Genomic DNA, 113,015 nt, shown 5'->3' on the forward strand with positions numbered 1-113,015 from the left:
GTCTTGTCGGAGTGGGTGTCGGTGATGTCGTCGACGAACTTCGCCGTCATGAGCGATTCGAGCAGCCCGACAATCGCCATCGTGATCGCGTACGGGGCGATGATCGACAGGGTGTGCAGGTCGAACGGGACGTCGGGGACGAGGAACGCGGGCAGCGACGACGGTAACTCGCCCTCGTCGCCGACGTTCGGAACGTCGAGCGCGAACACGATCGTCGTCGCGGTCAGCAGCACGATGGCGATCAGCGGAGCCGGAACCACGGTCTGCACACGCGGCAGGAGCACCATGATCGCGATCCCGATCGCGACCATCGGATAGACGAGCCACGGCACGTCGACCAGGTGTGTGAGCTGGGCGATGAAGATGAGGATGGCCAAGGCGTTGACGAACCCCACCATGACGCTGCGGGGAACGAACCGCATGAGCTTGGCGGCACCCAGGAGGCTCAGGACGATCTGGAACGCGCCGGCGAGAATGACCGTCGGGATCAGGTAGTCGACGCCGTACTCGCGCACCAGCGGCGCAATGACCAGGGCGACAGCGCCCGTTGCCGCGGAGATCATCGCGGTGCGGCCGCCCACGATTGCGATGGTGACGGCCATGGTGAACGACGCGAACAATCCGACCCGGGGATCGACACCGGCGATGATCGAGAACGAGATCGCTTCGGGGATGAGCGCGAGGGCCACCACCAGACCGGCCAGCACCTCGGTTCGGAGGCGGGTGGGCGATCGAAGAGCAGCGCGGCTGGACGTCACATCGGTAGGCACGTGATGCCACCCTACTCTCGGGTGAGAGGAGAGTTGGTATCCAGCGACCGGCCTCACAGCGGAGGGAGGATGATCGAATCATGGGACAGCAACTGAAGTTGGGTTACAAGGCATCGGCCGAGCAGTTCGGGCCGCGCGAGCTCGTCGAACTCGGCGTGCTCGCCGAAGCGGCAGGAATGGATTCCGCGACGGTCAGCGATCACTTCCAGCCGTGGCGACACGAGGGCGGACACGCACCGTTCTCGCTCGCGTGGATGACCGCCGTCGGCGAGCGCACCACGACCCTGCAGCTCGGAACGTCGGTCATGACACCGACATTCCGCTACAACCCGGCCGTTGTGGCGCAGGCCTTCGCGACCATGGCGTGCCTGTACCCGAATCGCATCTTCCTCGGCGTCGGCACCGGAGAGGCCCTCAACGAGATCGCCACCGGGTTCGAGGGTGAATGGCCCGACTTCAAGGAACGATTCGCCCGTCTGCGCGAATCGGTGAAGCTCATGCGCGAGCTGTGGCTAGGCGATCGTGTCGACTTCGAGGGCGAGTACTACAAGACCAAGGGTGCGTCGATCTACGACGTGCCCGACGGCGGCGTCCCCGTCTACATCGCGGCCGGCGGCCCGATGGTGGCGCGCTACGCGGGTCGCTATGGCGACGGCTTCATCTGCACGTCCGGCAAGGGCATGGAGCTCTACACCGACAAGCTGGTACCCGCCGTGGCCGAGGGCGCCGAGAAGATGGACCGCCCGGTCGGCGACATCGACCACATGATCGAGATCAAGATTTCGTACGACACCGATCCTGATGCCGCACTGGAGAACACGCGCTTCTGGGCGCCGCTGTCGCTCACCCCCGAGCAGAAGCACTCCATCGACGATCCGATCGAGATGGAGAAGGCTGCCGACGAACTGCCCATCGAGCAGGTGGCGAAGCGGTGGATCGTGGCGTCCGATCCGGACGAGGCGGTGGAGAAGGTCAAGCCGTACGTCGACGCGGGGCTCAATCACCTGGTCTTCCACGCGCCGGGGCACGACCAGCGCCGCTTCCTCGATCTTTTCAAGGCCGATCTGGAGCCGCGACTGCGTAAGTTGGCGTAACCTCCGCCCCCATGGACCGGTATGCGCTGCGGGACAAGACGGCTTCACTCGACCCGGAAACGGACTACGAGGAGATCAGTCGCATCCTCGCGACGCAAGAGTTTCCCTGGGACATCAACCAGGCCTTGAGCTTCGCGTTGTTCCGGACGTATGCGGTGCCGTCGATCGGCGCGCTGCTTTTCGCGACGGGTGAATTCACCGAGCGAGTCCAGAAGCGATACGACGACACCGGGCTGATTCTCGACGCCATCCTCGAGCACGGGCTCACGAGCGATCGTGGTCGCAGTGCGGTTCGACGGATGAACAACATGCACGGCTCGTACGACATCCCGAACAGCGACATGCTGTACGTGTTGTCGACGTTCGTGGTGATGCCGGTGCGGTGGATCGAGCAGTACGGGTGGCGTTCTCTGACCGCACACGAGATCACCGCGACGACGAACTACTACCGCAAGATGGGTGCCCTCATGGGCATCAAGGACATTCCGTCGACGGTGGACGACTTCGCGGACTTCATGGATTCGTACGAGGCCGAGCATTTCGCATACGACGCCGGGGCCCGTGCGGTTGCCGACTCGACGCTCGCCCTGCTGTGCACGTTTCCGCCGAACGACAAGGCACCGAAACGGGCCATCGAAGTGTTCTCTCGATCGCTGATGGACGACGCTCTGCTCGACGCGTTTCGCTATCGCCGTCCGAATCGGGTGGTGCGCTTTCTTTCACGTAGGGCGTTGACACTGCGGGGAAAGGTGGTGCGGTTCATGCCCGTTCGTGCGACTCCGATGTTCGCTCGCGAGCTTCCAAACTTCCGGTCGTATCCCGGTGGCTACGAAGTCGAAGATCTCGGGACGTTCCCGCGAGACAACGCCCGGCCTCCGGCCTTCCCTGGCAACGGCTGTCCCGCCAAGCACCATGACAGCAAGGAAACCGGCACACCCCCGAGTGCGCCGGTTTCCGCTCGTGTCACAGTGACGTGAAAAGAACCCTTACTTGAAGGTGTCCTTGATGTTCTCGCCGACCTTCTTCACGCCGGCAGAACCCTGATCCTTCTTACCTTCGGCTTCGAGGTCCTTGTTGTCGGTGGCGTCACCGATGACCTCTTTGGCCTTGCCGATCGCATCTTCGGCAGCATTCTTGGCCTTGTCGACGAAGCTCATGATGTCTCCTTCTCGAACGTCTTTGGCTTACAGGAGTTGAGTCGGAGGCGGTCGGTCGAAGCGCACGCCAAATGTGCGTGATGTGGGTCACAGACAGGTAGTTGCCACGTCTGCGCTGGTCAGAAGACCGGCCGGAGGAGAATTATCAGGCGTCCTTCGACGACGACTCGCCCGTATCCAGGTGCCCGACGATGCCGCGAGCTTTCTCGGCCAAGTCGTCGCGTCCCTTCTTCTTGGCGTCGGACTCCATCTTTCTGGCGCCCTGCAGGATCCGCTCGAGATCGCTGCTGCTCACTTCATCGTTGGCGTTTGTCACGGTGTTCTCACTTTCTGGCATGAATCCAGTGTAACGCCGGACACACTTTGCATGCCCGTTCTCACGATTCGTCTCCGCGGCCGAGGGATGCGAGCAGGTTGGCGGTCCTCATGGCTCGATGTCGGCCACCTGGCTCAGGATGCGGTGCAGTTCAGCCGCGTCGGCCGGGTCGAGGCGTCGCAGAGCGTCGGGTACCGGGTCGTCGATGCGCGCGGCACGGTCCAACACCGCGAGACCGGCGTCGGTGATCGTCACCTGCTTGCGCCGACGGTTCCCTTCGTCGACCGTCCGTACGACGTACCCGAGCTTCTCCAGGTGATTCACGCACACGGTGGCAGCGGGGGCGTCCATCGCCGCGGCGGTGGCCAGGTCACCTACCGTCAGGGGTCCGCCGCGCAGGCGCTTGAGCACGCGTATCCGGCTGAAGGGCATGTCGACTTCCTCGGCCACTCGACGTCGCCACGTGTCACGGTTCTCGAACACGAGTGAAACCAGTACGCGCCAAGCGGATTCGATCGGTTCAGCCACGGGCGAGGTCCGGTTCGCCGAAGGTGCGCGCCACGTCGTCGGCGGTCCGGCGAGCCCACGGCCGCGCCACGACGAAGCCGAGAACCGCGACGACGACGCCGACTCCGGCGACACCCCACCACACCGTGTGCGTCGAGACGGCGAAGCTCGCATCGAGCCCCGCGGCTGCGCCGGCTCCGGTCAGGCTGCCGCACAGCGCAACTCCGATGCTCACGCCGATCTGCCGACTGGTCGATGCCACGGCCGACGCAGCGCCGGCGCGGTCACGTGGCATCCCGCCCACCGCAGCGTTGGTGATCGGTGCGTTGACGAGTCCGAACCCGCAACCGAACAGCGCGAACATGACCATGAGCACTGCGATCGGAGTAGCGGCGTCGAGCGTGGTCAGCCAGAGTCCGCCGCCGGCAATCAGAATTCCGGCGACGACCATCGATGGGCGAGCGCCCCATCTGGCGACCATGCGTCCCGACAGGGGCGAGCAGATCATCGTGGCGGCGGCCAGTGGGAGGAACGACGCGCCCGTGTCGATGGCGCTCAGTCCGCGCACCTCCTGCAAATAGAGCGACATCAGAAAGAGGAACGCTCCCCACCCCGCGTAGGCGAAGACGGCGACGACGGTCGCCGACGAGAAGGGAACGCTGCGGAAGAAGCGGAGGTCGATGAAGGGATCCGCACGGTGGTGCTCGTACTCCACGAAGCCGACGAACGACGCGACGGTGACAGCGAACACCGCAAGGGTGATCGGTGACGTCCACCCGTGTGCCGGCCCCTCGATCAGGCCGTAGACCAGTGACGCAAGCATGAGCACGCCCAGAACTTGACCGATCGGGTCGAAGCGCCGCACCACCGGGGAACGCGATTCGGGGACGAAGACGGCCGACAGAACGACGGCGGCAATGCACACGGGGATGTTGATCCAGAACACGCTGCGCCATCCGGACACTTCGATGAGGAGACCGCCCAGAATCGGGCCGAGGGCCATCGAGATGCCGACGACGGCTCCCCACATCCCGATGGCGCGGGCGCGTTCGGCCTTACCGGTGAAGACCTGGGTGATGATCGACATGGCGACGGGGTTGAGCATCGATCCGCCGACGGCCTGGATCGCGCGAGCCGCGATCAGGACCCCTGCTGTGGGGGCCAGGCTGCAGAGCAGCGATCCGACCGCGAAGCCGACCAGTCCGATCTGGAAGAGCCGCCGCCGTCCGAACCGGTCCGCGGTGCTGCCGGACAGCAGGAGCAGGCTGGCAAGCACCAGGGTGTAGACGTCGATCGTCCACTGCAGCTGCGAGACGGACGCACCCAGCTCGGAGCGGATGGACGGCAGCGCGACGTTGACGATGGTGGCGTCCATCGACACGATCAGCAGGCTCAGGCAGCAGGTGGCCAGGATGATCGTCTTGCGGCGCTGATCGGGTTCGGTCGCAGCAACAGTTGTAAGCACACAACTATTACTACGCCTCATCATCGACGTTGCCTACCCGTGTGGTCGGGATCACCTCGAAACGCCGTGGCAGTCCGGTGGAACGTGCAGGCTCGACTCATGACAACCGGACTTCTCCTCATCGACATCCAGAACGACTACTTTCCCGGTGGAGCGTTTCCCCTGGTCGGACCCGAAGCCGCCGCCGCGGCTGCCGCGAAAGTCCTCGAGAAGCAGCGTGCGTCGGGTGCGCCGATCGTGCACATGCAGCACGTGTGGGACGGTTCCGACGCCACGTTCATGCGGCCCGGCACCGCCGGAATCGAGATCAACGACGCCGTGACCCCGGCCGACGGCGAGCCCGTGGTGCAGAAGAACTACCCGAACTCCTTCCGCGACACCGGACTGCACGAACAGCTGCAGTCGCTCGGCGTCGACTCCCTCGTCGTGGTGGGCATGATGAGCAGCATGTGCGTCGACGCGACGGTGCGCGCCGCGGACGACCTGGGGTACCCGGTGACCGTCGTGCACGACGCGTGCGCGGCGCCCGACCTCGAGTTCGACGGAACCTCCGTCCCGGGCGCCCAGGTGCACTCCGCTGTGATGGGTGCACTGGGAAGCATGATCGCGACCGTGACGTCGTCCGAGGAGCTACTCGCGCAGTCCTGAGCGGACGACCTACCTCTAGGCTGACTTCCATGGTCGCTGCGCCCGCCGAAACGCCCGAAACGCACACCCTGTCGAGCATCTACATCGCCTCGCCCGAGGGCGACACCGGCAAGTCGACCATCGCTCTCGGGTTGTTGCAGATGCTGTGCGCGACCACGGCGCGGGTCGGCGTCTTCCGGCCCATCGCCCGCTCGACGTCCGAGCCCGACTACATCCTCGAGCTCATGATCGACCACACGACGGCCGACCTGAGCTACGAACAGTCCCTCGGCGTCACCTACGAGGAGGTGCACGCCGACCAGGATGCTGCCCTCGCCGAGATCGTCCGCCGCTATCACGAGGTGGCGGACCAGTGCGATTCCGTGGTCATCGTCGGCAGCGACTACACCGACGTGGGAAGTCCCAGCGAGCTCGGTTTCAACGCCCGGATCGCGGTGAACCTCGGTGCTCCGGTGTTGCTGGCGCTGCGCGGATCCGAACGCACCCCCAAGGAGATCGCGCACCTCGCCGAGCTCTGCGCATCGGAATTGGCAACGCACCGTGCACATCTCGTGGCCGTGATCACGAACCGATGCGACCCCGACCAACTGGACGACGTCATCGAAGCTCTGAAGGTGGTCGACGTTCCCGCGTGGAGCTTGCCCGAGGTACCGCTGCTCGTGGCACCGACCATGGCAGAGTTGCTCGAGTCCATCGGCGGGCAGCTCTACAGCGGGGATCCCGAACTGCTGCAACGCGAAGCACTGCACGTGATGGTCGGGGGAATGACGGCCGAGCACATTCTCGAGCGGTTGTGGGAGGGTGTCGCGGTGATCGCGCCCGCCGACCGATCGGACGTGCTGCTGGCGCTGGTCAACGCCCACGAGGCCGACGGGTTTCCCTCTCTCGCCGGCATCATCATGAACGGTGGTCTCGAGCCGCATCCCATGATGGCCAAGCTGATCACGGGCCTCGAACCTCGATTGCCGATTCTCACAACGACACTCGGCACGTACGAGACGGCGAGCGCCGCCGCCCGCACGCGCGGCCGGGTTGCGGTGGGCTCCCAGCGCAAAGTCGACACCGCCATGTCGCTCATGGAGCAACGCGTCGACGGCCGGACCCTGGTCGAGCGCCTGAACATCACGATGCCGTCCGTCGTCACGCCGCAGATGTTCGAGTACCAACTGCTCGCCCGAGCGCGTGCCGACCGCAAACACATCGTGCTCCCCGAGGGATCGGACGATCGAATTCTTCGCGCCGCCGGACGTCTGCTGCAGCGCCAGGTCACCGACCTCACCATTCTGGGAGCCGAGGGAGCGATCCGCCGCCGGGCGTCGGAACTGGGTGTCGACCTCGACGACGCGACCATCCTCGACCCGTCGTCGTCGGACTACGCCGAGGAGTTCGCCGCCGACTACACCGAACTCCGGAAACACAAGGGTATGACGCTGGACCGTGCCCGCGAGGTGATGACGGACATCTCGTACTTCGGAACGATGATGGTGCACAAGGGACTTGCCGACGGCATGGTGTCCGGCGCGGCCCACACGACAGCACACACCATCCGGCCCTCGTTCGAGATCATCAAGACAGAGGACGGAGTATCGACGGTCTCGTCGATCTTCCTGATGTGCCTCGCCGACAAGGTGCTGGCCTACGGAGACTGCGCCGTGGTGCCCGACCCGACATCGGAACAGTTGGCCGACATCGCGATCTCGTCAGCGCAGACGGCGCAGCAGTTCGGTATCGAACCGCGAGTGGCCATGCTGTCCTACTCCACCGGAGATTCGGGCACGGGCGCGGACGTCGACAAGGTCCGCACCGCAACGTCTCTCGTGCGCGAGCGCCGTCCGGATCTTCTGGTCGAGGGTCCGATCCAGTACGACGCAGCGATCGACCCGTCCGTCGCGAAGTCCAAGCTCCCCGACTCCGACGTCGCGGGCCGGGCAACCGTGTACATCTTCCCCGACCTGAACACCGGCAACAACACGTACAAGGCGGTGCAGCGCAGCGCCGGCGCGGTCGCGGTCGGTCCTGTGCTGCAGGGTCTGCGCAAGCCCGTCAACGATCTCTCGCGCGGAGCGCTGGTGCAGGACATCGTCAACACCGTTGCCATCACGGCCATTCAGGCCCAGTCGAAGTAAGGCGGGACAGTGTCCGTACTGGTGATCAACTCCGGTTCGTCCTCCGTGAAGTTCCAACTGGTGGACCCGTCCGACGGGCGCAGCATCGCGAGCGGTCTGGTCGAGCGCATCGGCGAGTCCAGCGGACATGTCGCGCTCACGTACGAGGGGGAGACCACCGAGAACTCGGCGCCTTTTCCCGATCACGGTGCGGGATTACGGTCCGCGTTCGAGATGATGAAGGAACGCGGTATCGATCTCTCCGATGCCGGTGTGACCGCAGTGGGTCACCGCGTGGTGCACGGCGGTGAAGTGTTCTCCGAACCGACCTTGATCGACGACGACGTGTGCCGCAAGATCGATCAGCTCAGTTCGCTTGCGCCGCTGCACAACCCGCCCAACCTGCAGGGCATCGAGGTGGCGCGTCGGGAATTGCCGGATATTCCGCAGGTCGCGGTGTTCGACACCGCGTTCTTCCACGCACTCCCGGCTGCCGCCGCCACGTACGCAATCGACTCCGATGTCGCGGCGGCACACGGGGTTCGCCGGTACGGGTTCCACGGAACGTCGCACGAGTACGTGTCCGGGCGGGTCGCGGAGTTCCTGGACCGAGACCCGACGTCACTGAACCAGATCGTGTTGCACCTCGGCAACGGCGCGTCGGCGTCGGCCGTGCGCGGTGGGGCGGCCGTCGACACGTCGATGGGTTTGACCCCACTGGAAGGTCTGGTCATGGGCACCCGAAGCGGTGACATCGATCCCGGTGTGATCATGCACCTACGCCGTAGCGCGGACATGAGCGTGGACGAGATCGACGAGTTGCTCAATCGGCGATCGGGCATCAAGGGTCTCAGTGGTGTGAACGACTTCCGTGAACTGCGGACCAAGATCGAGTCGGGCGACGACGCGGCGCGGTTGGCGTACGACGTCTACATTCACCGTCTCCGGAAGTACCTCGGCGCGTACATGATCGCCCTCGGTCGCGTCGACGTCATCACCTTCACCGCCGGCGTCGGCGAGAACGATCTGAACGTCCGAGCGGATACGCTCGCAGGTCTGGAGATGTACGGCATCGTGGTCGATCCCGAGCGGAATGCGGTGCGCAGCAAGGATGCGCGGGCTATCTCACCCGACGGCAGCCCGGTGACCGTGCTGGTGGTGCCGACGAACGAGGAGTTGGCGATCGCCAGGGCGGCGGCGAGGTTGGTGGGTTAGAAGAACGACCGCGGCCGCACCGCGTTCGCCAGGTCCACCAGCGCGTATCGGTGACGGCGAGTCTTGGCGGTGCGGGCCAACGAACGCAGCGCCGACTCGACTCCGCGGCGGAGGCCGTCGCGGGTGAAGGGCGTGCCGAGCAGCGTGCGATTTTCCTCGGGTGTGTGACCGGCTTCCATCCATTCGAGCGCGGTGCCGAGAACGCGGGTACGAAGTTGTAGCGCTCGACTCTCTTGTGGTGGAAGCGTTTCCACCCGTCGCGCGGCTTCGTACAACGCCGCCTCGTCGACGTCCGCCGCGTCGCCCGAGAGGAGTGACAGCACACTCGTCATGCGTGCCATCGAGTAGTGACGGGACGTCGCCTGTACCTGGTCGAGGGTGACGATCGCGTCGAAGAGCGCCCCACCTTCGCAGAGGCGGCGCGCCAAACCGAAACCGGCACTGACGACGGTGCGGTCGGTCCGCCACACCGCCTCGTAGAACTCCTCCGCACGGTCCTGCCATACCGACTTCTGCTCGTCGCCGGAGTTCTTCTCCTGCGCAACGAGTTCGGCTGTTGCGGCCAAGGCCAGTTTCGGAGCGATCTCACCCGGCATCGCCGACAGCACGTAGTCGAACCTGTCCCACGCCTGCTCGTATCGGCCGCGGAGGAGACACGTCAACCCTCGGTGCCAGTCGACGCGCCAGTTCCCCTCGACCGAGGCGAGCCGATCGAGAACAGACTGTGCTGCTTCGCCTTCGGACAGATCGAGGTACGCACGCGCTTCGGTGAGCACCGACTCGACGGAACTGCTCCCCACCACCCTGTCCATACCGTTCTCGCGGGCCAGTCGCAGCGACTCCAGCGTCTGTTCCGGCTCGCTGTGCATGGCGGCGGCGATCACCGGCGCACTCGGGTCGGACGTGTCGATGAGCGGAATCGGCAGCGCGGCCACGACGTCTCGTGGATCGAGACGTTCGGTGCGGTAGATGCCGTCGACGTAGACGTCGGTGGTGGCCACCTTCTCGTCCGTGCCGAACGTGGTGCGCTGTGGGCTGAACACGGCCGACAGTGCGTGGTGCGGTTCACCGGTGTTCTGCGCCAGAATTCCCCGCAGCACACCGCTCAGCTGACTGGCCGCTTGGTCGGCGGAGACGAAGCGGGCGTTCGGGTCCGGGTTCGTCGCGCGGAGCAGGAGTCGTCGGTAGTACTGATACTCGTCCAGCAGCGGGGCGTCCTCGGGCAACCCATCGAGGTAGCGCCCGTTCTCGGACTTCATGTCGAGGGTGAGTACCGCCAGAGTGCGTCCCACCGTGTAGATGTCGGACGACACCGTCGGCCCGGTCCGCACGATCTCCGGCGCCTGATATCCCGCGGTGCCGTACAGGTACCCGTAGTCCTCGATGGCCGTGACCGCGCCGAGGTCGATCAGCTTGATCTGATCCTCGCTGACCATGACGTTCTCCGGCTTGAGGTCGTTGTACGCCAATCCGATCGAGTGCAGGTAGGAGAGCGCCGGCATCACCTCGATCAGGTATGCGATGGCCTCCTCGACCGGCATCTTCGTCTGCGATCCCGTGGTCGTCATGATCTGACGCAGCGTCCGACCGCCGACGTACTCCATGACGATGTACCCGGTCTGGGATCCGTCGTCGCGGGGATGCTCGACGAAGTTGTAGATCTTGACGATTCCGGGATGGGTGACCTCGGCGAGGAACTGTCGCTCGGACACCGCGACGGCGTGCGCTTCGGCGTTCCCGAAGTGCAAGAGCCCCTTCAGAACCACCCAGCGGTCGGAGACGTTGCGGTCGATGGCGAGGTAGATCCAGCCGAGCCCGCCGTGCGCGATGCACCCCTGAACCTCGTACTGCCCGGCAACCATCTCACCCGGTTCGAGCAGTGGCGAGAAGTCGAAGTGCGTTCCGCAGCGGGCACATTCACCGGCAGGTGTTGCTGGTCTGCCGTCGATGCTCCGACCCACCGGAGCGTTGCATTTCCAGCAGAACCTCTTGCTCTCCGGTACCCGGGGGTCGGCCATCACCGCGGTCGACGGATCCACGACTTCGATGCGGGGGATGGCGACGAGGCCACCGCCGAGGCGGCGACGCATTCCCGTCGTGCGATTGCGCGCCGAGCGGGACCGGCGCGAGGGACGCGAAGAAGGATCGCGCAGAACCGCTTTGGTGCCCTCCGGTTCCTCGTCGTCGAAGTTCGGCGGGGTTGCGCGCAACGACGCAACGGTGGCGTCGTCCGGTTCGGGACGCACCGCAGCGCGCGTCGCTTGGTCGTCCACCGCCTGATCGTCTCCGGTCTCGGTCACGGCGCTACTCGCTGTACGTGGGGTAGGGGGGACCGGGAGATCGGCCGAGGACGGACAGCCAGCGGTCGTAGATGTCGTTCCACGTACCGTCCGAACGAATGCGTTCGAGTGTTCCGTTCACGAAGCGAACGAGGTCGTCGTGACCTTTGGTGATCCCGATTCCGTACGGTTCGGCGCCGAGGCTGCCGCCGACGATCTCGAGGTACGGATCCTGGGCAGCCAGGCCGCCGAGGATGGAGTCGTCGGTGCTGACCGCGTCGACCTCGCGCTGTTGGAGCACCACCAGGCAATCGGCCCAACTGGGAACGCTGATGATCTGCGCCGGTGGTTGCAGCACCTGGATGCGGGACTGCGAGGTGGTACCGCTCGCGACGCAGACCTTCTTGCCGCCGAGGTCTCCGGCGCTCGAGATGCCGGACCCTTTCACGGCAAGAATCCGCTGATCGGCCTGATAGTAGACGGTGGAGAACGTGACCTGTTGCCGTCGTTGGCAATTGATCGTCATGGTCTTGACCACGACATCGACGTCGGCGTTCACCAGTGCGCTGGTGCGAGCGAGGGACGACAGGATGCGGAACTCCACCCGGTTGGGGTCTCCGAACAGATCGCGTGCCACCTCGCGGGCGATGTCGACGTCGAAACCCTCCACGTCACCGGTGAGCGGATCACGGAAGCTGAACAGGTTGCTTCCCGTGTCGAGCCCCACGATCAGACGCCCGCGAGCTCGGATGGCGTCGACGTTGGGGGTGATCGGGGGCGGGGTGCCGGGGGGCACGGTGAGGCGCGGACGCAGGCTCGCTACCGGGTTCCCGCAGTCCACCGGATGTGGCTCGGGCGCAACGACATCGGTGACGGTCGAGGTTCCGTCCGGCAGCGGTGCGGGCTGCGTCGTCGACTCGGGGCTGGTGGGGACGGGTGTGACCTCGGCGCAGCCGGCCAGGGCAAGGACGGTGGCGAACAGCGCGATCTGTTTTCTCACAAGTACTCCCGCAGTCGCACACCGAGGCCACCGGCGACGGCGAGAAGAGAACTCCCCGCGAGAACCGAGATGCCCACGGCCAACCCGTCGAGAACGCTCGCGCCGCGAGCAATGTTGCTTCGCAACTCTTCTCGCGCCACGTCGATTTCCCGGACCAGCTCGTCTTCGAGATCGGCGAAGATATCCGCCGAGTCGCCGTCGTTGGTTCCGGTGGCGATGGCGACCGCCGTTGCGAAGTCGCCCACCGCGAGCGACGCGTTCATGCGCTCGTGCGACTTCGTCCACTGGTCGACCAGCGCCAGGGATGCATCGATACGGGTGTTGTCGAGCGAGCTGTCCTGCTGCAGGCTGTAGAGAACGCCGTTCAGGCTTTGGATGGCGGCAGTGAAGGACTGGTCGTAATCGTTCACTCCACCGCGCCGCGCCATACCGATGGTCTCGTCGGTTCGTGCCTGCTGGGCGAGGATTCGACCGCTGGTGAGTCGATCGACGGGTTCGGCGCCACGCATGAGTGCACGGTTGGTCGAGGTCGACGAGACGAGTCCGACGACGAGCATCCACACGAACAGCACCACCATCGCGACACTGCCCAGTGCGAGTCCGGGATTGAGGGTGCGGCGTGTTCTCCGCGACACGAACCGTTGCGCCGCAACGAGAACGACGATCGAGAACACCACCAGGACGAGAGACAGCCATGGTGGACGGTCGAACTGCTCCTGCGCCGCTCGGACGTCGTCGGATTTGGTGCTGTGCAACTCCTCGGCCCACGGAAGAATCGACGTCTGCATCAGGGTCGACGCCTCGGCGAGGTACGCGGCGCCCACGGGGTTGCCGACCCGGTTGTTGCTGCGGGCCGTCTCGATGATCCCGGCGTAGAGGGGCAGGCTCGACGAGATCTTCGCGAGGGTCGTCTGAGAGGTGGAGTCGTCGGCGTCGAGGCCCGTCGACGCACGCACCACCTCGCCCGCGGCGGAGCTGATGGCCTGTGTGTAACGGTCACGGACCGCGGCCGGCTCGAGACCACCGGACAGGAATGCGGTCGCCGCAGCGGCATCGGCGACCGACAGCTGCCCGTACAGGTTCTGCGCGGCGTCGGAGAGTGGTTCGGTGCGGGACAGAACGGTGTCGAGTGTGTTCTGCCTGTCGGCGACGGCGAACGTGGTGACGACGGCGGTGGTGATCAGCGTCGCGGCGACGAGGATGCCGACGACGATCAGCTTGATCGGAGTGGAATGCAGGATCTCCGACCGTTCGGAACGAGTGGATGCTGCCCGCGGAAGCGCGAGCCCACTCGTCTGCACGTACACCTCGCACCCTTTCGTTTTCAGCGCCCGGTTTCTGAGCATAAAGCCAAGAGGACGAGCCCGTCCGGGTTGGCGAATCCTCCTTCACCAAGATCGGTCGCGGTCCGCCGAGCGTTAGTCTGAGAGGACGGAATGCGACGGCAAGGATGTGGGGGAATTCGGGTGCAAGGCGACGGGGACGGCTGGGTGTTCGGAGCCGACGGCACCAGACACTGGGGTCGAAACGGTGCCGCCGGCCTGCTGTTGCGCGCGCCCGACCAGGAGCAACGGTCCATGGTCCTGCTTCAGCACCGCGCTGCCTGGTCGCATCAGGGCGGAACGTGGGCGCTGCCCGGCGGAGCCATGGACAGCCACGAGTCGCCCGTCGACGCCGCCGTGCGCGAGGCCGGCGAGGAAGCAGGTATCCGCGAGTCGCAGGTGGCGGTCCGAGCAGAGCGGGTGACTGCGACTGCCGACAGCGGATGGTCGTACACGACCGTCGTCGCCGACGCCGACCACGCACTGTCCACCGTTCCGAACGGAGAAAGCACCGAGTTGCGGTGGGTCGCCGAAGCCGACGTCGACTCGCTTCCCCTGCATCCGGCGTTCGCCGTCAGTTGGCCGACGCTGCGAGCGCCGGCCGTCGACGTCGTTCTCGACACGGCGAACCTGCTCGGCGCGGTCGGTACGAAGTCCGGGGAGTCGGCGTGGTGGCGAGACCGACCCGGCGCGACGACCGCGCTTCTCTCGGAGTTGGCCGCATCGCTTCCGCGCACCCTGGAACTGCCGTCGGGCGGGTTCGGCTGGGTCTCTCGAATCGTCGCCGTGCTCGAAGGTGACGCCGCCACCGCCGTGTCGGACCACCCCGCGGTGGTGACGGTCGTCGCGCCGCCGGGCGGTGACGACACGGTGGTCGAGTTGGCGTCGCAAGCGGTCGGTCCCACCCTCGTGGTCACCGCCGACAAGGGCTTGCGCGGACGGCTTCCCCACGGAGTCGACGCGGTAGGACCGTCGGCGCTGGGTCGTTAGATCGCGGGCAACGCGTCTTTCAGCTCGCGTGCGGCTGCCTGCGGATCGCGCGCTGCGGTGATGGCTCGCACCACGCAGATGCGCGTCGCGCCGGCGGCCAGGGTCTCGCCCACGTTCTCTGCGTTCACCCCACCGATCACGAACCACGGCCGGGTGGGCAGAGAGTCCGCCACTTCGTGCACCGTCTCGAGACCGGCCGCGGTCTTGCCGGGTTTCGTCGGGGTGGCCCAGACCGGACCCGACGCGAAGTAGTCGACGCCGTCCTCGATGTCGGCCAGCGCCGCTTGCGCGCGGGTGGCCGTCGACCGCCCGATCACGACGTCCGGGCCGACGATCTGCCGGGCGTAGTGCACCGGCAGGTCGCCCTGCCCGAGATGCAGTACATCGGCTCCCGACGCCAGCGCGAGATCGGCGCGGTCGTTCACCGCGAGGAGCGCGCCGTGGCGACGGCACGCGGCGGAGAGGACGGCAAGAGCCGCCAGCTCCTCCTTGGCCTCGATCGGGCCGAACTCACGCTCACCGGCCGAACCCTTGTCGCGCAGTTGCACGATGTCCACCCCGCCGCTCAGGGCCTTCTCGATGAAAATCGCAAGGTCGCCGAGTTCCCGACGCGCGTCGGTGCACAGGTAGAGCTGCGCCGAATTCAGTCTTTCCCGCGGGGAGGTCATGGGCAGCACGGTAGTCTCACGGGTGTAACAGTTCCAGCACGGGAGCCCTGATGATCGCAGGGCTGAGAGTGAGCCGCGGACGGCTCTGACCGTAACCACCTGATCCGGATAATGCCGGCGCAGGGAGATAGAGGGCGTGAGCATGAAGTCGGTGACGGTCGTCGGCGCCGGTGTGATCGGATTGTCGATCGCTTGGCGCGCAGCCCGGTCCGGATGGGCAGTCCGCATTGCCGATCCCGCGATCGGGCGCGGCGCGTCCCACGTGGCCGGCGGGATGCTCGCCCCGCTGTCCGAAGGGTGGCCGGGTGAAGACGGTCCGCTCGAGTTCGGGGCAGAATCGCTGCGGCGGTGGCCCACGTTCGTGTCGGATCTCGGTGCCGACGGTCTGATCACCGCTCGCGGCGCTCTCACGGTCGCCTTCGATGCGGCCGACGCCGAGGACCTGCGCACCGTCGCCGAATTCGTGACCGCCCGCGGCCACGAGATGGAGATCGTGTCGCGCCGGGACGTCAAATCGCTGGAACCGGCTGTGTCGCACAATGTTCGGCTGGGCCTGCTTGCGCCCGCCGAACTCGCGGTCGACAACCGGCGGGTGGTGGCTGCACTGATGACCGCTGCGGTGTCCGCCGGGGTCGACCTGACCGAGGATCGGGTCGACGACGTGTCCGCGCTCGGCTCGGATCAGGTGGTGCTGGCCGCAGGATGGGCAACCGCTCGCCTGTGCCCGTCGGTGCCGGTGCGTCCCGTGAAGGGCGAAATACTGCGGCTGCGTGCACGTTCCGGGTCGCCGGCCGGTCCGACTCGTACGGTTCGGGCCTCGGTGAACGGACGTTCGGTGTACCTCGTTCCCCGCGTCGACGGATTGGTCGTCGGTGCAACGCAATACGAGCACGGAGACGACACCACCGTGACCGTCGGCGGCGTGCGCGACCTGCTCGCCGACGCCGAACGCGTGTTCCCCGGGGTTGCGGACTACGAATTCTCTGAGGCCGCAGCCGGTTTGCGTCCGATGAGCCCCGACAACGTGCCGCTCATCGGACGCGTCGACGCACGAACTGTCGTGGCGACCGGCCACGGCCGCAACGGCATGCTCCTCGCTCCGCTCACCGCCGATGCCGTACTCGCTGAACTGGACGGTTCGGCGTTACCCGAAGCCACATCAGCATCACTGGAAAGGTTTTCATCATGATCGGAGTCACCGTCAACGGCGAGGACCACGAGTTCACGCCGGGCACTACGGTGCGGCAGATGCTCGTGTCCCTCGCACTGCCCGAGCGGGGGATCGCGGTGGCCGTCGACGGCACCGTGTTCACGAAGACCCGCTGGGACGACGAACTCGGACGCGGCTGGCGCATCGACGTGCTCACGGCGGTGCAGGGTGGATGACTCCTTCGAGATCGCGGACCGCACCTTCTCGTCCCGTCTGGTCATGGGTACCGGCGGTGCGGCCAATCTGTCGGTGCTCGAGGAAGCGCTGATCGCGTCCGGTACCGAGCTGACCACCGTCGCCCTTCGACGGGTCGACGCGTCGGGTGGAACCGGTGTGCTGGACTTGCTGAGACGGCTGGGTATTGCGCTGCTGCCCAACACCGCCGGCTGCCGCGGCGCGGCGGAAGCGGTGTTGACCGCACGCCTGGCCCGAGAGGCGCTGGAGACGAACTGGATCAAGCTCGAGGTCGTCGCGGACGAACGCACTCTTCTTCCTGATGCCATCGAACTAGTCTCTGCCGCAGAAGATCTCGTGGACGACGGCTTCGTGGTGCTCCCGTACACGACGGACGACCCCATACTGGCCCGGCGCCTCGAGGACGTCGGGTGCGCGGCCGTGATGCCCCTCGGGTCGCCGATCGGCACCGGCCTCGGTATCGCCAACCCGCACAACATCGAAATGATCACTGCGGCAGCCGGAGTGCCGGTGATCCTCGACGCCGGCATCGGCACCGCCAGCGACGCGGCGACGGCCATGGAGCTCGGCTGCTCGGCGGTGCTGCTCGCGACGGCGGTGACGCGGGCGAAGAATCCGGCGCTCATGGCGTCGGCCATGGCCTCGGCCGTCGTGGCGGGGAGGCAGGCGTCGTTGGCCGGGCGGATCCCGAAGCGGTTCTGGGCGCAGGCGTCGTCGCCGGATGTGGAGTAGCAGGGGTCTCAGGGTCAACCTCATCCTTTCGGATGATCGCAGTCGAGACCCGGGGTGGATGTGATCGCGCCCGATCACGACCATGCTTGGCGGCATGATCGAAGTGACATCACTGACCAAGCAGTTCGGTGACAAGAAGGCGGTCGACAACCTGTCCTTCACGGTGAAGCCCGGAATCGTCACGGGCTTCCTCGGACCGAACGGCGCCGGCAAATCGACGACGATGCGCATGATCCTCGGCCTGGACACCCCCACCTCGGGATCCGCGCTGATCGAGGGCAAGCCCTACCGTGAGCTGAAGCAGCCGCTGCGCTCGGTGGGCGCTCTGCTCGACGCGAAGTGGGTGCATCCCAATCGGTCCGCACGCGCACATCTGCAGTGGATGGCAGCGTCGAACGGACTCCCGAAATCCCGTGTCGACGAAGTGTTGCGACTGGTGGGCCTGTCGGACGTGGCGAAGCAGAAGGCCGGCGGATTCTCCCTCGGCATGTCCCAGCGCCTCGGACTTGCGGGCGCTCTGCTGGGCGACCCGAAAGTGCTGCTGTTCGACGAACCGGTCAACGGACTGGACCCCGAGGGCATCGTCTGGATTCGAAAGTTCATGCACAAGTTGGCATCCGAAGGCCGGACCGTCCTGGTGTCGAGTCACCTTCTCTCCGAGATGGCCTTGACTGCCGAGCATCTGGTGGTGATCGGTCGCGGCAGGTTGATCTCGGATTCGTCCGTCGACCAGTTCGTCGATCAGGCTTCGGAAGCATCGGTACGCGTACGCAGCCCGCAGCTCGACGCACTACGCAGCGCGCTCACGTCGTCCGGACTGACCGTGCGGGAACCGAGCCGCGTCGACGAGGTGCAGCCTGCCCTCGTGGTGGTGAACTCGACCACCGAAGCAATCGGTGACATCGCCGGGAGGAACGGAATCGTGTTGCACGAGTTGTCGTCTCATCACGGTTCCCTCGAGGAAGCGTTCATGAAACTGACCGGTGACGATGTCCAGTACCACGGCGAAGGCGCCAACGACGTGATGGGAGGTGCGCTGCGATGAGTGTTCTTGCCGCCGAGCGGATCAAGATAACGACCACCAAATCCCCGTGGTGGTGCTCTGCCATCGTCATCGTGCTGGGACTCGGGCTGGCCGCGGTGATCGGTCTGACGTCGAAGAGCTCCGTCAGTTCGTACACCGACTCCGTCGCCGAAGGCAACGACCCCGGATTCCAGCCTTTCCTGCCCACTGCATCCGACGCCCTCGGAGGCGTCACCGGCTTCGGGATTCTCGTCCTGATGATCCTCGCAGCCCTGGCAGTGACGAGCGAGTACCGCTTCGGCATCATCCGAACGACGTTCCAGGCCATGCCGAATCGAGCCGGCGTGCTGGTGGCGAAGGCCGGCCTGATCGGGGTGTTCGCCGCGGTCCTGAGCTTCGTGCTGGCACTCGGTGCGTTCTACATCGCGAAGGCAACCGCCGGTTCGGACGCCGGCGCCGCGCTGGTACTCGACGGACCGGACGGATGGCGCCCGATCTACAGCGTGCCGATCTACGCCTTCCTCTGCATGTTCCTCGCAGTGGGTGTCGGGGCGTTGGTCCGGCAGTCGGCAGCAGCGATCGCGCTGCTCCTGCTGTGGCCGCTGCTGATCGAGAACCTGTTCAACTTGTTCGGCAGCATCGGCCGCGACATCATGCCGTATCTACCGTTCCTCAACGCGAATAACTTCCTCGGTACCCCTGGCGGTGTCGACTTCCACTGGGGCCCATGGGCGAGCCTGGCGTACTTCGCAGTCTGGGTTGCCGTCATCTTCGGCGCCTCCATCGTGGTGGTGAACAAGCGCGACGCCTAGATCCTGTGACACCGAAATGCCCGCACCGAACAGGTGCGGGCATTTTGTCGTCTTCGCCCGGTAGATGTCGGTCCCGTTGGTTAGGGTCGGGCCATGAAAATGACGAAGCTGATGTCCGTGGTGGGGGTCCTGGCGTTGGCCGTCGCGTGTTCGTCCTCCGAAGAGGAACCCGCGGCGGATGTCACCGGGGCAAGCCTCGCGCAGTCCGTGTCCGCCGATGCGGTCGTCGGCCACCTTCAGCAGCTCAGCGACATCGCGGCGGCGCACGACGGTAATCGCGCAGCAGGAACCGCCGGTTACGACGCGAGCGTCGACTACGTCTCGAACGCATTGAAGGAGGCCGGATTCGACGTCGAGACACCAGAATTCGAGTTCGACTCCTTCGACGTCACCACGCAGACTCTCCGCTTCGGCGATCGCGACCTCGTGGTGAACGCACTGAGCTACTCACCGGCAACGCCCGCGGGCGGAATCACGGCTCGTGTGGTCGGCGCTCCCGCGGACGACACACCCGGTTGCGAAGCCACGGACTACGACGGGCTCGATGTCACGGGCGCGGTCGTCGTCGTCACCCGTGGGGTATGCCCGTTCGCCCAGAAGCAGCAGATCGCAACCGACCGCGGTGCCGTCGCGGTTCTCGTCGCGAACAACGAGGACGGCCCGCTGGACTCGGCAACGCTCGGGTCCAAGGAGGACGCGAAGATCCCGACGGGTGGAATCAGTCGCGACGACGGCGCTGCTCTGCTCGCCGCACCGAGCCAGGTCACGCTGGTCATCGACTCCACGACCACGACGACGACGAGCCGAAACGTGATCGCGCAGACCAAGACCGGGTCCACCGAGAACATCGTCATGGCGGGCGCGCACCTGGATAGCGTCCCCGAGGGTCCGGGTATCAACGACAACGGCACCGGCACGGCGTCGGTGTTGGAATCTGCGCTGCAACTGGGTTCCGAGCCTCAGGTCACCAACGCGGTTCGGTTCGCGTTCTGGGGCGCAGAGGAATTGGGCCTCGTCGGATCCACCAAGTACGTCGAGAGTCTCGACGACGCAGGCAAGAAGGCCATCGCGCTCTACATGAACTTCGACATGGTCGGATCGAACAACGCCGGCTATCTCGTGTACGACGGTGACGACTCGGACAAGGTGGGATCGCCTGCCGGTCCTACCGGTTCGGATGCAATCGAGCGCGTGTTCTCCGGCCAACTGTTGCTCGAAGGCGAGGCGCCGGACGGAACGGACTTCGACGGTCGCTCCGATTACGGGCCGTTCATCGAGGTCGGGATTCCGGCGGGCGGAGTGTTCACCGGCGCGGACGAGGAGAAGACCGAGGCGCAGGCGGCCAAGTGGGGCGGCGAGGCGGGCAAGACCTTCGATCCGAATTACCACACGGTCGACGACACCTTGGCCAACGTCGATCGCGATGCGCTCGCGGTCAACGCGAAGGCGGTCGCGTACGGGATCGGGAACTACGCGCAGTCCATCGAGGGACCGAACGGTGTACCTGCGTTCGCGGACCGCGACTCGGTGAGGGCTCCCAAGTAGAAGGGTTGGTGTAACTCGGGATAACAGACGTCGGTCGGCCGTGGCTACACTCGGCACCGTGATCGGCGGAGCGAAGGACTCGTTGGGGCGGGTCGCCCACTGGGCTCGCGGTGTCGACCGCTCGCCGCGTGTCATCGAAGCGGCGCGCAGGGTGCGCAACGCGCTGCCCGGTGACCCCACGTTCGGTGACCCGCTGTCGACGGCGGGACCGGGCGCACCGCGGATGGTCGCCCGCGTCACCGATCGGCTGCAGAACGACTCGCCCGGCGCGGCTCGGGAAGTCGGCCTCGGGGCATTGCAGGTGTGGCAATCGGTCCTGGAACGAGCCGGTCGAGGCCGCGGCGAGCGCGACGTCACCATCGTGTTCACCGATCTGGTCGGCTTCTCCACGTGGTCGCTGGCGGCGGGTGACGCAGACACCCTCGTGCTTCTTCGCAGGGTGGCCCGCGCAATCGAAACTCCGATGCAGGATCACGGTGGGCGCATCGTGAAGCGTCTCGGGGACGGTGTGATGGTCGTGTTCACCCGCGCCGATCAGGCCGTTGCCGCCGTGCGCGACGCCAAGAACGCTCTCGACCTCGTCGAGCTCGGTGGCTACCAACCCCGCATGCGGGTGGGTATTCACACCGGGTGCCCCCGCGCGGTCGGAGCCGACTGGCTCGGCGTCGACGTCACCGTCGCGGCGCGGGTGATGCAGACCGGAGCGGACGGCAACGTCATGATGTCCAATGCCACGCTGGCGGCCCTCTCGCCCGACGCGCTGACCGACCTCGGCCTGACGGTCAAGCCCTACCGGCGGGGTATGTTCGCGCCCAAGCTGACCGGCGTCCCGGACGACCTACGCATCTTCCGCATCGTGGAGGCGCCAGAGCGGTGACACGGGGCCGTGACCGGCTCCGAGGTCGTACGACGCCGCGAGGGACTTCGTGACCCATTCCTTGCCGAACGCGACCGCATCCGGAACCGTCCACCCGTGGGCGAGGGCGGATACGATCGCCGATCCGAGGGTGTCGCCGCCACCGTGGTCGTTGGACGTGTGAATGCGTGGGCTGGTGAATTCGAGGAACTCGGATCCGTCGAAGAGGATGTCGGTGCTCGACGTCGACGTCCGCAGGTGGCCACCCTTGACCAACGCATACTGAGCACCCATCGCGTGCAGGGCCTCGGCGGCGGTGCGCGCGGTGGCGTCGTCGACCACGTCGATACCGGTCAGCAGACTGACCTCGTCGAGGTTCGGCGTGACGATGGTGGCCATCGGAATCAACGTGGTGCGCAGTGCGTCGAGTGCACTCTCGTGCAGGAGCGGATCACCGTGCATGGACGCGCTGACGGGGTCCACGAGCAGCGGTATCCGGCGGTCTCGTCCGATCCCCAGTTCGTTGCACACCGACGCCACCGACTCGATGATCTCCGTCGATGCGAGCATGCCGGTCTTGGCCGCTCCGATGCCGATGTCGGTGACCACCGCACGCACCTGGCCGGCAACGATCTCCGGCGGAATTTCGTGAAAAGCGCTGACGCCCACCGTGTTCTGAACTGTTACGGCGGCAACCGCCACGCACGCATGCACGCCGCACATCGCGAAGGTTCGGCTGTCTGCCTGGATCCCGGCGCCGCCACCGGAATCGGTTCCGGCGATGGTCAGGACACGAATCGGCGTCTGTCCGTCGGGTGTCAGTGGGAGTTGCGTCACGTCCCAGAACATACCTTCGTGATCACCGCACACACCCAAGCGGCATCGTTGGTGGTGCGCACGAACTTCCTTCTAACCGAGCGAGGTCGGGCAGACCTGTGAGATAGTGGTGTGCGTCACATTCAAGCACATACGGTAAGGCCACAAGTCGGTCGTGCCATTTCACTCAGGGAGGCGGTGACAAGCATGCTGTCGGACGCACCGGTCACAGATGTGACCAACAATTCGGATCAGAACCGATTCGAGCTTCGCCTCAACGGTGATCTCGTGGGCATTGTGGGGTATTTCGAGGTAGAGGCCAAGGGGCGCGGACGACGCGCACCCGTGGTCAGCTTCATGCACGCGGTCATCACCGAGGACTTCGGCCATCGTGGTCTGGCGGGTTTGATGGTGCGCAGCTCCCTGGATCGGGCGCGCGAGTACGGGTGGAGGGTTCGCCCTGTCTGCACCTATGTGCAGCGGTTCGTGGCGGAGAATCCCGAGTACCGGGACGTGCTCGAGCAGGTCCAGTAGGTCGCGACTCGGCCACGAAACGGCCAAGAGTTCACAACAACAGTCTCATCTGTCACACGCGCAACGGAGCGCGGTGGTGAACTTTCACAATGGATCATTCTCTGACGCACCGGGCAGGCCGGAGGTCGGCCGCTGGGATTGACGCCATCGGTGTCGTCGTCGACAATCCCGACCATTCCCGGTTCGACCTGTGGGTCGACGACCATTTGGTGGGCATCCTCGCGTACCGCATCGAGGAGAGCGCGTCGATGACCCTTCTGCACACCGTGGTGAAAGAGGACTTCGGCGACCACGGGTGGGCGGCCGTACTCGTGCGCGGGGCTCTCGACGGGTTGCGGGAGTCCGAGGTGCAGATGACTCCCGTGTGCACCTACGTCAAGCGGTTCCTCGGCCAGAACACCGAGTATCTCGACCTGATCGCGAGGCCGGATCAGGACAGTTCGACCACGACAGGTGCGTGATCGCTGGCGCCCTTGCCCTTGCGTTCCTCACGGTCGATCGACGCACCCGTGACGCGCTTCTGCACTGCGGGTGAGGCCAGGACGAAATCGATGCGCAAGCCCTGCTTCTTCGGGAACCGCAGCTGCGTGTAGTCCCAGTAGGTGTAGACGCGGGGTCCCGGCGTGAACGGGCGCACCACGTCGGCGAACCCGGCGTCCACGATCGCGCGGAACCGAGCGCGCTCCGGCTCGGACGTATGTGTCTTGCCTTCGAACAACTCGGGATCCCAGACGTCGTCGTCGGTGGGCGCCACATTCCAGTCACCGACGAGCACCACCTGCGCGTCGGGGTCCGCCGTCAGCCAGGATTCCGCGTCGTCGCGCAGGGTGTCGAGCCACGCCAGCTTGTAGTCGTAGTGCGGATCGCCGAGTGCCCGGCCGTTCGGGACGTACAGGCTCCACACTCGCACTCCGCCGCAGGTGGCAGCGATGGCACGCGCCTCCACGACGGGATCGGTCTCGGTGTCCTTCCCGAAGGCCGGCTGATTCTCGAACGCCACCTGGACGTTCTCGAGTCCGACCCGCGACACGATGGCCACACCGTTCCACTGGCTCACTCCTACGTGCGCGACCTCGTACCCGATCTCCGCAAAGCGTTCGTACGGAAACTGCGAGTCCTTGCACTTGGTCTCCTGGATCGCGAGGACGTCGACGTCACTGCGGTCGAGCCACGAGACGATGCGGTCGACGCGAGAGCGGACGGAGTTCACGTTCCAGGTAGCGATACGCACGGGTGTGAACCCTAACCGAGCGGCACGACGTACCTGTACCGGTGATGGTCGACGAAACCCAGTCCGCGGTACATGGTCACCGCAGCCTCGTTGGACGATTCGACCTGGAGGTAGGCGTGTGTTGCGCCACGCTCACGTCCCCATTCGACGGCGGCCGCGCACACGAGCGTCCCGAGGCCGCGCCGCCGGTGGGCCGCGGCCACCTCGACGGCCGTCAGACCTACCCAGCGGCGGCCGTCGGGCGCGGTCGTGACGGCTGCGCGGGTGACCGCCAATGTGGTTGTGGTTTCGCCCAATCGGATGAAACCGACCGTTCCCTGGCGCACTGCCTGCAGCACCGGAAGGCCGGTGTCGGGTACCGGTTCGCCGTGGTAGTGGTACGCACCGAGCCACTGTTCGTCGGGGGAGACACCGACGTCGACCGGAGGACTCTGCGGCGGAACGAAATCGGTGACGTCGGCCGCCATCACCAGGACGTCCGGCCCTGCTTGCCACCCTGCCGGAACCGTGCCGAGTCGATCGGGCAGCAGGAGTCGAGGTTCGAGCCCGCGGGCGCCGTACCAGGCTCGGATGGTCTCGAGGGATCGGTCGCCGGCCTCCGGGCTCAGGGGCGTTGCCGAGTTGGCGCGACCGGTGAAACCGTTGCCCGCCTTCAGGATCCACCCGTCGATCCACTCCTGCTCGAGGCCCGGCCACCCGTCGGCCGCCGCGTGTTCGAGCGCGCGGATCTCCGACGTTCGGATCGGTCGCGTCGTGAGTTCTTTCAGCGCGACGACCTGATCGCGGGTGACCTGCACGCGCTCACCGCGTTCGGAGACCACGACCACGACGTCGTCGTCTCGATCGAGGATTCCGATGACGTCGGTCATCGGGTGACTTGCTCCGGCCGGCAGGCGGTACCTCAGAACGACCCGTGAACCGGGGCTAGTCGTCATGTCCGAAGGGATCGTCGACGGTTCCGGGGGTCCAGCTCAGGCCGGGGACACCCCATCCCATCTTCTTGATCGCCTTCTTCGCTGCGCGGGCATTGCGGCCGACGAGAACGTCGACGTAGAGAAAGCCGTCGAGGTGACCGACTTCGTGCTGCAGCATGCGGGCGAAGAACCCGGTGCCCTCGACCTCGACGGGTTCGCCGTGCTCGTCGGTACCGGTCACCTTGGCCCAGTCTGCGCGGCCGGTGGGGTACTGCTCGCCCGGCACGGACAGGCAACCCTCGTCGTCGTCCTCGGGGTCCGGCATCGTCTCGGGGATCGCGGACGTGGTCAGCACCGGATTGACCACGGCGCCTCGGCGGCGACGAACCTTGCCCTCGGCGTCGTGGTCCGGGCAGTCGTAGACGAACAGCCGCAACGATTCGCCGACTTGATTCGCGGCCAATCCGACACCGTTGGCGAGGTCGAGGGTTTCGTACATGTTCGCGACGAGTTCTGCGAGTTCTGCCGGACTCTTGGACACTGTGGCGGTCGGTGTGTGCAGAACCGGATCGCCGATGATCCGAATCGGGAGAATTGCCATGGTCGACAAGGATACTGGCGCGGATACCGGCGCGACTCGCCGCTGCCGACAACAGGCGCGCATGGTCTCGCCGCGTGGTTGAATGCTCCTGAACAACAGTGATGTAATTCGATGTGCGGGAAAGCCGGAGTCCTGCCGGCGGTCTTGGGTTCCGCCGGGGGATGCGACGCACCGGGGTGACCGGGCGCGAGCAATGGCAGGGCCTATGGCGATTGAGGAGCGAGATGGACAGCGCAGCAGCGCACAGTCGCGGCCAGTCCGGCGGTGCCGACAGGGCCGCGGGCGAGCAAGGGGACGACGGTCTGACCCGTCGTGAACACGACATTCTTTCCTTCGAGCGACAGTGGTGGAAGTACGCCGGCGCCAAGGAAGAAGCGATCAAGGAACTGTTCGACATGTCGGCCACCCGGTACTACCAGGTGTTGAATGCGCTCGTGGATCGACCGGAGTCGTTGGCTGCGGACCCGATGCTCGTCAAGCGACTGCGTCGGTTGCGTGCCAGTCGCCAGAAGGCCCGGGCCGCACGGCGCCTGGGCTTCGAGGTCTGACCGGCTCGCGGTCCGAGGAGGCGCTCTCGTCTAGGGTCGAACCCGTGACCCAGCCTGCACCCGACTCGTCCGGGCCGCCCCTGCGCGCGCTCGCGATGGTCCTCATCTCGCTGGCCATCGTGTTCGCCACTCTCGGCTTCTTCTCCCTGACCGGCGCGGGAACCGACGAGGCCCCCGCTGCTGCGAGCGTTGCCACGACTTCCGCAGCGACGGCCGCCTCCGCGGCACCTGGCACCTCCGCTGCCGCGGCCGCGCCCACCACGTCTGCGTCGGCCACGACCAGCGGATCGTCCTCCGCACCGTCCATCCGGGTACTGAACAACAGCAACGTCGGCGGCCTTGCGGCCACCACGGCGAGCACTCTCGAAGCGGCCGGATTCACGATCGCCGAGACCGGCAACTACAGCGACGGCACCATCCCGACCACCACCGTCTACTACGACGAGTCATCGTCTCAGGAGCGCACCGAGGCCCAGCGCATCGCCACCACGCTCGGTGTGAGTGCCGAGCCGCGGTTCGCCGGCATCGCCGACTCGACACCCGGCATCATCGTGATCGTCACCCAGTAACCGGGCGTACCACCACGCGCTGGTTATGATTTGCCCGAATACCCTTACGAAAAATTACTGTGCGCCCGAACACCCCAGGAGAAAAGCTGATGGCCCGCTGGCAGCAACGTCCGATCCGTTTCGCGGCACCACTGATGGCGGTCGCCGCATTCGGTCTCGTGGCGTGCAGCGCCGGTGAGGAAGCCAGCGACGTGCAGGGCACCACGCCGCCGGTCTTCACGGGCTCGGCGAACCCGAGTGCGTCCGCGGAGGGCGGCGAGGGCGGCGGTTCGGGCGAAACCCTCGTCGGCGAGCTCGACTCGCCGTCGGGTGAATCGGTGGGCTCGGTGACCTTCACCGACGAGGGCGACTTCCTCCAGGTGTCGGTCCAGGCCGAGAACCTCACGCCCGGATTCCACGGGTTCCACATCCACCAGGTCGGTGTGTGCGAACCGAATTCGGTGGCCCCCGCCGGCGGCGCTCCCGGTGACTTCCTCTCCTCCGGTGGCCATCTCCAGGTCGGCGGACGTACCGAGCACCCCGCCAGCGGTGACCTCACCTCGCTGCAGGTGCGCGAAGACGGAACTGCCGAACTCACGACGACGACGGACACGGTCACCCTCGAGGATCTGCGCAAGGGTGTGTCGGTGATCGTGCACGCCGGCCCGGACAACTTCGCCAACATCCCCACTCGATACACCCTTCCCGACGGTGCGCCGGTTCCCGACGAGACCACTCTGATGACCGGCGACGCGGGCGGCCGAGTTGCGTGCGCCGTTCTGAAGTAGCCTCCGCAGTCCCCTTCGCCTCGTCGCCCCGCCCGACCATCGGCGTGGAGTGGGAAATTGCGTTGGTGGACAAGACGACTCGTGACCTGTCCAACACCGCGGCCGAGGTCATGGAACGAGTCGGCGACACTCCTCGCGTCACGAAGGAGTTGCTGCGCAACACCGTCGAGCTCGTCACCGGGGTGTGCGACACCGTCGCCGAGGCGATGGACGACCTCAGTGGATCCCTGGACATGGTCCGGCGTGCGGCCGAGCCCCTGAACGTCGATCTCTTCTGCGCCGGAACACATCCCTTCGCCGAATGGTCGTCGCAACAGCTGACGAAGGCTCCGAGTTACGACGAGCTCATCGAACGCACGCAGTGGTGGGGCCGCCAGATGTTGATCTTCGGCGTCCACGTACACGTCGGCATCAGATCGGCCGAACGCGTGTTCCCGATTCTCAATTCCATTCTGCTGCAGTACCCGCACCTACTGGCCCTGTCCGCGTCGTCCCCGATATGGGCCGGGTCCGACACCGGGTACGCCAGCAATCGGGCGCTCATGTTCCAACAGCTCCCGACGGCCGGGCTGCCGTTCCAGTTCGACGAATGGTCACAGTTCGAAGGATTCGTGCACGATCAGCTCAAGACCGGCGTGATCGATCAGCTCGGCGGAATGCACTGGGACATCAGGCCGGTGCCGCGCCTCGGCACCATCGAGATCCGGGTGTGCGACGGGGTGTCCACCAAGCGTGAGCTCGGCGCCCTCGTCGCCCTGATTCACTGCCTGGTCGTTCACCTCGACGAGCGCCTCGACGCGGGTGAGACTCTCCCGACGATCCCTCCGTGGCACGTGCAGGAAAACAAGTGGCGCGCAGCCCGTTACGGGCTCGACGCTGAGATCATTCTCGACGCCGACAGCAACGAGCGACTCATGACCGACGACCTGTCCGATCTGCTGGAGAAACTGACGCCGGTCGCGGTACGGCTCGGGTGTGCCGACGAATTGGCTGCGGTGGCGGACATTCCGCGACGGGGCGCGTCGTATCAGCGGCAGCGCCAGGTTGTCGCGTCGGGTGGTGATCTACGGGACGTCGTGGATTCGCTGATCGCCGAGCTAGACACCTGACACCTGCCTTACTTTTTCTCGTCCTTCTCCATCTCGTTGATCGCGAACAATCCGTCGCGACCTCGCTGCTCGCGGTAGGCAACCCGGCCGACCGCGTGAGCGATGACCGGTGCCGTCAACACCGTGAACATGCCGACGAGCACCAGCATCCAGATGTCGACGTTTCCCCGCAGGCTGATGATGGCTCCGATCAGAACCGACAACAGGCCCACCACTTGAGGTTTGCTGGCCGCGTGCATCCGCGAGAGTGTGTCGGGGAAACGGACGACGCCGATCGCGGCGGTGAAGGCCAGGATCGCCCCGACGAGGATGAAGAACCCCGAGACGATGTCGAGTACCAGGTTCATCGGTCCTCCTTGGCGACACCGTCGCCGAGTTCGATATCGGCGACGCGGAATCGGGCGACGCTGACCGAGCCGACGAAGCCGACCAGAGACAGTGCCACGATGGCCGGGACCAGCGTCGTGTCACGGCTGTAGACCGCCCAGGTCGCGATGCCGCAGGCGGCGAGTGCGATCAGAGTGTCGACCGCGACCAGGCGGTCGAGGGTGTTGGGTCCGGCCAGCAGGCGGTAGGAGGTGATCACTGCCGCAACCAGCAACAGCACACCGGCAATGACGAGAACCGTTGTCATTCGGGCGAACTCCCCTCGTACTCGTCGCGGTGCCAGGGTGCCGGCTTCCAGTCCGACGGCCGTTCGAACGACTCGATGAAGTACTGCTCGTACTTGCCGATGATGCGCCGGAACTGCTCGACCGACTTCTCGGTGCCCACGTCGAGAACATGGACGTAGAGCAGGCGGCGGCGCTTGTCGATCTCGAGCACCATGGTTCCGGGCACCAGATTCAGTGCGTCGATCAGCAGCGTGAGCACCAGATCGGACTGGATGGACACCCGGTGTCTGAGCACGCCCGTGATCGGCGGCGGGCCGGGACGTAGTGCGGCCCAGGCGACCTGGGCGCTGGAGATCACCGAGTAGTACAGGACGACGGCGATTAGCTTGACCACGGCGCGCAGGTGGACACGCCCTTCGACGTCGACACGCGGGAGCGGCAGCGCCACCATGACCACGGCGCCGACGGCGAGTCCGCCGAGGATGTTCGCGGCACTGACGTTGCCCCACAACAGCACCCACACGAAGGTCAGCCACAACAGGACGAAGAGCCGCAGTACGCGAGTTCGGTTCAGCAACGTCATCGTCCCGCCTCCACTGGGTCGTCGGTGGTGCCGAGCACCGCGGTGATGTACACCAATCGATCCTGCAGGTCCTCCGCCGCGCGGTCGCTGATCCCGATGAACCGCCCCGCGAAGACCGTCAGCGCGAGGCCGACGCCCACCAGCGCGATCGTCGGCACCAGCATCGCCACGGGCATGCGGCCCACGCTCTCTCGCGTCGCGAAGTCGATGTCGGACGAATCGTCCAGCAGCGCAGAGGGAGTGGCGTCGGACAGGTCACCGTCGGGCGCGTCGGCGCGGGGGCGCCAGAACGCCTTGGTCCAGACGCGGGCCACCACGTACAGAGTGAGCAGCGACGTCAACGTGCCGCCACCGACCAGAATCCACGCGAGAGCGCTGCCCTGCGCAGCGCCGGCCTGCAGAAGAGCAACCTTGCCGATGAACCCCGAGAACGGCGGAATACCACCGAGATTGAGGGCGGGGATCAGGAAGATCACACCCAGCAGCGGACTCGCCGCAGCGAGCCCGCCGAGTCGCCGCAGCGAGGACGAGCCCGCCTGACGCTCGATCAGTCCGACGACGAGGAAGAGCGTCGTCTGCACGATGATGTGGTGCGCAACGTAGTACACCGAACCGGACAGGCCGGACTTGGTCGACAACGCGACGCCGAAGATCATGTACCCGATGTGACTGACGAGCGTGAACGACAGCAGGCGTTTGATGTCGCTCTGCGCGATGGCACCGAAGATGCCCACGATCATCGTCAGCAGACCACAGATCAACAGCACGTTGTCGAGCTGGCCACCGGGGAACAGCAGGGTATGCGCCCGAATGACGGCGTAAACGCCCACCTTGGTCAGCAGGCCCGCGAACACCGCGGTGACCGGGGCCGGAGCCGTCGGGTACGAGTCGGGGAGCCAGGCCGACAGCGGGAACACCGCAGCCTTGATGCCGAACGCCACCAACAGGACCGCGAAGATGGCCAGCCGGGTGCCCTCGGGGACGGTGTCCATACGCAGCGCCATCTGCGCGAGGTTGAGCGTGCCCGTCGCTGCGTACGCGAAGCCGATGCCCGCCAGGAAGATGAGCGACGACACCATCGACACCATCACGTAGGACACACCCGCGCGCACTCGATCGGCGCTGGCGCCGAGGGTCAACAACACGAACGACGCGGCCAGCAGCACTTCGAATCCGACGTACAGGTTGAAGAGGTCACCGGCCAGGAATGCGTTGCAGATACCGGCCGTCAGGGCGAGGTAGGTCGGCAGGAAGATCGACACGGGCTGGTCGTCGCTGCCGTCTCGAATGCCCTGACCGACCGCGTACACCATGACCGCCAGCAGCACGATCGTCGACACCACGAGCATCAAGGCGGACAGGCGATCGACCACGAGGGTGATGCCGACGGGTGATTCCCAACCACCGACCTGCACGGCCGTGGTCCCGTCGCGGTCCGCCAGGAAGAGCAGTATCCCCGAGATGGCGACGACGGCGATCAGAGCCGAGAGCGCGAGGAGTCGTTGGGCGCGGGGACGCCGGCCGACGACGAGGCACGCTGCCGCGGCGAGCAGCGGAAGCAGGACGGGAAGCGGCGTCAGGACGCCGGTCAACGAGGAGGACAGGGTCATGACTCGGACCTCGACTCGGCGCCCGACGTGCTGTCATCGTCGTCGAAGTCGTCGTCGTCGAAATCCCCGTCGTGCAGGTCGACGTAGCACTCCAGGTCCTCGATGTTCTCCAGTTTTTCGAGTGGAATGGGGTTCCCGTCCTTGTCGAACGCGTCGCCGCCGAAGCTGGGTTCGCCCGTGACCGGGTCGTCCGACCGGTCGTGATCGGGTGCGTCGGCAGGAGTGCGTCGCTGTGAGATCTTCTTGTCCTCGGGGTCGTCCTCGAGGGTGTCCGCGACATTGATCGTGTACGAGCGGTAGGCGAGCGCCAGCACGAAGGCCGCGATACCCATCGTGATCACGATTGCGGTCAGGATCATGGCCTGGGCCAGGGGATCCGCGTCGCTCTGCGCGGTGTCGGACGTGCGTCCGAAGATGGGCGGAGATCCCGCGGTTCCACCGGCGGTGAGCAGCAGCAGATTGATTCCGTTGCCGACGAGCATCAAGCCCAACAACATTCGGGTGATGCTGCGTTCGATGAGGAGGTACACCCCGACCGAGACGAGAGCACCGACGACGACGAGGAGAGCGAGGTTGGCGGTCACTGCTGCTTCACCTCCACCTGTGCGTCGAGTCGGGCACCGAGACTTCGCAGCACGTCCAGAACCAGTCCGATCACGATGAGGTAGACGCCGACGTCGAAGAACAACGCGGTCACGAGCTTGATGTCACCGAGAACCGGAAGCGTCACCTCGAAGGTTGCCGACGACAGGACCGGCGCGCCGAGGAACAACGACGCCAACGCGGTACCGCCGGCGAAGAACAACCCGAGTCCGAGGATCTTGCCGGCGTCGATCGGGACGGTCTCGCCGATCTCGTATCGACCCCCGGCCAGGTAGCGGAGCACGAGGGCGAGCCCGGCGGTGAGGCCGCCGGCGAAACCGCCGCCCGGCGCATTGTGGCCGCTGAAGAAGAAGTAGACGGACAGCACCATCATCGTGGGGAAGATCAGCCGAGTGGTGACCTCGAGGACGAGGATGCGTTGGCGCGGGTCGAGCAGTTCGCTTCCGCTGAGCCAGGTGATCTCGTCGGCCGCCTGCTCGGAGTCCATGGCGCCCGGTGCGTCGGACACCTTGGGAGCGCTGCCGAACCGCCGGTTACGGAACACCAGCGAAGCGACGCCGGTGGCTGCGACGAGCAGCACCGAGATCTCGCCGAGGGTGTCCCAGGCGCGAATGTCGACCAGGAGAACGTTGACCGTGTTCCGGCCGTCACCGAAGTAGTAGGCGAGATCGGGAAGCAGCTCGGCGATGGGCCGCGAGTTGCGGGCATTCATGGCGTACCCACCCAGCACGGCGACGGTGGTACCGACGGCGAGCGCGAGCAGGATGCGAGGGCCCTTGTGCCCGATCGACTTTCGTTCGTCGACCTCGGCGGGGAGCTTGCGCAGGACGAGGACGAAGACCACGAGGGTCAGGGTCTCGACGAGGAACTGGGTGAGCGCGAGGTCCGGCGCACCGTGCAAAGCGAAGATGACGCCGCAGCCGTAGCCGGTGATGCCCATGAGAACGACGGCCGCGAGACGGTTGCGCATGACGGTGGTGCCGAGCGCGGCGGCGATCATCACCGCACCGACGACGAGCTGGATCGGCGTGTCCCACAGGCGAAGTTCGATGCCGGTGCGGGTGAAGGTGGCCAGCACGATCACCGGGAACAGGACGGTGGTGACCAGGATGGTGGCCTGGGTGAGAGGCAACGAACCGCGCTGCGTGGTGCCGGTCAGACGAAGCGAGATCATGTCCATCGACCGCAGGACACCGTCGTAGATGCGGTCGGCGTTGCCCAACGGGGGCTTGGCGAAACGCAAGCGCGCCACTCTGCGGTGGGCGAGGTAGACGGCGAGACCGCCGACGATCACCACCACCGTCAGCGCGAGCGGGACGTTGAATCCGTGCCACAGGGCGAGGTGGTACTCCTCCTCGTTCCCCAGCGGCAGCGTCTTGGTGTACGGCGAGAGGATCGGGTCGACCCAGTGCGCGCCCAGCCCGGCGACCGCGCCGAGGACGGCGAGGAACAGCGGCGGGAACAGGAACAGCGGACCGGGAGCGTGCATCTTCGCCACGGCCGGACTCGGTGCACGGAGCTGCTTGCGCCCGAACGCACCCCACACGAAACGAACGCTGTAGGCGAGCGTGAGGATCGAGCCGACCACCATCGCGGCCAGCACCACGAGGGCCACCGTCGGGTTCAGGACATCGGTGTGCAGGACGGATTCGAACGCAGTTTCCTTGCCGACGAAGCCGATGAACGGCGGCAGGCCCGCCATGCTCGCTGCCGCCAGGGCTGCGATGGCCCCGAGTAGTGGCGCCTTCTTCCCGAGGTGGGCGAGCTTGCGGATGTCCCGCGTCCCGGTCGAGTGATCGATGACGCCGACGACCATGAACAGGGTGGCCTTGAAGAAGCCGTGAGCGATGACCATCGTGAGGCCGGCGAGCATCGCAGTCTGCGACCCGAGTCCGACCAGCGCGATCAGGAATCCGAGCTGACTCACCGTGCCGAACGCGAGGACCAGTTTCAGGTCGTGGACGCGGAGTGCACGCCACCCGCCGAGGAGCATCGACCCCAACCCGAGCGTCAGGACGGTCACCCGCCACGGGGCCGAATCGGCGAACCCCGGTGCCAGCCGGGCGACGAGGTAGATGCCGGCTTTCACCATGGCCGCGGCGTGCAGGTATCCGCTGACCGGAGTCGGCGCAGCCATGGCGCCCGGCAGCCAGAAGTGCATCGGCACGATGGCGGACTTGCTGAGCGCACCGATCAGAATCAGGACTATTGCGACGCCGGCGAGCCACCCGTCCGGCGGGTTCGCCACTAGGTCGGAGAGGTTGTAACTGCCGCCGACCTGACCCAGCACGATCATGCCGACGAGCATCGCGAGACCGCCGGCGGTGGTGACGAGCAACGCCTGCGTCGCGGCCCGACGGCTCGACGCGCGCTCCGCGTAGTGGCCGACGAGCAGGAACGACAGCACCGTCGTCAGTTCCCAGAAGATGTAGAGGATCAGCATGTTGTCGCTGGTCACCAGGCCGAACATGGCACCGGAGAACGCGACCATCTCGGCGGCGAAGATGCCGAGCCGGGGTTCGTCGTTCTCGAAATAACGGGTGCAGTAGACCAGGATCAGCGCGCCCACGCCGAGGACAAGGGTCGACATGACCGCCGACAACGAGTCGAACCGCATGTCGAAGTTCATCGACAGGCCGGGGGCCCACTCGATCTGCAGGCGCTGTTCGGTGTTCCAGTTCGCGAAGACCCAGACCAGACTCGCCAGGGGAACCGCGGCGAGCACGAAGAACGAGTTACGGCCGAATCGGTGGATCAGCGCAGGGGCCAACAGCGCCGCAACGAGGTGGGCAATGAGAATTACAAGCAACAGGCACTCCGTCGTGAATTGTGGGCGGCGGGGTGTCTTGAATCGAAGACCTCCTCATACTACTGTGCCGCGCTACCGTGTTCCGCGATGAGCGTGATTATTCGTACGGCGGCACTCGCGTATGTGAACGAAGGGCGACTGCTGCAGGCGCGGTCCGACGTCGCGCCGGGGTCGATGTCGGTCTTCCGCCGGTTGCAGCGAGACGGCATCATTTCCTGACATGCGCTTCGACAACGCCACGCTCGACGGGATCATCGCCGGCCTCATCACCTTCACGTTCCGCGCGTGGGACCGGCCCCGCGTACTCGTCGGCACCCAGCTGCGCACGCGCCGCGGAGTCGTCGAGGTGACCTCTGTCGACAAGGTCGGACGAGTATCGCGAGCCGATGCACTGGCGGCCGGCTTTGCTTCACTGACCGACTTGAAAGAATTCCTCGCGAAGAAGGGCGGCGACACCTATCGCATCGGCCTGGTCTTCGCGGGCGAGGATCACCGCATCGCGCTGCGCGAATCGACGGACGTCGGCGGTCTGGACGAGGCCTTGAGTCACAAGCCGTGGGCCATGGACATCCTCTACGCCATCGACGCTCAGCCGGCGGTGCTGTCGACGATCATCGCCGATCAGTTCGGGTGGGAGCGTGCGCCCTTCAAGCGTCGGGTGCGTCAGCTCAAGGAGTTGGGGCTGACGGAATCGTTGGAGGTCGGGTATCGGATCAGTCCGCGAGGAAAGGCGTACTTGGCGTCGAAGGCCTGACGGTCGAGACGATCTACCGTCACAGCGCTTCTGGCATCGGTGCAGGCTTCGGGCGCGACATGGCGATTCGCAGAGCGCAGTACGCGACGACGGCGAACATCAGCCACTCGCCGAACCTGTCCGCTGTACTGAAGGTGTCTCGGGTGTAGCCGAGTATCGACGTGCTGTCGTCGAACAGTTCTGCCAACGACGCACCCACCAACTCCGTGTTGCTCGGCAGCATCGCCGCCGTTGCGAACACCCCCGCCATTCCCGGTATCGCGACGGCGAGGGCTCGCACCGAGTCGTCACCGTTGCCGGCGTCCGCAGGGATGGTCAACGAGCCGATGAGCAGCGTCGCGCCGAACCCGGTGAGGACCACTGCGGCGACGGACTCGACCTCGGATCGAACGAGAGCGGAGACGAGTGGGGACGCGGCGAGCAGACCCAGACCCAGCCACGGCATCGTTCGCCGGCGTACCCGCCACGCGAGAGCCGCGGCCAGCACCAGAGCCCCGATGCCGCCGAAGAACGGGATGAACTGCGGAAGCTGTTGCGCAGCACGCAAAGACGACCACACCGACACGGACGACGCGGTCACGGCGACGGCAGCGAGGGGCAACCGGGCGTCGTGATGATCCCACCGCTTACTCACCACGTCGACCGTCACCACGAAGGCCGCGACACACACGGCTGCGACCACCCACAGCCCGTAGCCACCGTCCGGAATGCGGCGGACGATCACGGCTGCAACGACGCGGCCCACCACGGCGACGATCGCTGCGTACATCACCATGCGGAGGGCGACCGATCGGTCCGGGCCGGGAGGGGCGTCCTGCGATTGCGGCGGCTCCACGGTGCACGCGACTGCGGTCACGACCACGGCGACCAGCAGCCACCACGCCGCTTCACCGAAGACGCTGGAGCTGTAGGGGAACGACGGAGCGTACTGGTTGGACAACCCGTCGACGACGCCCTGCGTCGCGGACAGCAGGTAACCTCCGCTCACGCCGCCGGCGAGAGCAACCCATCCCGGTCTGGACCGCCGTACCGCGTAGGCCGCAGTGCCGACGAGAACGCCTGCAGCACAGCACTTCAGGATGTGCAGGAACGTGAGGACGTCGACGCTCGCAGCGTCCGGGACGGTGACCTTGACGAAGGTGACGAGGATCGCGGTGATCGTGATGACGACCCAGAGCGGACGCGGGCTGGTCGAAGAGAACCAGGACCAGAGCGCGTAGCTGAGGACGACGACGAATGCTCCGACACTCGTGGCGGTTGCCTGCGCCGTCAACCATCCGGCGGTGTCGTCGAGGGAGGCGTTGAACACCCAGCCGTCGCTGCGCGGACTGGCGAAGACGAAACCGCCCAGTACGCCCGTGAGGACAGCCGTGACGACGAGCAGTGCCGGGCGGACGTGCTGGAAACGTGACATCACAGTGGAATCTATCGGTCGATTCCGTGAATGGGGAATTGTTCTCCTACTGGGCGTGGTTGCATCGGGACATGACGACTCTCAGCTCGAAAGCAACGACGCTGCTCGAACTCCACCAGCCGGGCAACCCGGTCATCCTCCCCACCGTGTGGGACGCATGGTCCGCCAACCTGGCCGTGTCCGCCGGATTCACGGCTCTGACCGTGGGCAGCCACCCGGTGTCGGACTCGATCGGCAAGCCCGACAACGAAGGCATCACCTTCGACGAGCTTCTCGCCCGCATCGTCCAGATCACCAGCGCGGTCGACGTCCCGATCTCCGTCGACATCGAGTCCGGATACGGCGAGGATCCGAAGCGGCTGATCGACGGTCTGATCGAGGCCGGTGCAGTCGGCCTCAACATCGAGGACACCGTTCACGGCGAGGGTGGACGTCTGCGCGAAGCTCAGGAACATGCCGACTTCGTCGGCGCATTGCGTGCGGCTTCGGACGCCACCGACGTCCACGTGGTGATCAATGCCCGCACCGACCTCTTCGTGAAGCAGATCGGTGACGAGAACGACCGCGTCGACCGTGCCATCGACCGGCTGAAGCTGGCCGCCACGGCCGGAGCCGATGTGCTCTACCCCGTCGGTTTCCACAGCGACGCCGATCAGAAGCGTCTGACGTCGGAACTTCCCAAGCCGGTCAACGCCATCGGTCACGCGAAGAACAGCGAGAAGGCTTCGTTCGGACCGCTCGGTGTGGCACGCGTCAGCTTCGGCCCGACGTGGCAGATGGTGCTCGGCGAGTACGCGAACGACGTTCTGGGTCGCTGGAAGTAACTCACACTCACCGGTTCTCCGCGTACATCCGCAACGCCTCCACCTGAACCGGGTCGAGGGACGGGCGTACAGCGAGCCTCGCAGCGTCGACGTCGGCGGCCGATACGGTCGCCGCGTCGACGCTGCGCCGCATTGCGGCCAGAGCGGCTTCGCGGAGCACCGCGGAACAGTCGGCCGCCGAATATCCGTCGAGTTCGTCCGCGAGGGCGTCCAGGTCGACCTCCGGCGCGAGCGGGATGGATTTCGACGAGGTAGCGAGAATTGCCCTGCGCGCCTGAGCATCCGGCGGCGGGACGAACACCAGCTTCTCCAGTCGGCCGGGCCGCAATAGCGCCGGGTCGATGAGCTCGGGGCGGTTGGTTGCGCCGAGCACCACCACGTTGCGCAGTGGTTCCACCCCGTCGAGTTCGGTCAGCAGCGCGGCGACCACCCGATCGGACACCCCCGAATCCGAGCTCTGTCCGCGACGCGGCGCCAGCGCGTCCACTTCGTCGAGGAAGATCAGTGACGGCGCCGAGTTGCGCGCGCGTTCGAACAGTTCGCGCACCGCTTTCTCGGACGCACCGACCCACTTGTCCATCAGCTCGGCACCTTTGACGGCATGCACGCTGAGTTGACCCGAGCTGGCGAGGGCGCGGACGACGAACGTCTTGCCGCAACCCGGAGGTCCGTAGAGCAGTACGCCGCGCGGGGGGTCGACACCGAGTCGTGCGAACGAGTCCGGGTGTCGCAGTGGCCACAGCACCGCTTCGGTGAGAGCCTGCTTGGTCTCGACCATGTCGCCGACGTCGTCGAGAGTCAGACTGCCCACCGCGAGTTCCTCTGTGCCCGAACGGGACAGCGGTCGAACGACGTCCAGCGCTCCGACCAGATCGTCCTGGGTGAGTTCGGGTTCGGCCTTGTCCCTGCTCGCCCGCGACGCTGCCCGCAATGCCGCCTCCCGGCACAGCGCTGCGAGGTCGGCAACCACGAAACCCGGTGTTCGCGAAGCGATGTCGGCCAACACGAGGTCGGACTTCGGAACCTTCCGGAGCAGCACGTCGAGCAGGGCGGCCCGGATAGTGCCGTCGGGCAACGGAAGTGACAGCTCACGGTCGCAGATATCCGGCGAGCGCAGCCGCGCGTCGGTCGAATCCGGGTGCGCCGTCGTACAGATCAGCGCCGTTCCGGCAACGTTCACGATCTCACGCAAATGCTCGAGTATCAGCGCCGCAACGGGTTCCGGTGTCGATGGCAGCAGGGCGTCGACGTCGGTGATCAGTAGGACACCACCGCTGCGGACACGGTCGACGGCGGCGGCCACCGCGGACTGTCGACCTTCGGCGGCGAGCGACCCCACCGTCGGACCGTCGAGTTCGATCACCACCCGTTCGGCACTCACGGCGCGTGCCATCGTGGCCTTGCCCACTCCGCCGGGTCCGGTGATCAGGACGCCCAGTCTCGGTGTGGCACCCAGGGTTCGCAACAATTCCGGCTGGTCGAGGGCGAGGTCGAGCCACTCGTGCAGCTTGGACGCCTGCGCCCGCGAGCCGATGAGGTCGTCGACTGGGATACGCGGCGCCGCGGACACCGTCGGTGCAGCCGACCCGGCTTCAGCAGGACGGTCGGCTATGTCCATCGCAGCAAAGCCTTGGTCCATCGCAGCGAAGCCTTGAAGGCCCACGACCGAGCCGACCCATCCGACCCCCGAATTGGGTTGCACACTCACCGGGCCGCCCGATGGCGTCACCGCGGTGACGGTGAGCAACTCGGTGGTCCAGGTGACTCCGAAGGCGCGCGACAGGCTTTGGCTCGTGGCGCTGGTACTGGTCCCCGGTCCGAGGTCGCGAGGCAGAAGCGATACCGTGTCGCCGACCGTCAACACTTTGCCCAACAGCGCTTCTCGCAGAGTCGAGGGGGTGATCGACGAGCTGGCCAATGTCGATCCGGACACCGTCACGGTCTTGGCCCCGTAGACGGTCACCGGCGACACCACCACCGACGCGTTCTCTTTCAGCCCCACGTTGGAGAGGGTCACGTCGTCGAGCAACGCTGTACCGGTGGGTGTTCCGTCGGGAGCGAGCGCGACGACGGCGGCGGTGCGGCGTGCGCCGACGAGCGCGACAGCGTCCCATTCGCGGAGGCCGAGGGCAGCGAGCACCTCGGCGTGGATCCGCACGACACCTCGGCGGGCGTCGGCGGCGGATGTGGTGAGGCGAATGGTCAGCGCCAGTTGTGCTCGCAGGTCGGACCCCGGTCGGTCGTGATTGGTTGTCACCCACCCCAGACTAGCCGCGATAAAGTGCGGACATGCCCCACGCACTCGTCGTCTTCCACGAACGCGACCACGGTCTCGGAGTCCGGAACATCGGCTCGATCGCCCCTGCCCTGCGCGAGCGTGGATACGAGGTCGAGGCGGTGACCTTCGAATCCGACGGGTCCACGCCCTCGCTGGACGGCGTGGACGTCGTGGTGCTCATGGGGTCACCGGACGCGGCGTACGACGACACGCTGCCGTGGCTCGCCGCCGAGATCGAGTTCGTCGAACAGGCTGTTGCGCATGAGATTCCGACCCTCGGCGTGTGTTTCGGTGGTCAGCTGCTCGCGCGTGCGCTCGGCGGAAGTGTGCGCCGAGCGGACCAGGAGGAGATCGGGTTCGTCACCGTAGAGTCCGACGACCCCGCGCTCATCGCACCCGGCCCGTGGATGCAGTTTCACTACGACACGTTCACCATCCCTCCCGGTGCGACGTCCATCGCCCGGACGGCAGCGGCAGAGCAGGCCTTCGTCCACGGGCGGCACCTCGGCATCCAGTTCCATCCGGAGATCGACGCGGACGTGTTCGAATCGTGGGCGCAGGGATGGGAACGACGCGGAGAGCGGGAGCAGGTCGAGGCGGAGGTCGACGTGCCGGCCCTCACCGCCGACGTCGCTGCACGGGAAGCGCAGTCACGGATCGCATGTGGGCAGCTGGTGGATGCGTTCCTGAAGCTCTAGCGCGGGCGGCGGAGACCGAGACGCGCCGACGACGCTCGTCGTCCCGCGGGCTGACGCCGCCGGGTGGCGCGGCGGACCGCTCGGCGCTCGGCGGGCTTGGATTCCCATGCCTCCGGCCGCGCAGCGACCCAACGCTGGGACCGCACCGCGAACGGAATGTGGATCAGGTACACGACGATGAGGATCATCACCAGGACGAACGGGTAGGTGATGAGCAGGGCGGCGCCGAGTGCCACGAGCACCAGGAGGCCGGCTGCGAGCCGAGGCGGCACGGACACCGTCTTGAGCGCGAGCGTCGGAATGCGGCTGACGATCAGGCCGGCAGTCAGAACCATCCACACGGCGACGACGTAGAACGAGTCCCACCACCCGTCGCCCCACTGTTGATCGGCCGCCAACGGGAAGAGCGCCACCAGTGCGCCCGCCGGAGCCGGTACGCCGGTGAAGTATTCACCGGCGAAGGGTGGCCGGCTGTCGTCGTCGAGCAGGGTGTTGAAACGTGCCAGCCGCAACACGATGCTGACCGCGTAGACGAGCGCGATGACCCACCCGCCGCTGCTGCCTTCGAGGAGGGTCACGTAGAGCACGAGGGCGGGCGCGACACCGAAGGAGATGGCGTCGGCGAGAGAATCCAGCTCGGCTCCCATCTTGCTCGTCGCGTCGAGCAGGCGGGCGATGCGACCGTCGAGCGAGTCGAGGACCGCGGCAGCGCCGACCATCGCCAACGACAGCCCGGGGTTCCCGTCGAGCGCGAACTTGACCGCCGACAGACCGGCGCAGAGGGCCATGATGGTGACAGCGCTCGGGAGCAGCCGGACCGGTCGGCTGCGCTCTGGCCGATTTCGTTCGGATGCAGTGACGGCGGGTTTGCTCACACCGAATGCTTTCTCGGAAGCTCGGCCAAGACCGTTTCGGCGCCCACCGCCCGTTGACCGACGGTCACGAGAAGTGTTGTGCTCGGCGGGAAGTAGGTGTCGACGCGTGATCCGAAGCGAATCAAGCCGTAGGTGTCTCCGATGGGCAGAGTGTCGCCGGCCTTCGCGTGGCAGACGATGCGGCGGGCGATCAGGCCGGCGATCTGCACGACCGCGATGTCGTGGCCGTCCGGGGTGCGAAGGTGCATGCTGTTGCGCTCGTTGACCTCGCTGGCGTCGGCCAGGTCGGCGGACAGGAACTGCCCGGACCGGTGTACGACGGACTGCACGGCGGCGGTGACGGGGCTGCGCTGAACGTGCACGTCGAGGATGGACAGGAAGATACTCACCCGCGGCACGGGCTCGGCGCCCAGGTCGAGCTCCGCGGGCGGGACGGCGGTGTCGACGAGTGCCACGGTGCCGTCCGCGGGAGCGACGACCACTCCGGCGCGGTTCGGTGGGACCCGCGGTGGGTGGCGGAAGAAGGTGCCGATCGCGGCGGCCGTCACCAGTCCGGTGCGGCGAACGAGCGGGTGCTTACGACCGAGCGCGGCCAGCACCAGCGGCGGCGCGACGAAGCGGATTCCCTCGGGATGCAGCGGTGGAACCGAGCTTCGGACGAGGTCCACGACGTGACCGATGCCGGTGCTCGGAGGCGTGCCATTCGGTTCGGGTCGGCGCGCCACGATCTCCTCTTACTCTCGACTGCGTGCCCCGGACACAGAAAACGGGGCCTCCGTCACTTTACGTGAGAGGCCCCGTGTTCCGGATGGTGAGTGGGATCAGACCCGACTGCGACCCGTCACTGCCTTGACGATGAACAGCAGGATGATCGCACCGACGAGGCAGGTGATGAAGCTGAAGATCAGCCCGCCGCCCTGGACGTCGACACCGAGCACGCGCAGGAGGAATCCGCCGAGTAGTCCGCCCACGATTCCCACCACGATGTTCAAGATGATGCCCTGCTGAGCATCGGTCTTCATGATCTTGCTGCCGATCCAGCCAGCCAATCCGCCGATGATGATCCAGCCGATGATTCCTAGACCCAACATGTGAACCCTGCTTCCGACTCGTTGCAGGCTCGTGTTTCGAGCCGCGCAGTGAGTTTTACCCCGGCGTTTGCCGTTTCAACCGAAAAACGGTCACAAATAGATGTCACTTCGGAGTCACAACAAGAACTTCGTCTTCGTTGTCTCCGTTGTCGGTCGTCACAAGCAGAGAACCGTCGGGCTGCGCCGACACGGTTCGGATTCGACCGTGAGTTCCGCTGAGCGCGTCTATCTTCGCCTCGTTCGTCACCGTCTTCCCGTCGTCGGAGATCTGCAGAAGCAGCACCTCCATGTCCTTCTGGACGCCGACGGCGAGAGCTCCGTTCCACGAACCCCAGGCCGCGCCGGTGAGGAAGGATCCACTTGCTGTGGCGACGGTGGCTGGACCGGAACTCCACGTTGCCGCGAGAGCTCCCGGGACGCGCTCGGGGTCGGTCATCGCGACGGATTCGTCGTACCCGTTGCCGTTGCGGTCCGGCCGGTATCCGTAGTTGGCGCCGGACTCTAGGAGGTTGACCTCGTCGTCACGCGACGTTCCCTGCTCGACGGAGAAGACCTGGTCGCTTCCGGGCCGGGCCGCGAGTCCCTGAACGTTGCGGTGGCCGAGCGTGAAGATGGGGCTGGTCGGATCGGGGTTGTCGGCGGGCGGCTGTCCGGTCACCGCATCGACCCGAAGCACTTTGCCCCCCAACGAGTTCCGATCCTGTGGGACGGACGCCTGCGCGGAGTCTCCCGTTCCGATCAGGAGTGTTCCGTCGTCACGGGGAAGAATGCGACAGCCGCCGTGGCGGCCGGACGTCACCGGAAATCCGTCGACGACCGTGCGCACGGGCGTGAGCGAGGACCAGTCGGGTGCCGCCGTCCACGACTGGACGCGGATGTCCGTCGTGGACGAGTCTTCGAACCCCTGGCAGGTGTAGAGCGTGCGAGTCGACGCGAAGTCGGTGGCGAGGGCGATTCCCATCAGACCCGTTTCGCTGCCCGCGAAGAAGTCCGTCATGTCGGCGGCCACCGTCCGCTGCTGACCGTCGGCCCCGATCGCGACGAACCTGCCCGACCGCTCGCCCGTGAGGATGGTGCCGTCGGGTGCCCGCACGACGTCCCACGGGTGATCGAGACCGGACGCAAGGACGGTCACGTCGACGTCCGGCGGTGGTCCGGCCGCAGGTTGGGTCGCTGGTGAGTCGGCAGCGGCGGACTCGGACGAGGTGGAAGGGGCGGCGGTGCTCGAGACCGGACCCGCATCGGCGCTGCTCCCCCCGGACGAGCACGCGGTCGTGAGGGCGAGGGCACCGGCGGTCACGGCAAGGAACAGGCGTCGGCCTGTCGGGTGTATGCGGGTCATGCCTCCACGGTACGAGTCCGTTCTGCCGCATTCTTGATCTTGCGGAGCGTCGCGTTCATTCCGGCGACGAGTTCGTCGTCGAACTCGTCGATGCCGCCGAGCACGCGGGCGACGAGGAAGTTCGAGAGTCCGCTCGTTCCGCCGGGGGCTTCGCGGCGCTCGGTCACCCGCGTTCCGGTCGGAATCTCTTCGAGCGTGTACGACCAGACGGTGTGGTTCTCGACCACTCGAAACGCCAGCGCCGTGTTCTCCTCGAACCGCAGGATCTTGCTCGACGTGGGCCAGAACAGTGGCCCACGCTGGTTGAGGTTGATCGTGCGGGCGCCGACCTTCACGTCACCGCCGAGCACCTTCATCACCCGGCACTGCGGGCTCCACTCGCTCATGCGCTTCAGATCGGACACGACGGTCCACACCGCGGCGGGGGAGGCGTCGACGTCGATGGTTGCCGAGAGGGACTTGGACAAGAGTGACCTCCGAAAGGTAAGTGTGAACGGAGGGTACAGGTGCTTTTCGTCGGGAAGGTGTTACTCGCCCGGAAGGGAGACGTCGAGGACGTTCACGTCGACGTCGCCCGCGGTCAGCGTCGTTCCCAGGGCGGTGTTGACGGAGTCGGCCGCGAGACGGGCAACCGTGCGCGCCAATTCCTGGATGTCGACGCCGTACTCGGCCGTCAGTCCGATCGACACCCCGGTGCACGCGTGGCCGTCGATGCGAAGGTCGACGGACGTGACGGAGCAACCGGGAATGTCGACGCCGCGGACGACTTCGAGACGAACGACGATGTCGCTGACGCGCAGGGTGTCGCCGTTCTCGGCTGTCGGGAACTGAGCATCGAGGGGCCAGGACCGGCGCGTGGTGTCGCGGACGCTGGTCAGAATGCGGCTGCTCAGTTCGAGCCAGCTCGGCTGCTCCTCGTCGCGAAGTTCACGTGCGGCGCGGTCGAGGACCTCGTCCAACTGCTGCGACTGATTCACTGCCATGTCGCCATCCTCTCTCTCAGCGCGGTGCGCGCTCTGTTCAGTTGGCCGCGGACGGCGCCGGGCGACATCTTCAGGATCTGACCGATCTCCACCTGCGACAGTCCCTCGACCTCGCGAAGCAACCAGCAGGCGCGTTGGCGCTCCGGCAGGGTGGCGAGAGCCTCGCGCAGGGCCGACAAAAATTCCGAACCCGACAGCTGCGCCTCGGGGCCGGAGGACGCGTCGGCGACCACCGTCTCGAAGATCCAGTCCTCGGTGGGTTTCGGAATTCGGCGCCGACGCGCGTCGATCGATTTGTGGGCGGTGATGCCGAACAGCCACGTGCGTAGCTTGGCGTCGGACCTGAAGTCGTCCAAGCCTTTCCAGGCGGCGACGAACGCGTCCTGCACCGCTTCCTCTGCCGCGCCGGGGTCCGACAACATGTTCAGCGCGTAGCGGTACATCGCCGGGCCGTGCTTGCGCACGATGTCGTCGAACGCACCCCGATCGCCGAGTGTCGCGGACCGAACGAGATCGTCGTCGGTCCTGTTCGCCGCGATCGCAGGGTTCACGGTGTGAGCCACGTCACGGTAACGTGCGCTTTCAGGACTCCGCCGCGACTCAATGAGCGAACAACCACACGAACGGAAGGATCGACTTCGATGACCACAGCATCAAGTGTCGCTGACAAGGGTGACACGTCCACGGGCGCATCCAAGGATCTGGTTGGAAAGCTCGTCGCATCGGACGGTCGCACGACGATCGCCGATGTGGTCGTCTCCAAGATCGCCGGGATCGCGACCCGCGAGGTTCAGGGCGTCCACGACGTCGGCGGCGGCGCAACCCGCGCGATCGGCGCACTGCGCGAACGCATTCCGGGCGCACGCGTCAACCACTCGCAGGGCGTCTCCGTCGAGGTCGGCGAGCGTCAGGCAGCAGTGGACATCGACATCGTCGCCGACTACGGCGTCTCGATCGCGGATCTGGCGTCCGGCATTCGCCGTAACGTCATCGCCGCCGTGGAGCGCATGACCGGCCTCGAAGTGACCGAGGTGAACATCACGGTGCACGACGTCTACCTCTTCGAGGAAGAGTCCGACGATCGCAGCACCGAAGAAGTCACCTCGCGAGTGCAGTGACCGAGCCCGTCGATCCCGTCGACACCATCGCCGAAGCCGTCACGGCCGTCGATGGTGTCGCGGGCTTGCACGGAGGAATGTTCGGTGAAGTCGGGACCTACCTCCCCGGTAGGAGAGTCGCAGGAATCACGACGCGGGCGAACGTCACCGAGGTGCACGTGACACTCGACTTCGGCAGCGACATCCGCACCGTCGCCGACCGAGTTCGTCGAGCGGTCTCCTCGATCGTCGACGGACAGGTCGACGTCGTGGTCGAGGATGTCGTGCCGAGATGACCGCCAACGTCCGGATGACCGCAGCATGACCATGGACGACACGAGCGGCGAGTACAGAGCCGCTCGACGCGCGGCCATCCGGGCGCACCACCCGGACGTCGGCGGCGACCAAGTTTCGCTACAGCGTGCCTTGGACGCCATCGACAACCGATATGCACGACGAGAACCCGCACCGACCGTGGTGCGGGTTGCTCGGCTTTCGGCCCGTCGGCAAGCATGGGCCGGATTTCGAAAAGCAGCTCGCCGCATGCCTTCTCGCCGCAAGTATTTCGATCTGTAACTTCACGCGTCAACCACCATCGATCGGAGCATCATGAGTTCATCCACCGTCGGCCTGTTGGCAGGCCTGCTGATCGCCGTTGCCGCCGCGGCAGGGGGCTTCACCGGATTCCTCATCGCGCTGATCCTCGGCGCCGCCGGGTTCGCCCTGGGTGCGTACCGCGACGGCGAGCTCGACCTCGACTCTCTGCTGAGAGGCCGCGGCCGTGGCTGATGCGCCCGCCGCTGGGCCGGAGGCGGAGCCCTCCGAAACGCTCGCCGAGCCCGGTGAACGAGGTCGGTTGACCGTCAAGGATCGCGTCGTCGAACGCATCGCCACGCAGGCGATGCGCACCACGGATGGTGTGGCGACGGGCAGTTCGGGCCTGGCGCGTCGAAACGTGTCACGAGTGCGCGTGTCCAACAACGATTCTCACGTCCGGGCACAGGCCGAGATCGGTATCCGCTGGCCGCGGTCGGCCGCCGAGGTCGCCGCCGATGCGCACGAGAACATCACCCGACATCTCGCCGACGCAGGTGTGGAAACGGAATCGATCGACGTTCGCGTCACGAGTGTTCAGGAAGCCGGCGCGTCCGAACTCCCCGAGACATCAACGGCAGCAGACGAACTGAAGGCGGCACTTCTCCCTCGTGCCCGCCCGGCCGCTGCGCCCGTCGCGTTCGTTCTCTCTCTCGTACTCGTCGCGCTCGGCGTCGTCGCGGTGCGAGACGCCTTGGTCTACGCGAACGCGATCACCGGCCAGGCGTGGTCCGGCTGGGTCGCCGACCACGTCGACGGGACCACCGTCGCGACGTGGATGCTCGCGGCCGGTATCGCCGTGGCGGTCGTCGGTCTCCTGATCGTGATCGCGGCACTCAAGCCCCGCGCCAAGCGGTACCGCCCGGCTGCATCGCCGGACACCTGGGTCCTGAAGGACGACGTTCGCAAGGTCGTCAGGACTGCCGTCACGGAGGTGCCCGGTGTCGAGACGGCACGGGTGAAGGTGAAGAAGCGGAGCGCCAAGGTCCGCGTCGTCGGAATCGGTGGTGACACCCTGCGGTCGTCGGTCGAAGAGGCCGCGACCCGTCGCGTCGGCGTTCTCGAGGGATCGCCGTCGGTGAACGTCTCCGTCAAGAACCCGTCGGCCAAGCGGAAGGCAGCCAAGTGAAGCGCGGTGCGATCGTTCTCGACCGATTCCTGACCTTGCTGATCGGCCTCGTGCTGATCGCGCTGGGCGTCGGGGCAGCGGCGTGGCAGCTGGACCGGCTGCCCTTCACCCTCGACTCGCTGAATCTGAGCGGCTACACCGACCTCACCGAGCAGGGCTGGTGGCCGTGGGCGCTCGGCGCGGGAGGCGTCGTCGTGGTGCTGCTCGGGCTGGCCCTCCTGGTCAAGCAGTTTCCGGCCCGCCGCGCACCCGTGGTCTCGCTCGCCCTTCCCGACGGCAAGCCCGGTTCGCTGTTGTTCGACGTCGACGCGGTGGCGGCGCGAGCGGCCGACGAAGCGTCCGAGATCGACGGAGTCAAGAGCGCTCGCTCGCGGACGGCCACCGAGAAGGGCCTTCGCGTGGTCACTCTGCTGGTCACCATCAACGCGAACGCGGACGTCCCGGTCGTCTTCGAGCGCCTTTCGGAGGTGCGTGCCGGCGTCGCCAAAGTTGTCGAAGGCACGCCGTTGGCCGTGCGGGTGCTGGTGTCCGCTTCCTGATCCCGTCCTGTGCGGACGGGGTTCAGGACCCTCCGCCGAGCAAGAACAGGATCGCGAGGAGGGCCGGGACCGCTTGCACCGACGCCCCACGGATCAGTCGGCGATCGGTGACCGCGAGCAACGTTCCCGCGGCGAGCATCGAGCCGGTGCCGAAGTAGATCAGCGTCGAACCCACGGTATGACTGCCCGACGCGTGAACGACCACCCCCGCTGCCGTGCCGATCGCGAGAAACAGGTTGTAGAAGCCCTGGTTGAACGCCCACTGCTTGACGGTCTGCGCGTCCTCGGCTTTGACGCCGAAGGTTTTCATCCCGGCAGGCTTGGTGATGAGGAACGCTTCCAGCACGAAGATGTAGACGTGGACGAGCGCCGCGAGCGCGGCGAAGACGAGGCCGATGGTGGTCACGATCCTGCTTTCATCGTCTCGACGACCTTCTCGATTCGGCGAGTCCTGGTGGCTTCGGTCTTGGCCCCGTCGACGGACAGCACGTGCGCGCGCTGGTTCGAGTACGACAGCGAGTCGAAGGCGGGTCTGATTCCGTTGTCCGCTAACGCCGTTGCGAGATCGTCCGGAACCGCTACAGTGCGCACCGCGTCGTCCAGGACGATGTCGACCTCGACCGCTTGTCCCGCTTCGACACCGGCTGCGCTCCGATGCTCGGCGCTCAGCGGGACGATGAACTGCCCCTTGTAGAACACCAGTGTGCTCGCGTAGGTATGCCCTGCGACGGTGACGGACACCGGGAATCGCTTCTTGCCGGACAGCGATGTCACGACACTCTCGGGCACGGGTAATCCTGTCGCGTTCTTTCCGCCGAGTTCCACGGTCGTCGAGAATCTCACCTGGCAGACCATACCCCGCTCTTGACTCAAGAACGGAATACGCGTTCACTCTTTGGTGTGGCGTACCGCAGAACTCCCGCAGTGCAGGATCGGCTGGCGGCCTCGCGCGCTCGAATAGTCGATGCCGCAGCATCTTTGGTGTCCGAACACGGGTACGCAGGCTGTTCGATCTCCGCGGTGGCCGCCCGTGCGGACATGGGAACCGGGACGGTCTACCGACATTTCGCGAGCAAGGGCGAGCTGTTCGCCGAGGTCTTTCGGATCGCGTGTACGCGCGAGGTCGACGCGGTGCGCGCTGCACACACCGATGAGTCGGCCGAATCCGTCGTCGCCTCCATGTTGGTGTTCGCACACCGGGCCCTCCGCGCGCCCACCATGGCGTATGCGTTGCTGGTCGAACCCGTGGACCCGCTGGTCGAGGCCGAACGTCTCGCGTTCCGCCGCGCCTTCCGTGATTCGCTCGCGGAGTCGATAGACGTTGCCATCGACGCGGGGTCGATCCCGAAGCAGGACAGCGCCGTCACAGCGGCATGCATCGTCGGAGCGATCGCCGAGGCGTTGGTGATGCCGTTGGCGCATCACGTGTCGAGCGATGCGGTGACCGACTCGCTTGCCACGTTCGTTCGAAGAGCCATCGGTATCAAGCAGGAGATGTCATGACCGCCACGCACGAAGTCACCAATCAGGTTCCGCCGCTTGTCGATTACGACGCCGCGGACTACCCGCCCGTCCTCGAGGCCCTGGCCCGCGACGGTGCGCAGGACGGTCTCGACGAGCTGCACCGCGTCGGCGCGCTCGCGGGCGGAGCCGAAGCACAGAAGTGGGGCGATCTGGCCGAGGCGCATCCGCCGGAGTTGCACACCCATGACAGATACGGCAACCGGGTCGACGAGGTGGAGTACGACCCCGCGTATCACCGATTGATGAGTACCGCAGTCGAATTGGGCCTGCACGGCGCACCGTGGATCGATCCGAACCCGCACGCGCATCTCCTGCGCGCAGCGAAGATGGCGGTGTGGGGTCAGACCGACGCCGGCCACGGGTGCCCCATCTCGATGACGTACGCGGTGGTGCCGGCGCTGCGCCACAACCCGAAACTTGCTGCCGCGTACGAGCCGGCGCTCACCTCCCGCGTCTACGACCCGCAACTGGCCGTTCCGGAGACCAAACTCGGACTGATCGCCGGGATGTCGATGACGGAGAAGCAGGGCGGGTCAGACGTTCGGGCCGGAACGACACGGGCCGTTCCGCAATCGGACGGCAGCTACCGCGTGACCGGACACAAGTGGTTCACGTCCGCGCCGATGTCGGACGTGTTCCTGGTGCTCGCGCAGGCGCCCGGGGGATTGTCGTGCTTCTTCCTTCCGCGCGTGCTTCCCGACGGTTCCCGCAACTCGATGTTCTTGCAGCGCCTGAAGAACAAGCTGGGAAACCACTCCAACGCGAGCAGCGAGGTCGAGTACGACGACGCCGTCGCCTGGTTGGTCGGCGAGGAGGGGCGCGGCGTCCGCACCATCATCGAGATGGTGAACATGACGCGGCTCGATTGCACCATCGCCTCCGCGTCCGGCATGCGCGTCGGCACCGCCAACGCGATCCACCACGCCGTGCATCGCAGCGCGTTCGGCAAGCACCTCGTGAACCAGCCGTTGATGCGCAACGTCCTTGCGGACCTCGCCGTCGAAGCGGAGGCATCCACCACCGCGGCGCTCTGGCTGGCGTCCCTCACCGATCGCGCGTCGAACGGTGACGAGCACGCGCAGAGTCTGCGCCGGGTATCGCTCGCGGTGAGCAAGTACTTCGTATGCAAGCGGGCGCCCATGCATGCCGCGGAAGCTCTCGAATGCCTCGGCGGGAACGGGTATGTCGAGGACTCGCGAATGCCGCGCCTCTACAGAGAGGCACCGCTGATGTCGGTCTGGGAGGGGTCGGGCAACGTGGCGGCACTGGACACGCTGCGCGCCATGGCGAAGGCGCCCGAGTCGTTGCAGGTCTTCTTCGACGAACTCGACTCCGCCGCAGGTCACGACCACCGACTCGATGCTGCGGTGGCGTCCCTGAAGGACGGATTCACGGACTTCTCGACCGTCGAACACCGAGCCCGCCGACTCGTCGGCGAGATGGCGTTGGCGCTGCAGGGCGCGTTGCTGGTGCGCACCGGACACCCGGCGGTGGCCGATGCGTTCTGCGCGAGCCGGCTCGGCGGCGACTGGGGAAGTGTGTTCGGAACGTTGCCCACGGGCGTCGACACCGCAGCGATCATCGACCGCTCCACCCCGAAAACGAATGCCTGAAACTGTGGAGGTTCACAGAATATCGCTTCTACCTGCGTAAATACCCGTCAGTGGCGTAGCTTTGTCGACACGGTCACGGTGACCTGTGTACCTCCTGTCGGGGAGCGAAGATGTTCGGTGTCAATACAGGTCAGCTCGCGCTCGTACGCGCGATCTTCAGCGACGAATTCGCCACGGACGGCGTCGATTACGACGCGCTGATCGACATCGCGCAAGGCGACATCACCGATTGGATCGCCGACCTGCACCACACGGGCCTGTTCACATCCACGGAGTTGGACGCGATGACCTGCCTGTGGCGCCGCGACCCCGCCGCCCTCGCCTCGATTCTTCTCGGCAGTGCGGACGACCGCGCTGCCCGGCGCGGCGAGCTGGCCCTGGCCGGTGGCCGCTAGCGGTTCTTCGCCGGACGGTTCGACGCCGCCCGCTTGGCTTCGCGATCCGCCTTGATGCGGGCATTGTCCTTCTGAACCTCGATGTAGCTGGCGCGCTCGCGCACCAGCCATTCCGGCGGATCGGCGTCGAGTTCTGCGATCTGGTCCTCGGTCATCGCGTCGGAGACGCCGCCTCGCGCGAGTCCGGCGTTGGACACGCCCAGCTTCTGTGCGACCACATCGCGAGGAAACGGTCCGGTACGGCGCAGTTCCTCGAGCCACGACGGGGGAGTCTCGCGCAGCGCGTCGACCTCGGCGCGCGTGATCGGTGAATTCTGGAACTCCTCGGGCGTCGCGGGAAGATAGATCCCGAGCTTGTTCGCCGCGGTCAGAGGCTTCATCGTCTGCGATTTCTTGTCCGGACTCACGCGCTCACCCTAACGTGCCGTCCCCGTGACCTACGCTGAGCGCGTGACCGCCGAGCCCCCCACAGACGCGGAACGCATGCGCTGGTTCGTCGCAGTCGCCGAGGAACTCAGCTTCTCGCGGGCGGCCAAATCTCTGAACGTTGCTCGTCAACGCCTCAGCGCCGCGGTCATCGAACTGTCGAACGACGCCGGTGAGCCGCTCTTCGTCCCCGGCGACGGCCCGACCGAGCTCACCGACGCCGGACGCGAACTGTTGCAGCGCGCCAGACTCGCCGTGGCGGACGACGACCTGCGCCGCGCCGAGGCGGCGGCCGCCGCTCCCGAAGTACCCACTCTGCGCGTCGGATTCGTACCCGGGGTGACGGTGACGAAGTGGACCCGCATCTGGGCGGACCGATTCCCCGACATCGCCCTGGACGCACTGGTCGTCGAGGCCGACGAGCAGGAAGCCGCGCTCCGCGAGGCCCGCGTCGACGTGTGTTTCGTCCGGACGCCCGTCGATCGCGAGGGCCTCAGTGTCGTGTCGCTCTATACCGAGCTGCCGGTGGTCGTGGTGCCGAAGGATCATCCGGTCTCCCTCTTCGCCGACGTCACGCTCGACGATCTCGCCGGCGAACAGATCCAGGACACGACCGAAGCCGTCCCGACGATGCTCGAGATGGTCGCCGCCGGAGTCGGCCCGGTGATCCTGCCGCACTCGTTGGCCCGCCTCCACAGTCGTCGCGACCTGGTCTTCCGCACCGTCACCGACGCCCCGCCGACGCAGATCGCCCTGGCCTGGCGTCACGACGGAACAACCGAGGTCATCGAGGAGTTCCTAGGAGTAGTCAGGGGACGGTCGCCGCGCAGTTCCCGCTCGCCGCGCACCGCAACCCAAGCCGCACCGAAGGCGCGCAAGGCTCCCCCGGTGTCCAAGGAGACCAAGCCCAAGAAGAAACCGGCCCCGAAATCTCGTCGGGGCCGCCGGTAGGAAAGGCTCAGCCATGTCGGATAGAAGCGTGTCGGATCGAAGCTCGTCGGAACGCACCGTGGCACCCAACGGCGTCATCGCCGTCCAACCTCTGAACAAGCGCCTGCGCGTCACGTTCGCCGGGCAGGACGTCGTCGACACCACCGGAGCGATCCATCTTCTCGAGAAGGGCCACCGGCCCACGTATTACATCCCGCTCGCCGACGTGCGCAGCGAGTACCTCGAAGAGACGGACACGTCGACGGTCTGCCCACGCAAAGGCACTGCACGTTACTGGAGTCTCGTTGTGGGACAACAGCGTTCGGATGACGCGCTGTGGAGCTACCCCAACCACTACGACGACGCGCTGGACCTGTCCGACTACGTGTCCTTCTACTGGGACCGCGTCGACGAGTGGTTCGAGGACGAGGCTCCGATCACCGAGCCGTCGACCCCTGCAGGGTCGGCGCTCTAGGTTCATAATCGTGTCTGTCGAGAGGGACTTGTGACACAACCTGCGCAACAGAGCAAACCTGCGATTCTCACCGTCGACGACGACCCGGGAGTCTCACGAGCAGTGGCGCGCGACCTCCGCAAGCGCTACGGCGAGAAGTATCGGATCATTCGGGCGGAATCGGGCGCATCGGCCATCGACGCACTCAAGCAGATGAAGTTGCGTGGGGACGCGGTCGCCGTGATCCTCGCGGACTACCGGATGCCGGCGATGAGCGGAATCGAGTTCCTGGAGAAGGCCATCGATCTGTATCCGATGGCTCGGCGCATTCTCCTGACGGCGTACGCGGACACCGATGCGGCGATCGAGGCCATCAATGTGGTCGACCTCGATCACTACCTCCTCAAGCCGTGGGATCCACCGGAGGAAAAGCTGTACCCGGTGGTCGACTCACTGCTCGACGTGTGGGCCACATCGGATTTCCGCCCTGCGGAAGAAACGAAGATCATCGGTCACCGGTGGGCGTCTCGCTCGTCGGACATGCGCGAGTTCCTGGCGCGCAACCAGCTCGCCTACCGGTGGTACATGTCGGACGAACCCGAGGGACAGCGGTTGCTGTCGGCGGCGGGACTCGACGGCAGCCGGTTGCCGGTCGTGGTGTGCGCCGACGGTCAGTGTCTCGTCGAACCGAGCGACGCCGAGCTCGGCACCCATCTCGGGCTCAACACGTCGCCGTCGGAGAAGTTCTACGACCTCGTCGTCGTGGGCGGCGGACCGGCCGGTCTCGGCGCCGCCGTCTACGGTGCGTCCGAAGGTCTACGCACCGCGTTGATCGAACGGACGGCGACCGGCGGCCAAGCAGGTCAAAGTTCACGCATCGAGAACTACCTCGGGTTTCCCGACGGCGTCTCGGGGTCGCAGCTCGCCGACCGGGCGCGGCGTCAAGCCACTCGCTTCGGCGCCGAACTCATCACCACGAAGGACGTGGTCGCACTCGAGGTCAACGGATCGGCCCGCACGGTGCGATTCGCGGACGGCGACTCCGTCGACGCGCACACCGTGATCCTCGCGACGGGTGTGTCGTACCGTCGGCACCCGGCCGCGGGAATCGACGATTTCTCCGGCCGCGGGGTGTTCTACGGATCGGCAGTGACCGAGGCGCCGCGGTGCACCGATCAGGACGTCTACATCGTCGGCGGTGCCAACTCGGCCGGTCAAGCCGCGATGTTCCTCGCGCGCGGCGCCAAGTCCGTCACCATCGTGGTGCGCGCACCGTCGTTGGAAGCCTCGATGTCGTACTACCTGATCCAGCAGATCGAGAACAACCCGCGAATCTCCGTGCGCACCTGCAGCGAGGTGATCGGGGTATCGGGCGACGATCACCTCGAGTCGATCGTGCTGCGTAACAACGCGACCGAGACCGAAGAAACTGTCGACGCCGGATTCCTCTTCCTGTTCATCGGCGCGGCCCCCCGGACCGACTGGCTCGACGGCGTCGTCGTGCGAGACGAGCACGGGTTCGTCGTCTCCGGCCCGGATCTGACCGTCGACGGACAGCGGCCCGCCGGGTGGAACCTCGATCGACAGCCGCACCACCTCGAGACCAGCGTCCCCGGCATCTTCGCGGCGGGTGACGTGCGCTCGGACTCAGCCAAGCGCGTCGCGTCGGCCGTCGGTGAAGGCGCCATGGCCGTCATGCTCGTGCACCGCTATCTGACGTCTTCGTGAGAAGGAACAGCTCATGACCGAGCTTGCTTGTAGCCCACAGGAATTGAAGACACTCTTCCTGTTCGAAAGCCTCACCGACCACCAGCTCGAGCAGCTGTGCGAGAACGGCCACGTCGAGATGATCGAACCGGGCCCGGTGTACTCCGAATCAGACCTGGCCACGTGCTTCTACGTGCTGATCGAGGGGGAGTTGGTGCTGTCCAAGCTCTCCGGGGGCGACGAGGTCGAAATCAACCGGACCTCGCAGCGCGGCGTCTACTCCGGTGCGTGGCAGGCCTACCTCGGCGACCGCGCGCCGCAGAACTACCAGGGCTCGATGCGCGTGACACGGCCGTCGAAGTTCTTCGTGCTGGACGCGGAGAAGTTCGGTCCGCTGGTACGCGAATGGTTCCCGATGGCCGTACACCTGCTCGAAGGACTGTTCTTCGGAAACCAGAACAGCAAGCAGGTGCTCGACCAGCGTGAGAGGTTGCTCGCCCTCGGCTCGCTGTCCGCAGGGCTGACCCACGAGCTGAACAACCCGGCCGCGGCCGCAGTACGAGCCACGGTGTCGCTGCGGGACCGGGTGTCCCACATGCGGCACAAGCTGGGGATGATCGCGTCGGGCGTCTACTCGCCCGAGACCATGGCCACGCTGGTTCGGCTCCAGGAGGAAGCCGCCGACCTGGTGGCGAAGGCGCCGGATCTGTCGCCGATGGAGGCGTCGGACCGCGAGGACGAACTGGGTGACTGGTTCGAAGCGCGCGGAATCTCCGGCGGCTGGGACCTCGCGGCGACGTTCGTGCAAGCCGGGATGGACGTGCCGTGGCTCGAACGCGTGGTGGCGAGCGTGGACAACGACGACACCGTCGAAGGCGCCATTCGGTGGCTGAACTACACGGTCGAGACCGAGTTGCTCATGAACGAGATCGCGGACTCCACGACCCGCGTCTCGACGCTGGTGAACGCCGCCAAGCAGTACTCGCAGATGGACCGTGCGCCGTACCAGCGCGTCGACCTCCGTGGGCTGCTCAAGAGCACCCTGGTGATGCTCGGTCGCAAGATCGGCGACGACGTGACGGTGGTCAAGGAATTCGACCCGACGCTCCCGTTGGTCCCCTGCTACGCCGCCGAGTTGAACCAGGTCTGGACCAACCTCATCGTGAACGCGGTGCAGGCGATGGACGGTCACGGAACTCTGACCATCCGCACGCGCCGCGAGCGCGACCAGGCCGTCATCGAGATCTGCGACACCGGACCCGGGGTCCCGGAGAACATTCGGTCACGGATCTTCGAACCCTTCTTCACGACGAAGGCAGTCGGCGAGGGAACCGGTCTGGGGCTGGACATCTCCTGGCGCATCGTGGTGAAAAAGCACAAAGGTGACCTGAGGGTCGAATCGGAACCGGGAAACACCCGTTTTCAGGTCCGAATTCCCCTCGATCCAGAGCCGGGAACCGATGTCCCGGTCGCCGAAGGTTTCGACGACCCCGTAATCGAAGGGAAATAGCAACTCATGGCCGACATAGAGGGAATCGACGTGTCCGTGGCGCCCAGCGGTCCGGGGTGCGTCGAGTGCGACAGCAGCGGCGGCTGGTGGTTCCACCTCCGGCGCTGCGCCCAGTGCGGTCACATCGGGTGTTGTGACTCCTCACCCTCGCAGCACGCGAGCGCCCACGCAGCCGGCACCGGGCACCCGATCGTGCGCAGCTACGAACCGGGCGAGGAGTGGTTCTACAGCTACACCACCGAAGAGATGTACTACGGACCGGAACTTCCTGCGCCGCAACATCATCCGTTGGAACAGACCACGCCGGGTCCCGCGGACAGGGTTCCCCGGAACTGGCAGTCGCTCATTCACTGACCGAACGGCTTCGACAGGGTACTGTGCCGGGTGCGGCTCGCCGCATTCCACGCACCATCTCTTCCCAGGAGCCATCTGTGCCCACCCGTTTCCTTTCTTCCATCTCTCGCAAGACAATCCGCCTGGCTTCGATGGTGACGATCAGCGTCGGCCTCGTGGTCGGCGGCGCCGCACTCGGTTCCGGGGTTGCCTCGGCTGCGCCCGTCACGTGTTCATCTCCCCCGTCCGCCAACGACATTCGCGTCAACGGCGTGGCGAGCTGCGGCGCGCAGGCCACCGGAGTCGGCGTCGCCAATGCCACCGCGTCGGAGAGCGGCACCGCGGTCAGCGTGGCCGACGCCGGCGGGCAGTCCACGGCGTACGCCACCGGATTCGGCACCGCGCTCAGTTCGGTGATCGGGCAGGGAACCGCGTACGCCATCTCGATCGGCGGCGGTATCACGCAGTCCCAGGCCGTCGACGGAAACACCACTGTCGCCATTGCCGGATTCGGCGGCGGCGCCACCGCGGTGGCAGCGGGTGTGAATTGCGAAGGCGTCAACTCCTTCGCATTCAACGCACGCACGGGAATGGCGTGCATCGCAGGAAGCTGACGCTCACGGTGTTCTAGCCTCTGGGCATGGGTGACTCCGTTCTCGCAATTGCGTGCGCGCTCGCCGCTGCACTGTGTATTGCAGTCGGAACCGTCGTTCGGCAACGATCGGCGTCCGAGGTCGGCGACCACGAGGTCGGCGCCCTCGGGCCCATCACCACGCTCGTGCGCAAGCCCTCGTGGTGGGTCGGCACGATCGTCGGATTCGGCGGGTATGCGTTTCAGGCCGCGGCTCTCGGCCTCGGATCGCTCCTGCTGGTTCAACCATTGTTGGTGCTGTCCTTGCTGTTCGCGCTGCCACTCGGCGCGCGATTCTCGGGACGACCCGTGCGCGGAATCGACTGGCTGTGGGCGGCAGCGCTCACGGTGTCCATTGCCATCCTCGTGGTGGTCGGCGACCCCCGGCCCGGTGTCGAACGAGCCGAGACCAAGCACTGGATCGTCATCTGCCTCGTCGGCCTGCCCTTCGTCGCACTCTGCCTGTGGGGTTCGCGCCACGGCAGCCGCAACCGCCGGGCGCTGTTGCTCGGGCTCGCCGGCGGTGCACTCTTCGGCGTCGCCGCCGTGCTGACCAAGGGTGTGGTGCACCTCGCCGGACGCGGAATCGTCCCCGTGATCGGCTCGTTCGAGCTTTACGCCCTCATCGTGGTCGCCGTCGTGGCCATCGCCATCCAGCAGTCCGCCTTCCAGGTCGGGGCTCTGCAGGCGTCGCTGCCCGCGACCACCGTGATGGAACCACTGGTGGCCTCCATGCTCGGGTTCGTGGTGCTCGGGGAGTACCTGCATGCGGACCGTGCGGTGTCGGCCGTTCTAGTCGCAGCTTTGGCGGCGATGATCGCAGCAGCGGTGGCCTTGGCGCGGGGGGCGGGTTCGCACGAGGCCGACTCGGTGTCCGCCTGACTCGTCCGGCACCCACGCCCGACCGCCACTACTCTGCTTGCATGAGTTCGATCGCGGGGGTGCTGTTCGACATCGACGGCGTGCTCGTCACCAGCTGGAAGCCCATTCCCGGTGCGGCCGAGACCGTCAAACTCCTGCGTGGACACGACATCGCGTGTGCATTTCTCACGAACACGACCTCCAAGACGCGCGAACAGATTGCCGAGTCGCTCGGAGTGTCCGGCATCGAAGTTCACGCCGACGAGATCGTCACGGCCGCCACGCTGACCGCCGATCATCTGCATTCGAAGTACCCCGGCGCACGATGCGTCCTACTGAGCAGTGGCGAGATCACGGCAGACCTCCCCGGTATCGATGTGGTCGAGGAGGACCCCGATGTCGTCGTGCTGGGCGGCGCGGGACCCGAGTTCACGCACGAAGCGCTCAGCAAGGTCTACGACTGGATGTGCCAGGGGGTTCCCGTCGTCGCCATGCATCGGTCCCTCATGTGGTCGACCGCCGGCGGACTGCGTATCGACACCGGCATGTACCTCACCGGGATGGAGTCGGCGTCCGGGAAGTCCGCGACGGCCGTCGGGAAGCCTGCTCCACTGGGGTTTCGGACGTCGGCCGAACGCATGGGCGTCGACCCCGACTACGTCGTCATGGTGGGTGACGACCTGGACAACGACGTCCTCGCGGCGCAGGTCGTGGGGATGCGCGGTGTCCTGGTCAGGACCGGAAAGTTCCGGCAGGAACGCCTCGACCGTCAGGGCCGCGACCAGTACGCCATGCAGCCCAACCACGTGATCGACTCCGTGGCCGATCTACCGGCGGTGCTGGGGCTGTGATTGGAGCCTGAGGAACGACCGACAGGACAAGCCGTTACCTTGCACTCTCGGGTGTCGAGTGCTAGAAATTGAAGTTGGCACTCGCGAACCGTGAGTGCCAGGTCGGGACGGTGAGATCAGGGATCCATCGACACCCCTGCTCGTCCGTCGCGGGCACCGAATCCGGCCGGTATGTGTCACCCCAATCCGGAGGATCACTTCGCAATGGCCAAGATCATCGCGTTCGACGAAGAGGCACGCCGTGGCCTCGAGCGAGGCCTCAATGCCCTCGCCGACGCAGTCAAGGTGACGTTGGGCCCCAAGGGTCGCAACGTCGTACTCGAAAAGAAGTGGGGCGCCCCCACGATCACCAACGATGGTGTGTCCATCGCCAAGGAGATCGAGCTGGACGACCCCTACGAGAAGATCGGCGCAGAGCTGGTCAAAGAGGTTGCCAAGAAGACCGACGACGTCGCAGGTGACGGAACCACCACCGCGACCGTTCTCGCTCAGGCACTCGTTCGTGAAGGCCTGCGCAACGTCGCAGCCGGCGCGAACCCGCTCGGCCTCAAGCGCGGCATCGAGAAGGCCGTCGAGGCCGTCACCGCGTCGCTGCTCGCTTCCGCCAAGGAGATCGACACCAAGGAGCAGATCGCTGCTACCGCTGGTATCTCCGCGGGCGACCCCTCCATCGGCGAGCTCATCGCCGAAGCAATGGACAAGGTCGGCAAGGAAGGCGTCATCACGGTCGAGGAGTCCAACACCTTCGGCCTGCAGCTCGAGCTCACCGAGGGCATGCGCTTCGACAAGGGCTACATCTCGGGTTACTTCGTGACCGACGCCGAGCGTCAGGAAGCCGTCCTCGAAGACGCGTACATCCTGCTCGTCAGCTCGAAGGTCTCGACCGTCAAGGACCTGCTTCCCTTGCTGGAGAAGGTTATTCAGTCGGGTAAGCCGCTCGTCATCATCGCCGAGGACGTCGAGGGCGAAGCTCTCTCCACCCTCGTTGTGAACAAGATCCGTGGCACCTTCAAGTCCGTCGCCGTCAAGGCACCGGGCTTCGGTGACCGTCGCAAGGCGCAGCTCGCCGACATCGCCATCCTCACCGGTGGCGAGGTCATCAGCGAAGAGGTCGGCCTCTCCCTCGAGGGCGCCGGACTCGAGCTGCTCGGTACCGCGCGCAAGGTCGTCATCACCAAGGACGAGACCACGATCATCGAAGGTGCCGGCGACGCCGACGCCATCGCCGGTCGCGTCAACCAGATCCGCGCCGAGATCGAGAACTCCGACTCGGATTACGACCGCGAGAAGCTGCAGGAACGTCTGGCCAAGCTGGCCGGCGGCGTTGCAGTCATCAAGGCCGGAGCTGCGACCGAGGTCGAGCTCAAGGAGCGCAAGCACCGCATCGAAGATGCCGTGCGCAACGCCAAGGCAGCTGTCGAAGAGGGCATCGTCGCCGGTGGCGGCGTGGCACTCCTCCAGGCAGCGCCTGCACTCGAGAACCTCAACCTCACGGGTGACGAGGCAACCGGCGTGAACATCGTTCGCGTCGCCCTCGAAGCTCCGCTGAAGCAGATCGCGTTCAACGCCGGCCTCGAGCCCGGCGTCGTCGCGGAGAAGGTCCGCAACCTGCCCGCCGGTCATGGCCTCAACGCCGCGACCAACGAGTACGAGGACCTGCTCGCCGCAGGCATCAACGACCCGGTCAAGGTCACCCGCTCGGCACTGCAGAACGCAGCGTCCATCGCGGCTCTGTTCCTGACCACCGAGGCCGTCGTCGCCGACAAGCCCGAAAAGGCCGGTGCGCCCGCGGGCGACCCGACCGGTGGCATGGGCGGCATGGACTTCTGAGTCCTGTTCGACTGAGTCCTGTTCGACGAAAGCCCGGCTCCCTCTTGCGAGGGGGCCGGGCTTTTTCGTCGAATTCAGGGCAGCTGGTTCGCGAGGTCGCGGAGCTCGGGGATCTGGGTGTCGGGGGCCGTCGAGATGCTCTGTGCCAGAGTCAACGCAGGTTCGTATGTTCCGCCCTGTAATTCGACGTTCGCCATCGCCGCTGCCCCCTCCTCGCTCAGGGCGGAGAGTAGGAGGAAATCGCGGTCGAAGGTGGTGCCGGACTCGGTTTTCAGCCGTGCGAACGCGGTGTCGTCGATGTACCCGTCGGCCATCGTGGAGTCGTCGGGCTGCACGGGCAGATCGAGGTCGTCGACCCACCGGGTCAGGTTCTGCTCCTCGGGTGTCTGCTCCGACACGATGCGCTCGCCGAATGCTGTCACTCTCGGGTCGGACGCCGTGGCGGCGGCCAGTGCCGCGACTTCGAGTGCGCGCTGGTGATGCGGGAGCATGTGCAGGACGAACGCCGCATCTGCATCGTTGTGGGACGGTGCAGCGGAGGAGCATCCGACTGCGGTCAGGACGAGTCCGACGGCGACGACGGCACGAGAGAGTTGCACGTCTCCAGTGTGCACTCGCCGTAGAACGAATCGGTATCGGTCCCGAGGGTCCCGTCGACGGCGGACCCGCGGGGTGCTACGCATAGGTCATGATTCGTACCGGTCTGTCGACTGCCGCAATGTCGGTTCTCACCGCAGCGGCCGTGGTGGGCTGCTCGACCGAGGGGACGCCGACTGCCGCGCCGCCCGCCGTGATTGCATCCACGACTGGTTCCGCACCGACGACCACGGACCTTCCCACGACCACGGACCTTCCCACGACCACGGCCGAACCGGCGACCACGCCTTACGTGGTCGGAAGCACTCGGGTCAGCGGAGCGACCGACCGCGCAACCTACGACGTCGAGATCCCGCAGATCAGTGGTGGAAATCCCGCGGTGACGAACGAATTCAACGAATCGATGCGGTCGGCGTTGCAGGATTTGATCGACGACGACAACGGAGTCCAGGATCGTTTTGCTCTGAGCGACGGCTACCAGGAGGCGTCCACTCACGTCGGCGACCGCGTGATCAGCAGCGAACAGATCACGAGCTGGCACGCGATTCCCCCGGGTGCACACGGGGACTCGTTGATCTCCACCGTGACCGTCGACGCCGATACGGCGACACCGATCTCGCTTGACGACGCGTTCACCGACCTGGACGCCGGCCTCGACCGGTTGTCACAACAGGCCGCGCAGATACTTCCGACGACGCGGGCGGGAAGCGACTATCAGCGATCGGGCATGGCGCCGACCCTGGCCAACTACGCCAACTGGACAGCATCTCCGGACGGAATGAACATCCATTTCGGTGACTACCAGGTGGGCGCCTACGCGATCGGTCTCATCACGATCACCGTCCCGTGGAACGCACTGTCCGACGTTCTCGCGCCGGGCATGGAGGATGTGCTGAGCAGCTGACAGGATGGAACGCATGTTCACGATCCGCGCCGGAGTCCTCGACGTGGCGGTGGAGCGACACGGCGACCCGTCCGGGGCGTCTGTTGTTCTGCTGCACGGTTTCCCGTACGACACGAGGGCGTACGACGACGTCGCGCGCTTGTTGGCCGACGCCGGGCGGGACGTGGTGGTGCCGTACCTGCGCGGATTCGGCGGCACGAGGTTCACCGACCGCGCCACGATGAGGTCCGGCGAGCAGGCTGCTCTCGCGCACGATCTGCGTGAGCTCGTCACGGCGTTGAAACTGAACAAGCCCATCGTCGCCGGCTACGACTGGGGCGGGCGCGCCGCGTGTGCCGTTGCAGCGTTGTGGCCGGAGGAGGTGTCCGGACTCGTGAGCGTGTCCGGCTACCTGATCCAGGACATCGACGCGGCCAACAGCAGACCCGCACCGCCGCACCTCGAGAAGCGCTATTGGTACCAGTACTACCTGCACTCGGAGCGGGGCCGAGCCGGATTGACGGAGTATCGCGCCGAGATCGCCCAAACGTTGTGGACGGACTGGTCGCCCACCTGGCGGTTCGGTGATTCCGAATTCGGTGCTACCGCTGCGTCTTTCGACAATCCGGACTTCGTGGACGTGGTGGTGCATTCCTATCGCCACCGCTACGGCCTCGAGCCCGGTGACCCCGCGTACGCGACGACTCAGGATGCGCTGGCCGCGCAGCCGGAGATCACCGTCCCCACCATCGTCATCGATCCCACCGAGGACACTGTTGCGGGGCTGTACGGTGCGTCTGATCACGACGCTCACTTCACCGATTTGGTCGACGTGCGAGCTCTGGACTGTGGCCACAATCCGCCCCAGGAGCTTCCCGGCCACTTCGCCGACGCGATCCTGACTCTCTGACCTCCGAAAACTTGGGGGTTGACCAATGGAGTGTTCTGCGTCACGATACCTGTCAGACAGCCGGACAGGTTGAGTCGACAAGGAGTGCACAGAGTGGCCGATACCCGCATCGAGAAGGATCTTCTCGGCGAACGCGACATCCCGACGACCGTGTACTGGGGTATCCACACCCTGCGCGCACTCGAGAACTTTCCCATCACCGGTCGCCCGATCTCGACGAATGCACACTTGGTTCGGGGTCTTGCAGCGGTCAAGTGGGCCGCTGCAGCAGCCAACCAGGATCTCGGCATCATCGACGCCACCCGCGGCGAGGCAATCCGGACCGCGTGCGACGAAATCCTCGCCGGCCAGTGGCACGAACAGTTCGTGGTCGACGTGATTCAGGGTGGCGCCGGAACATCGACCAACATGAACGCCAACGAAGTGATCGCCAACCGTGCCCTGGAGATCCTCGGGCACGCACGCGGCGACTACGCCATGCTGCACCCCAACGAGCACGTGAACGCCTCGCAGTCCACCAACGACGTGTATCCCACCTCGGTGAACATCGCGACCGTCTTCGCCGTCCACGAACTCATCGCGTCGATGAAGGTGCTGCGGGATGCGTTCGGACGCAAAGCCGCCGAGTTCGCCGGCGTCGTCAAGATGGGCCGCACCCAGTTGCAGGACGCGGTGCCCATGACGCTGGGTCAGGAGTTCGGCACCTACGCGGTCATGATCGACGAAGACTGCTCGCGCCTCGAGGAAGCGGCTCTTCTCGTGCACGAGATCAACCTCGGTGCTACCGCTATCGGCACCGGCCTGAACGCTCCGGCGGGTTACACCGAGTCGGCCGTCGCACACCTGCGCACCATCACCGGGCTACCGCTGGTCACGGCAACCGATCTGATCGAGGCGACGCAGGACGTGGGACAGTTCGTACATCTGTCCGGCGTGCTCAAGCGCGTGGCGGTCAAGCTCTCCAAGATCTGCAACGATCTGCGGCTGCTGTCCTCGGGCCCTCGGGCCGGGCTCAACGAGATCAATCTGCCTCCGATGCAGGCAGGTTCGTCGATCATGCCCGGAAAGGTGAACCCCGTCATCCCCGAGGTGCTCAACCAGGTCGCCTACGAAGTCATCGGCCACGACGTCACCATCACGATGGCGGCAGAAGCAGGGCAGTTGCAGCTCAACGCATTCGAGCCGATCATCGTCAAGTCCTTGTCCGAGGGCATGGCGCACCTGAGCGCAGCCTGCCTGACCGTGGCGCACCGCTGCGTGGACGGAATCACCGCCAACGTCGACCTGCTGCGCGAACGGGTGGAGAACTCCATCGGTCTCGTGACGGCACTGAGCCCGTACCTCGGCTACGTCGAATCCACCGCTATCGCGCAGGAGGCACTGGTCAGCGGCCGCAACGTCGTCGATCTCGTGCTGGAGAAGGGTCTGCTCGGTCGTGAGGAGCTGGACCGATTGCTGAGCCCCGAGCATCTCGCCAATCTGCGGGTCGCTCCCACCGAGCATTCCGTTGCTCCCGAAACTTCGACGAGGTAAAGCCATGAGTATCGAGAACCCGCCGCAGAGGCAGGCGTTCAACGAGGAAGATCTCGGCTACCGAAAGGAGCTGGCGCCTCGGCAGATCCAGATGATCGCGATCGGCGGCGCCATCGGAACCGGCCTGTTCATGGGAGCCGGAGGTCGGCTGAACGAAGCCGGACCGGCCCTTGTTCTGGTGTACGCATTGTGCGGATTCTTCGCCTTCCTGATTCTGCGCGCACTGGGCGAGCTGGTGATGCACCGACCGACGTCGGGATCGTTCGTGTCGTACTCGCGCGAATTCTTCGGTGAGAAGGTCGCTTTCGCCGCAGGGTGGTTGTACTGGATGAACTGGGCGATGACGGCCGTCGTGGACGTGACCGCAGTGGCGCTGTACATGAACTTCTTCGAGAAGTACTGGGCGCCGCTGGGCAACGTCGACCAGTGGGTGTTCGCGCTGGCCGGCCTGGTGCTGGTTCTCGGTTTGAACCTGGTGTCGGTCAAGGTGTTCGGCGAGCTCGAGTTCTGGTTCGCGCTCATCAAAGTCGTTGCGCTGGTGACGTTCCTGGCGATCGGCGTCTACTACGTCATTTTCGGAACACCTATCGACGGCCAGGACCCTGGCCTGAGTGTTCTCACCGACAACGGCGGTCTGATTCCGAACGGCCTGCTCCCGGCCATCGTCATCATTCAAGGGGTGGTGTTCGCCTACGCGTCCATCGAGTTGGTCGGTACCGCTGCGGGCGAGACGCAGAACCCCGAGAAGGTGATCCCGAAGGCCATCAACACGGTGATCGTTCGTATCGTCGTCTTCTACGTCGGATCGGTGCTTCTGCTCTCCCTGCTGTTGCCGTACACCAGCTATCGCTCCGGCGAGAGCCCCTTTGTGACGTTCTTCGGGGCCATCGACGTTCAGGGCGCGGACGCGATCATGAACCTCGTCGTTCTCACCGCTGCGCTGTCGTCGCTCAACGCGGGTCTGTACTCGACCGGTCGCATTCTTCATTCCATGGCGGTGGCCGGATCAGCACCGAAGTTCGCGGCGCGCATGAACAAGGCGGGCGTGCCGTACGGGGGCATCGCACTGACGTCGGTGGTGACCCTGCTCGGTGTTGTGCTCAACGCCGTCGTGCCGGCGCAGGCATTCGAGATCGTCCTGAACCTCGCAGCGCTCGGCATCATCAGCGCGTGGGCGGTTATCGTTGCATGCCAACTGAAGCTGTGGTCCTTGTCGAAGAAGGGGGCCGTGACTCGGCCTGCGTTCCGACTGTTCGGAGCTCCCTACACCGGGTACGCGACCCTAGGTTTCCTCGCCTGTGTGTTGGTGCTGATGGCGTTCGACAAGCCGGTCGGCACCTGGACGGTGGCGTCGATTCTGCTCATCGCGCCTATGTTGATCGGTGGCTGGTTTTTGTGCCGCACACGAATTCGAGAGGTAGCCGCGCGTAGTGAATGAGTTCGTGACCCTGCTGACCACCGGCGGCACCATCGCCAGCAGCCGAGACGAGCGCGGCGTGTCTCGCCCGATGGCCGGGGTCGGCGTCGATGTCGACGGCGTTCGAGTGCGCGAGGTCATGACGAAGGACAGCTCGGCTCTCGAACTCGAGGATCTCGACGCCATTCGCGTTGCTGTGGTCGACGCATTGGCTCAGGACGGTTGCGTCGGGGTGGTGGTGCTGCACGGTACCGACACCATGGAGGAGTCGGCATTGCTGGTGGACCTCTTCCACGACGACGATCGCCCGGTCGTCTTCACCGGAGCTCAGCGAACCGCGGATCACCCCGACCCGGACGGTTCGCGCAACATCGCCGATGCCGTAGCGGCGGCCCGCTCCGAGCGCGGCGTGCTCGTCGCGTTCGGTGGGCGATTGCTGCCGGCGCGCGGGGCGATCAAGAAGCACACGTCCGATCTCGACGCATTTTTCTCTGCGGCGCTCCCTCGCCCGAAGCCCTTGTCGTGGTGCTCGATCGCCGAGACTCGGGTCGACGTGATCGCCCTGTATCCGGGTGTCGACGGCGCGGCCATCGAGGCGTGTCGGGAGCGGGGAGCGTCCGGGATCGTGCTCGAAGCCATGGGCTCGGGGAACGCCAACACGCACGTGGTCCGCGCAGTGAAAGACTGCGTGGCGGTGGGACTTCGGGTGGTGGTCACGACCCGTGTGCCGTTCGGGGAGACCTCGTCGACGTACGGCGGTGGAGGTGGCGGCCACGACCTGCTCCAGGCAGGGGCCGTGTTCTCCCGTGAGCTACGAGCCGGTCAGGCCCGCATCCAGTTGGCCGCACTGATTGCATCCGGGGCGTCGGATCGGGACGTGGTCGACGCCTTCGCCTAGTCAGCGTCCGGGCACGTAATGCCTTGGGCTGTTTCGTTTGTCGGGTGGGGGCAGGTTCCGGTCCGGCGTCTCGGCGAGCGGAGCGGCCCGCCCCGATACGCGGTCGTAGGCGCCGCGAGCTCGGGGGTGGAGGAGTCGACGCTTCGGGACGAGGCGACCGACGGCTCGAACGAGACGACAGACCCGCTGGAACCACACTTCGTCTCGCTCGGTCCAGGTGTAGCCGAGAAGGTCGCGGACCGATTGGTCGTACAGTCCGACGGTCATGCGCACCGCGCTGCGCTGGATCGGTCGCCTGATCACCGACCAGACCGGCACCGGTAGCCACGAGATGACCGGGGGCACAGCCAGAGTCGAGAGGTCGAGCACGTCGCGCGCAGCCTTCGTGTCTTCGAGAACGGCGCCGCACATGTGTTCCCAGTACTCCTGGAACGCCTCCCAGCTCTCGGGGACCGGCCGCATGCTCATGCCGTAGAGGCTGTACCAGGTGACATGTTCGTCGAACAGTTGCCGCTTGTCCGCCTCGGTGAGCCCGCCGACGAAATGTTCGGCGGTGAGGATCGTGCCCATGAAGAACGTGGCATGTGCCCAGTAGAAGGTATCGGGGTCGAGGGCGTGATACTTCCTACCTTGCGCATCGACACCTTCGATATCGTTGTGATACTTACGGATTCGAGCACCGGTCTCGGCCGCGCGCTCGCCGTCGAACACCACGCCGCCGATGGGATAGAGGGATCGGAGGAGGCGTTGCCAGCGTTCGGTGTAGAACGTCGAGTGTTGTTCGACTGCCGCGCCGAGTCCGGGATGCATGTTCTGCATCGAGCCTGCCCACAGTCCCTGGAGCATGCCGCGCCAGTCCCCGAAGTACTTCCAGGTCAGTGTGTCCGGCCCCAGCCCGGTCTGACTACGCATGTTGTCACAGTAGAGTTGACAACGTGCGTAGTCAAGAAGAGCGGAACGACGAGCGGCGGCGGACTTTCCTGCACGCCGGCATCGATCTGCTGGGCGCCGTCGACGGCCCCGCGGTCAATGTCCGTGCTGTGTGCGCCGCCGCGGGCGTGACCGAGCGCTACTTCTACCAGTGCTTCGGAGATCGAGACTCGTTCGTACGCAGCGTGTACGAGCACGTCGCGAGTGAGGCGCACACTGCTCTCGCCGATACGTCCGGAGATCCTGCACGCGCCGTCGCCGCGTTCGTGACGCTGATGGTCGACGACCCGAGACGAGGACGGGTTCTGCTGATTGCACCATTCGCCGACCAGGCGCTCTCATCGGCAGGGTTCGGCGCCGTCCCGGCGTTCGTAGGCCTGGTGAGCGAACACCTTCCTGCCGACCTGGACGAGGTGGACCGCAGGCTCACCGCGACCGCAGTGGTGGGAGCCTTGACCGGACTGTTCACCTCGTACCTTCGGGGTGAGCTCGACGTGGACCGGGATCGGTTCGTCGCACACTGCGTGAGCGTGACAGGGCGGCGTCTTTAGATAAATACAGCGAGGCAGCCGCCCCATCTAGGGACGGCCGCCTCGAGACTGCTTACTTGACCGCGAGCTCACCCAGCTCGTTCCAGTCGGTCCCGTCGACCTCCTGGCTGATGATCTTCGGCGTCTCCTGCAGGTAGGGCGGGAGATCCTTCTGCGCTTGCTTGAAGTGATCCGAGTTCACGTGCGCGGCACCGGCGTCGGGATCCTTGAACGCCTCCACCAGGACGTACTCGGTGGGGTCGTCGAGGGTCCGGGACCAGAAGTACCAGAGGCACCCCTCCTCGGCCTGGCAGGCCTGCGTGAAGTCGCGGGAGATCTCGGGCCAGTTGTCCGCGTGCTCGGCCTTGACCTTGAACTTGGCGGTGATGAAGATCAACGTTGCTCCTTCTCGAGCGATGAAAAAGTTACGGTACGAGTATTGCGCGACCGCGGACCCGCCCGTTGTCGAGGTCGTCGATGGCGGTCTGGAAATCGTCCAACGCGTACGTCTGCGTGTGCAGGTTCACGGCTCCGCGCGCGGCAAGCGACATGAGATCGCACAGGTCGTTGTAGGACCCGACGAGATTGCCGACGATGTTCTTCTCGGCCGAGACCAGGTCGATGGTCGGCACGTCGACGTTCTCGCCGTACCCGATGACGTGATAGTCACCGGCCCGGCGAGTCATCGCCAAACCCTGAGCGGTAGAGCCATTTTCACCGACGAAGTCCAGCACGACCTCCGCGCCGAACCCGCCCGTCAGTTCCATGACCTGCTCGACCTGGCTGCCGTCCGCCACCACCGCGTGGTCGGCGCCCAGTGTGAGGGCGAGCTTCACGGCGTCGGCGTTGCGGTCGATCACGATCAACTCGGCGGGGGAGAGCGCCTCGAGCACCTGAATGCCGATGTGCCCGAGTCCACCGGCCCCGATGACCACGCACTTGTCGCGCGGGGTCAAGCGCCGGGCCGCTTTCGCGGCGGCGTGGTAGGCCGTCAAACCGGCGTCGGCCAATGCGGCAACCGCCGACGGTTCGAGAGAGTCGTCGATCTTCACCACCGTGCGGGCGTTGGTCCGCAGGTAGTCGGCGTATCCGCCGTTGGTGTCGATACCGGGGAAGTCGCTTGTCTCGCAGTGCACGTCGTCACCCGAGCGGCACGCTCGACACAGCCCACACGTGACGAGGGGATGCAGGATGACCTTGTCGCCCTCGGACACGTTGGTGACCGCCGATCCGACCGCGTGCACCCACCCCGCGTTCTCGTGTCCGATCGTGTACGGCAATGTGACGCCCGACTTCTCGGCCCACTGACCTTCGAGGATGTGCAGGTCGGTGCGGCACACACCGGCTCCACCGATCTTCACGATCACGTCGAGAGGACCCTGCACCTCGGGAATCGGAACCTCGGTCATCTCCAAGTTCTTGTGATAGCCGACTACCTGAACGGCACGCATCGTGCTCATCGCGAATGCTCCTGATTTCGTTGCGGGACAGTGAGAGTGGACAACGGAACGAACGACCCCTCCTGGCGAGGTACCTGCTGCTCTTCGGAACCGGGATACCTGGTCTGGAGCAGCCCACGGCAGAAGTGGGCATTGCCGTCGATCGACACCCTGGTGGCGCGCGCCCGTCGCATCACCATCGTCAGATCACCGGTGTGCGGTCGTCCCGTGTGATCGACCAGGGCCGGCGCAGCGGGATCGACTCGCAGACCTAGTGCTTCCCGGCGTCGCAGCAACGCGTGCGAGGTGCGATCGTCGGGCAGGTCACCGAGAACCAGCGACGCGAGATCCGCCTCGACGGCTCCGGAATGCGAACGCAGCCACGCCATCAGCGAGCGCTCCATCGCCGCCACGTAGGCCTTGCGGCGGAACGTCGCTCGCAATTCCTCGAGGTCTTCCTCGGCCTCGTGTCCGAAGGTGCCACGATATCCCGCATCGGCCGCCAGACCGGCGTTGATCTTCTCCGAGTCGTGGTGATCGTCGAGCTCTACGAGGACGCTCTCGGTCCACGGCAGCTCTCCCAGTACGTCTTTCGCGTCCCCCGCCATCAGATACGCGAAATTCGGTGAGCAGAACGACGTAGGGAGGCGAAGGTGAACGTGCACCTCGCCGCCCGAGACGTCGAGCGACCGGACGAACCCGAGGTCGGTGATGGGCTCGTCCAACTCGGGATCGAACACGGCTCCGAGTGCTGCGAAAGCCTCGTCTCGTCTCGTGATCAGTGCAGCTGTCATCTCAGACCGCCGCGAGGTCGGCCCGCTCGGGCTGACGGGGTCCGGTCTCGGTCTCGTTCGCGTCGGGCAGTTGTAGCTCGGCCGGCACCTCGATGTCGTAGAGCTTGGCGGCGTTGAGTCCGAGCACCTTCTTCTTCTGCTCGGTCGTGATGGGTGCGTACTCGTCGAGGGACTCCGGAATCTGGAAGTCGACGAACCCCTCGACCAGCCACTTCGGCGTCCACAGTGCGTAGTCGGAGGAGAAGAAGATGCGATCCTCGCCGAGCCAGTACAGCAGCTCGCCCATGATCTGTCCGAAGTACTTCGGGCGCGTGTGCATGAACGGGATGGCCACGGCGAGTCCGGCGTACACGTTGGGTTCCTGCGTGGCGATCCAGCAGAAGTCCTCGAGGCGCGGCAGGCCGCAGTGTTCGACGACGAAGTTCAGATCGGTGAAGTCGGTGGCCACGTGGTCGACGTCTGCCACGTCGAACGCGTCGCGATCGAGCGGTCGGATGGTCGGCCCCTTGTGAACGTGAATGTTCTTGATACCGAGTTCACGGCACACCTCGAGGTAGCGCCGCGTCCAGTCGTCGTCGAGCTTGTAGCCGCGTGAATCCCCGTTCCACTCGGCGGTGTAGAGCTTGACGCCCTTGAGTCCGAAGCGCTCGGCGTCAGCACGCAGCTGGTCGAGGCCACGCTCACCGTTGCGGGGATCGAAGTGGTGGTTGTAGGTCAGCTTGTCGGGGTGAGCTGCGGCCAGTGCCGACGCCTCCTCGGTCTGTCCGAACCCGCTGTGATAGAACTCGCCGAGGTGGGCCGGCTGGAAGATGGCGTGATCGACGTACCCGATGCGGAACAGGTCGTGCATCAACCGCTCGCCGCCCTGGTAGAGGTACTCGTCGTACGTCCACAGTTCGCTCTCGGGCGAAAGGTTGCGGTGGTAGTCGTAGAAGCAGTCGATGAACTGCTTGCCGTGGATGTTGCGCTGGTTCTCGACCCGCGCGTCCCAGAGCGCGACGTGAGCGTCGACGATGAAGTAGTTTTCGCCGTTCTTGGTGTACATGCGATGAGCCTCCCGGATCCTTGCGTGACGTCCGTCACGTCGGTCTGGAACTGACGTTAGGACGGTCGAGGGCTGTCGAGGGCCGGACCGCGTCTCAATTCGAGACGCACGCCCGAGGGCCGCTGTTGCGCCGGAATGTAACCTCGATCACATGGCCGATTCCGAAGGTCTCGTGCGCGCTCGGGTTCACTCGGAACCGCTCGCTGCCGTCTCCCACCGACTTCTCGCGTCCTGGCACCGCAGCCAGGAGTACGGAGTCCCGCTCGACGAGGTCGCTCCCGTCTTCTCCGGTACCTACGACGGTGAGTCCCTCTTCTACCGGTGTGGCCGCGAGGTGCTCGACGGTCTGCGAGACACCCTCGCGAACGAGCCGGTGTCGATGATGTTGACCGACGCCGACGGTCTGGTCCTGGACCGCGTCAGTGCGAACCGCGAGCTGTTGGCGGCGCTCGACCGCGTGCATCTGGCCCCGGGCTTCTCCTACGGCGAGAACCAGGCCGGAACCAACGGTCTCGGCCTGGCGTTGGCCGACCGCGTCCCCGCGGTGGTCCGAGCCTCCGAGCACTATTCACTCTCGCTGGCCGGCTACACGTGCGCGGCTGCGCCGGTGCTGCATCCGCTCACCGGAGCGGTCGAGGGGTGCGTGAATCTGACCACCTGGTCGGACTCGTCGACCGACCTGCTTCTGGCGCTCGCCCAGTCGGCCGCAGGGAATACGGCGGCCATGATGCTCGCTCGATCGCAAGGGCAGCAGCCACGACCGGCGCCGCGCGGGGAAGTCTTCCGCGTCGAGACGGCACGCGGCGGAGGCAGCATCGACACGTTGTCCGCGGCCTGGCGTGGTGCCCTGAGGTCGGCGGAAGCGGCACTGGCAGAACATGGTTCGGTGTTGATGGTCGGCGAGTCGGGAACGGGACGCGCCACGATTCTGGCCAGGGCCCTCCGCGCATCCCGCCCCCGCGGCCGCATTCTGAGCGCGGGTGTGCCCGCTGCCCGCGACGTCGACGCCTGGCTCGATCTATGGACGCCGGAACTCCCGAAACCCGATACTGCCGTCGTGATCCGGGATGTCGACCGGCTCCCCGCGCGCGGTGCCGACGCGTTGGCCGAGATGTTGCGTCGCGCCGGCGACGGGGTGCCGGTGACCGTGACGGCGTCCAGTTACGACGACGTCCCGCCTGCTCTGGCGCATCTGGTCCACACCGTCGTCGAGGTCCCGCCCCTTCGGACCCGTCCCGACGACATCGCTCCGCTCGCACTCCACCTGGCCGGCCGCGTGCGCGGACGCGACGTGACACTCACCCCCACTGCGGAGCGTGCTCTCCGCGATTACTCGTGGCCGGGAAACGTCACGGAGTTGGCGACCGTGATGCACCAGGCAGCTGTGCGCGCCGATGTCGTCGGAGTCAATCACCTACCCCCGGAGGTGCTGTCTCGCACCACACATCGGCTCACCCGGATCGAGACCTTCGAGCGGGACGAGATGATTCGTGTTCTGAGTCGGCCGGGCGTCAGCATGGCCGACGCTGTGGAAGAACTCGGGATGAGCCGGGCAACCATCTACCGCAAGAGGGACCGGTACGGGATCACTCTGAGGTCCTAGCGGGTAGGCAGGTGCACGAGCGCCTACGCTTTCGTTCATGGCAGCCAAGTCTCCGGCAATCGAAGTGGAAGTCGGCGAGCGGACGGTGCGCGTGTCGAATCCCGACCGTGTCTACTTTCCCGAAAGCGGCGCCACCAAGCGCGATCTCGTGAATTATTACCTCTCCGTCGGCGACGGGATCGTCAATGCGTTGCGCGAACGCCCGTGCATGCTCCACCGCTTTCCCGACGGGTTGGCTGGGGACAAGGTGCATCAGAAGCGTCTGCCGAACGGTGCACCGGACTGGATGGAGACGGTGAAGGTCACCTTCCCGCGCTACAACCGCACGGCCGACGAACTGTGTGTCACCGAACTCGCGCACGTGATCTGGGCCGTGCAGATGTCGACGGTCGAGTTCCATCCGTGGAACAGTCGTCGCGCCGACGTCGAGATGCCCGACGAGTGGCGCATCGATCTCGATCCGATGCCGGACTGTCCCTTCGACCGGGTTCGTCGCGTCGCCGGGGTCGCGAAGGAAGTGCTGGACGAACTGGGTGCGACCGGCTGGCCCAAGACGTCCGGCGGACACGGACTCCACGTGTACGTACGCATCGATCCCGCGTACGGCTTCAAGGATGTGCGCAGGGCGGCGCTGGCGTTCGCTCGGGAGGTGGAACGTCGTGCTTCCGACGACGTGACCACCACCTGGTGGCGCAAGGAACGCGACCCGTCGAAACTCTTCGTCGACTACAACCAGAACGCACGCGATCACACTATCGCGAGCGCGTACTCGGTTCGCGGAAACCCGGAAGCGACTGTGTCGACGCCGATTTCGTGGGACGAGGTCCCGAACGTGGAACCAGGTGACTTCACGATCTTCACCGTTCCGGACCGGTACGCGAAGCTCGGCGATCTGCACGCCGGCATGGACGATGCGGTGTTCTCGCTCGATCCGCTCATCGAATGGGCAGAACGAGACGAGCGGGAAGGGCTCTCCGAGCCGGAGGAATAGTCGAAGCCAGCGGGCAGGCCGGAGGCCGGTCGTTCAATTGTTGACGGGACGCCGATTCCACGGCACAGTCGAGTGGAGTGTGGCGTGGGCCACATCAGACGACGAAGGGTCGCGACCATGACCGACACAATCGACACTCGCCCGAGCGCGGACGACGTGAACGAGCTCGCCGCAGAGGCCGCCACCCCCGGCTCGCTGTTCGATCGGCTCGGCGGTACCTACGGTATTGCCGGCGCGGTCGACATCTTGGTGGATCGACTGTTCGCCAACGTGGCGGTGAATGCGAACGAGGCCGTGCACGCCCATCACGGTGTCGCCGCCAACGCGCCCGGATACAAGTTTCTGGTCACGGCCTGGTCGATCGAGGCGGCCGGCGGCCCGAAATGCTATCCGGGAGAGGACATGGTGGCTGCACACGACGGACTCCACATCGACACCAAGGGCTTCGACGCGGTCTACAAGGAGATCGCCGCGACCCTGAGCTTCCTCGATGTGCCCGAGGCCGAACACGCGGAGTTCATGGCGCTCATCGAGAAGCACCGCCCCGAGGTCGTCGACGGCGTGCACCTCGCCTGATGCCGGACCTGCTGTTCGTCCACGGCGCCGGCGGGTTCGTCGACGACGGACCGTTGGCCGACGCGCTAGCGCGGGCGCTCGGGCGAACAGCGGTGATGCCGGAGTTCTCGTCCGCGGACATGTCGTTCGAGGCGTGGGCGACTCCGTTGCGAGCGGTCCTGACCGAGACGGGTTCCGACACGGTCGTCGTCGCGCATTCGTTCGGGGCGTCGATCCTGGTGCGGGTTCTGGCCGAACCCGACTCGGGTGCCATCGCATCCGCGACGGTGCTGGCCATGCCCGACTGGGGCGCCTCCGGGTGGGATGTGCCGGAGTACGCAGTAACCGCCGAGCCGGCTGATGTTGCTCTCGCACTGCATCATTGCCGGGACGACGATGTGGTCCCGGTCGATCACCTCTCTCTGAACTCGGTGGTGCTGCCGTCGGCGACACTGCACGAGCATCCGTCCGGCGGGCACCAGTTCGAGGGGTGCGTGGAGGCGATCGCAGCCCTGATCAGGCCGGGAACGTAGCGAGCACGTCCGCCGCTGCCCGGCGCCCCGACCGAACCGCTCCGTCGAGGTAGCCGGGCCACCGGTCAGCCAAATCGGCTCCTGCCCAGTGTATTCGCCTGTGCCGCAACTGGTCTGCGGTCAGTACGGCTCCACGGGCCGGGATGCTGGTCGGCGCACCGAGCAGCCATGGTTGTTCGGACCACGTGAAGTCGTCGACGACAGTCGGTGCGCCGGCCTCCGCCCCGAACAAGCGGACCAGTTCGGCCACGACGACCTCGCGCCTATCCGGACGTGAGAACAGCTCTGAAGCAGCGTTTCCCGCGCTGAAAGCCACGAGCACGCCGGGAGCCTTTCGGGTTGCGTTGCCGTCGACGACCATCTGAATCGGGCCGTCGGCGTCGACCACGGTGCCGGTCAGTCCCTTCGCGCGCCACCACGGTGTGTCGTAGACGGCGATCGTCTTGGCGTACTCACCCATCGACGATGTGCTCAGATGGGCCGAGACGGCGGGTGGCAGCGGCGGGTCGAACTCGATGGCCGTCGCGACCGGAAGGGGGACCGCGACGACCACCGCCGAGGCGCGATGTGTCTCGCGGGCGGTGACCACGTCCACCCCGTTCTCGTCCTGCCGAATCGCCACGACGGGCGTTCCCGTTCGGGGAGGGGATGACAGCTGCTGTGCGACGGCGTCGACGAGGGCGTACGTGCCCTCGACGAAGAACCGTTCCTGCGCACCGTTCTTCACGGAGGTCAGAGCGCGCACGCTGCCCGCCGCTTTCATGTACGCGAAGGCTGCCGTTGCAGGAACGTCGGCCGGATCGGCACCGAAGACCAGTCGGAACACGCAGGTCAGAACCTGACGGGAGTCGGGTGAGCGGAAGCATCGCCGGGCCAACACGTCTGCCATCTCGTCGTCCGGATGGTGCCGTCGGGCAAGGATTCCCATTCTGGCCAGCCCGAGTCCGAGCGAGAACAGTCCTCGCGGTGACAGGGGCGGGATATCACCGTGGTGGCGGTACACGCGTCCGCCGAGGGCGAGGATCTCGTCCGCGACCTTCGATGGGACCGGCTCAGGCGCTGTCTCGATGTTCAGACCGCGAGCCAGGTCGATGACCGCGCTCTGATCGGCTCCGATCCAGTGGGCGCCGTAATCGACGTGCGCGCCGCCGATGTGGCGCGTGAGAACTTTCCCGCCGATGCGGTCGGCCGCTTCCAACACGGTCACGGTATGACCGGCGCGCTCCAGCTCGACTGCAGCGACGAGCCCGCTGAGTCCTGCCCCGATAACCACCACGTCCCCCGACATTTGCGAATCCTAGCCGGGGGACGGGGGAATTATCACACGGTGCGAGTCAACCGGTCGGCCAGCAGCTTGGTGAACTTGGCCGGGTCCTCGAGTTCGCCGCCTTCGGCGAGAAGGGCCATGCCGTAGAGCAATTCCGCAGTTTCGGCGACATCGGTGTCGTCGCTGCGCTCGGCCTGTGCCTTCTTCAGGCCCGTGACCAACGGGTGCGACGGGTTGAGCTCGAGGATCCGCTTCATGTGCGGAACCTCCTGTCCCGATGCGCGATACATCTTCTCCAGCGTGGGGGTGATGGAGAAGTCGTCACCGACGATGCAGGCGGGCGACGTGGTCAGACGCGACGAGAGCCGTACCTCCTTGATGTTCTCCTCGAGGGTGGAGGTCATCCAGGTGAGCAGGTCCGCGAAGTCCTTCTCCTGCACTTCACGCGAGGCTTCTGTGGCCTTCTTCTCGTCCTCGGACTCGAGGTCGACTGCGCCCTTGGCGATGGACTGGAACGCCTTGCCGTCGAACTCGGGCACCGAGCCGACCCACACCTCGTCGACCGGGTCGGTGAGGAGGAGAACTTCGATTCCCTTGTCGCGGAACGCTTCCATGTGCGGTGACGACTCGATCTGCTGACGAGAATCACCCGTCATGTAATAGATCTTGTCCTGTCCGTCCTTTACTCGCTCCACATACTCGGAGAGCTTCGTGACGCCCTCTTCGGAATGGGTGGACGCGAACGACGAGATCTCCAGAATGGTGTCGCGGTTGTCCGTATCCGACAGCAGGCCTTCCTTGATCGCCTTGCCGAACTGAGACCAGAACGTGTCGTACTTCTCGGCGTCGAAGTCCCTGATGGTCGAGAGAACCTTCTTGGTCAGCCGGCGACGAATGGCACGGATCTGGCGGTCCTGCTGCAGAATTTCTCGAGAGACGTTGAGCGAGAGGTCCTGTGCGTCGACGACACCCTTGACGAAGCGTAGGTATTCGGGAATCAGGTCGTCGCAGTCGTCCATGATGAAGACACGCTTGACATAGAGCTGTACACCGACCTTGCTCTCGCGCATGAACAGATCGAACGGCGCCTGCGACGGAATGAACAGCAGCGCTTGGTATTCGAACGTGCCCTCGGCCTTCATGGGAATGATCTCGAGCGGCTCGTCCCACGCGTGGGAGACGTGGCGGTAGAACTCCTTGTACTCGTCCTCGGACACGTCGTCCTTCGAGCGAGCCCACAGTGCCTTCATCGAGTTGACGGTCTCGTCGGTGACGGTCTTCTCACCGTCGACCTCGGTCTCGGACTTCATACGGATGGGCCATGCGATGAAGTCGGAGTACTTCTTGACGAGCTCCTTGACCTTCCACTCCGACGCGTAGTCGTAGAGGTGGTCCTCGTCGTCGGCCGGCTTGAGGTGCAAGGTGACCGAGCTGCCCTGCGGGGCGCCCTCCACCTCTTCGATCGTGTACGTGCCTTCGCCGCTCGATTCCCAACGAGTAGCGGTGGTTTCACCGGCGCGGCGGGTCAGCAGGGTGACCTTGTCGGCAACCATGAACGTCGAATAGAAACCGATACCGAACTGGCCGATGAGTTCCTCGGACGCGGCGGCTTCCTTGAGCTTGGCCCGCACTTCGGCGGTACCGGACTTGGCCAGGGTGCCGATCAGATCGACGACCTCCGCGCGCGACATCCCGATTCCGTTGTCTCGAATCGTCAGCGTGCGGGCGTCCTTGTCGATCTCGAGATCGATGTGCAGATCGGACGTGTCGACGTCCAGATCCTTGTTCTGGTAGGCCTCGAGGCGCAGCTTGTCCAGCGCGTCCGACGAGTTCGATACGAGCTCGCGAAGAAACGAATCCTTGTTCGAGTAGACCGAATGGATCATCAGGTCCAGTAGCTGCCGGGTCTCGGCCTGAAACTGCAGTTCTTCGACTTGTGCGGTCACGTCACTCCTCTTGCGGGCGGGCGTTGGTATCGGGGAAATTTTACTCTTCACCCGATCGTGACCACCCTGCGGCTAATGGCAGTCCTCGCGAGTCCGATGTTGTGAGCATGACCCATTCGAACCGCGTCCGAGCAGCCGTTGCCACCGCCGCCGTGGCCGTCGCGATGACCGTCGGATCATGCTCGAGCGACAAGGTGGTGACGTCGACGCCGGCAGAGTCCGTGCCGTCGACGGTGTCGTCCGTGGAGACCACCGTGCCCCGAATCGACCTTCCCGATACCCCCGTTCCCGATACCCCCGTTCCCGATTCGTCGGTCGAGGAAGCCGAGCGAACCGCGCCCACGGCCCCGAGCGGGAACGTCCACCCCAGCCGGCCCGGCTCCGAGGAGGTGGCTGTCGACCCTGCGTCGTACCTCAGGGGGAATGGCTACTACGTCGTGTCACCGTCGGGGAACGTGTTCTGCGGACTGTTTCCGGACGGATCGTCGGCCGGATTCGTCGGCTGCCAGGCGGGATCCAGCGTCGCGCCGACGGACGGACCGCAGTGCGGCAACGCGGGAAACAGCACGTATGCCGTACGCGTCGAGCAGGCCGGAGCCGTTCACTTCTGCACCAATCAGGGTATCTACGCGGCCGGCGCGGACACACCGGTCCTGAACTACGGCGAGATCATCACCGTAGGTCCGGTGTACTGCGTCTCCCGAGAGGAAGGCATGTCCTGCGCACTGACGGGCTCGAACGCGTTCCTGTTGTCGCGGGAGCAGAACTACACCTACCGCTGATCGCGTCGCGCCTGTGCCAACCGATACCCGCTGGAGATGACGCCGATGTGGCTGAATGCCTGCGGAAAGTTGCCCAGGAACGAGCCGTCGGACGGATCGATCTCTTCGCTCAGCAGACCGAGATGGTTCGCCCTGGCGCACAGCGAGTCGTAGAGATTCTCGGCCTCGTCGAGCCGACCTTGCCCGGTCAGGTTGTCCACCAACCAGAACGAGCACAGAAGGAACGCGCCTTCCTTGCCGGGGAGTCCGTCGGACGACTCGTCGTGCAGGTAGCGGTAGAGCAACCCGTCACCGGCGTCGAGACGCTTCCACACCGCGTCGACGGTGGCGACCATGCGGGGGTCGTCGAAGTCGACGATGCGGCGCAACGGCAGTGCGAGCAGGGACCCGTCGAGTCCGCCGCGGTTCTCCCCGTCCGGTGACAGGTGCTCGGTGAACGTTCCGGCCTCGGGATCGAAGGCCTGCTCGAGAACGGCCTCACGCATCTCGTCGCGGGCGGACGTCCAACGGTCCGTCGGGCACTCGCGTCCGGCGATGTCGGCGATCTTCAGAGCGCGGTCCACGGCGACGAAACAGAGCGTCACCGAGTACGTGAACGCGCGGCCGGCGTCGCGGATCTCCCAGATGCCGTGATCGGGAACCGTCCAGTTCTCGATGGCCTGCTCCGTCAGCGCGGTCAGTACGTCCCAGAGATGGTCGTCGATGCGGCCGCCGGCGCGTGCCCATTGGTAGGCGACGTCCAACAATTCGCCGTAGACGTCGTGCTGAGTTTGGCCTGCAGCTCCGTTGCCCCACCGGACCGGTGCGGACCCACGCCATCCGCTGAGGGTGTCGTCCTCCCACTCTTCCGGCGGCTGCCCGCCGTCGAGGGCGTACATGATGGATGGTTTGCCGTCACGCTCGGCGCAGGCCAGGGTCCAGCTCAGGAACGCATCGGCCTCGGTGGTGAGCCCGATGCGTCGCAGTGCGTAGGTGGAGAAGGCGGCGTCGCGCACCCAGGTGTAGCGATAGTCCCAGTTACGGACGCCCCCAACATGTTCCGGGAGCGACGACGTGGCCGCAGCCATGATGCCGCCGGTGGTGGAGTGGTCCAACAGTTTCAAGGTGAGCGCCGAGCGACGCACCAGACGACGCTGCGGCCCTTCGTATTCGACGTGCTCCATCCATCGCCGCCACGCCGCCTCCGTCTGTTCGATCAGACCGTTCGGATCCAACGTCGGCTTCAGTCGCGTCTCCCCGGACCAGTGCAACGACACCGTGAGAACTTCGCCGGCGCGCAGCGTCACGATCGCGCCGAGCGATCCGTCATCGGCAACGGTCAGACGATGAGAACTCAACAGGCGCAACGGAACATCCGGATGGGATTGCGTGGAGACGTTCCATTCGCCGGCCTCGTCCACGAACACGGTGGCCGCTTTCGGTGCCAATCGAACGACGAGTTCGACGGTTCCCCTCGTGACGCGGGCGATGCGGACGAGCTCGCCTCGACTTGCCGAGGCGAGCTCGGTGAGGTCGGCTCCCGAACGCAACGTCATCGCGTCCGTCACCTCCACGGTGCCGGCGGGTCCGTCCAGAGTTGTCGTCAGAACGGCCGTGTCGTCGTGGTACCGCTGCTCACCACCCCGAAGGTCAACGGGCGCAACGGTGAACGACCCGCCGCGGTCGGCGTCGAGCAGTCCGGCAAGGAATGGTGGGCTGTCGAAGCGGGGGAGGCACAGCCAACCGATGTCGCCGTCTCGCGCGACGAGAGCGCAGCTCTGGCCGTCGCCGATCAGTCCGTGATCGGAGATGGGGAGGTGGCCGTCCACCGGTTCGAGGGACCTGGTCGGATTCATGGCCCTTCACTACCCTCTTGGTTCAAAGTTCAATCTGCAGCGTGTCACGATCGTGACCTGAGCGAAGTTAATGATCTACCCCGACGGTCCGATGAACTGATCAGACGAGTCGGCAGGGGGCCGGCTCGGGACGAGGAGTTCTCATGCCATCGCTCTCCCGCTCGATCGGACTGGCCGTCACGGCGTCCGCGCTCGTACTGCTCACCGCCTGTGGGGGAGGTGGGGCGCCGGACGCAGCCCAGGGCACGGCCGTCGCCGATCCGGTGGTGACGTTTCCGCCGCTGACCCGTACCGCCAGCGCCGCACCGACGACCGAGGCGCAGGCGCCGGCGACCGAGACGGTGGTGGTGACGAAGACGGTGCAGGACTCGGAAGCGACAACGGTGGGAGGCCCATTTCGGGTACCACTCGTCGATTCCGAGCGCTTTCGGATCGAGGGGTCGCAGTCCGGTCACGACTTCGGATTCGTCACCCCCACGGGCAACGTCGCGTGTTCGATCTCGGCCGTCGGTGCAATCACCGATTCCGTTGCGTGTCAAGCGAAGGACACGGTCGCGCCCGACAACGGGAGCACGTGTACGGCGCCAGAAACCGCAACTCGTATCTACGCCTCAGGACCGACATCGCGGTACGAATGCGCTAGGCCCGACGAGACGGTCGAAGCCCCCGGCGCGAACGTGCTGAACTACGGGACGGCGATCGACGTCGGCTCGATTCATTGCCTGTCTGATTTCGAGCGTGGGGTCACGTGCATCACGGGTGCCGCGGGTATTCGCCTGTCACGCGACGTCAACGAGGCATTCTGAACAAGGCCTACTCGTCGATCGTCGTCGTGATCCGGGTCGTCGAGGGGGCTGCGGGCGTGGACCCGAAGCCGAACGTCACCGGCGGGGTCACGGGGGCGAGGTGGCCCATGTCGTCGCCCTTCCAGGTGACTTCGGCGGACACGACGCGACGCTGACCGCGGGCGCCGTAGTACTCGCGTCGGCCGTACCCGGCGGTTCCGCGGGTGCGAACGCCGCGCAGGACGACGCGGGCGATGGGGTCGGTGATGGTGCAGAACCACGGCGCGACAGCAATGGGGCTGGGGACGAGACCGAGGAGCCGGCCCAGGGCGGTCTGCCCGCCGACGACGAACTTCACGGTCAGATCACCCGCCACCACGGTCACGGTGTCCCCGGAAGCGGAGTGCGTCACCGGATGGATCCGGGTCTCGTCGAAGTGGTAGGTAGTGGTGACGAAGTCGCGGACGGCCTCGCTGGGCGCAAGGAGCACTCGGTGGCCGTCGGCGAATTCCATCATGACATCGGTGAATTCACCGAGGTGCGAACTCGGCCAGTGGCCCACCACGAGGCGGGTACCGCTCGAGGTCCCGATGCCCGTTATGTCGCCGTCGAAGCGAAGTCGTGTCACGCCCCGAGCGTAGCCGGGCACGAAAGTGGGCGGCAGGAGCGAAGCCTGCGGAGCGACCAGTAGGCACAATAGAGAAATGACTGCATCCTCATCGCTCGGCCCGACCGTCTTCGTCCTGTTCGGCGCTACGGGTGATCTCGCGAAGCGCATGGTTCTCCCTGCCTTCTTTCAGCTGGCGCAGGCCGAGCTGCTGCCGGCCCAGTGGACTCTGATCGGCAACGGGCGTGGCCAGAAGACGGACGACGAGTTCCGCGACCACGTGCACGCGGCCCTCACCGAATTCGGTCCCAAGCCGGAGGACGGGCCGTGGGACGAGTTCGCGAAGCGACTTCGGTTCGCGGGCAACGGTTTCACCGTCGACGACGCGGGCGACCTGCCGTCGGTCGTCGCCGACGTGAAGAAGGAGCTGGGCGAGGATGCTCAGCTGGTGCACTACATCGCGTTGCCGCCGAGCACGTTCGTCGACTACACCGATGCGCTCGGCAAGCACGAGCTGGTCGAGGGCGCTCGTGTGGTGTACGAGAAGCCGTTCGGAACCTCGCAGAGCAATTTCGAGAAGCTCGACGAGGCGGTGCACAAGGTCGTCAACGAGGACCAGGTCTATCGAATCGACCACTTCCTCGGCAAGGAAAGCACTCAGAACCTGCACATTCTGCGCTTCGCGAACGGCATGATCGGTGGCGTCTGGAACCGCGAACACGTGGAGCAGGTGCAGATCGACGTACCCGAAACCCTGGACATCGACGACCGCGCCGAGTTCTACGACGCTACCGGCGCCGTCCTGGACATGCTGGTCACCCACCTGTTCCAGGTCGCAGCCGAGGTTGCGATGGAGCCGCCGCTGAGCCTCGGTGCCGAGGATCTGCAGAGCGCTCGCGAATCCGTCATCGCCGCGTTCCGCCCGCTGAACACCGACGAGGTCGTACTCGGGCAGTACGACGGCTACAAGGACGTCGAGGGAATTGCCGACGACAGCACGACCGACACCTACGTCGCCGCGCGCCTGTGGGTGGACACCGACCGGTGGCGCGACGTTCCGTTCGTGTTGCGGACCGGAAAGATGCTCGGTGTCGGTGCGCAGCGTGTGAGCCTGATCTTCCGTCGCCCCGAGGGCCCGGTGAAGCACCTGCCCGTCGACGGCGCGGTCCTGACGTTCGATTTGTCGGGCAACGGAAAGATCGACATCTCCATGACGGTCAAGGAACCGGGTCCCGACGCCGACCTCGCGATCGGACACCTGTCGTTGCCGCTCGAATCGGTCCCGGAGGCCCACCCCTTGTCGCCCTACGCGCGACTGGTCCTCGACGTTCTGGACGGGGACCGTTCACTGTTCACCCGTCCCGACGGACTGGCATACGTGTGGGAGGTGGCGGCTCCGCTCCTCGACGCGAGGCCGCCTGTCCAGTCGTACGCGGCCGGCAGCATGGGTCCCGGGGCGGCCAACGAACTGGCTGCGCCGACGGGGTGGCTTCTGCACGACTGAACGGGGCCCGAGACGGGAAAGGTGCTCTGCTGCAGAGGGTTCGCCTTGTACGAAGGTCGGTTCGTGCACCCGGAACGGGCAAATCGACTTTTAGTCCGGAAGTGCTCGACGGTGCCGTTTCGGCGGGGTTAGCATCGCCGCGGGCGTTGCCGACCGGTTCGCCCGATACGGCGAAAGGTTCTGCACATGCTCGGCGAACTCATCTCTCAGATCGTCAGTGGCCTCACCTCCGGACTCGGCGAGAACATCGGCGAATTCCTGGCCAACCTGCTCGGAACCTCCGGCAGCGGTTTCTCCAGCTAGATCCGATGACTGAATTGTTGTGCGCTGGTTGCACTCTCGGAGCAACCAGCGCCGACATTCGTCACCGTTCGGGTACCAACATCCACGCGGCGAGGTAGAGCAGAACGACGGCTCCGAGGGATACGAAGCCGCCCCCCACGACGAGGGCACGGACCAAGGCGACGTCCCAGCCGGTGAACTGCGCGATGCCCCCGCACACGCCGCCGATCCACTTCTCGGATCCGGTGCGGAAGAACTCTGTATCTGTGGTCTTCATGTCGAATGTCATGGGTACATGGTGCTTCTCGACGCAGCCGGCCGCATCGGGGGTTTCCCGGATTCGGACCCTGATCTTCGGCGGGAAGGGTTTTGCAGCTCACCTCGTTGAGCAGAGCATGACATCCAAGAACGCGACCTTCGATTTCACCGGTTCCGTCGTCCTCGTGACGGGAGGTGGATCCGGCATCGGGCTCGCCATCACCCGCGCGTTCCTGAACTCGGGCGCCACCGTCGTGATCACCGGTCGCAACAAGGACCGTCTCGACGGCGCACTGGCGGAGATCGGGTCGGAGAACGGACTTGCCGTCGCGGCCGACGTCGGCAAGCCCGCCGACGTCCGTTCGCTGGTCGAGACCGTGACGTCTCGGTTCGGACGGCTCGACGTCGTGGTGAGCAATGCGGCCGGATACGCGTCGGGTGATCTCACCGAACTGCCCGAGGACGAGTGGGAAACGATGCGTGCGACCAACGTCGACGGGTTCTTCCACCTCGCGAAGGCGACGCTGCCGCTGCTCGCCGAGTCGGGCGGCAATCTGGTGGCGGTGTCGAGCGTGTCGGGTCAACTGGGCGACTGGGGTCAGGCCGGGTACAACGCAACCAAGGCCGCGGTGTCGAACTTCGTCCGTTCGCTGGCGCTGGACTGGGGCCCGAAGGGTGTGCGGCTCAACGCCGTTGCGCCTGCGTTCACGGTCACCGACCTCACCCGCGCCGTCCTCGACGACGGCCCACGAACGGCCGCGTTGGAGAACCGCACCGCGCTCGGGCGGGTCGGTCAGCCGGACGACATCGCGCCGGCCGTGCTGTTCCTGGCCAGTGACGCAGCCGAATACGTGACAGGGGTCGTGCTCCCGGTCGACGGCGGGACCTCCGCGTCGACCGGGCAGGCACACATGTAGCCGTCAGAGGAACGCGAACGGCTCCCCTTGGTGGTACTTCTGCAGGGTCTCGGAGATCGTGCGTCGTGACGGCGGGTGGAACGCGAAGGCGTGGATCGCGGACGCGAGGTACCCGATCTCCGGGTTGCGGATGAAGTTGATTCCGCCGAGAGTCTCCACCGCGGAGGCGGTTGCGCGCACCAACGCTTCACGAATCGATATGCGCGCCAACAACAGTCGCACCGAGATGTCCTCACCACGTTCGCCGTCGTCGACAGCGCGAGCGATGGCCTCGATTGCGCCCATGCCGGCCTCGACGTCGGCGGCTGCGCGAACGTATCCCTCGTAGTCGTTCTTGCCGGCCGCGAGAACCCGCTCGAGCAGGTTGCTGGCGGCGCCGAGGTAACTCGCGGCGACGAGCATGCCGAACCAGAGGTAGCCGGTCATCTCGGTCTCGCCGTCGGGATCGTCCTCGCCGTTGAGCAGAACGAGATCGGCTGGCACCTCGACGTTTTCGAGGACCACTTCTTCGCTCTCGGCCCCCGCGAGAATCGGGCTGGTCCAGAACTCGCGAACGCTGATGCCGGGGAGTGCAGCAGGGATGAGCGCGATCGCGCGCTCGCCGGTGTCGACTTCCACACTCGCAGTGAGCAAGTCCATCGATCGGGACAGGCTGCACGGCTTCTTGCTGCCGTTGATGACGTAGACGTCGCCCGTGCGGACGGCCTTCATGGTGGGGACGAAGACGCTGCCTCCGGTGACGCCCTCCGAGAAGCCGGACGCCACGATCGCGTTCTGATCGACCAAGGACTTCACGAGCGCGCGGTCGTCGTCGCTGCCGCTCTGCGAGAACTCGTGCAGTGTCGCGAGCGAAAGATGGTGCATGGTCGTGCCCGCCCCGAGGGACGGCGACCTGCTCCCGAACACACGCTGGATGCGCACCACGTCGAGGGCCGACGCACCCAGGCCGCCGGCCTCAGCGGGAATCGTCAGTTTGGTACCGCCGGCCGATCGGAACTGGTCGATGACTTTGCTGTCGGGCCCCTCCATGTCCATGAGCGGAGTGGAATCGAGGTAGTCGAGTAGGTCCGGGAAGTGTTTTCTGACGAGATCCCGTTCTCGTGCCATAAAAGCGGTCATCACAATCCTTCGTGTTTACGATGCTTTCTCTACCGTCGACGATAGCAATTGATTCGGGGCGCTGAGAAGGTCCCGTTTCGGTAAAGAGTCGGTAAAAACAATAAACGGGTAATTGGAATGTTTCTGTCTTCGGCAACGTCTCTAGCTGGGTCGACGTCGGTCCACCCGATGCGTGCCGCGCAAAACTCCCGGCGCGACCAATCTGTCCGGACGGACGCTACGAATAATGAATATCCAGCGAATTGCACGGCAGAAAAAGACTGCTTGCCCTCGCGTGAGATCGCATTTTGCCCGACGCCGGTTTACCGCGCGCATGGCCGGGCGAGCCGAAACTCCAGAAAAGGTGACCATGCCCACGAACAGATTGGTCAAGCGCCTCCAGGGCGACGACCGCGTCGAACTTTTCCGTGCCGCACGCGCGAGCGACTTCAGCCCGTACTTCAGGGTCGCCGAGTCCGTCACCGCACCGACGGTCGTAATCGAGGGCGGCGAGAAGATCATGTTGGGCTCGAACAACTACCTCGGTCTCGCCGACCACCCGGCGATCCGGGCGGGTGCGCAGGCCGCATTGGACAAGTTCGGTGCTGCGGTGACGGGCAGTCGACTGCTCAACGGAACGCTCGATCTCCACATCGAACTCGAGAAGGAGATCGCCGACTGGCACGGCACCGACGACGCACTCGTCTTCACCACCGGCTACCAGACGAACCTGGGTACCATCGCCGCGCTCGTCGGACCGAGTGATCGCATCGTCGTCGACAGCGCGGCCCACGCCTCCATCCGCGACGGCGCCGCACTGTCCGGGGCGCGGATCGTCAAGTTCACCCACAACGACCTCGTCGACCTCGAACGCGCGTTGTCCCGGCCGATCGAGGGTGACGGTGCGATTCTCGTCATCGTCGACGGGTTGTACTCGATGGAAGGCGATCTGGCTCCGATGGACGCCATCGCTGCGCTGTGCACCAAGTACGACGCCGCTCTCATGGTCGACGAGGCGCACAGCCTCGGCATCTACGGACCCAACCGGACGGGCGCCGCGGAACTGTTCGGCGTCGCGAACGAGGTGGACGTGAAGATGGCCTCGCTGTCGAAAGGGCCGAGTTCGACAGGCGGCTTCATCACCGGCTCGTCCGATCTCATCGACACCCTCCGCGTGCAGGCTCGCGCCTACATCTTCACCACATCCGGTGTGCCGGCGGCTGTCGGCGCAGCTCTGGCGGCCGTCCGGTTGATCCGGAGCAGCGAAGGTGCCGATCGCGCGACGCGCGTTCTCGACAACGCGCGTGTGCTGCGTGAGGGTTTGGCCGCGCAGGGCGTCGAAGTCGGCGCGCCCTCGCCCGCCCCCGGCGGTGAGACGGCGTCGCCCATTGTGTCGGTGCATGTGGGTGACGACCTGCTTGCCGTCGGGCTGTGGCGCAGCCTGTTCGACAAGGGTGTGTTCGTCAGTACCGCAGTGCATCCGGCGGTTCCGCGCACCGGAGCCATCCTCAGGCTGTGCGTGATGGCCGACCACACGCCGGCGCAGTTGGCCGAAGTGACGGAGAAGATCGCCGAAACCGTCGCCGAAAACAAGGCATGGGCGTGAAAGTTGCCGTCACCGGCGCCACCAGCGACTTCGGGGCGGCGATCCTGCCCGCACTGCTGGACGATCCGGACGTCGATTCCGTGGTGGGACTCGGTCGGAGACAGCTGACGATCACGCATCCGAAGCTCGAGTTCGTCCGTCGCGACATTCGGGCGTCCGATCTCGTGGACATCTTCAGTGGGTGCGACGCGGTCATCCACCTGGCGTTCGTCGTGGAGGAGATCCGCGACAAGTCGATCACGCACGACATCAACATCGGTGGGTCGCGCAACGTCATCGACTCCGCATACGAAGCCGGGGTGTCGCGCGTCGTCGTCGCGTCGAGCATCAATGCCTACGGTCCGCGGTTGCGCGAGGAACCGCTCACCGAGGACGACTACCCCGAGGGCGACCCGGGCCGCTACTACTTCCACGACAAGGCCGAAGTGGAGCACTACGCCGAGTGGTGGCTGCGTCGGCATCCCGGCGAGATGACGATCTCGCTGCTGCGGCCGACCTACATCATCGGCCCGGCGTTCGACAACGACGGCATCGATCAGTTGACCGGACCGGTCGGCGTGTTCCCGCAGGCAGACCTGGCGAAATACCAGTTCCTGCACCAGAACGACATGGTCGACGCGTTCGTTCGCGCAGCCAAGACCGACCTCGTCGGCCCGTTCAACCTGGGTCCCGACGGCAGCCTCGGCGTCCGCGAACTCGCGGCGATGCAGGGTCAGCTGATGTTCGACGTGCCGGAGCGCCCGGCCGTCGTGGTGGCGAACGTCGCCTTCCGACTCGGTCTGACACCGTTCTCCGGGCAGTGGGTGACGGCCGGAGAAACCGAGGTCGACTCGACGAAGCTGAAGAAGACACTGGGGTGGGAACCGACGCTGACGTGCAAGGAAGCGGCGGCAGTCATGATCCTGCTGCAGGGAAAATCGTTGCTCCGGTCCGAGGACGCGTTGCGAACCCACGCGTCGTGCGAGGCCGCCCTCGAACCTGCGAGTCGGGTGTGCGGGGCGCCGTCTGCCGGTATCGAGCACTTGCAGATCGACTGGGGCCGGGCTCGGTCGAACATCGAGGGCACCGCCCACGTCGAACTGCACGACGGAGGCGACGGACCGGTAGTGGTGATCGTCGTTCCGGTCGGCTCCCACGCGCGCTACCACTCGGCCTTCGCCGACGAGATTGCCGCGGCCGGCATTCGGGTGGCGCTGGTGGACCTCCCGGGCCACGGGCTCAGCACCGGTCGACGTGGCCGTGTCGACACCGCGCAGGTGCGGCGGGTCGTCGACGCCGTGACCGCGGAGATGACCGCACGCTTCGGGTCGGTACCCACGGTCGCTGCGATCCGGCGCGACGTGCCTCGCCAGGGTGTGGTCGACGCCGCTCGCTCACGTATCACCGGACTGCGAACGTCCGCTCCGAGCAACCCGTCCGATCGGCTGCTGCCGCGTGCGGTCAACACGCCGGATGTCGTCGCCGCGCATCTGGTCGAGCGCGCGGAGGAGTTGATCGAGCTCGTTCGACGCTGAGCCGTCCGTGGTTCGTTGTTCACCGAGTGGTCACCGAATCGTTGCCGACTCGGTTTAGCGTCTGCGCTCGTGACCGATATCGACGATCGTTTCGACGCCTTCTCCGCCGTCGACCTCTCCGACACCTCCCGCTTCACGGTGCGCGACGACGACGACGACGATCCCGTGCTGCTGACCGTTCCCGACGGCACCATCGTCGACACCTGGCGCGAGGACTACCCGTACCCCGAGCGCATGACGCGCGACGAATACGAGATGCAGAAGCGGCTGTTGCAGATCGAGCTGCTCAAGCTGCAGATGTGGACGAAGGACACCGGCAAACGTCACGTCATCGTGTTCGAAGGGCGCGACGCGGCCGGCAAGGGCGGCACCATCAAGCGGTTCATGGAGCACCTGAACCCGCGCGGCGCTTCCGTTGTGGCGCTGGAGAAGCCGTCGCCCCGCGAGTCGACCCAGTGGTACTTCCAGCGGTATGTCGACCACCTGCCGGCGGCCGGCGAGATCGTCATGTTCGACCGGTCCTGGTACAACCGCGCCGGTGTCGAGCGCGTGATGGGTTTCTGCTCCGACGAGCAGCACGCCCTGTTCCTGAAGCAGACCCCGCTCTTCGAGCGCATGCTGATCGACGACGGAATCAGCCTCACGAAGTTCTGGTTCTCCGTCTCGCAGCTCGAGCAGCGCACCCGCTTCGCCATCCGCCAGGTCGATCCGGTGCGCCAATGGAAGCTGTCGCCGATGGACCTCGCCTCCCTCGACAAGTGGGACGCCTACACCCGTGCGAAAGAAGAGATGATCGGCGCGACCGACACCGATCTCGCCCCCTGGACGACGGTGAAGAGCAACGACAAGAAACGGGCCCGCATCAACGCAATGCGCTTCGTGCTCAACAAGTTCGACTACGCCAACAAGGACGTCGAGGTCGTCGGTCCGACGGATCCGCTCCTCGTCGGCCGGTCGCGGGACGTGATCGGGGAGTAGGCGCCTTCGGCACACGGGTGCGAAAAGGCGTGTCGGTGGACTCTTTTCCACACCCGAGCAGGCGTAGCCTGCCTCCATGGAAACGGTAGCGGTACAGGTCGGTCACGGCACCGTTCTGACCGTTCGGTTGCACCCGGGTCCGGAAGGCGCCCCGGTGGTGGTGATCGCGCCGGGTCTGGGGGTGCCGCCCAGTTACTACGATTTCGTGGCGTCCGGCTCGGTGAAGCGAGGGTTCAATTCTGCGACACTGGAATTGGGTTCCGGCGGCTACCAAGAGCTGGTCGGCGTCGACTTTCCGGCCATGTTCGAGGTGGTCCGAGAGCGATTCGACCGCAGCACTCCTTACCTCCTCGGCCACTCACTCGGTGGCCACCTGTCCATGATGTACGCGGCGCGTATTCGCGGGCGGCTCGGCGGACTGGCCCTGGTGGCATCGGGATCACCCTTTCATCGTGGGTACGGAGTGCGTTCGGCAGGAATGTATCTCGGCGCGACGGCGGTGTCGTTGACCGCTGCTGTCGCCGGGCACTGGCCCGGAGATCGGCTGGGAGCGCAGGGTTTCGGACGTCAGTCGAAGGAGCTGGTGTCCGACTGGTCCCGCTTCGCCCGTTCGGGAAAGATCGACCCGGTCGGAGCCGACATCGACTACGAGGAGCGCATCGCGCGGCTCACACTGCCAGTGCTGTCCATCTCGATCGAGGGCGACGACCAAACTCCTCCGCGGACGACGAAGAATCTCGTCGAGAAGATGCCGAAGGCGGACGTGACCTCGTGGCACGAGCCGAAAGACTTGGGGCACAACGGCTGGATCGCCGATTCGTACGGGGTGGTCGAGCGGGTGGCGCAGTGGATCAAGCAGTGAGCGTGTTCCACAACCAGTCGTAGGCGAGCGCCGTCTTGAACGCCAACTGCTTGTTGTCCGCCGCCCCGCCGTGCCCGCCCTCGATGTTCTCGTAGTAACGCACGCTGTGGCCCTGCTCTTCGAGGACCGCGGCCATCTTGCGTGCGTGCCCGGGGTGGACGCGATCGTCGCGGGTCGAGGTCATGATCAGGATCGGCGGGTATGCCGCGTCGGCGTCCACGCGCTGATAGGGCGAGTACTCGGAGATGAACGCCCATTCGTCGGGATCGTCGGGATCTCCGTACTCCGCAACCCACGACGCGCCGGCGAGGAGCAGGTGGTAACGCTTCATGTCCAACAGCGGAACCTGACACACCAACGCGCCGAACAACTCCGGATACGACGTGAGCATGATGCCCATCAGCAGCCCGCCGTTGCTGCCGCCCTGCGCACCGAGCTGCGACGGTGTGGTGATGCCGCGTTCGACGAGGTCCCGCGCCACCGACGCGAAATCCTCACCGACCTTGTGACGACCGGCCCGTAGTACCTGTGTGTGCCAACTCGGCCCGTACTCACCGCCGCCGCGGATGTTGGCCACGACGTAGGTTCCGCCGCGTTCGAGCCATGCCGAACCCATTGCGCCGCTGTAGGCCGGGGTCATGGAGATCTCGAAACCGCCGTAGCCGTACATCAACGTGGGCCCGGGGCCGCCTTCGCGCTGTCGCACGACGAAATACGGAATCGACGTTCCGTCGTCGGACGTCGTGAAGAACTGTTCGACGTGCAGACCGGTCGCGTCGAAGAACGACGGTGCCTGCTTCAGCGATTCCGGTTCCGTACCGAGCGGACCGACCGAACCGAAGAGAAGCGTTGCGGGCGTGAGGTATCCGCTCGAGTTGAGGAAGTACTCGTCGCCGCCCTCGTCGCTGTCGGTGCCGATGATCTCGATGTCGGTGAGTTCGGGCAGGCCGGTCATCGGCAGCGCGCTGAACCCGTCGTCGGTCAGGGTGCCGACCAGAACCGTCGATTTCACATCCCGTAGAACCACCATGAGGAGGTGGTTCTCGGTCCACGCGTACTGGTGTAACGAGGTGTGCTCGTCGGGCGCGAACAGCACCCGCAACTCACGCGAGCCGGCCAGGTACTCGTCGAACTTCGCGGCGAGCAGTGTGCCGGCGGCATGCTCGGTCCCGTCGACCGACCACGGCGTCATCGTGCGAATCAGGAGCCAGTCGCGGTGAACGGATGCGGACGCGTCGGTCGGGACGTCGACGAGCACCCGAGTCCCGTCGTCCCGCAGGAGGTACAGCTCCGAGTTGAAGAAGTCGGTGGCGCGCTGAGCGAAGCTGCGTTCGTAGCCGACGGTGTTGTCGTACCAGGCAGAGACGGCCACGTCGGAGGTCTCGCCCTCGAAGACCACGTCGGCGGAATCGATCGGTGTCCCTCGACGCCAGCGGACGGCGAGCCTCGGGTATCCGGAGTCCGTCAGGGTTCCTTCTCCGAGGTCGGTCCCGAGGAAGACCGTGTTCTCGTCGATCCAACCGATGTCCGTCTTCGCCTCGGGGACGACGAAACCGCCGTCGCCGGCGTCGCGGAACGTCCTTGTGGTGAGCGAGAATTCACGCACGACGGACGCGTCGGCACCTCCGCGGGAAAGGGTGACCAGGGCGAATTCCTGCGCGGGCCGCAAGATGGCCGCGCCCTTCCACACCCAGTTCTCTCCCTCGCTTTCGGCAAGTGCGTCGAGGTCGACGAGGGTCTCCCACTCGGGGGAGTCGGATCGGTACTGCGCCATGCTCGTGCGACGCCATACGCCTCGTGGGTGGTCGGCGTCCTTCCAGAAGTTGTAGAGGTGACGGCCGCGTGCTCGGACGTACGGGATTCGTGCGTCGGTGTCGAGGATGCTGCGAATGCGATTCTCGAGATCGGTGAACGTGGACCCCGACGCGAGGTCGGACACCGTCGCATCGCTGTGGGTGCGCACCCAGTCGAGCGCGTCGTCGCCGGTCACGTCTTCGAGCCAGAGGTAGGGATCAGTCACATCGACCACTCTGCCCCATGCGAGTCACCAGGAGGTGAGGGCGTCTTTCGCAGCCTGCAACGTGTCGTCACTGCTGTCGAGCAACCAGTTCGCCTCGCCGGCCTTGGAGAAGTCGAACCACAGAACGCCGCGAACAGAGGTGGACGAGAGATAGGAGAAGAGGTCGCGAATCCACTGAGCCTTGTCACCCAACGTGTCCCCGGATCCAGTCTCGTAGATCCAGACGGGCTTGCCGTTCCCGACTCGGTCGGCCATGTCGATCGCGCGGCCGAACAGGTCCTGCGGGCTCTGCCAGAACTCGCCGGCCGCGCCGCCGTTGTATCCGTCGATGCCGATCACGTCGACGTAGGTGTCACCGGGATACGTCGATGCGGCGGTGTCGAGGGCCCCGTCTCGTCGGCTCGACGAATCGAACGACCAGACCCATTGGACCTTGGTGGCGCCGGAGCTCATGAAGATGTCGTGCACGTGCCGGTAGGCCGATACGAAATCCGCGGCTGTGTTCCCACCCACACCGACCGCCCACGGATACCATGTGCCGTTCATCTCGTGGCCGAACCGAATTTGCATGGGCTTTCCGAACTGCGCTGCAGCGGTTGCCCAGCTTCGGATGTAGTCGTCGAATTCTCCTGCCGCGATACGAGACGGCCGGAATTCCGTTGCGGTGGGATCGTTCTGCGGATTCCACGGCTCCCACGTGACGGCGGGCATGACACCCGCATCGTCGATCTTGTGCAGAACATCGACGTCGAGCGGCTGTTCCCACGCCCACGCCTCGAAGAAGTTGATGACGTCGAGCGGCCGGTCCAGGGTCTGCGCCGTCGCGAGCGCGGTGTCGACGCCCGACTCGGGTCCCTCGGAGGACAGCCCGAAAACGCGTGGAACGTCCGGTCCGGACCCTCCGCATGCAGCAGCGGTGACCGCGAGCACTGTGGTGAAGATAACAGCCGCAACGGTTTTGGCAGTTCTGCCCGAGCCCGTTCGCATGTGTGTCATCCACTCGAACAGTACGCGGAAAAATGCGGACGAAACAAACCATGCGTAGGGTAAGCGGTGCAATTACGGTTCATCGGTCATCGTCGCCCGTGCCGCCGCCACTCTCGCCCACTCACTGTCGATGGGCGACGAGTCTCCTACCTCGGCACTTACTCTCTACAACGCTGATCGTGTCCAGGGGGGCACCGACATGACCGCTGTGTTCTCGCGTACTGCCGCGCCTGCTGTCGATAGAACTCGTTCTATCGCAACAGGATCGGACACGCTCGCGGGTGTGGACCTACCGTCTCCACCCACCGATCACGAACGTGATTCCTACCTCGCCGCGTCGTACCGGTGGGTCCCGATCGCGTCCGCGTTCGGCGGATTCCTGACGACGGTGAGCCTGCTGTACCTCGTCGAGAGCCAAGTGTGGGCCATTCCCCTGCTCGTCCCGCTGGCCATCTCGATCCTGGGCATGGTCTTGTCGCTGGTCTCGTCCCTGCAGCTCCGCCGAGACACCCTGTCCGGACACATCGCGCGGGTCAGGTCCTACGCGCCCCGCGACTACCCCAGCGTGGACGTGTTCCTGCCCAGTGCAGGCGAAGACCTCGCCGTCATCGAGAACACCTTCGGTCACGTCGCGGCAATGGAGTGGGACGGTGAACTGACCGTCTACGTTCTCGACGATTCAGCGCGTGACGAGGTCCGCGAACTCGCCGAGTGGTTCGGGTTCGAGTACCGCACACGCGAGAATCGCGGCTACCTCAAGAAGGCCGGCAACCTCATCTACGGGCTCGAGCAGTCGAGCGGCGACTTCGTGGCGATCTTCGACGCGGACTTCGTTCCTCGCCCGGACTACCTCTACGAACTGATGCCGTACACCGCGGAACCGGACGTCGGCATCGTGCAGAGTCCTCAGTACTTCGACACGGACAATCGCAGCAACTGGGTCAAATATGCCGCTGCGACAACACAAATCCTGTTCTACCGGTGGATTCAGGCATCGCGTGACCGCAGCGATTCGGCCATCTGTGTCGGCACCTGTGCCATCTATCGACGGGCCGCGCTGGACACCATCGGCGGATTCCCCCGCATCGGGCACAGCGAGGACGTGTACACGGGCACCCAGCTGGCAGGCCAGGGCTTCCGCACGCGCTACGTGCCGGTCATCGTCTCCAAGGGATTGTGCCCGGAGACGCTCGACCAGTTCTCGACTCAGCAGTACCGGTGGTGCACAGGTTCGATGAGCCTGTTGTTCTCCAAGGACTTTCACCGCTCGAAGTTCACTCTCATGCAGCGGTTGTCGTTCTGGGCCGGGTTCCTCTACTACATCGACACGGCCCTCGCCGTGTTCATCGTGGCGCTGCCGCCGATTCTCATGGCCGTCATCGCGCCCGACGCCGTGTCCGTCGAGAACTACCTCTTCGTGTTCATCGCGCTCGTGGTGCGCCAGGCGATGGTCCCCGTGATCACGATGGGGCGTGAATCGAACATCGGGCTCACCAGAATTCAGACCCTGTACTCCTTTGCGCACGCCATCGCGTTGTTCGACTCGATCCGCGGCCGCACGGACGCGTGGCAGGCAACGGGCGTCAAAGGGCGCTCGCCCACGCCGCGTCGCGTCAAGCGACTGGCCACGTCGTGGATCCTGTTGGTGCAGGTTCTGATGTGGGGAACCGCGATCTGGCGGGGCGCCGAGTACGGATGGATCGACTACGCCCCGATGATGGCGTTCGCGTTCCTCAACCTCGCCATCTCGTATCCGATCCTGTTCTGGCGTACCGATTTCCACGCGGCCGCCGACCCGATGACACCGCGACGACTGATGAAGGGACTGGTGGCATGACCGCCGTCGACTTCCACGTTCGGTCGGACCACGACGTCAGGCCCACTCGCACGGCCCGGCGTTCGGCGCAGCCCCGCCGCCGACCGTTCTCGTCCCCGTGGTTGTGGCTGACGATCATGTGCGTCGGTTCCATCGCCCTGTCCTTGCGGCCGGGGTCGAATCCCAACCCGTTCCAGGACGAGGGTCTCTACCTCTTCATGGGTCACCGGATGCTCGAGCACATCACCACGGGCGCCCACCTCGCGGAGTACCCGGGGACGTATTTCTCCGGTGCTCCCGGCGTCTACCCCATTCTGGGCGCACTCGCGGATTCGGTGGGAGGTGTTCCCGCAGCGCGCTTTCTGAGCTCGCTGTTCGTGTGCGTGGCCATCGTGGCCGTGTACGGCATCGGGTCTCAGCTCTACGGCAAGGTGGCCGGTCTGGTCGGTGCCGGCGCGTTCGTGCTGTGCGGCTCCGTGATCTTCGTGTCCCATCTGGCGACGTTCGATGCCATGGCCATGGCCACCGTGGCGCTCGCGTTGTGCCTCGCGATCCACAGTGCTCGCGTCGATCATTTCCTGTGGGCGCCGGTCGTCGGTGTCATCCTGGCCTTCGGTTTCTTCGTCAAATACGCTACCGCGGTGTACATCCCGGGTGTCGCGGTCGTCGGTGGGCTGATCGTGGCGACGCGCATCGGGTGGGGCGCCGCCACTCGGGTGATCGTCGTGCTCGCCAGTGCGGTCGCGGTGACGTTCTTCGTGGTCATCTTCTGGGCGCAGGACCTGAAGGTGGGAATCCTGTCCACCACCGCCGAGCGCACACCCATCTCACCGCAGCCCCCGCTCGACATGCTCGGTGACATCGGCATGTGGGTCGGCCCGTGGCTGCTGCTGGCCGTACTCGGCGCCGTGGTGCAGTACCGGCGGTGGCCGATCGGGTTGGCGCTGTTGCTGTTCTCGGTCGTCGGGCCGCTGCAGCAATTGCGGATCGGTGAAAGCACATCACTCGCGAAGCATGTTGCGTTCGGACTCGTGTTCGCGGCGCCGCTCATCGGCGCGCTCGGGGCGGCGCTGCTGCGCATGTCCAAGTGGATCGGCATCCCGTTCGTCGGGATCGTCGCGGGGTCGCTGCTGTACTCCGGACTGATCAACTCGCACACGTTCGCCACCGGGTGGGTCGACGATCGAGAGATGGTGGCGCAGTTGAGCGTCGACGTCGCCAGGTCGCCCGGCAAGGCGATCCTGGGTGAGGAACCCTCCGCACAGCGGTACGCCCTGCGCGAGGAGACCGATCCCGCCCAGTGGAACGACACGTTTTCGTTCCTCTACGGAGGAAAGACCGGAGAAGCTGCCTACTTCGAAGCCATCGACCAGTCCCATTTCGGCACCATCTACCTGACGACGGACACGGCGAACGGCAAGGCGATCAACACGTACCTGACCGACACCGAGACGCCCTACCGACTGTCGTCGAAGGTGCCGTTCTACCGCTACGGCGAATTCGCCGGGTACTACCTGGTGTGGACCCCGAAGGTGTTGGGCTAGTTTCACCCCTGTGACCTACCTGTGGGAGCAACACACCTGCCTGCCACTGGAATCGACGGCGGACATCACCGAACTGGCGCGCTACCCGGCGCATTCCTACCTGTCGGTGAACGTCGGATACTCCCCACACTCGTCCGACGACGCGAACGCACTGCTGGACGACTTCCAGCGAAAGGCGTTGGACGACGGCCGCTTCGACCTCGTGTCGTCGGTCACCGACATCGACGAGGCGCGGGCAGCGGGTCGTCGGGCGCTCGCGTTCGACCTCGAGGACTCCGGTCCCCTCGACGGCGACCTGGACAACGTCCGGCACTTCTACACGCGCGGGGTGCGGTCGCTGCTCCCGTCGTACAACCACGCCAACGCAGCGGGGTGCGGATGCCTGGACGCAACCGACACCGGGCTGACGCGATACGGCCGCGACCTCGTGCGGGAGATGAACGCCGTCGGCATGTTCGTCGACGGATCGCACTGTTCGGCGCAGACGGGACTGGACATCTGTTCGGCAACCGAGGCGCCGATGATCTACAGCCACTCCAACTTCGCGTCCGTGTGGGCCCACCCACGCAACATCACGGACGAGCAGGCGCGGGCGTGCGCGTCGACCGGCGGGGTGATCGGGATCAACGGGGTAGGCATCTTCCTGGGTGTCAACGCGGCAGAGCAACGGCGCGAGCGGGTCGAGGCCATGGCCGATCACGTCGAGTACGGAGTCGGCCTCGTCGGTATCGCTCATGTCGGCGTCGGCTCGGACTACTCCTTCGATCACGAGGAGTTCAACGCCGCGCTCATCGCACACCCCGAGGCGTTCTCCGACGAGTACACCAAGTACGGCCCGTTGCGGTGGGTGCCGCCGGAAGACACCGTCACTGTGCCCGATGTGCTCCGCGGGAGAGGGTTCGACGACGCTGCCGTCGACGCGGTGTTCGGCGGAAATTTTCGCCGTATAGCCGGGCAGGTGTGGAAATAGCGCTTCGGTGGGTACAACGGAGTCATGAACACAGTTCCTGACATCACCCTCAACAACGGCAAGACCATCCCGCAGCTCGGCTTCGGCGTCTTCCAGATCGACCCGGCCGACACGGCAGCAGCAGTGCGCACGGCCCTCGAAGTGGGCTACCGCCACCTCGACACCGCCGAGATGTACGGCAACGAGAAGGAGACGGGCCAGGGCGTCCGCGACGCCGGCATCGACCGCAGCGACGTCTTCATCACCAGCAAGCTCAACAACGGCTTCCACAAGCCCGACGATGCGCGGCGCGCGTTCGACGAAACCCTCGAGAAGCTCGGCTCGGACTACGTCGACCTGTTCCTCATCCACTGGCCGCTGCCGACGCAGTACGACGGCGACTTCGTGTCCACATGGAAGGTTCTCGAGGAGTTCGCGAAGGACGGCCGCGCACGCAGCGTGGGCGTGTCGAACTTCCAGCAGGCGCACCTCGAGCGGCTCGAGCGCGAAAGCGATCTGATCCCGGCGGTGAACCAGATCGAGGTGCACCCCTACTTCACCAACGGTCAGGTACGGGCCTACGGCGAAGGTAAGAACATCAAGACCGAAGCCTGGTCTCCGATTGCGCAGGGCAAGGTTCTGGACGACCCGCGCATCACCGAGGTCGCGAACGACGTGCAGAAGAGCACTGCGCAGGTGGTGCTGCGCTGGCACATTCAGCGGGGCGACATCATCTTCCCGAAGTCGGTCACCGAGAAGCGTGTTCGCGACAATTTCGACATCTTCGACTTCGAGCTGAGCGATCGTGCGATGGAGGACATCACGTCGCTCGACAAGGGCGAAGATGGTCGCACGGGCCCGAACCCCGACACGTTCGACATGATTCCCAAGTGACGGTCGGCTGAAATAAAAGCACGAAAGGTCCGGTTACCCATGGGTAGCCGGACCTTTCAGTATGTGTCCGCAGTAACCGGACTAAGGTGATTCACCGTGACCTCACACTACGACGTCGTTGTCCTCGGAGCCGGCCCCGGCGGTTATGTCGCTGCTATCCGCGCGTCACAACTAGGGCTGAAAACCGCCATCGTCGAGAAGAAGTACTGGGGCGGTGTCTGCCTCAACGTGGGCTGCATCCCGTCGAAGGCTCTTCTCCGCAACGCCGAACTCGCGCACCTGTTCACGAAGGAGAAGAAGACCTTCGGAATTTCCGGCGACGCGTCCTTCGACTTCGGCGCTGCGTACGACCGCAGCCGCAAGGTGGCGGACGGTCGCGTCAAGGGCATCCACTTCCTGATGAAGAAGAACAAGATCGATCAGTTCGACGGAGTGGGTAGCTTCACCGACCCCAACACCATCGAGGTCGACCTCAGTAAGGGTGACACCGAGACCCTCACCTTCGACAACGCGATCATCTCCACCGGCAGCGTCACCAAGCTGCTGCCGGGAACCGAGCTGAGCAAGAACGTCGTCACCTACGAAGAGCAGATCATGGAGAAGGACCTGCCCGGCTCCATCCTCATCGTCGGCGCCGGTGCGATCGGCATGGAGTTCGCGTACGTCCACACGAACTACGGCGTCGACGTGACCGTCGTCGAGTTCCTCGACCGCGCCCTGCCGAACGAGGATGCGGACGTCTCCAAGGAGATCGAGAAGCAGTACAAGAAGCTCGGCGTCAAGATCAAGACGGGCGCCGCAGTGCAGTCCATCGACGACGACGGCAGCAAGGTCACTGTCACCATCAAGAACAACAAGTCGGGCGACGTCGAGACCGTCACCGTCGATCGGGTCATGCAGTCCGTCGGCTTCGCACCCCGCGTCGAGGGCTACGGACTCGACAAGGCCGGCGTCGAACTGACCGAGCGCGGTGCCATCGGTATCTCGAACGTCATGCAGACCAACGTCCCGCACATCTACGCGATCGGTGACGTCACGGCCAAACTGCAGTTGGCGCACGTCGCCGAGGCGCAGGGAGTTGTTGCGGCAGAGACGATCGCGGGCGCCGAGACCCTTCCGATCGACGACTACTCCATGATGCCGCGAGCCACGTTCTGTCAGCCGCAGGTCGCCTCGTTCGGGCTGACCGAGCAGCAGGCGAAGGACGCGGGCCACGACATCAAGGTCGCCACGTTCCCGATGACCGCCAACGGCAAGGCACACGGCCTGGGCGATCCCACCGGCTTCGTCAAGCTCATCGCCGACACGAAGTACGGCGAGCTGATCGGTGGGCACCTCATCGGGCCGGACGTCTCGGAGCTTCTTCCCGAGCTCACGCTTGCGCAGAAGTGGGACCTCACGGTCACCGAGCTGGCGCGCAACGTGCACACGCACCCCACCTTGTCCGAGGCGCTGCAGGAAGCGATCCACGGACTTGCGGGGCACATGATCAACTTCTAGGCGCCTGCGGCACACGGGTGTGAAAAAGAGTGCTCCGACACTCATTTTCACACCCGTGCGCGAAGCGCACCAGGAGAGGCGCGGATGCCCGACATCGACCTGAGTTGCGGCACGATCGAGTACGGGGACACCGGTGGAGACGGCCCTGTCCTGGTCTTTCTGCACGGCCTGACGATGGACGGCACGCTGTGGCGTCACGTCGTCGACAGGTTGCAGCCCGAATATCGTTGTATCACACCGACATTGCCCCTCGGTGGCCACCGGCGACCCATGAATCCGGACGCAGACCTGTCCCTGCTCGGCATGGGACTGCTCGTCGGCGAATTCGTCGAGCGACTCGATCTGTCCGGCGTGACGCTGATCCAGAACGACTGGGGCGGAGCGCAAGTGCTCATCGCGAACGGTCCGACCGACCGGATCGCACGTCTCGTCCTGACCGCCTGCGAGGCTTTCGACAACTACCCACCGGGCATCTCCCGGAAGATGCTGACGGCTGCGATGCGGATCCCGGGCGGCGGCGCCGTTCTCATGAATGCGCTGCGTTTCACCCCGATCAGGCGAGCGCCCGGATCGTGGGGATGGATGAGCAAGAGGCCGGTCCCGAAAGCTGTCATGGACAACTGGTTTCGGCCGGCCACCACCGAACCTTTCATCCGACGAGATCTACGAAAGTATGTTCTGTCGGTGCCGGACGAAGAAACGCTGCTGAGGTGGGCGCAGGACAACGCGTCGTTCGCCAAGCCGGTGTTGATCGTTTGGGGTACCGAGGACAAGGTGATGCCCATCGATCATGCTCGTCGACTCGCACAGCTGTACCCGGTGAGCACCCTCGTCGAGCTCGCCGACACGTACACCCTGATACCGGAGGACCGGCCCGACGCGTTGGCGAGAGAGATAGGGGACTTCGTCCCTCGGGTGTGAAAAAGAGTACTCAGACACTCTTTTTCACACCCGTGTGCGAAGCGCAATACGCCCTCCACCCGCCGAACTCCGTGATGTCGGTGCCCTTCTCGGATGCGTCGCGTGAACAGCAGAACCCGAGAACCCAACGGCCGTCGGACAGTTCGACTCGGGTGAGCCCCATGGGAACAGGCAGGGCAGCGAGGAACGTACCGAGGTGCGCCGGGGCCATTCGGTGGACCTCGCCGGCGATGGGGGCGCCCTCGCCCGGTTCGTGACGGACCAACCCCGGTTTCGGTGGGTCCGTGTGCAGGTCGACCAGGCGGTACGCGTCGGAGGTGGTGACGTCGCCCATGAAACGTGCTCTGCGCTCCGACAATTGGGATGCGGCGGGGAATCCGCGGAGATGCGCACCGACGACGAGCACATCGATGCCCTCGTCGCTCAGCGTGGTCGGCGGGGCGCCGACGATCCGAGCGGCGACGTCGACGGCGACCTGATCGGCGAACGCTGGAGTCACCACCATGACTCCGAACGGGTGACCGTCTGCGGTCCGCTCACCGGGGACGGACACGGCGGCCATGTCGAGGAGGTTGCAGAAGTTCGTGAACGTCCCCAGACGCCTGTTGATGCCGATCGGATCCTGTTGGACGGCAGCGATTGTCGGGTGTTCGGTGGTGGTCGGTAGCACCAGGGCGTCGACGTCGGCCAGCAGGTCTATAGCAGTTCGTCGTGCCGCCGCGAGCGTCGACAGATCGCCGACGTAGTCGTGCGCCGACGGGCTCTTCGCACCTCGGACGATCGCCGCCACGGTTGGGTCCAGGCCGGCCGCACCCGCGTCGACGAACTCGCCGACGGCTGCGTAGCGCTGTGCCACGATGGCACCGTCGTACAGCAGGAGAGCTGCGTCGAGGAGCGGTGCGATATCGACCTCGACCGTATCGAAACCGTTGTCCACCATCGATTTCACGGTGCGGTCGAACGCATCGCGGTACTCCGGCGACAGGGCCGTCCGGTCGACCGACGTGGGGATCGCGACGGTCGGCGCCGTGGATGCGGCCAGGGGAACGGTCGCCGGCCAGGCGCGGCTGCGCGGGTCACCTCGATGTGTGCCCACCATGTGCCGGGTTGCGGCGGTCGCGGTGGCGAGGTCGGCCGCGAACACGGTGACGGCGTCGTAGTCGACGCACGCCGGGACCACCCCGGCGGTCGGGACCAGGCCGAGAGTCGTCTTGATTCCGACGATTCCGTGAAATGCCGCGGGGACGCGACCGGACCCTGCTGTGTCCGTGCCGATTCCGATGTCGGCGATCCCGAGAGCGACGGCCACCGAGGAGCCCGAGCTGGATCCGCCGGAAATCCTCTCCGGATCCCATGCGCATCGGACGGCGCCGTAGGGGCTTCGGGTGCCGACCAGTCCGGTGGCGAACTGGTCGAGGTTGGTCTTGCCCAGCACGAGAGCACCCCGCTCGATCAGTCGGGCGATCGCAGGTGCGGTGACCGTGGGGGTGTACGCGAACTCGGGGCAACCGGCGGTGGTCGGCAGTCCGGCCACGTCGATGTTGTCCTTGACCGCGACGACCGTACCGGCAAGCGGGAGCTCGGCACCGTCCGCAAGGCGTGCTTCGACTGCTCGGGCGTCGGCGAGGACGTCGTCGCGCGAGCGCAGAGTGATCCACACTTCCGGACGGTCCACCTCGTCGATGCGTTCGAAGGCAGCGTGGACACGCTCGGTAGGCGACGTCGTCATAGCTCGAAACTCTACGAGCGCGGGATTTCTATCAAGTGATAGAAAGTAAAGAGGGTGTTACTGGAAGTCGCGCTCGATGCGCAGTGTCCCGATGACGGTGGCCAACCCGTCGTACTGAGTGACGAGCAGGCAGAACTCGATCATGCGACGGTCGTCGAAGTGCGCGGCCAACGAGGCCCACGATGCGTCGGACAGGTTCTTGGTTTCCAGCAACTCGTCCACGGACGACAGGATGGTGCGCTGACGTTCCGAAAGGCCCTCTGCTGCTGGTCCTTCGAAGATTCGCTCCCGCAGCTCCGCCGTCACTCCGGCTCGCTTGCCGATGCGAATGTGGTGATCGAGCTCGTACCCGCAGTCGCGTCGATGGGCAACCCGCAGGATGATCGTTTCGGTGTCGTGTCGGTTGATCTTCCCGCCGGGCATCAATTTGCCGCTGTAGAGAAGCCACGCCTGGAAGAGCGAGCCCGTGAGGCCTAGCGTGTTGAAGAGGTTCGCAGCAGGAACCTTGGCCACTTTGGCGGCGATCTTGGTCAGCCCCAGGTTGACGACGCCCAGGTCTTTCAAGCGCGTGCCCGACGGTATCCGCGGAGTAGTCACAGACGCTGAACTTACCCGACGGTAAGGACTCCGACGGCTCTAGTAAGTACGAGGTATTCCGAGGACTTTTGTGGCGTCGACCGTCAGACCGAGCCGGGAGGTGGGTTTCAGGACGGGCACATCGGGGGCGTCACCCGAGGAGAGCGCCCCAATGACGTCGGCTCCGGCGATCACGAAGTCCGAGGTAGCGCGTCGAATGTGGTTGGCGGACGTGGCGAGGACGACGGTAGAAGCGCCCACCGACTCGAGCATCGCCACCGTGTTCAGTGCGTTCTGCACCGTCTGATTCGCCTCGGTTTCGGCGTGCACCCGAGCCGGGTCGATTCCCTGCTCGACGAGCCACTCGCGCATGGCCTCACCCTCGGCGACACCGTTCTGGCGGTTTCCGCCGGTGACGATGACGGGCGATTCGGGCGATGCCTCGGCACCCGTCAGGCCGGCCTTCAGACGTTCGATCAGTTCCGGTCGCATCGATCCATCCGGCAGCAGTCCGAATCCGAGAACCACGATCGCGGTGTCGGCGCCGTCCAACGTCGGGGCGTAGTCGATGGTCGATTCGGCTGCGGTGGCGATGGTGTCGAGCGCGCCGCGCACGCGTGAAGCCAGGTCGGGATCGAGGGTGTCCAGACGGGTCAGAGCAGCGTCGCGGGCGTCGACGTCGCCGCTCGCATTTGCGTAGAAGGATTGCAAGGCAACGATGTTCGCGTCGTTCGGGGCTGCTGAGGTCAACGCGTCGAGCGCGGCGAGTCCCGGCTCGTACTTGCCGGTGACGAGATCCGCTTGCGCCGAGTTGTACCCGTCGGCGGGCGCGAGGACGGCATCGGCGTGGGCGACGGGAGCGAACGCGACAAGCAGTGCCGCGGCGGCCACGGCACACGACACCCTGAGCTGCATCGTGTGACAGTAGCGTACTCATGAGGTGTGTGTGAAGCATGAGGCAGAAGTTACATCTGTGTCATTTGCGTTCGTATGCAACGGTTTTCGGAAGTACAGCGACCGTCACTGACGCAACACGTACGGCGACACGCTGCTGCGGTGTTCGTTGATGTCCAATGCCTTGCCGAGGGGAGGGAAGGCGCGCTGTGGGCAGTTGTCGCGTTCGCACACTCGGCAGCCGGCTCCGATGGGTGTGGCGGACGCGGCGTCCCCGAGATCGAGGCCGTCGGCGTAGACCAGCCGCGAGCCGTGGCGAACTTCGCACCCGAGGCCGATCGCGAACGTCTTGCCCGGTTCGCCGTACCGAGCCGCGCGGCGCTCGACCGTCCGCGCGATCCACAGGTAGCGGCGTCCGTCGGGCATCTCGGCGATCTGGGTCATGATCTTGCCCGGGTACGCGAACGTCTCGTACACGTTCCACAGAGGACAGGTGCCGCCGCTCGACGAGAAGTGGAAACCCGTGGCCGACTGCCGTTTCGACATGTTGCCGGCGCGGTCTACGCGAACGAACGAGAACGGCACCCCGCGCAGCGACGGCCGCTGCAGGGTGGAGAGGCGGTGGCAGATGGTCTCGTAACTGATGGAGTAGAACGCCGACAACCGCTCGATGTCGTAGCGAAACGTCTCGGCGACGTCGTGGAACTGCGAGTACGGCAGAACCGTCGCCGCCGCGAAGTAGTTGGCGAACCCGAGACTGGCGAGCGATCTCGATTCGTCGGTGGTGAAGTCGCCCTCGTCGACCATCTTCCGGATGAGGTCACCACACTCGAAGTACGCGAGTTCCGCCGCGAAACGAAAGACCTTCTGACCGCCGGACAGGCGCGGCGATATTTCCAACAGTCGCGTCTTCGCGTCGAATCGGTGAAGGACGTTCTCGCCCAGGTCTATTCGTTCGACGACCTGCACGTCGTACAGATTGCGCAGGCGCTTGGCGATCTCACCCGAGAAATCACCACGATGGAAGCGCAGTTTGGTTGCGAGATCCTCTGCGGCCGTGTCGAGTTCGTGCAAGTAGTTCTGGCGCTGATAGAAGTGGTCACGTACTTCCTCGTGCGGCTTGCTGATTGCGCCGCTGCCACTGCCGTCGGCGAACCTGTCCTCCGTGGCGAGGGCCAGCTGCGCCGTGGTGTTGCGGTAGCGGCGGTGCATGTTGACCATCGCCCGCGCGAGCGCCGGGTGGGACGCGACGAGGTCCGACAGCTCCTCGACGTCGGCCTCGACACCCACGTCCTGGTCCAGAACCACCTCGCGGAGCTCGGCCACCAGTCGGGTGTCGTCCTGCGAGGAGAAGAACGTCGTGTCGACGCCGAACACCTCGGTGATTCGTGTGAGAACGGCCACCGACAGCGGGCGCACGTCGTGCTCGATCTGGTTGAGGTAGCTGGCGGAGATGTCGAGCTGCTTGGCGAGGACCACCTGGCTGAGACCGCGTTCGGTGCGCAGTTGTCGGAGCCGTGTCCCGACGAACGTCTTGGCCATTCGGCCAGGCTACGCCTGCGAAGATCGACCTTCGCTTCCCTGCTAACGCCGGAGGATGCGTCGGACGATCGACTTCGGAGTGACGGTCGCCGCTCGGCGGGCGACGGGAAGTAGGTAGCGGGCTCCGTGGGTGCCAGGCGGCATCGACGTCACGGTCAAGGATGCGTACTCGCGTGTGCCCCAGGCCTTCTTGAATCCCGTCGGCCCGATACCCAGGTCGATGGTGTCGACTCCGGTGGCCCGCGCGTGGTCGACCAATGCCTCCATCATCTGATGTCCGGGCTGCACTTCGGAGAACGCGGGATCGAAATGGGTCAGCCAACCCTCCAAGGTGTGACCCGAGCGAATCATCAGTAGTTGCGCGGCGGAGGTTCCGCCCACCGCCAGTGTCACCACGACCAGACGGCCGGCCTCTGCTTCACGCTGCAGGACCGGGCGCACGAAGTCGCCGAGCGGCGGGGCCAGGAAATCCGTTCTGGGGTGACCGGCCACGCCGATGGCGGACAGGCGAACCATGTCGTTCCACCGATCGTCGAGTTCGGCCGCCGTGGTGAGGAACTCGACGGCGAGGGGAGTCCCGGCCTCGACATGCCGATGACGCGTAGCCCGCAGCCGACGCCGCGACCCGCGGCTACGTAGACCGATCGCTCCGGGGCCGGTAGCCGGGACGTCGACGACGGTGACCACGTGCCCGACCTCGCACGAGGACGCCCAGTCAGTCTTTTCGCGAAGGCGACGGAGCGCACGGTTGCGCTCGTCCATGGCGCCGAGGAACACGGCGACGCGGTGCGCTGCAAGCGCTGACCACAGCGCGTCGGCGGCAGCGTCGTCCTCGGCGACGATCTCGTTGATCATTCCGAAGTCGTCACCTGTCAGGCGGGCGAGTCGGAAGGGGCCGAAGCGACGGACCGCGAACGGGGCTACGGCAGCCAGTCGAGTGCCGCGGTGGACGGTCACGACGAGCGGGCGACGCGGTTTTCTGATGGCCACGGCTCCGCGTGCGTAGTCCGGGCGTGAGGAGACGTGGCCGCCGGCGCGACCGGCCAAATCCGCCCACTCGGCCGCCAGTCCGGCGTCGACTTCGTGGTGGAACCGAACGGTGGCGTCGGTGTCGCTCTCATTACCGTCGGACACGATCTCGAACGTACCAAAAGTCCTGTTTTCCCGGTTCCCGTCGACGTCAGCCGTTCGTACGACATTCGAAGTGATGCTGGTCACACTCGACGATCTCCGGTGCGGATGCGTAGCCGACCCGCCGAACTATAAAAAGTACGCCTGTACTGCTAGTTTGCGATCGCCGGTCACGGAATCTTTGCAAACTTAGCTATCGCAGGCCAAAACGTAACGACGATTCGCAGTCATAGCTGGTAGACAGCCCTTTTTGCGTGTGCCATTCTCGGAAAGTACATCCGATATGCCTGGCAAGGCTGCGAAGTCCCGCCAGGGAACAGAGTCAGCAAACAGAGACGGAGCTTTTGATGTCGACCACCGGCACACCGAAGACGACAGCCGAGATCCAGCAGGATTGGGATACCAATCCCCGCTGGAAGGGCGTCAACCGCAACTTCACCGCACAGCAGGTCACGGATCTGCAGGGCAGCGTCGTCGAGGAAGCGACACTCGCTCGCCGCGGCAGCGAGATCCTCTGGGACCTCGTGAACAACGAGGACTACATCAACTCGCTCGGTGCCCTCACCGGCAACCAGGCCGTGCAGCAGGTTCGCGCCGGCCTCCAGGCGATCTACCTCTCCGGCTGGCAGGTCGCCGGCGATGCCAACCTCTCCGGTCACACCTACCCGGACCAGAGCCTCTACCCGGCCAACTCGGTGCCGTCCGTCGTGCGTCGCATCAACAACGCTCTCCTGCGCGCAGACGAGATCGCCAAGGTCGAGGGCGACACCTCGGTCAAGAACTGGGTCGCACCGATCGTCGCCGACGCCGAAGCCGGTTTCGGTGGCGCGCTGAACGCCTACGAGCTGCAGAAGGCCATGATCGTGGCCGGAGCGGCCGGTGTGCACTGGGAGGACCAGCTCGCGTCGGAGAAGAAGTGCGGCCACCTCGGCGGCAAGGTGCTCATCCCCACCCAGCAGCACATCCGCACCCTGACCTCCGCGCGGCTCGCATCGGACGTCGCCGACGTCCCGTCGGTCATCATCGCCCGCACCGACGCCGAGGCAGCCACGCTGATCACCTCCGACGTCGACGAGCGCGACCAGGAATTCCTCGACGGAACCCGCACCGCCGAAGGCTTCTACGGCGTCAAGAACGGCATCGAGCCCTGCATCGCGCGCGCCAAGGCATACGCCCCCTACGCAGACCTCATCTGGATGGAGACCGGCGTGCCGGATCTCGAGGTCGCGAAGAAGTTCTCCGAGTCCGTGCGCAGCGAGTTCCCGGACCAGCTGCTGGCCTACAACTGCTCGCCTTCGTTCAACTGGAAGGCGCACCTGGACGACGCGACCATCGCGAAGTTCCAGAAGGAGCTCGGCGCGATGGGCTTCAAGTTCCAGTTCATCACCCTCGCCGGCTTCCACTCGCTCAACTACGGCATGTTCGACCTGGCGCACGGCTACGCCCGCGAGGGCATGACCGCCTTCGTCGATCTGCAGGAGCGCGAGTTCAAGGCCGCCGAAGAGCGTGGCTTCACGGCCATCAAGCACCAGCGTGAGGTGGGTGCCGGATACTTCGACCGCATCGCCACCACCGTCGACCCGAACACGTCGACGGCAGCTCTGAAGGGCTCGACAGAAGAAGGCCAATTCCACTAGCTGTACCGCCTCTCCGAGGTTTCAGCGCACCAGTCAGGCGGCTCGCGACTTCCGTTGCGGGCCGCCTGTCTTCGTTTGCTCGTCTTGGCCCGTGCCCCTGAAGGGTTACCCCCTTCTCACCCAAGCCGTTGTCTGAAGGAGCGTTCGTGACCGTCGAGCGGGTGGGAGTTGTCGGGGCCGGAGAGATGGGCGCCGGCATCGCCGAAGTCTGTGCGCTCGCCCGCGTCGACGTCCTGGTGTACGAGCCCACACGCGAACTGGGGCAGCTTGCCCGCACACGCGTTCTGTCGTCGCTCGACCGCGCCGTGAGCAGTGGGAAGGTGACCGAGCGCGAGCGCGAACAATCGTTGTCTCGCCTGCGATTCACCACCGATCTCGCCGACTTCCGGGACCGCCAGCTCGTCGTCGAAGCTGCCGTCGAGGACGAGCGGATCAAGGAGGAGATCTTCGCCGAACTGGATGCGGTGGTCGTCGACTGCGGTGCAGTTCTGGCCTCCAGCACGTCGTCCATTCCGATCGAGACTCTTGCCTGTGCCGCAGCGGCGCCCGAGCGAGTCCTCGGGATGCACTTCTTCAACCCCGTTCCCGTACTTCCGCTCGTCGAACTGGTCACCACTCGAGCAACCGGACCCGACGTGGTCGCGCGCGCGGACGCATTCGCGAGCGACGTTCTGGGAAAGCAGGTCGTGCACAGTTCCGACCGGTCCGGCTACGTCGTCAATGCGCTGCTCGTTCCGTACCTCCTGTCCGCGATCCGCATGCTCGAATCCGGGTTCGCGTCGAAGACGGACATCGACCGGGCGACGGTCCTCGGCCTCACCCACCCCGTGGGTCCGCTCGCCCTGACGGACCTCATGGGCCTCGACACCGTCAAGGCGATCGCCGAGAGGATGCACGACGAGTTCGGCGAACCGCTGTACCGCCCGCCTCTGCTGCTCGTGCAGATGGTCGATGCCGGTCGTTTGGGCAAGAAAACCGGAGAAGGCTTCTACGCCTACCGGTGAGCGGACTGGATGAGTGACTCGTCACAGTGCGTGACCCACGCGTTTCGCGTCACATTTGTCAGCCATCACGTACCTGAGCAAAAACAGGTTTCGATCCTGTTTTGCCGCGCTAGGTTCTGATCTGGCTCGCCCACCGGTGTGCAGAGCTTGTTGCGCGACGACCATCGGGCCGACGGATGTGGGGGGATCGACATCGCAATCACAACTGTGCTCACGTCGCGGTTCACGACGGGAATGCGCACCTTCGGCCGCTTCGCCGATCTGACCTTCGCGGCATTCGCCTCTCTCGTCCGAGACATCGTCGGGCTGCGGTTTCCCACACGCGAAGCAATCGACCAGGCCTGGTTCATGGTCACCGTCACCGTGTTGCCGGCCGTCCTGGTGTCGATCCCGTTCGGCGTCATCGTCTCCGTCCAGGTCGGCAGCCTCACTACCCAGATCGGTGCGACGTCGATCGCCGGCGCTGCCGGTGGACTCGGTGTGATCCGACAGGGCGCGCCCATCGTCACGGCGCTACTCCTCGGCGGCGCAGCCGGTTCGGCCATCGCCGCCGACCTCGGCGCTCGTACCGTGCGAGACGAGATCGATGCCATGCGCGTGATGGGCATCGACCCGATCCGGCGGCTCGCGGCCCCGCGATTGGCGGCGATGCTGGTGGTCGCCCCGCTCTTGTGCTCACTGGTGATCTTCATGGGTCTGATCGCCGGTTACGTCGTCAACGTCGGGTTCCAGGACGGCACCCCCGGTAGTTACCTCGCGTCGTTCGGCTCGTTCGCGTCGACGGCCGACCTCGTCGTCGCGCTGGTCAAAGCGGAGATCTTCGGGGTCATCGTGGTCCTGGTCGCGTGCCAACGCGGTTTCGAGGCCACCTCGGGTCCCCGTGGCGTCGCCAATGCGGTCAATGCTTCCGTCGTCGTCGGCGTGATCTCGGCATTCGTCGTGAACGTCCTTGCAACTCAGCTGGTGTCCATGTTCCTGCCACAAAGGCTCGGGTGACGACGTGACTGTTTCTCGCTATCAGCCCCCGGGGACGTCCGGCCTGGTCCGCGTCGGCCGAGGTGTAGCTCGGGG

At 65.6% G+C, this 113,015-nt stretch carries 119 protein-coding genes and 1 riboswitch (2 of these 120 only partly in view); of the genes, 69 read left to right on the plus strand and 50 right to left on the minus strand.

Features of this window, described 5'->3' with window-relative positions; translation table 11 throughout:
* On the minus strand, window positions 1–770 hold the 5' portion of the coding sequence (locus IEW02_RS02655; protein ID WP_188543134.1) for a SulP family inorganic anion transporter. The gene continues 700 nt to the left of window position 1, outside the view; only the first 770 of its 1,470 coding nucleotides appear in the window; the start codon lies at window positions 768–770; the stop codon falls past the left edge of the window.
* An 80-nt stretch (window positions 771–850) separates the two neighbouring features.
* Between IEW02_RS02655 and fgd the strand changes: the two genes are divergently transcribed.
* Together fgd and IEW02_RS02665 are read left to right on the plus strand one after the other, a co-directional pair.
* Window positions 851–1,864, plus strand: a complete 1,014-nt coding sequence (gene fgd / locus IEW02_RS02660) for a glucose-6-phosphate dehydrogenase (coenzyme-F420) (protein ID WP_188543135.1) — start codon at window positions 851–853, stop codon at window positions 1,862–1,864.
* Between the two features lie 11 nt (window positions 1,865–1,875).
* Window positions 1,876–2,841 (plus strand): oxygenase MpaB family protein, encoded by a 966-nt coding sequence (locus IEW02_RS02665; RefSeq protein WP_188543136.1) that lies wholly within the window; start codon window positions 1,876–1,878, stop codon window positions 2,839–2,841.
* Between the two features lie 9 nt (window positions 2,842–2,850).
* Here IEW02_RS02665 and IEW02_RS02670 read toward each other — a convergent pair whose 3' ends face one another.
* From IEW02_RS02670 to IEW02_RS02685, 4 genes are all read right to left on the minus strand, one after another.
* Window positions 2,851–3,021: a CsbD family protein gene (locus IEW02_RS02670; RefSeq protein WP_188543137.1), complete on the minus strand. Its 171-nt coding sequence runs from the start codon at window positions 3,019–3,021 to the stop codon at window positions 2,851–2,853.
* Window positions 3,022–3,166: 145 nt separating this feature from the next.
* Window positions 3,167–3,358, minus strand: a complete 192-nt coding sequence (locus IEW02_RS02675; protein ID WP_188543138.1) for a hypothetical protein — start codon at window positions 3,356–3,358, stop codon at window positions 3,167–3,169.
* Between the two features lie 87 nt (window positions 3,359–3,445).
* Complete coding sequence (locus tag IEW02_RS02680; RefSeq protein ID WP_229745743.1) at window positions 3,446–3,865, minus strand: MarR family winged helix-turn-helix transcriptional regulator; 420 nt, start codon at window positions 3,863–3,865, stop codon at window positions 3,446–3,448.
* Window positions 3,858–5,309 (minus strand): DHA2 family efflux MFS transporter permease subunit, encoded by a 1,452-nt coding sequence (locus IEW02_RS02685; RefSeq protein WP_268236689.1) that lies wholly within the window; start codon window positions 5,307–5,309, stop codon window positions 3,858–3,860. The genes IEW02_RS02680 and IEW02_RS02685 overlap by 8 nt, the downstream gene beginning before the upstream one ends.
* A 99-nt stretch (window positions 5,310–5,408) precedes the next feature.
* Between IEW02_RS02685 and IEW02_RS02690 the strand changes: the two genes are divergently transcribed.
* From IEW02_RS02690 to IEW02_RS02700, 3 genes are read left to right on the plus strand one after another with little or no spacing between them, the layout of a single operon-like run.
* Window positions 5,409–5,957 carry a cysteine hydrolase family protein gene (locus IEW02_RS02690; RefSeq protein WP_188543139.1) on the plus strand — a complete coding sequence of 183 codons (549 nt, stop codon included), beginning with the start codon at window positions 5,409–5,411 and terminating at the stop codon, window positions 5,955–5,957.
* A gap of 29 nt (window positions 5,958–5,986) precedes the next feature.
* Window positions 5,987–8,083 (plus strand): phosphate acetyltransferase, encoded by a 2,097-nt coding sequence (gene pta / locus IEW02_RS02695; protein ID WP_188543140.1) that lies wholly within the window; start codon window positions 5,987–5,989, stop codon window positions 8,081–8,083.
* A gap of 9 nt (window positions 8,084–8,092) precedes the next feature.
* The gene (locus IEW02_RS02700) at window positions 8,093–9,277 is read left to right on the plus strand and encodes an acetate kinase (protein ID WP_188543141.1); all 1,185 of its coding nucleotides are present in this window, start codon (window positions 8,093–8,095) and stop codon (window positions 9,275–9,277) included.
* Here the strand turns inward: IEW02_RS02700 and IEW02_RS02705 are convergent.
* From IEW02_RS02705 to IEW02_RS25045, 3 genes are read right to left on the minus strand one after another with little or no spacing between them, the layout of a single operon-like run.
* On the minus strand, window positions 9,274–11,577 hold the full coding sequence (locus tag IEW02_RS02705) for a serine/threonine-protein kinase (RefSeq protein ID WP_188543142.1): 2,304 nt from the start codon (window positions 11,575–11,577) through the stop codon (window positions 9,274–9,276). The two genes, IEW02_RS02700 and IEW02_RS02705, sit on opposite strands and share 4 nt — an antisense overlap.
* A gap of 4 nt (window positions 11,578–11,581) precedes the next feature.
* A complete protein-coding gene (locus IEW02_RS25040; protein WP_229745744.1) occupies window positions 11,582–12,556 on the minus strand; it encodes a glutamate ABC transporter substrate-binding protein in 975 nt (324 codons plus the stop codon).
* Entirely contained in the window at window positions 12,553–13,863 is a 1,311-nt protein-coding gene (locus IEW02_RS25045) for a GlnX family signal transduction membrane protein (protein ID WP_229745745.1), read from the minus strand. The genes IEW02_RS25040 and IEW02_RS25045 overlap by 4 nt, the downstream gene beginning before the upstream one ends.
* A gap of 159 nt (window positions 13,864–14,022) precedes the next feature.
* Here IEW02_RS25045 and IEW02_RS02715 point away from each other — a divergent pair, with 159 nt between their 5' ends.
* Window positions 14,023–14,868 (plus strand): NUDIX hydrolase, encoded by an 846-nt coding sequence (locus IEW02_RS02715; RefSeq protein ID WP_188543144.1) that lies wholly within the window; start codon window positions 14,023–14,025, stop codon window positions 14,866–14,868.
* Here the strand turns inward: IEW02_RS02715 and thiE are convergent.
* Window positions 14,865–15,536: a thiamine phosphate synthase gene (gene thiE / locus IEW02_RS02720; RefSeq protein ID WP_188543145.1), complete on the minus strand. Its 672-nt coding sequence runs from the start codon at window positions 15,534–15,536 to the stop codon at window positions 14,865–14,867. The two genes, IEW02_RS02715 and thiE, sit on opposite strands and share 4 nt — an antisense overlap.
* 28 nt (window positions 15,537–15,564) lie before the next feature.
* Window positions 15,565–15,679, plus strand: a riboswitch (TPP riboswitch).
* Between thiE and thiO the strand changes: the two genes are divergently transcribed.
* The 7 genes from thiO to IEW02_RS02755 all read left to right on the plus strand — a co-directional run bounded on the left by thiO (window position 15,679) and on the right by IEW02_RS02755 (window position 21,931).
* Window positions 15,679–16,725, plus strand: coding sequence for a glycine oxidase ThiO (gene thiO / locus IEW02_RS02725; protein WP_188543967.1), 1,047 nt, complete (start codon window positions 15,679–15,681; stop codon window positions 16,723–16,725). (Overlaps the previous riboswitch by 1 nt.)
* Window positions 16,722–16,922, plus strand: a complete 201-nt coding sequence (thiS, locus tag IEW02_RS02730; protein ID WP_188543146.1) for a sulfur carrier protein ThiS — start codon at window positions 16,722–16,724, stop codon at window positions 16,920–16,922. The genes thiO and thiS overlap by 4 nt, the downstream gene beginning before the upstream one ends.
* Window positions 16,915–17,673, plus strand: a complete 759-nt coding sequence (locus IEW02_RS02735) for a thiazole synthase (protein WP_188543147.1) — start codon at window positions 16,915–16,917, stop codon at window positions 17,671–17,673. The genes thiS and IEW02_RS02735 overlap by 8 nt, the downstream gene beginning before the upstream one ends.
* A 94-nt stretch (window positions 17,674–17,767) precedes the next feature.
* Window positions 17,768–18,718, plus strand: a complete 951-nt coding sequence (locus tag IEW02_RS02740; RefSeq protein WP_188543148.1) for an ABC transporter ATP-binding protein — start codon at window positions 17,768–17,770, stop codon at window positions 18,716–18,718.
* The gene (locus IEW02_RS02745) at window positions 18,715–19,509 is read left to right on the plus strand and encodes an ABC transporter permease (protein WP_188543149.1); all 795 of its coding nucleotides are present in this window, start codon (window positions 18,715–18,717) and stop codon (window positions 19,507–19,509) included. The genes IEW02_RS02740 and IEW02_RS02745 overlap by 4 nt, the downstream gene beginning before the upstream one ends.
* A gap of 93 nt (window positions 19,510–19,602) precedes the next feature.
* Complete coding sequence (locus tag IEW02_RS02750; protein ID WP_229745746.1) at window positions 19,603–21,054, plus strand: M28 family metallopeptidase; 1,452 nt, start codon at window positions 19,603–19,605, stop codon at window positions 21,052–21,054.
* A 58-nt stretch (window positions 21,055–21,112) separates the two neighbouring features.
* A complete protein-coding gene (locus tag IEW02_RS02755; RefSeq protein WP_229745747.1) occupies window positions 21,113–21,931 on the plus strand; it encodes an adenylate/guanylate cyclase domain-containing protein in 819 nt (272 codons plus the stop codon).
* Here IEW02_RS02755 and thiD read toward each other — a convergent pair.
* Complete coding sequence (gene thiD / locus IEW02_RS02760; RefSeq protein WP_188543151.1) at window positions 21,893–22,747, minus strand: bifunctional hydroxymethylpyrimidine kinase/phosphomethylpyrimidine kinase; 855 nt, start codon at window positions 22,745–22,747, stop codon at window positions 21,893–21,895. The genes IEW02_RS02755 and thiD overlap by 39 nt on opposite strands.
* 186 nt (window positions 22,748–22,933) lie before the next feature.
* On the opposite strand from thiD, the gene IEW02_RS02765 reads away from it, so the two are divergent.
* Both IEW02_RS02765 and IEW02_RS02770 read left to right on the plus strand, forming a co-directional pair.
* The gene (locus tag IEW02_RS02765; RefSeq protein WP_188543969.1) at window positions 22,934–23,260 is read left to right on the plus strand and encodes a GNAT family N-acetyltransferase; all 327 of its coding nucleotides are present in this window, start codon (window positions 22,934–22,936) and stop codon (window positions 23,258–23,260) included.
* Between the two features lie 89 nt (window positions 23,261–23,349).
* Complete coding sequence (locus IEW02_RS02770; protein ID WP_188543152.1) at window positions 23,350–23,721, plus strand: GNAT family N-acetyltransferase; 372 nt, start codon at window positions 23,350–23,352, stop codon at window positions 23,719–23,721.
* Here the strand turns inward: IEW02_RS02770 and IEW02_RS02775 are convergent.
* From IEW02_RS02775 to IEW02_RS02785, 3 genes are read right to left on the minus strand one after another with little or no spacing between them, the layout of a single operon-like run.
* Entirely contained in the window at window positions 23,691–24,491 is an 801-nt protein-coding gene (locus tag IEW02_RS02775) for an exodeoxyribonuclease III (RefSeq protein ID WP_188543153.1), read from the minus strand. The two genes, IEW02_RS02770 and IEW02_RS02775, sit on opposite strands and share 31 nt — an antisense overlap.
* Window positions 24,492–24,502: 11 nt before the next feature.
* Window positions 24,503–25,426 carry an N-acetylglutamate synthase, CG3035 family gene (locus IEW02_RS02780; protein WP_188543154.1) on the minus strand — a complete coding sequence of 308 codons (924 nt, stop codon included), beginning with the start codon at window positions 25,424–25,426 and terminating at the stop codon, window positions 24,503–24,505.
* Window positions 25,416–26,006, minus strand: a complete 591-nt coding sequence (locus tag IEW02_RS02785; protein ID WP_188543155.1) for a peptide deformylase — start codon at window positions 26,004–26,006, stop codon at window positions 25,416–25,418. Before IEW02_RS02785 ends, IEW02_RS02780 begins: the two co-directional genes overlap by 11 nt.
* Before the next feature lie 224 nt (window positions 26,007–26,230).
* On the opposite strand from IEW02_RS02785, the gene napA reads away from it, so the two are divergent.
* The 4 genes from napA to IEW02_RS02805 all read left to right on the plus strand — a co-directional run bounded on the left by napA (window position 26,231) and on the right by IEW02_RS02805 (window position 28,999).
* A complete protein-coding gene (gene napA, locus IEW02_RS02790) occupies window positions 26,231–26,554 on the plus strand; it encodes a nucleoid-associated protein NapA (RefSeq protein ID WP_188543156.1) in 324 nt (107 codons plus the stop codon).
* A gap of 44 nt (window positions 26,555–26,598) precedes the next feature.
* Window positions 26,599–27,123: a LytR C-terminal domain-containing protein gene (locus IEW02_RS02795; RefSeq protein ID WP_188543157.1), complete on the plus strand. Its 525-nt coding sequence runs from the start codon at window positions 26,599–26,601 to the stop codon at window positions 27,121–27,123.
* Between the two features lie 89 nt (window positions 27,124–27,212).
* Window positions 27,213–27,890: a superoxide dismutase[Cu-Zn] gene (sodC, locus tag IEW02_RS02800; RefSeq protein WP_188543158.1), complete on the plus strand. Its 678-nt coding sequence runs from the start codon at window positions 27,213–27,215 to the stop codon at window positions 27,888–27,890.
* Window positions 27,872–28,999, plus strand: coding sequence for a glutamate--cysteine ligase (locus IEW02_RS02805; RefSeq protein ID WP_188543159.1), 1,128 nt, complete (start codon window positions 27,872–27,874; stop codon window positions 28,997–28,999). Before sodC ends, IEW02_RS02805 begins: the two co-directional genes overlap by 19 nt.
* 8 nt (window positions 29,000–29,007) lie before the next feature.
* Here the strand turns inward: IEW02_RS02805 and mnhG are convergent, their stop codons facing one another.
* From mnhG to IEW02_RS02835, 6 genes are read right to left on the minus strand one after another with little or no spacing between them, the layout of a single operon-like run.
* The gene (gene mnhG / locus IEW02_RS02810; RefSeq protein ID WP_188543160.1) at window positions 29,008–29,346 is read right to left on the minus strand and encodes a monovalent cation/H(+) antiporter subunit G; all 339 of its coding nucleotides are present in this window, start codon (window positions 29,344–29,346) and stop codon (window positions 29,008–29,010) included.
* Window positions 29,343–29,633 carry a monovalent cation/H+ antiporter complex subunit F gene (locus IEW02_RS02815; RefSeq protein WP_188543161.1) on the minus strand — a complete coding sequence of 97 codons (291 nt, stop codon included), beginning with the start codon at window positions 29,631–29,633 and terminating at the stop codon, window positions 29,343–29,345. Before IEW02_RS02815 ends, mnhG begins: the two co-directional genes overlap by 4 nt.
* Window positions 29,630–30,187 (minus strand): Na+/H+ antiporter subunit E, encoded by a 558-nt coding sequence (locus IEW02_RS02820; RefSeq protein ID WP_188543970.1) that lies wholly within the window; start codon window positions 30,185–30,187, stop codon window positions 29,630–29,632. Before IEW02_RS02820 ends, IEW02_RS02815 begins: the two co-directional genes overlap by 4 nt.
* Before the next feature lie 5 nt (window positions 30,188–30,192).
* On the minus strand, window positions 30,193–31,806 hold the full coding sequence (locus tag IEW02_RS02825) for a Na+/H+ antiporter subunit D (protein WP_188543162.1): 1,614 nt from the start codon (window positions 31,804–31,806) through the stop codon (window positions 30,193–30,195).
* Window positions 31,803–32,390 (minus strand): Na(+)/H(+) antiporter subunit C, encoded by a 588-nt coding sequence (locus tag IEW02_RS02830; protein ID WP_188543163.1) that lies wholly within the window; start codon window positions 32,388–32,390, stop codon window positions 31,803–31,805. Before IEW02_RS02830 ends, IEW02_RS02825 begins: the two co-directional genes overlap by 4 nt.
* Window positions 32,387–35,218, minus strand: coding sequence for a Na+/H+ antiporter subunit A (locus IEW02_RS02835; RefSeq protein ID WP_188543164.1), 2,832 nt, complete (start codon window positions 35,216–35,218; stop codon window positions 32,387–32,389). The genes IEW02_RS02830 and IEW02_RS02835 overlap by 4 nt, the downstream gene beginning before the upstream one ends.
* A gap of 87 nt (window positions 35,219–35,305) precedes the next feature.
* Between IEW02_RS02835 and IEW02_RS25320 the strand changes: the two genes are divergently transcribed.
* Entirely contained in the window at window positions 35,306–35,437 is a 132-nt protein-coding gene (locus IEW02_RS25320; protein ID WP_268236690.1) for a hypothetical protein, read from the plus strand.
* Between the two features lies 1 nt (window position 35,438).
* Window positions 35,439–35,972: an ASCH domain-containing protein gene (locus tag IEW02_RS02840; protein WP_188543165.1), complete on the plus strand. Its 534-nt coding sequence runs from the start codon at window positions 35,439–35,441 to the stop codon at window positions 35,970–35,972.
* Between the two features lie 19 nt (window positions 35,973–35,991).
* Here the strand turns inward: IEW02_RS02840 and IEW02_RS02845 are convergent, their stop codons facing one another.
* A complete protein-coding gene (locus IEW02_RS02845; protein ID WP_188543166.1) occupies window positions 35,992–37,386 on the minus strand; it encodes a hypothetical protein in 1,395 nt (464 codons plus the stop codon).
* Between the two features lie 71 nt (window positions 37,387–37,457).
* Between IEW02_RS02845 and IEW02_RS02850 the strand changes: the two genes are divergently transcribed.
* On the plus strand, window positions 37,458–38,210 hold the full coding sequence (locus tag IEW02_RS02850; RefSeq protein WP_188543167.1) for an isocitrate lyase/PEP mutase family protein: 753 nt from the start codon (window positions 37,458–37,460) through the stop codon (window positions 38,208–38,210).
* Window positions 38,211–38,217: 7 nt separating this feature from the next.
* Here the strand turns inward: IEW02_RS02850 and IEW02_RS02855 are convergent, their stop codons facing one another.
* Window positions 38,218–40,467, minus strand: a complete 2,250-nt coding sequence (locus IEW02_RS02855; protein ID WP_229745748.1) for an AAA family ATPase — start codon at window positions 40,465–40,467, stop codon at window positions 38,218–38,220.
* Between the two features lie 32 nt (window positions 40,468–40,499).
* On the opposite strand from IEW02_RS02855, the gene IEW02_RS02860 reads away from it, so the two are divergent.
* Window positions 40,500–41,186, plus strand: coding sequence for a type 1 glutamine amidotransferase (locus IEW02_RS02860; protein ID WP_188543168.1), 687 nt, complete (start codon window positions 40,500–40,502; stop codon window positions 41,184–41,186).
* On the opposite strand, the gene IEW02_RS02865 is transcribed toward IEW02_RS02860, so the two are convergent.
* The 7 genes from IEW02_RS02865 to IEW02_RS02895 all read right to left on the minus strand — a co-directional run bounded on the left by IEW02_RS02865 (window position 41,183) and on the right by IEW02_RS02895 (window position 46,040).
* Window positions 41,183–42,061, minus strand: a complete 879-nt coding sequence (locus tag IEW02_RS02865; protein WP_229745749.1) for a CDP-alcohol phosphatidyltransferase family protein — start codon at window positions 42,059–42,061, stop codon at window positions 41,183–41,185. The two genes, IEW02_RS02860 and IEW02_RS02865, sit on opposite strands and share 4 nt — an antisense overlap.
* Window positions 42,058–42,786, minus strand: coding sequence for a phosphatidylserine decarboxylase (locus IEW02_RS02870; protein WP_188543169.1), 729 nt, complete (start codon window positions 42,784–42,786; stop codon window positions 42,058–42,060). The genes IEW02_RS02865 and IEW02_RS02870 overlap by 4 nt, the downstream gene beginning before the upstream one ends.
* Before the next feature lie 96 nt (window positions 42,787–42,882).
* Window positions 42,883–43,152, minus strand: coding sequence for a GlsB/YeaQ/YmgE family stress response membrane protein (locus IEW02_RS02875; protein ID WP_188543170.1), 270 nt, complete (start codon window positions 43,150–43,152; stop codon window positions 42,883–42,885).
* A gap of 103 nt (window positions 43,153–43,255) precedes the next feature.
* Window positions 43,256–44,494 (minus strand): PQQ-dependent sugar dehydrogenase, encoded by a 1,239-nt coding sequence (locus IEW02_RS02880; RefSeq protein ID WP_188543171.1) that lies wholly within the window; start codon window positions 44,492–44,494, stop codon window positions 43,256–43,258.
* Complete coding sequence (locus tag IEW02_RS02885; RefSeq protein ID WP_188543172.1) at window positions 44,491–44,961, minus strand: SRPBCC family protein; 471 nt, start codon at window positions 44,959–44,961, stop codon at window positions 44,491–44,493. The genes IEW02_RS02880 and IEW02_RS02885 overlap by 4 nt, the downstream gene beginning before the upstream one ends.
* A 60-nt stretch (window positions 44,962–45,021) precedes the next feature.
* A complete protein-coding gene (locus tag IEW02_RS02890; RefSeq protein ID WP_188543173.1) occupies window positions 45,022–45,477 on the minus strand; it encodes an Asp23/Gls24 family envelope stress response protein in 456 nt (151 codons plus the stop codon).
* On the minus strand, window positions 45,468–46,040 hold the full coding sequence (locus IEW02_RS02895; RefSeq protein WP_229745750.1) for an RNA polymerase sigma factor: 573 nt from the start codon (window positions 46,038–46,040) through the stop codon (window positions 45,468–45,470). Before IEW02_RS02895 ends, IEW02_RS02890 begins: the two co-directional genes overlap by 10 nt.
* Before the next feature lie 78 nt (window positions 46,041–46,118).
* Between IEW02_RS02895 and IEW02_RS02900 the strand changes: the two genes are divergently transcribed.
* Genes IEW02_RS02900 through IEW02_RS02925 form a run of 6 tightly spaced genes read left to right on the plus strand, consistent with a single transcriptional unit; the run spans window position 46,119 to window position 48,836 of the window.
* A complete protein-coding gene (locus IEW02_RS02900; RefSeq protein WP_188543174.1) occupies window positions 46,119–46,595 on the plus strand; it encodes an Asp23/Gls24 family envelope stress response protein in 477 nt (158 codons plus the stop codon).
* A complete protein-coding gene (locus IEW02_RS02905; RefSeq protein ID WP_188543175.1) occupies window positions 46,592–46,870 on the plus strand; it encodes an Asp23/Gls24 family envelope stress response protein in 279 nt (92 codons plus the stop codon). Before IEW02_RS02900 ends, IEW02_RS02905 begins: the two co-directional genes overlap by 4 nt.
* Before the next feature lie 25 nt (window positions 46,871–46,895).
* Window positions 46,896–47,150, plus strand: coding sequence for a hypothetical protein (locus tag IEW02_RS02910; protein WP_188543176.1), 255 nt, complete (start codon window positions 46,896–46,898; stop codon window positions 47,148–47,150).
* A 33-nt stretch (window positions 47,151–47,183) separates the two neighbouring features.
* Entirely contained in the window at window positions 47,184–47,363 is a 180-nt protein-coding gene (locus tag IEW02_RS02915) for a hypothetical protein (protein WP_188543177.1), read from the plus strand.
* On the plus strand, window positions 47,356–48,297 hold the full coding sequence (locus IEW02_RS02920) for a DUF6286 domain-containing Asp23/Gls24 family envelope stress response protein (RefSeq protein ID WP_188543178.1): 942 nt from the start codon (window positions 47,356–47,358) through the stop codon (window positions 48,295–48,297). The genes IEW02_RS02915 and IEW02_RS02920 overlap by 8 nt, the downstream gene beginning before the upstream one ends.
* Window positions 48,294–48,836 (plus strand): hypothetical protein, encoded by a 543-nt coding sequence (locus tag IEW02_RS02925; protein WP_188543179.1) that lies wholly within the window; start codon window positions 48,294–48,296, stop codon window positions 48,834–48,836. The genes IEW02_RS02920 and IEW02_RS02925 overlap by 4 nt, the downstream gene beginning before the upstream one ends.
* A 22-nt stretch (window positions 48,837–48,858) precedes the next feature.
* Here the strand turns inward: IEW02_RS02925 and IEW02_RS02930 are convergent, their stop codons facing one another.
* Complete coding sequence (locus tag IEW02_RS02930) at window positions 48,859–49,242, minus strand: DUF1304 domain-containing protein (RefSeq protein ID WP_188543180.1); 384 nt, start codon at window positions 49,240–49,242, stop codon at window positions 48,859–48,861.
* Window positions 49,239–49,679: a YdeI/OmpD-associated family protein gene (locus IEW02_RS02935; protein WP_188543181.1), complete on the minus strand. Its 441-nt coding sequence runs from the start codon at window positions 49,677–49,679 to the stop codon at window positions 49,239–49,241. The genes IEW02_RS02930 and IEW02_RS02935 overlap by 4 nt, the downstream gene beginning before the upstream one ends.
* A gap of 57 nt (window positions 49,680–49,736) precedes the next feature.
* On the opposite strand from IEW02_RS02935, the gene IEW02_RS02940 reads away from it, so the two are divergent.
* From IEW02_RS02940 to IEW02_RS02950, 3 genes are all read left to right on the plus strand, one after another.
* Complete coding sequence (locus IEW02_RS02940; protein WP_188543182.1) at window positions 49,737–50,339, plus strand: TetR family transcriptional regulator; 603 nt, start codon at window positions 49,737–49,739, stop codon at window positions 50,337–50,339.
* Window positions 50,336–51,973 (plus strand): acyl-CoA dehydrogenase family protein, encoded by a 1,638-nt coding sequence (locus IEW02_RS02945; protein WP_188543183.1) that lies wholly within the window; start codon window positions 50,336–50,338, stop codon window positions 51,971–51,973. The genes IEW02_RS02940 and IEW02_RS02945 overlap by 4 nt, the downstream gene beginning before the upstream one ends.
* A 110-nt stretch (window positions 51,974–52,083) precedes the next feature.
* Entirely contained in the window at window positions 52,084–52,368 is a 285-nt protein-coding gene (locus IEW02_RS02950; RefSeq protein WP_188543184.1) for a hypothetical protein, read from the plus strand.
* On the opposite strand, the gene IEW02_RS02955 is transcribed toward IEW02_RS02950, so the two are convergent.
* Complete coding sequence (locus tag IEW02_RS02955; protein ID WP_188543185.1) at window positions 52,365–52,775, minus strand: DUF5997 family protein; 411 nt, start codon at window positions 52,773–52,775, stop codon at window positions 52,365–52,367. The genes IEW02_RS02950 and IEW02_RS02955 overlap by 4 nt on opposite strands.
* A 43-nt stretch (window positions 52,776–52,818) precedes the next feature.
* On the opposite strand from IEW02_RS02955, the gene IEW02_RS02960 reads away from it, so the two are divergent.
* The 9 genes from IEW02_RS02960 to groL all read left to right on the plus strand — a co-directional run bounded on the left by IEW02_RS02960 (window position 52,819) and on the right by groL (window position 61,901).
* A complete protein-coding gene (locus tag IEW02_RS02960; protein ID WP_229745751.1) occupies window positions 52,819–53,745 on the plus strand; it encodes a LysR family transcriptional regulator in 927 nt (308 codons plus the stop codon).
* A 13-nt stretch (window positions 53,746–53,758) separates the two neighbouring features.
* Complete coding sequence (locus tag IEW02_RS02965; protein WP_188543186.1) at window positions 53,759–54,199, plus strand: DUF427 domain-containing protein; 441 nt, start codon at window positions 53,759–53,761, stop codon at window positions 54,197–54,199.
* Between the two features lie 30 nt (window positions 54,200–54,229).
* A complete protein-coding gene (locus IEW02_RS02970) occupies window positions 54,230–55,906 on the plus strand; it encodes an NAD(P)/FAD-dependent oxidoreductase (RefSeq protein ID WP_188543187.1) in 1,677 nt (558 codons plus the stop codon).
* A 13-nt stretch (window positions 55,907–55,919) separates the two neighbouring features.
* Complete coding sequence (locus IEW02_RS02975; protein WP_188543188.1) at window positions 55,920–57,395, plus strand: ATP-binding protein; 1,476 nt, start codon at window positions 55,920–55,922, stop codon at window positions 57,393–57,395.
* A 6-nt stretch (window positions 57,396–57,401) separates the two neighbouring features.
* Window positions 57,402–57,749, plus strand: coding sequence for a UBP-type zinc finger domain-containing protein (locus tag IEW02_RS02980; RefSeq protein WP_188543189.1), 348 nt, complete (start codon window positions 57,402–57,404; stop codon window positions 57,747–57,749).
* A 77-nt stretch (window positions 57,750–57,826) separates the two neighbouring features.
* A complete protein-coding gene (locus tag IEW02_RS02985; RefSeq protein WP_229745752.1) occupies window positions 57,827–58,342 on the plus strand; it encodes a DUF6764 family protein in 516 nt (171 codons plus the stop codon).
* A gap of 26 nt (window positions 58,343–58,368) precedes the next feature.
* Complete coding sequence (locus IEW02_RS02990) at window positions 58,369–59,241, plus strand: DMT family transporter (protein ID WP_188543190.1); 873 nt, start codon at window positions 58,369–58,371, stop codon at window positions 59,239–59,241.
* A gap of 41 nt (window positions 59,242–59,282) precedes the next feature.
* A complete protein-coding gene (locus IEW02_RS02995; RefSeq protein WP_188543191.1) occupies window positions 59,283–60,071 on the plus strand; it encodes an HAD-IIA family hydrolase in 789 nt (262 codons plus the stop codon).
* A gap of 204 nt (window positions 60,072–60,275) precedes the next feature.
* Window positions 60,276–61,901: a chaperonin GroEL gene (gene groL / locus IEW02_RS03000; RefSeq protein ID WP_188543192.1), complete on the plus strand. Its 1,626-nt coding sequence runs from the start codon at window positions 60,276–60,278 to the stop codon at window positions 61,899–61,901.
* A gap of 74 nt (window positions 61,902–61,975) precedes the next feature.
* Here groL and IEW02_RS03005 read toward each other — a convergent pair whose 3' ends face one another.
* Entirely contained in the window at window positions 61,976–62,500 is a 525-nt protein-coding gene (locus IEW02_RS03005) for a DUF305 domain-containing protein (protein ID WP_188543193.1), read from the minus strand.
* 89 nt (window positions 62,501–62,589) lie between these two features.
* Here IEW02_RS03005 and IEW02_RS03010 point away from each other — a divergent pair, with 89 nt between their 5' ends.
* From IEW02_RS03010 to IEW02_RS03030, 5 genes are all read left to right on the plus strand, one after another.
* Window positions 62,590–63,402, plus strand: coding sequence for an RsiV family protein (locus IEW02_RS03010; RefSeq protein ID WP_188543194.1), 813 nt, complete (start codon window positions 62,590–62,592; stop codon window positions 63,400–63,402).
* 13 nt (window positions 63,403–63,415) lie between these two features.
* Window positions 63,416–64,291 (plus strand): alpha/beta fold hydrolase, encoded by an 876-nt coding sequence (locus IEW02_RS03015; protein ID WP_188543195.1) that lies wholly within the window; start codon window positions 63,416–63,418, stop codon window positions 64,289–64,291.
* 93 nt (window positions 64,292–64,384) lie between these two features.
* On the plus strand, window positions 64,385–65,824 hold the full coding sequence (gene aspA / locus IEW02_RS03020; RefSeq protein WP_188543196.1) for an aspartate ammonia-lyase: 1,440 nt from the start codon (window positions 64,385–64,387) through the stop codon (window positions 65,822–65,824).
* A gap of 4 nt (window positions 65,825–65,828) precedes the next feature.
* Entirely contained in the window at window positions 65,829–67,262 is a 1,434-nt protein-coding gene (locus IEW02_RS03025) for an amino acid permease (protein ID WP_188543197.1), read from the plus strand.
* Between the two features lie 4 nt (window positions 67,263–67,266).
* Window positions 67,267–68,139: an asparaginase gene (locus tag IEW02_RS03030; RefSeq protein WP_229745753.1), complete on the plus strand. Its 873-nt coding sequence runs from the start codon at window positions 67,267–67,269 to the stop codon at window positions 68,137–68,139.
* On the opposite strand, the gene IEW02_RS03035 is transcribed toward IEW02_RS03030, so the two are convergent.
* Window positions 68,140–69,051 (minus strand): oxygenase MpaB family protein, encoded by a 912-nt coding sequence (locus IEW02_RS03035; protein ID WP_188543199.1) that lies wholly within the window; start codon window positions 69,049–69,051, stop codon window positions 68,140–68,142. It abuts the gene before it with no gap.
* 23 nt (window positions 69,052–69,074) lie between these two features.
* Between IEW02_RS03035 and IEW02_RS03040 the strand changes: the two genes are divergently transcribed.
* Window positions 69,075–69,620 (plus strand): TetR/AcrR family transcriptional regulator, encoded by a 546-nt coding sequence (locus tag IEW02_RS03040; protein WP_188543200.1) that lies wholly within the window; start codon window positions 69,075–69,077, stop codon window positions 69,618–69,620.
* 52 nt (window positions 69,621–69,672) lie between these two features.
* On the opposite strand, the gene IEW02_RS03045 is transcribed toward IEW02_RS03040, so the two are convergent.
* From IEW02_RS03045 to IEW02_RS03060, 4 genes are read right to left on the minus strand one after another with little or no spacing between them, the layout of a single operon-like run.
* Window positions 69,673–69,996, minus strand: coding sequence for a putative quinol monooxygenase (locus IEW02_RS03045; protein ID WP_188543201.1), 324 nt, complete (start codon window positions 69,994–69,996; stop codon window positions 69,673–69,675).
* A 28-nt stretch (window positions 69,997–70,024) separates the two neighbouring features.
* Complete coding sequence (locus tag IEW02_RS03050; RefSeq protein ID WP_188543976.1) at window positions 70,025–71,050, minus strand: NAD(P)-dependent alcohol dehydrogenase; 1,026 nt, start codon at window positions 71,048–71,050, stop codon at window positions 70,025–70,027.
* A 5-nt stretch (window positions 71,051–71,055) separates the two neighbouring features.
* Window positions 71,056–71,832: an iron-sulfur cluster assembly protein gene (locus IEW02_RS03055; RefSeq protein ID WP_188543202.1), complete on the minus strand. Its 777-nt coding sequence runs from the start codon at window positions 71,830–71,832 to the stop codon at window positions 71,056–71,058.
* 1 nt (window position 71,833) lies between these two features.
* Window positions 71,834–72,877 (minus strand): amidohydrolase family protein, encoded by a 1,044-nt coding sequence (locus IEW02_RS03060; protein ID WP_188543203.1) that lies wholly within the window; start codon window positions 72,875–72,877, stop codon window positions 71,834–71,836.
* A gap of 151 nt (window positions 72,878–73,028) precedes the next feature.
* On the opposite strand from IEW02_RS03060, the gene IEW02_RS03065 reads away from it, so the two are divergent.
* From IEW02_RS03065 to IEW02_RS03080, 4 genes are all read left to right on the plus strand, one after another.
* On the plus strand, window positions 73,029–74,480 hold the full coding sequence (locus tag IEW02_RS03065) for an AAA-type ATPase lid domain-containing protein (RefSeq protein WP_188543204.1): 1,452 nt from the start codon (window positions 73,029–73,031) through the stop codon (window positions 74,478–74,480).
* 37 nt (window positions 74,481–74,517) lie between these two features.
* Window positions 74,518–75,471 carry a non-homologous end-joining DNA ligase gene (gene ligD / locus IEW02_RS03070; RefSeq protein WP_188543205.1) on the plus strand — a complete coding sequence of 318 codons (954 nt, stop codon included), beginning with the start codon at window positions 74,518–74,520 and terminating at the stop codon, window positions 75,469–75,471.
* Window positions 75,472–75,588: 117 nt separating this feature from the next.
* A complete protein-coding gene (locus IEW02_RS03075; protein WP_188543206.1) occupies window positions 75,589–76,047 on the plus strand; it encodes a group I truncated hemoglobin in 459 nt (152 codons plus the stop codon).
* Window positions 76,047–76,559, plus strand: coding sequence for an alpha/beta fold hydrolase (locus tag IEW02_RS03080; protein WP_188543207.1), 513 nt, complete (start codon window positions 76,047–76,049; stop codon window positions 76,557–76,559). The genes IEW02_RS03075 and IEW02_RS03080 overlap by 1 nt, the downstream gene beginning before the upstream one ends.
* On the opposite strand, the gene IEW02_RS03085 is transcribed toward IEW02_RS03080, so the two are convergent.
* The gene (locus tag IEW02_RS03085; RefSeq protein WP_188543208.1) at window positions 76,543–77,847 is read right to left on the minus strand and encodes a flavin monoamine oxidase family protein; all 1,305 of its coding nucleotides are present in this window, start codon (window positions 77,845–77,847) and stop codon (window positions 76,543–76,545) included. The two genes, IEW02_RS03080 and IEW02_RS03085, sit on opposite strands and share 17 nt — an antisense overlap.
* Window positions 77,848–77,879: 32 nt before the next feature.
* Window positions 77,880–79,772 carry a molecular chaperone HtpG gene (htpG, locus tag IEW02_RS03090; protein WP_188543209.1) on the minus strand — a complete coding sequence of 631 codons (1,893 nt, stop codon included), beginning with the start codon at window positions 79,770–79,772 and terminating at the stop codon, window positions 77,880–77,882.
* Between the two features lie 107 nt (window positions 79,773–79,879).
* On the opposite strand from htpG, the gene IEW02_RS03095 reads away from it, so the two are divergent.
* Window positions 79,880–80,554, plus strand: a complete 675-nt coding sequence (locus IEW02_RS03095; protein ID WP_188543210.1) for a hypothetical protein — start codon at window positions 79,880–79,882, stop codon at window positions 80,552–80,554.
* On the opposite strand, the gene IEW02_RS03100 is transcribed toward IEW02_RS03095, so the two are convergent.
* Window positions 80,545–82,389, minus strand: a complete 1,845-nt coding sequence (locus tag IEW02_RS03100; RefSeq protein ID WP_188543211.1) for a glycoside hydrolase family 15 protein — start codon at window positions 82,387–82,389, stop codon at window positions 80,545–80,547. The genes IEW02_RS03095 and IEW02_RS03100 overlap by 10 nt on opposite strands.
* A gap of 143 nt (window positions 82,390–82,532) precedes the next feature.
* On the opposite strand from IEW02_RS03100, the gene IEW02_RS03105 reads away from it, so the two are divergent.
* Window positions 82,533–83,195 (plus strand): hypothetical protein, encoded by a 663-nt coding sequence (locus IEW02_RS03105; RefSeq protein WP_188543212.1) that lies wholly within the window; start codon window positions 82,533–82,535, stop codon window positions 83,193–83,195.
* A 7-nt stretch (window positions 83,196–83,202) separates the two neighbouring features.
* Here the strand turns inward: IEW02_RS03105 and IEW02_RS03110 are convergent, their stop codons facing one another.
* Window positions 83,203–83,802 (minus strand): hypothetical protein, encoded by a 600-nt coding sequence (locus IEW02_RS03110; RefSeq protein ID WP_188543213.1) that lies wholly within the window; start codon window positions 83,800–83,802, stop codon window positions 83,203–83,205.
* A gap of 76 nt (window positions 83,803–83,878) precedes the next feature.
* Between IEW02_RS03110 and IEW02_RS03115 the strand changes: the two genes are divergently transcribed.
* Entirely contained in the window at window positions 83,879–85,285 is a 1,407-nt protein-coding gene (locus IEW02_RS03115) for a glucose-6-phosphate dehydrogenase (RefSeq protein WP_188543214.1), read from the plus strand.
* Window positions 85,286–85,649: 364 nt separating this feature from the next.
* On the opposite strand, the gene IEW02_RS03120 is transcribed toward IEW02_RS03115, so the two are convergent.
* On the minus strand, window positions 85,650–85,856 hold the full coding sequence (locus IEW02_RS03120; protein ID WP_188543215.1) for a PspC domain-containing protein: 207 nt from the start codon (window positions 85,854–85,856) through the stop codon (window positions 85,650–85,652).
* Window positions 85,857–85,962: 106 nt separating this feature from the next.
* Between IEW02_RS03120 and budC the strand changes: the two genes are divergently transcribed.
* Window positions 85,963–86,742 (plus strand): meso-2,3-butanediol dehydrogenase, encoded by a 780-nt coding sequence (budC, locus tag IEW02_RS03125; protein WP_188543216.1) that lies wholly within the window; start codon window positions 85,963–85,965, stop codon window positions 86,740–86,742.
* A gap of 3 nt (window positions 86,743–86,745) precedes the next feature.
* Here budC and IEW02_RS03130 read toward each other — a convergent pair whose 3' ends face one another.
* Window positions 86,746–87,861, minus strand: a complete 1,116-nt coding sequence (locus tag IEW02_RS03130; protein WP_188543217.1) for an acyl-CoA dehydrogenase family protein — start codon at window positions 87,859–87,861, stop codon at window positions 86,746–86,748.
* A 349-nt stretch (window positions 87,862–88,210) separates the two neighbouring features.
* Here IEW02_RS03130 and IEW02_RS03135 point away from each other — a divergent pair, with 349 nt between their 5' ends.
* The 4 genes from IEW02_RS03135 (at window position 88,211) to IEW02_RS03150 (ending at window position 92,800) form a co-directional block, all read left to right on the plus strand.
* Entirely contained in the window at window positions 88,211–89,446 is a 1,236-nt protein-coding gene (locus IEW02_RS03135; protein ID WP_188543218.1) for an aminotransferase class I/II-fold pyridoxal phosphate-dependent enzyme, read from the plus strand.
* Entirely contained in the window at window positions 89,437–90,960 is a 1,524-nt protein-coding gene (locus IEW02_RS03140) for an NAD-dependent epimerase/dehydratase family protein (protein ID WP_188543219.1), read from the plus strand. Before IEW02_RS03135 ends, IEW02_RS03140 begins: the two co-directional genes overlap by 10 nt.
* 69 nt (window positions 90,961–91,029) lie before the next feature.
* The gene (gene ppk2, locus IEW02_RS03145) at window positions 91,030–91,938 is read left to right on the plus strand and encodes a polyphosphate kinase 2 (protein ID WP_188543220.1); all 909 of its coding nucleotides are present in this window, start codon (window positions 91,030–91,032) and stop codon (window positions 91,936–91,938) included.
* Between the two features lie 76 nt (window positions 91,939–92,014).
* Window positions 92,015–92,800, plus strand: coding sequence for an alpha/beta fold hydrolase (locus tag IEW02_RS03150; protein WP_188543221.1), 786 nt, complete (start codon window positions 92,015–92,017; stop codon window positions 92,798–92,800).
* Here IEW02_RS03150 and IEW02_RS03155 read toward each other — a convergent pair.
* Window positions 92,790–94,820 carry a prolyl oligopeptidase family serine peptidase gene (locus IEW02_RS03155; RefSeq protein WP_371829903.1) on the minus strand — a complete coding sequence of 677 codons (2,031 nt, stop codon included), beginning with the start codon at window positions 94,818–94,820 and terminating at the stop codon, window positions 92,790–92,792. The two genes, IEW02_RS03150 and IEW02_RS03155, sit on opposite strands and share 11 nt — an antisense overlap.
* Before the next feature lie 24 nt (window positions 94,821–94,844).
* Complete coding sequence (locus tag IEW02_RS03160) at window positions 94,845–95,816, minus strand: glycoside hydrolase family 26 protein (RefSeq protein ID WP_188543223.1); 972 nt, start codon at window positions 95,814–95,816, stop codon at window positions 94,845–94,847.
* A gap of 274 nt (window positions 95,817–96,090) precedes the next feature.
* On the opposite strand from IEW02_RS03160, the gene IEW02_RS03165 reads away from it, so the two are divergent.
* From IEW02_RS03165 to IEW02_RS03190, 6 genes are all read left to right on the plus strand, one after another.
* Window positions 96,091–97,644, plus strand: coding sequence for a glycosyltransferase family 2 protein (locus tag IEW02_RS03165; RefSeq protein WP_188543224.1), 1,554 nt, complete (start codon window positions 96,091–96,093; stop codon window positions 97,642–97,644).
* Window positions 97,641–99,167: an ArnT family glycosyltransferase gene (locus IEW02_RS03170; RefSeq protein ID WP_188543225.1), complete on the plus strand. Its 1,527-nt coding sequence runs from the start codon at window positions 97,641–97,643 to the stop codon at window positions 99,165–99,167. Before IEW02_RS03165 ends, IEW02_RS03170 begins: the two co-directional genes overlap by 4 nt.
* A gap of 10 nt (window positions 99,168–99,177) precedes the next feature.
* Complete coding sequence (locus IEW02_RS03175) at window positions 99,178–100,137, plus strand: dipeptidase (RefSeq protein ID WP_188543226.1); 960 nt, start codon at window positions 99,178–99,180, stop codon at window positions 100,135–100,137.
* 24 nt (window positions 100,138–100,161) lie between these two features.
* Entirely contained in the window at window positions 100,162–101,010 is an 849-nt protein-coding gene (locus tag IEW02_RS03180; protein WP_188543227.1) for an aldo/keto reductase, read from the plus strand.
* Between the two features lie 96 nt (window positions 101,011–101,106).
* Entirely contained in the window at window positions 101,107–102,510 is a 1,404-nt protein-coding gene (gene lpdA / locus IEW02_RS03185; protein WP_188543228.1) for a dihydrolipoyl dehydrogenase, read from the plus strand.
* 84 nt (window positions 102,511–102,594) lie between these two features.
* Complete coding sequence (locus IEW02_RS03190) at window positions 102,595–103,431, plus strand: alpha/beta fold hydrolase (protein ID WP_188543229.1); 837 nt, start codon at window positions 102,595–102,597, stop codon at window positions 103,429–103,431.
* Window positions 103,432–103,441: 10 nt separating this feature from the next.
* Here the strand turns inward: IEW02_RS03190 and atzF are convergent, their stop codons facing one another.
* The 5 genes from atzF to IEW02_RS03215 form a co-directional block, all read right to left on the minus strand.
* Window positions 103,442–105,160: an allophanate hydrolase gene (gene atzF, locus IEW02_RS03195; RefSeq protein WP_188543230.1), complete on the minus strand. Its 1,719-nt coding sequence runs from the start codon at window positions 105,158–105,160 to the stop codon at window positions 103,442–103,444.
* 57 nt (window positions 105,161–105,217) lie between these two features.
* A complete protein-coding gene (locus IEW02_RS03200; RefSeq protein WP_188543231.1) occupies window positions 105,218–105,757 on the minus strand; it encodes a carboxymuconolactone decarboxylase family protein in 540 nt (179 codons plus the stop codon).
* Between the two features lie 39 nt (window positions 105,758–105,796).
* Window positions 105,797–106,651, minus strand: a complete 855-nt coding sequence (locus IEW02_RS03205; RefSeq protein ID WP_188543232.1) for a YdcF family protein — start codon at window positions 106,649–106,651, stop codon at window positions 105,797–105,799.
* A 105-nt stretch (window positions 106,652–106,756) separates the two neighbouring features.
* The gene (gene ramB, locus IEW02_RS03210) at window positions 106,757–108,172 is read right to left on the minus strand and encodes an acetate metabolism transcriptional regulator RamB (RefSeq protein ID WP_188543233.1); all 1,416 of its coding nucleotides are present in this window, start codon (window positions 108,170–108,172) and stop codon (window positions 106,757–106,759) included.
* A 42-nt stretch (window positions 108,173–108,214) separates the two neighbouring features.
* Window positions 108,215–109,306, minus strand: coding sequence for a GNAT family N-acetyltransferase (locus tag IEW02_RS03215; RefSeq protein ID WP_188543234.1), 1,092 nt, complete (start codon window positions 109,304–109,306; stop codon window positions 108,215–108,217).
* A 344-nt stretch (window positions 109,307–109,650) separates the two neighbouring features.
* Between IEW02_RS03215 and aceA the strand changes: the two genes are divergently transcribed.
* From aceA to IEW02_RS03235, 4 genes are all read left to right on the plus strand, one after another.
* Window positions 109,651–110,940 carry an isocitrate lyase gene (gene aceA / locus IEW02_RS03220; protein WP_188543235.1) on the plus strand — a complete coding sequence of 430 codons (1,290 nt, stop codon included), beginning with the start codon at window positions 109,651–109,653 and terminating at the stop codon, window positions 110,938–110,940.
* 146 nt (window positions 110,941–111,086) lie between these two features.
* Window positions 111,087–111,944 carry a 3-hydroxybutyryl-CoA dehydrogenase gene (locus IEW02_RS03225; RefSeq protein ID WP_188543236.1) on the plus strand — a complete coding sequence of 286 codons (858 nt, stop codon included), beginning with the start codon at window positions 111,087–111,089 and terminating at the stop codon, window positions 111,942–111,944.
* Window positions 111,945–112,151: 207 nt separating this feature from the next.
* Complete coding sequence (locus tag IEW02_RS03230; protein ID WP_371829904.1) at window positions 112,152–112,940, plus strand: MlaE family ABC transporter permease; 789 nt, start codon at window positions 112,152–112,154, stop codon at window positions 112,938–112,940.
* A gap of 4 nt (window positions 112,941–112,944) precedes the next feature.
* Window positions 112,945–113,015, plus strand: the start of a protein-coding gene (locus IEW02_RS03235; protein WP_371829905.1) for an MlaE family ABC transporter permease. 799 nt of this gene lie beyond the right edge of the window; only the first 71 of its 870 coding nucleotides appear in the window; the start codon lies at window positions 112,945–112,947; its stop codon lies beyond the right edge, outside the window.

The organism is Rhodococcoides trifolii, assembly GCF_014635345.1.
In the GTDB taxonomy this organism is placed as follows: Bacteria; Actinomycetota; Actinomycetes; order Mycobacteriales; family Mycobacteriaceae; genus Rhodococcoides; species Rhodococcoides trifolii.

Bases quoted from the DNA above. Each gene is read 5' to 3' on its own strand.
- IEW02_RS03115 (WP_188543214.1), top strand. From the start codon at position 83,879: ATGACTGCATCCTCATCGCTCGGCCCGACCGTCTTCGTCCTGTTCGGC.
- IEW02_RS02975 (WP_188543188.1), top strand. From the start codon at position 55,920: ATGACCGAGCTTGCTTGTAGCCCACAGGAATTGAAGACACTCTTCCTG.
- IEW02_RS02670 (WP_188543137.1), bottom strand. From the start codon at position 3,021: ATGAGCTTCGTCGACAAGGCCAAGAATGCTGCCGAAGATGCGATCGGC.
- IEW02_RS02915 (WP_188543177.1), top strand. From the start codon at position 47,184: ATGAGTTCATCCACCGTCGGCCTGTTGGCAGGCCTGCTGATCGCCGTT.
- budC (WP_188543216.1), top strand. From the start codon at position 85,963: ATGACATCCAAGAACGCGACCTTCGATTTCACCGGTTCCGTCGTCCTC.
- IEW02_RS03100 (WP_188543211.1), bottom strand. From the start codon at position 82,389: ATGAATCCGACCAGGTCCCTCGAACCGGTGGACGGCCACCTCCCCATC.
- groL (WP_188543192.1), top strand. From the start codon at position 60,276: ATGGCCAAGATCATCGCGTTCGACGAAGAGGCACGCCGTGGCCTCGAG.
- IEW02_RS02965 (WP_188543186.1), top strand. From the start codon at position 53,759: ATGTCGGATAGAAGCGTGTCGGATCGAAGCTCGTCGGAACGCACCGTG.
- ligD (WP_188543205.1), top strand. From the start codon at position 74,518: ATGGCAGCCAAGTCTCCGGCAATCGAAGTGGAAGTCGGCGAGCGGACG.
- IEW02_RS02945 (WP_188543183.1), top strand. From the start codon at position 50,336: ATGACCGCCACGCACGAAGTCACCAATCAGGTTCCGCCGCTTGTCGAT.
- IEW02_RS03120 (WP_188543215.1), bottom strand. From the start codon at position 85,856: ATGACATTCGACATGAAGACCACAGATACAGAGTTCTTCCGCACCGGA.
- IEW02_RS02690 (WP_188543139.1), top strand. From the start codon at position 5,409: ATGACAACCGGACTTCTCCTCATCGACATCCAGAACGACTACTTTCCC.
- IEW02_RS03150 (WP_188543221.1), top strand. From the start codon at position 92,015: ATGGAAACGGTAGCGGTACAGGTCGGTCACGGCACCGTTCTGACCGTT.
- IEW02_RS02785 (WP_188543155.1), bottom strand. From the start codon at position 26,006: ATGGCAATTCTCCCGATTCGGATCATCGGCGATCCGGTTCTGCACACA.
- IEW02_RS03065 (WP_188543204.1), top strand. From the start codon at position 73,029: ATGGCCGATTCCGAAGGTCTCGTGCGCGCTCGGGTTCACTCGGAACCG.
- IEW02_RS02675 (WP_188543138.1), bottom strand. From the start codon at position 3,358: ATGCCAGAAAGTGAGAACACCGTGACAAACGCCAACGATGAAGTGAGC.
- atzF (WP_188543230.1), bottom strand. From the start codon at position 105,160: ATGACGACGTCGCCTACCGAGCGTGTCCACGCTGCCTTCGAACGCATC.
- pta (WP_188543140.1), top strand. From the start codon at position 5,987: ATGGTCGCTGCGCCCGCCGAAACGCCCGAAACGCACACCCTGTCGAGC.
- thiS (WP_188543146.1), top strand. From the start codon at position 16,722: ATGATCGGAGTCACCGTCAACGGCGAGGACCACGAGTTCACGCCGGGC.
- thiE (WP_188543145.1), bottom strand. From the start codon at position 15,536: ATGACCTCCCCGCGGGAAAGACTGAATTCGGCGCAGCTCTACCTGTGC.
- IEW02_RS03135 (WP_188543218.1), top strand. From the start codon at position 88,211: ATGCCCACGAACAGATTGGTCAAGCGCCTCCAGGGCGACGACCGCGTC.
- IEW02_RS02780 (WP_188543154.1), bottom strand. From the start codon at position 25,426: ATGACGACTAGCCCCGGTTCACGGGTCGTTCTGAGGTACCGCCTGCCG.
- aceA (WP_188543235.1), top strand. From the start codon at position 109,651: ATGTCGACCACCGGCACACCGAAGACGACAGCCGAGATCCAGCAGGAT.
- IEW02_RS02880 (WP_188543171.1), bottom strand. From the start codon at position 44,494: ATGACCCGCATACACCCGACAGGCCGACGCCTGTTCCTTGCCGTGACC.
- IEW02_RS03035 (WP_188543199.1), bottom strand. From the start codon at position 69,051: ATGCGTAGTCAGACCGGGCTGGGGCCGGACACACTGACCTGGAAGTAC.
- IEW02_RS03055 (WP_188543202.1), bottom strand. From the start codon at position 71,832: ATGACAGCTGCACTGATCACGAGACGAGACGAGGCTTTCGCAGCACTC.
- IEW02_RS02745 (WP_188543149.1), top strand. From the start codon at position 18,715: ATGAGTGTTCTTGCCGCCGAGCGGATCAAGATAACGACCACCAAATCC.
- IEW02_RS02840 (WP_188543165.1), top strand. From the start codon at position 35,439: ATGCGCTTCGACAACGCCACGCTCGACGGGATCATCGCCGGCCTCATC.
- IEW02_RS03025 (WP_188543197.1), top strand. From the start codon at position 65,829: ATGAGTATCGAGAACCCGCCGCAGAGGCAGGCGTTCAACGAGGAAGAT.
- IEW02_RS02910 (WP_188543176.1), top strand. From the start codon at position 46,896: ATGACCATGGACGACACGAGCGGCGAGTACAGAGCCGCTCGACGCGCG.
- IEW02_RS03170 (WP_188543225.1), top strand. From the start codon at position 97,641: ATGACCGCCGTCGACTTCCACGTTCGGTCGGACCACGACGTCAGGCCC.
- IEW02_RS02990 (WP_188543190.1), top strand. From the start codon at position 58,369: ATGGGTGACTCCGTTCTCGCAATTGCGTGCGCGCTCGCCGCTGCACTG.
- IEW02_RS02980 (WP_188543189.1), top strand. From the start codon at position 57,402: ATGGCCGACATAGAGGGAATCGACGTGTCCGTGGCGCCCAGCGGTCCG.
- IEW02_RS03105 (WP_188543212.1), top strand. From the start codon at position 82,533: ATGCCATCGCTCTCCCGCTCGATCGGACTGGCCGTCACGGCGTCCGCG.
- IEW02_RS03205 (WP_188543232.1), bottom strand. From the start codon at position 106,651: ATGCAGCTCAGGGTGTCGTGTGCCGTGGCCGCCGCGGCACTGCTTGTC.
- IEW02_RS03060 (WP_188543203.1), bottom strand. From the start codon at position 72,877: ATGTACACCAAGAACGGCGAAAACTACTTCATCGTCGACGCTCACGTC.
- IEW02_RS03140 (WP_188543219.1), top strand. From the start codon at position 89,437: ATGGGCGTGAAAGTTGCCGTCACCGGCGCCACCAGCGACTTCGGGGCG.
- IEW02_RS03050 (WP_188543976.1), bottom strand. From the start codon at position 71,050: ATGCGTGCCGTTCAGGTAGTCGGCTATCACAAGAACTTGGAGATGACC.
- IEW02_RS02845 (WP_188543166.1), bottom strand. From the start codon at position 37,386: ATGTCACGTTTCCAGCACGTCCGCCCGGCACTGCTCGTCGTCACGGCT.
- IEW02_RS02750 (WP_229745746.1), top strand. From the start codon at position 19,603: ATGAAAATGACGAAGCTGATGTCCGTGGTGGGGGTCCTGGCGTTGGCC.
- IEW02_RS02875 (WP_188543170.1), bottom strand. From the start codon at position 43,152: ATGTTGGGTCTAGGAATCATCGGCTGGATCATCATCGGCGGATTGGCT.
- IEW02_RS02770 (WP_188543152.1), top strand. From the start codon at position 23,350: ATGGATCATTCTCTGACGCACCGGGCAGGCCGGAGGTCGGCCGCTGGG.
- mnhG (WP_188543160.1), bottom strand. From the start codon at position 29,346: ATGAACCTGGTACTCGACATCGTCTCGGGGTTCTTCATCCTCGTCGGG.
- IEW02_RS02950 (WP_188543184.1), top strand. From the start codon at position 52,084: ATGTTCGGTGTCAATACAGGTCAGCTCGCGCTCGTACGCGCGATCTTC.
- IEW02_RS02815 (WP_188543161.1), bottom strand. From the start codon at position 29,633: ATGACAACGGTTCTCGTCATTGCCGGTGTGCTGTTGCTGGTTGCGGCA.
- IEW02_RS03075 (WP_188543206.1), top strand. From the start codon at position 75,589: ATGACCGACACAATCGACACTCGCCCGAGCGCGGACGACGTGAACGAG.
- ramB (WP_188543233.1), bottom strand. From the start codon at position 108,172: ATGGCCAAGACGTTCGTCGGGACACGGCTCCGACAACTGCGCACCGAA.
- IEW02_RS02860 (WP_188543168.1), top strand. From the start codon at position 40,500: ATGCCCCACGCACTCGTCGTCTTCCACGAACGCGACCACGGTCTCGGA.
- IEW02_RS03190 (WP_188543229.1), top strand. From the start codon at position 102,595: ATGCCCGACATCGACCTGAGTTGCGGCACGATCGAGTACGGGGACACC.
- IEW02_RS03130 (WP_188543217.1), bottom strand. From the start codon at position 87,861: ATGACCGCTTTTATGGCACGAGAACGGGATCTCGTCAGAAAACACTTC.
- IEW02_RS03010 (WP_188543194.1), top strand. From the start codon at position 62,590: ATGATTCGTACCGGTCTGTCGACTGCCGCAATGTCGGTTCTCACCGCA.
- fgd (WP_188543135.1), top strand. From the start codon at position 851: ATGGGACAGCAACTGAAGTTGGGTTACAAGGCATCGGCCGAGCAGTTC.
- thiO (WP_188543967.1), top strand. From the start codon at position 15,679: ATGAAGTCGGTGACGGTCGTCGGCGCCGGTGTGATCGGATTGTCGATC.
- IEW02_RS02900 (WP_188543174.1), top strand. From the start codon at position 46,119: ATGACCACAGCATCAAGTGTCGCTGACAAGGGTGACACGTCCACGGGC.
- IEW02_RS25320 (WP_268236690.1), top strand. From the start codon at position 35,306: ATGAGCGTGATTATTCGTACGGCGGCACTCGCGTATGTGAACGAAGGG.
- IEW02_RS02995 (WP_188543191.1), top strand. From the start codon at position 59,283: ATGAGTTCGATCGCGGGGGTGCTGTTCGACATCGACGGCGTGCTCGTC.
- IEW02_RS03180 (WP_188543227.1), top strand. From the start codon at position 100,162: ATGAACACAGTTCCTGACATCACCCTCAACAACGGCAAGACCATCCCG.
- IEW02_RS02825 (WP_188543162.1), bottom strand. From the start codon at position 31,806: ATGACCCTGTCCTCCTCGTTGACCGGCGTCCTGACGCCGCTTCCCGTC.
- IEW02_RS03085 (WP_188543208.1), bottom strand. From the start codon at position 77,847: ATGTCGGGGGACGTGGTGGTTATCGGGGCAGGACTCAGCGGGCTCGTC.
- IEW02_RS02740 (WP_188543148.1), top strand. From the start codon at position 17,768: ATGATCGAAGTGACATCACTGACCAAGCAGTTCGGTGACAAGAAGGCG.
- IEW02_RS03160 (WP_188543223.1), bottom strand. From the start codon at position 95,816: ATGACACACATGCGAACGGGCTCGGGCAGAACTGCCAAAACCGTTGCG.
- IEW02_RS02850 (WP_188543167.1), top strand. From the start codon at position 37,458: ATGACGACTCTCAGCTCGAAAGCAACGACGCTGCTCGAACTCCACCAG.
- IEW02_RS02765 (WP_188543969.1), top strand. From the start codon at position 22,934: ATGCTGTCGGACGCACCGGTCACAGATGTGACCAACAATTCGGATCAG.
- sodC (WP_188543158.1), top strand. From the start codon at position 27,213: ATGGCCCGCTGGCAGCAACGTCCGATCCGTTTCGCGGCACCACTGATG.
- IEW02_RS02665 (WP_188543136.1), top strand. From the start codon at position 1,876: ATGGACCGGTATGCGCTGCGGGACAAGACGGCTTCACTCGACCCGGAA.
- napA (WP_188543156.1), top strand. From the start codon at position 26,231: ATGGACAGCGCAGCAGCGCACAGTCGCGGCCAGTCCGGCGGTGCCGAC.
- IEW02_RS03080 (WP_188543207.1), top strand. From the start codon at position 76,047: ATGCCGGACCTGCTGTTCGTCCACGGCGCCGGCGGGTTCGTCGACGAC.
- IEW02_RS02890 (WP_188543173.1), bottom strand. From the start codon at position 45,477: ATGGCAGTGAATCAGTCGCAGCAGTTGGACGAGGTCCTCGACCGCGCC.
- IEW02_RS03015 (WP_188543195.1), top strand. From the start codon at position 63,416: ATGTTCACGATCCGCGCCGGAGTCCTCGACGTGGCGGTGGAGCGACAC.
- IEW02_RS03095 (WP_188543210.1), top strand. From the start codon at position 79,880: ATGACCCATTCGAACCGCGTCCGAGCAGCCGTTGCCACCGCCGCCGTG.